We start from the raw sequence: 84,776 nt of genomic DNA, 5'->3' as shown, positions 1-84,776 counted from the left end.
CAGCGAGTAATCGCGCTGTGTCCGTTTCACACCTTGTCCCATCGGGCTCTCCATTTATTAGGGGGAAAGGTGTAAACCATATTCAGGACGGGACAAAACAGACAAAAAAGCCCGGGACGAACCCAGGCTTTTTATTGTCTGCCGAACCGGCTTATTTGCCGATGCAGAATGTAAATAATCTATTATCTTCAATATGTTAGTGGCTTTTCGGGGGCCGCTTGGGGTAAAAGTAACTAAAACAGCATATTGAGAGGCCGCTCACGGGTTTCTGCTATCGTGCAGCGTTCCCACATAGTCCATTCTCGATCGTGCAGCCTTCCCATATGAATCAACGCGATGCTACTACACGCATTCAAAACCGCTTTTTAGGTGAGTTTTGAACATATTTTAAACCGACCATAGCACCGTCCGGTGCCTGGAAAGCCGCTTTTACTCTTCGAACCGTGCAAACTTCCCATAGGTGGTTTGGCTAACCGTGCAATCATCCCACATACCGTCAATTTAATCCCAGCCCTTTATCAGCCTAGCTGAGCGGGCTTTTAGGCCCTCTAGAATGGTGCTGCTGATGGCATCGGGGAAGCCCGCTGGCAATTGCTGGGTAACACGCTCAATAACATCATCAACGGAGTTGGCCAGTTCTGTCAGGATCTCTTCCATAGCAGAACGCTCAAATCCCACAGCTTTTGCCGTTTGGAAGAAATGACGCGGGAATATCTGCTCAATGGCGTATTTCTTTCCCTTGCTGCTTGCTAGGCCCATAGCGAGCTTGGCGTCCCTTCGGTTGAGGCCTCGGCCGCCAAACACTGGATAGACAGATAGGATGTCGTAAAAAGGGGTCAGGCGAAAACGCCCTTCCGGTTCAATAAAGACCGAGAAGTTCTTTGCATGGCCATCGGTGGCTGCCAGCAGCCAGAACAGGACCTGAGATTTCATGAACAGGTAGCGATCCTGTTCTGGTGTCGCAGAGCCCAGCAAGGTTTTCATGATGTCAGTGATCCCTGGTCCTCCATGGCTCTCGTATTTCCGTGCTGACGGAACATTCAATACCTGACAGAAATCTTCTTGGGGAAGGCGCATGATCCAACTGCGATCGGCAGCGTAACGTCTGTCGAAGCGTTCCACAGCCAGTGCTTTGACCTGGCCAACCTGCATCATGAAGCAGTGAGGTACGGGTAGACCAAACTCCTTGGCAATCAGAGTGCAGAGATATTCGTTTTCTACGCTCTGGGAGAGGTCTATCGAGTAGGAGTGGCTTTCAATCTTGCCGATAGGGAGTTTGATTATGTGGGTTGTCGGCGTTGCATTGAGTGGCAAGTACCAACGGCCATCGAGATAGAGCAGTGCAGTCTTTTCTTGCGCCCCGGCGATAGAGATCCGGAACTCCTCTTGCTCCCTGACCATCCCCAAAGGGATTCCTGATTTGTAGCTGGTCAGGATCTGCTCGAGCTCGTCATCGGAAAGTGCCTTGTAGTCGATTCGCCTGACATCTGGAACATCGTGCCCTTCGGTAACCAGCTGTAATGCCCCTACGCTATCCTGGCCAATGCAACTGAGCAGATCGAAGGGCTGGGTTGATGCCGCTTGATAGCGTGCTACAACCCTGTTCCTCACCTCCATATTATCTGGCAGCAGGTTATCGAAGAAGTTATAGGCTTCATCGCCCCGGTAGGGCTGATGGCGCAATGGTATGGAGAGTGAGATCGGACGGCTGCCCGGTTGTGCTAGCCATGACTCATGGTACTGAAATTGATGGGCGCCGCTGGTAGCTTTGGTGAATGTGCCTACCCGATAGCCGTTCATGTAGACAGCCAGATTGGCCATTACCACTCCTCCTTCCAGCCCGATGCCGGACTATCGGATGACTCATTGCGGGGTTTGATGTCCAGTGACAATTCGAGTGCCGCGAGGATCTTGAACAGGGTCTCCAGCTTGGTGGATTCAGGATTGAGCTCGAAGCTGGAGACTGTGTCTTGCCTAATCCCCACTTTCTCGGCCACTTTGCCTTGAGAGAGCTTTTGAGAAAGCCTGGCATCCTTGATACAGGCGCTCAGCTGCTTGGCGCTGGTTACTTTCATGATTCGACAACCTGGTAGCGTGCCTTCTTCCAATTTACACGCTATGGCAGGTATATCAATATTTACCTGCTATAGAGGGTAAGTATCATTTACACGCCATAGGAGGTATTTAACATTTATCCCCTATAGCGGGTAAGAGAACCGCAGACGGGGAGATTACCAAGCCATGGGGTAAAGAACTGCCGCGCTGCGCTTGGCTGCTGGCTTGTTCGGTGAGTCGAAAAGATGACTCACCTCAAAGCCCAGCTTCTGTAGATTTCCTCCTTTGGCATCCCATTCAGCAGATCAGGAATAGTGAGCAACGTCGCTTAAATACTCAAATACAACTCAAAAGCGACTTTGTGATGACGAATCACACTTAAAGTTTGTGCTGTCAGATCAAAAGGCTATCGAAAGGTTGTGTTTCGATCGTCATGTGGTGGTTCTAAAAAGGTATACCCCATTAAAACCACTTAATACCCTCTCGAAAATCATATTAAAACCACTTATATTGAACCAATAATTGGGAACCAGTTTAAACAGACCGATGGGGGTTTCAATGTTCATACGGGCGTATTTACGTGCATCGACAGTGGAACAGGATGCTGAGCGGGCACGAGAGCTGCTGATTGGTTTTGCTGCTGAGCATGGCCATCAGATTGCCAGTTTCTATGTGGAGAATGAGTCTGGAGCGACGCTGGACAGGCCTGAGCTTATGAGGCTGATCCGCGACGCTGCAGATCGTGACATTGTGCTGGTAGAGCAGATTGATCGTCTGGCCCGTCTCAATCAGACGGATTGGCAAACACTGAAGCAGCTTTTGGCACAGAAACAGCTCTCCATCGTTTCTCCTGAGCTTCCGACTTCCTGGGTGGCATTACAGGGGGGCAGCCGCTCCGAGTTCACCAGCGCCATCTTGCAGGCTGTAAATGGCATGCTGTTGGATATGCTCGCAGCCGTTGCTCGTAAAGACTATGAAGATCGCCGTCGCAGGCAGCAGCAGGGTATTGCCAAGGCCAGGGATGAAGGGAAATACCGTGGTAGGCAGAAGGATGAGAAGAAGCGTCAGCACATCGCCAGACTGTTGGTGACAGGCCACAGTTATTCCGCGATTCAGGAGATGCTTGGTTGCTCAAGGTACCTTATCGCCAGTGTGGCCAAGGAGACACGCAGTTAACTCCAGAAGTAGTAATTTTTGATGACCGGCCCACCCTTGCGCTTTGGGCGTGGGGTTGTCTTGAGGTTTTTCGCTGTCCAGATGAGTGCGATGCTCAGCGCAGTGAACAGCCCGGCGGGCCAGTGCCAGCAGGTGAGTGCGGCAAGAGCCATTAACTGCAACCTGGCCGTGATGGGGCGCCTGGTGGCCCAGGCCAGTATTGGCCAGCACCAGTAAACCGGTGGCAGGCAGATCAGCAGCCATGCAAACACCGTATCGCCAAGTGCCATCAAGCCCAGCGCAACCACCGCCATGAGGGCGATATCAGCGATCGGTTTCATGGTGTCTATCTTTTGCATGCGCCTTGTAGCTATACAGACTCCACACGAAGACAAGCGTGAAGAAGGCCAGCAAGCCTACCATTCCCCAACTGAACGCATCCATCGTGTTACTCCACCAATGAACATGATTTCAGCATGGCACCGAAGGCCTTGGTATTCAATCAACGTATTGAAAATGTTGACTTTGTTCGTTAGTGACAAAGTTGGAGTACTGGAATCCAGTGGCTTATTGACCAGTGGAATCAGCGCCCTTATCCCCGGCCAATCTCTGTCCAATTCCTTTCCACATAACTATCTATCTGGAATCTTGGTGCGGATATTCCAGATAGTGGAATGTCGCTTCAGAACGAGCACCTGGAATATTGATAGGAGCCTTCCCATCTATCTGGAATGTTCGTGCTGTTTTTTGCTCTGGAATGTTGGTCTTCTTATTTGAAGGGATGATGGACCTTGGTGTGCTGGAATTGATGGGGGCGGATTCCTATCTATTTGGAATTTTGCTCCCCATGTTTAGTGCTGCTATCTCAGAGGCCTTCTACATCCATGCCATGTTCTGCTAGCCATAGCTTGCGTTCTTCGTAATCAGGCATGGCTCGCTCCAGCCGTCGCCAGAACTCTGCGGAATGGTTTGGCTCATGGAGATGAACCAGTTCATGCACTACCACATACTCTGCAATTCGAGCTGGCAGCAATATGGTTTTCCAATGGAAATAGAGCTGATCGCCTTTGCCGCAGGAGCCCCAACGAAAGCCCAGATCTTGAACTTTTATCCCCTGTGGCATGACATCGATACGTTTGGCAAATTCTTGAGCTCTAAGCCACAGCCAATTTTTCCCACGTTCGCTGTACCAGTGAATAAACAGCTTACGTGCCTCGTGAAGAGCATCTTGGCGCAGATGGAATCGGCCATTAATCCACCGCAGTGGAGTCTCCTGTGCTTCGACCAGATTGAGCCTATAGTGACGGCCAAGATAGAGGAACCCCTCACCTTGCACAAAGCGCTTATGTTGAATGGCTTTTGTCATCAAAGCTTTTTCGGCAAGCTTCTTATAGATCCACGGTAGCTTGTTGCGAGCAAAATGCTCCATCACGTCAAGCATTACTCCTCTCGGAACCGTCATTAACAAAGAGCCATCACGCTCGACGGTGAGTTCAAGTGTTTTACGTCGTGCGCTATGACGTACAGGTATCTCTAGGTCTTCAATGCGCAGCATCATGTTTGTTCCAGCTTGTAACTGTTGGCTTTGGCCAGTTCCCGCAATTTGTCGACCAAGGGTTCAATATGAGAGAACTCAAGCAGTTCACTATCATAAATTCGCTCGAAGAGTTCCTGCTCCAAAGCTTCTTGCATGGGGCGACGATGCTTTTCCCAAAAGCTCTGGGTTTTCACTTCACGGCTGATGTGTTCAACAAGTTGCTCGGTTAGGATTATCAGGTCTGCTTCTGTGGCTAAGTCTGGTTTGTCATCACCACACTTGGCTGCGCGTAACATGCGGTAGAAGGGCAGGTAGTGCTCAGGCACATCAGGTAGTCCCTCCTCATGATTGGTGCTTCCACTATTAACTTCGTCAATGATTGACTGAAGCGCTGCGATCAAGGCCTCCCATTGTCCGACCAACCCATCGAGAATTGCTTTAAGGCGTTCGCTGAGTTTGCTGTAGTAAATCGGATCCTCATCAAGCTTCTGGTTTACATGACTGCGAATGGCATGTTCCATCTCAGAGGCCACAGCCTTCTTGGCTCTTTCCGGATCAACATGGTAACTGGCTGCTTGCTCTTTGATTTGGCTGAGTTGAGCGCTGAATGCTGCGTCTGTCAGGTTTATTGGCGCAATCTTCGGATCTATCCCGAGCGAGATCACATGGTCATCGATCAGTTTTCGAACCTTAGCGCCGATATCTTTGCCCAGAATAGTACCGTCACGATAGCGCCTGCGGGCAGCGGCATATATGAGTGCCAACTGTTTGGCATCTTGGGTAAATGGAAGGGCCTCAGGGCGAGGTAGCACCAGATCCAGGCTTTGCATGAATGCTTTTAGCTTGACGCCGAACTCTTGGCGAAGGCGCTCGCTATCCAGTGCTTGCACGCAAGCTTCCACATCTGCAAGGTTTTCGATGCCCTGCATACGCAGTACATCAATGGCACGAAGATGGCGGTCTCTCAGGGCTGGGATCTCATCTTTCAGACTGCGCAGTGCACCGTCTACATCCTCTTCGCTATAGGCTGCCAAGGCGGCTTTGAGGTGGTTAGCCACCCCGAAATAGTCAACAACAATACCAGCCTGCTTGCCAAATCCGGTGCGATTAACGCGAGCGATGGTCTGCAGCAACTCGGCTTCGCGAATGGATCTGTCGAGGTACATGACCCCTTCGATGGGAGCATCAAAGCCAGTCAGAAGCATGGATTTGACGATCAGGAAGGCGAGTGGATCATTACGGTGAATATCATTGAGCAGGGGTTTCTTGAAGCGTTCTATAGCCAGGTTCTGTCTCGCCCGGTCAGTATGTTCTAACCACTCTGCGCCATCGTTGTTATTACCAGATATGACAGTGGCAAACTCCATCCTTGCCAGCAGATCTTTAAAACGCCAAGCTTGAACCAATGCTTGTACTTTGGGCGACCGTCGGCACAGTTGCTCGTTATCCAAAGCCTTTAATTCAGGGCTTAGTTGATTTGCTTCCTCCAGCAGGATGTCGCGAGCTTGCTCGAAAGCACTCTTGTAGCGCACGGCCGCCAAGCGGCTATAGGCTACAACTTGAGCTTTGAAACCATTCGGCAGAATGTATGTGACGTAGTGACGCAACATATCTCGCGCTTTCTCTTCGATGAGGCGCGGGGCTTCGAGAACATTTCCTTTGGTTGCGTACTTCTGTTTGATGGCCTCAAGCTCCTCTTCGCTCTTATCAGCAAAGAAGTCTTCAAATAGATCATCAAGGCTACTACCATCTTTTACTGCCCCTTTGGCTGTTCGCCCCTCGTAGAGTACCGGGACTGTTGCACCATCCTGCTCTGCCTCAAGGATGGTGTACTTGTCGATAAACTCACCGAAGATTTCATGAGTACGCTTTTTTTCCCCCATGATGATAGGGGTTCCAGTAAAACCAATGCGGGCACAGTTAGGCAGTCCAGCGAGGAGATTAGCATGCAGGTCACCAGCCTGTGTGCGATGAGCCTCATCCACCATGACCAGAATATCTTCGCTGGTGTTGAGTAATTCATACGCAGCCTTGTTGGCAGCTGGGTCAGTGTGATCCCGATACTTCTGGATCATGGCAAATAACAGGCCCGGCCCATCCTGCTTCAGCATTGTTTTCAGCGCTGCGCTGTTGGTTGCCACCTGAACCATCTCGCCGGATAGGGTTGCTGTACCCGAGAGTTGGTTTTGCAAGTCTGTTCTATCGGTAACGACCACCACCTTGAAGCGGCGGAGCTTGGGATCTGAGCGGAGGCAGCGCACCATGAACACCATGGTCAGGGATTTTCCTGAGCCTTGGGTATGCCAGATTATTCCCCCTCTGCGATCGTATTCACCATCGACGCGGCGCGTTTTACCATTGCGCAATCGGCTTAGTGCTTTGACCACCCCTCGGTATTGTTGATAGCGGCAGACCAGCTTGATGGTCTGTCCCCCCAATGTCATAAAAAGCGTGAAGTGGCGCACTATATCGAGCAAGTTTGCCTTATCTAGTATGCCAGCCACAGTTCGCTGCTGAGGTGACAGAGTGCTTACACCTAATTCACGAGCAACGTCCTGTTCGCTGCGTGCTGGAGTCTTGCTCCCCGCAACTGTCTTCCATGGCTGATAGTGGCTCGAGCCTGCTCCTAGGGTTCCAACCAGACATTCAGCAAAGCTGGTTGCAACCATCAACTGGTTGGTATGAAAGAGCTGGGGCGCACCTTCATGCTCGGCGACTTCGCCGGTAGTAAATCGTTGGTTTGAATAGCGACGTAACTGATCGATGGCATCCGACATGGGGGTGGCCGCATCCGGGCTCTTGCATTCGATCACCACCAATGGAATGCCATTTACCAGCAGAACAAGGTCAGGAATGATGTGTTTTTTGGCACTGTCATGGCCTGGTGGGCATTGCACCTTGAACTGGTTAATAACGGTAAAAGTATTGTTGTCCGGTTGATCCCAGTCGATATAGCGGATCATACGAGAGCGGCCAGCATCCCAATCGGGCAACCCATTGACGATCACCCCTTCTGTCAAAAGGGCTGTTGCTGTCTGGTTCGCCTCCATTGGGCGGGAAGATCCCAGCCTTGTGAGTGCCAGTATGGCGCTGTCGAGCCGACCGTCATCTAGCCACTCTTCACTGCCACCATCAGCCAGGGGACGCTGGTTGATGCGCCTTAATTGATGCCGTAATACCTCGGTCTGTATGACTTCGGCAAAACTGTTGCGACCAGTTGCGGTCGGATTATCCAGATGACCGGGAATAAACTGCCAGCCCATGGCGATCAGCTGGTCGATGAGTGGTTTTTCACTGAAGGCGTATTCTGGGCCCATTAGCACACCTCTTCTGTTGCGCTTGTAGCCAGGTTGCTCTGGCGATGGAGGGCATCAATCTGTTTTCTGAGCAGACCGGAGGGGGAGCCTGGAGCTGTCGCTCCAAACACATGTGGGTGGCCAAAGACGATGAAACTGTCTTTGGCGCGAGAGACGGCAACGTTCAGCATGTTGTGGTTCATGTCGTAGAACTTGCCGGCACTGATGTCATTTTCCCCATAGACGCTGGAGAACAGGACCAGGGTACGTTCATCCCCCTGCAAGCTATGTACTGTACCGACAGTGAGGCCGTATATCCCCACTTCTCCCAGTGCTTGCCGGATCAAACGAGCTTGTTTGCTAAAGGGAGTGATGATGCCAACAGCCAGTTTCAGCACCTCATCATCGTCCTTATCGGACCACTTGGGGTTTTGTTGGCGTGCATAGTCGAGGATGTTGCTTCGTTCCGCATTGAGCCACTCGGCGATATGGTCAGCTTCTCCCGGATTACCACGACTACCGCCATAAGAGCGTGATGAAGAGGCCGTTGCTACCATGGCAAAGGTACCCCATGGCACCGGTTGTTTGGGAGAGCCGCGCAGTGGTTCGAGAACGCCTTCATAGACCATGGTATTGCAGTAGCCGACAATCGGGTCGTAGCAACGTCTGTGTTCGGTGAGATATAGACCGCGCTGCAGGGAGGAAAATTGGTGATAGAGACACTGCCGTTGCGCCAACCCCATGACCGAGCCGCTGCTGGCCAACAAACCGCTTTGCTGCCAGAAGTCATCGTAGTCGTACTGCTCGTTAAGTAGCCCGTATAACTCTAAATTGGCGCGATCAACATAGGCGGGAATGCTCCAGACTGGCTCGATTTGATCCGTGTCTCCCACAATCAGTGCTCGTTTAGCCAGTGCAAAGCTGGCTGCAGCAACATCAGGGACGGCTTGACCCGCTTCATCGACAATCAACAGATCGATCTCATCGAACAGCGGGATATCTCGCCAACAGTTATCGCGCATCTCATAGGCCATAAAGGTCGAGGGGATCATGTAGAAGGTCGAGACAAAACATGGGGTTAGCTTTGCCAACCGGCGCAATTTTCGTCTTAGCTTCCAGGGGGATTTTTTATCTTTGTCACCTCTGCTGAGGAAACCTTCAAACTCCGTTAGCCAGCGAGCTTCCCAGTAGTGAGTCGCCAGTTTGAAGAGCGTGAAGCGAAGCGAGCGATCGTTCACTTCATGAACCAGCTCTTCCAATGAACGCGAGAATAGTTGGGCTGGTCGGTTTGTCTCAATCCAGTTGGTTAGGTCCTGAGTTGCTTCCTGGTAAACGGCTACTACCTGCTGTAGCTGGTTGAGCTGTCCTTCAGACTGCTGCCGTTCCCGGTGTGCCTGCTGAATTCGCTGATTGAGCAATATCTCGACTGCGTAGTCAGAATGATCGCTCTGAAATAGTTCCCAGCTATTGAGCAAACGAGCGCTCTTGCGCTGCTCATGCCGCTTGAACGGAGGTAGCCACATCAATAAACGGGACCAAACTGAGCGCCGTTCCCACAAGCTATACATCTCGTCGAGTTGCGACTTGGTTCGGTTGTAGTGTGCCTTGGCGTAGTCATGTCTTTGCATGGCTTCTGTTATTTGCTCATGCAGGGAGTCCAGGCCTCCATGGCGGAGGTCGATCTCACGAGCGTTATTCTGCACCTGTTCCAGCAGGGTAATCCCGGTCTCAATTGTCTGCTTGGTCTGCAACAGTGCTTGATGCAACTGCTCTTGCACCTGGCTGATTACGACAGCCTGGCCATTGAGCCACTGGTTGGCACAGGTCAAAAAGTACTCTTTGGCTCTATCCAGATACTCCCGCGTATGCCAACTCTCCATGCAACCCTCGCCCTTTGGCCCCAGGTACATGTAGGGATTGTGAACATTTACTTTGCTGCTGGAGCAGCAGTAGAGGCCATAGCTGTCGATTTCGGGGAGCCAACGCCCTTTTAGGCTCTCTGTCAAACCCTCTTCATCGACCTTGGCAAAGCTCTCCAGAATATTGGTGACCGCCTGGTTATTGTTCGAGGCCGCAACAATCAGTGGCGGCTCTCCCTGAGCTAGCGCCGCCTCACTCCATAGATTGGCTACCACTGAGCGGAGCAGGGTTGTCTTACCGGTGCCGGGAGGGCCATTAACGGCCAAGATCTCACCGTGTTGCTGCGCAAGGAAGTGATGTAGAGCATTGCGTTGTTTGGGTGACAGAGGGAATTCCCCGGTCATCTGGCCAAGATGTCCCTTGGCCACCGCGGTCTGATACTGCAGATCTTGATGGGGTATTAGCGTGGGTGATTGTTCGGCACAAAACCGTTGGTAGAGCGGTGGATACTCGGTGCTATCGCGCAGGTTGTTGAGTACCTTCAAAATGTTGGCTTTTGCCCCCACCACGTTGGGTTCGAGTTGCAGCAGGCTTTGCCCGCTCATCTCGAAGTCTGGGTGAATGGGCATAGCATGCAGTGGAAGTGCGGCTTGCATGCTGTTCTCGGCATGTGATGAGAATGGATAGCCCACCACTGCTGCCAACATATGGCAGCAGTAAGCCACGAGTTGCTGCCACTCCAGGATCCCCTCATAGGGGTTGCGGGTCAGGAAGGCGTCAAGACCGACATAATCGCCAATGGGGTCCGTTGCACTCTGGTTAGGCGCTAGCCACTCCCGCGGGATCCAGGGGCGCTTGTTGGAAGGGGTTAGTGTTCCGTTAGACGCCACCCTTACAAACACACCAACCGGTAGCAGCACTCGCCGCTTCAGGTTGTTGGTCTCTCCAAACTGGGAGGTTTGGAGATCGACGCGAGGGAATAATACCAGCTCGGTTATCTCCTGCGGAGGTTGGCCGATAGGCTGTTTGGCATCGAGGATCTGTTTCGCTAATCCGGGGGAAATTCGTCCGCTTAGCCAGACTTGGGAATCGATTGCCAGGTAGTCGGAGGAGGGATCTTCGACCTTCTCGAGGCCCAGCGCAGGCAACAGATTGCGATCATCCGGGCTGAGCCGCTCGGCATCGATCAATGACTGGCGAAAATAGCCAGTAAGATTGTGCAGAAAGGACATAAGATCCCACCTTCCTTGTTATTGTGGTGCTGGGCGGCTGTGGTGCTGGAATGGCGCACCCTTTGGCACGCCATTCGCTCTCCCGTTATTGCACCGGTGGTTGATGATTAAGCAGTTCGGTTACCCGTACCCGTCCAGTGAGGAGATCATTCATTAGGCCCGCTTTTTGCTGCTCCATTTTTTTCAATAAAGCATTCTCATCAGAAATTCTTTTTCCTGCATCGAGAATCCTTTCCGCAATCAAAACTTGTTCCGCATGGGGGGGAAACTTCATATTCAAACGCTTCAATGAACTCTGGCTGATATTTTTCATACTCATGCTTGTACCTGTCGCCGCAATTTGTATTTGTGATCGGACATAAGGTTGAGTCAATGAGATAAAAATGAAGGCCTTCTCATAACCCTCTTTAACATGAAGCCGAAGAGTCTTGTCAGAAAGCATCAACCTTTCTCTATCTGTATGAACAAGGCATGGCAATCCGACCAATTCAGGAGTATTTGCTCTTGTGATGAGCAAATCCCCACTTTTAACCTCATAGCGCTGATCTTGCAGTTCTGTTTGCTCAACAATCTTATTTTCATGCGCTCTGAATCCATCTGGGTGTACTGCGCTAACTTTTAGCACTCCCCACTCACCAGTATGTGCAGGAATATCGGGACAGCTTGGACTCTTTCCTGCCTCAATAGTATTCAAAGCATTGTCCAATTCACCAATACTCCACTCTTTTGGGATCCATCCCTGTGGGGATTTTTTATATAGATGTGGCGCTTGTTGAAATATTGGACGTAGTCGACCATTAGCTCCGATACCACGCGTAAGAAGATCATGTAATAATCCAGCTTTAATTTCCTGGAGCTTTGAAATAGTCTGCTTTGTTGTATCCACTTTGGACTCTAAAGAGTCTAAAATGTTGGAGATAAATTGTTGCTCGTGAATATTGTCAGGAACATTCACGTGGAATTCGTTTAGCTCACCTCTTTTGATATGCTTCATGGTGCTACCATGTGCACGCTTATCCATCTCATCTATACAAAATTTGAGTAAGTGGTAAAGAAATCTTTTACTGACTCCCGGTTTCGGTATAACTTTAAAAAGATGTTGGTTGAGCCAAGCATCCCCCCCTTTCCACTCGACAACAGTTAGTGTACCACTCCAAGAAAATATTAGATCTCCATGACTAATTTTATAAGTTTCTCCAAGGTTTTGGTCATAGTAATCAAAGTTTTTTGATGATCCTGTGATTTGAGCTATACGAATTATAGGTAGGCCTTGGGTATTCCAATCCTCAGGCTTAAATGCGAACCCATTTATATACACGGCTAGTTCAGATAATGTTTTTCTTTTCCAGCCAATAATGTTTTTTTCAAACATACCCAAGCCCCTTCAGATAATAACTCAGATCTTGAGAAGCTTTATTTCTTGCCTGTTCTATTGTGTTCAAAGTTACTTGATATTTATCCCACCAGCTTTCTACAGCGGTGATCAGTTGCTGGCGTTGGGTTATAATATAACGTTCAACAATTGTGGCCATCTCGTGGTGCAAAATGGTGAGCAGCAGATCGGCTGCTTGGTTATTATTGAGCGCATCGACACAGCCATTCAGTTCATCAGGGAGAAGAGATAACCGACCTTTGAGCTGTTTGGTGATGCTGGTGCGCTTGGCCTTGAGGCCCTTGAGTTGCTTGTTAAGCTGGGTCAGTTCGGCTTCACTGAGCGGCTCATTTTCGCTCTCTTCTTCGTCATCACCCTCTTTGGGTAACTGTTCTTCAATTCCCTTGATTTGGCTATCCAGCTCGATTTTGCTGCGTTCAAGTTGCTTCACTTCATGTAGAAAATCACCGAGCAGGAATTTCACCAGCTTGTGGGCCAGCGGGTCATCCTTGCTGTTGCTGTCTTCCAGCGCGGTGATGATCCCGGTACGCCAGGCATCGACGACACCGTGGGCATCGCGTGCCATCAGAGTCAGAAAGTCGTATTTTTGCTGGAACCAGAAGCCTGCAATCATGCCGCTAATCTGGAATTCGCTCAGCATGCCGACAGGCTGCAGGCTTTCGCTAAAGCTGTTGAGCAGCTCCTTGCGCAGGGCTGCGTATTCCCGGTGTTTGGCCAGTGCGATAATGCTTTGACCATGAGCTTGCCACCACTGGCTGAAAGCATCACGCAAAGCCTCTTCCTTCGCCTGCACCGCTGCATTGTTTTCAATAGCGGGTTTGATTGAGGCCTTGCTGGTGATGGTGTCGTTGAACAACAGGTAGTGCGGATCATCTGGTTTGGTGACAAACAGATCCGCTGGATTGAGCCCTTGGGCTTTGAATAGGGCCGCTTTGTCCTCGATCTCTGACTGCGGTATTCCGCCAAGCAGATGGGCACGTACATCGTGGGGTTCTGGCTCGGGGGCATTATCGGCATAGCGGCGAATATTGAGGTTATAACCGCTCTCGCGCAGCGTTTCGATACTGACGATGGAGGCAAACTTGGGAATATCCTGCCCCTTGCCCTGAGCAAAGGCCTCGTAGGTGGCAGCTATCCGTTCGATATGTTCCGGCATCAGGTAGTTTTGTGCCCGGCCTTCGAAATACTCGCGGTCGGCGTTGATAAACAGCACCTTGCCGCGGTTTTGCGGTAGCTTGCTGCTGACCTGGTGTGCACCTTCTGCTACCAGCTGACGCAGGATAAGAATGCAGGCAGGAATACCGGTGCCATAGAAGAGGTTTTGCGGCAAGCCGATCACCGCTTCCAGCAGGTCGTCTTCGATAATACCTGCGCGAATCCTTTGTTCGTCACCGCCGCGAAATAGCACACCATGGGGGAGCACGGTTGCGATCATGCCACCCGGGGCACAAACGGCGATCATGTGCTGCAGGAACATCAGGTCGGCTTTTTTCGATCCGAGCGGAACCTGACCGTAACGGAAGCGTTCCGGAAACAGGGGGTGGTAGACGGGTTCACCAGCTTCATCTTTATCTTTGGTACCAAAGTTGATGGAGAAGGGCGGATTGGTGAGGATGCGGTCGAAGCTGATTAGCTTGCCATCTTTTACATGGCGCGGTTTTTCTAGGGTGTCATCGTTCTGCAAATCGGCAGTAGTGATACCGTGCAGCAGCATGTTCATTTTGGCAATGGACCAGACAGTGCCCGCCGCTTCCTGGCCATAACAGTCGAGCCTGAACCCTTCACCTCCGTGTTCGTCGATCCACTCTTTGGCAGCGATTAGCATACCGCCAGAACCGCAGCAGGGGTCGTAGACTTTGTGGTTCTCTTCCGGTTTGAGCAGGCGCACCATCATCCGTACCACGGAGCGCGGGGTGTAGAACTCACCACCCTTTTTGCCCGCTGAGTCGGCAAATTCACCGATCAGGAATTCATAGGCAGCCCCCAGCAGATCCGGGAATTCGAAATCGGTATCGCGCAGCCGGTATTTGCTGAAATGGGTGATGAGGGCTCGCAGCTTGATGTCTGGCAGTGCGCTTTGGCCCACTTTACGATTGAAGTCGATATGCTCCAGCACGTCCTGCAGTGTGGAGTTGCCTTGCTCCAAGCCACCCAATGCTTCGTTCAGGCTGTTGCCGACATTCTTGTGGGCATTTTTGACCAAATGGTCCCAGCGGGAGAATTTTGGAACATAGAAGCTGGTTTTGTACCAAAGGCGGGTTTCTGCGATCTCTTCAGCTTCTGCGGCAGTTTTCCCTTTCGCTTTCTGTTCGGCAATCACTTGCTCACGGCGTTCTTCAAAAACGTCCGAGCAGCGCTTGAGGAACAACATTCCGAAGATGTATTCCTTGAATTCTGATGCATCCATCTTGCCGCGCAGAATATCTGCTGCATTGAACAGATGGCGTTCAAGTTGTGAAAGGGTCAGTGGCATGGAATTTCCTGCTCAATGTTGTCTTGGCATGAGGCCTTGCTGATGAGGGCCCCAAGCTTGGGAATATAGATTGATGTTCCAGCTTGTTTGGTTCATCTCGGGCGCTCACTATACCCCCGGATCTACAAAGCGCAACGCATGGAGGCTTTGCAAGATGCCGCTTCCATCTGTGTCAGCTTACTCTTCTGCGAAATAGTCTGAATCCAGCGTTCTTATGGTAAGGGTCTGGCGGGTTGTGACACCGACGCCATACTCGATCATCAAAGTTGCGAGGCGCTGCCCGTCGATAAGTACGATGCGCTTTTCGATCAATCCGACATACTCCATAGCTTCCCGGCTGAAGCTGGAAGTTGTGATAAAAACCCCTTTGCGAGCACGATGTAGATCGAGCGCACCAGCGAAGGCTTGAATCTCGGGGCGGCCCACAGTTTTTTCGGTATAGCGTTTGGCCTGGAGATAGATGGAATCGAGGCCCAGCCGATCCTCCTTGATGATGCCGTCGATTCCGCCATCACTCTGGTAGCGGGTAGTTTGAGCTGCATCCTGCTGGCTGCCGCCATAACCCATGGCGACCATCAAATCGACGACCAGCTGTTCAAAGAAGCGTGGTGACATAGCTAGTATCTCGACCAGTAAGTCATCAGCCAGAGACTGGTTCAGGGTGGCCATGGCCTGTTCTATCTGTTCTTGCGGGGTATGAACCTGAATCAGCGTGCCTTTTTGTTGTTCTAATCCAATCTGGGGGGGCGTTGAGTATTGGTGATCGGTGCTTTCACTGGATGCCAGGGTGAAAGCCACAAACTCCCCAAACTGTGCCAGATATCGGTTATCAATAGTTTGTCCTGATGTGAGAGCTTCCAGACCTCGCTGGGTGATCACACACAAACCTCTTTTGGGCTGAGTAATTAACCCTGCTTTGACCAGATAAGTTTTTGCCCAACCAACTCGACTACGAATAGTTGTTTGACGGCCGCTAGGCAGGGTCTCGGCAAGCTGCTCAGCGCTAAAGGCGTAGTGTTGACTCACCAGCTCGAATACCTCGCGTAGAGGGCGAGTTTTGCCATCTGCTAGGCTCGCAAGTACGGCTGGCATCATGGCTTCGTAACTTGGCAGGTTCATTGATGCTTGGCTTGAGTTTGTATCGATGGAACATCTTGCCACATAGGTTCTGTTGGAACCATTAATGTCATTTCTGTATGTGCGCGAGCTGACATATTTTTTGCTACACACTAGCCAAAATTTCACATGTGAAATGTTTCTCAGAAAACGCTGTAAGTGCCCAAAATGGGCACTTACAGCGGTCTGGATTTCGTTAGGTCCCCGATACGCTCTTGCATGCTGATGTTTGTAACTAGGAGACAATCTGCATGCGCGAACAAAATTCGTCAGTTTTCAGTGATCCGAATGGGGCAATCCTGAAAGAGCTTTATGAGCTTAAGCAGTTGGTAATCCAGCAAGGACAGGCGCAAAAAGAGGTGCTTTCTGCCGAGGAGTGCGCTGAGTTGCTGGGGGTTTCTGTCTGCTATGTGTACCGGCTGACCAGCGAAAAGCGTCTGCCGCATTACAAGCCACAAGGCAAAAAGATCTACTTCAAGCGCGTTGAGCTGCTGGACTGGTTGCTCTCCCACCGCATTTCACCAGACGCCGAACTCACTGAGCATGTAACCAAGCGTGTGCGGCAAGCTAGCCATGGGCGGTTGTGAGGTGGGTATGACACAGGATCTGATTACATCTCTCTGCCCCCAGGATCTCCGGTCGGCTTTTGTTGAGCCTCCAAAACCCCTCGATTTTGTCCTCCCGGGGCTGCCTGTTGGCTGCGTTGGTGCTTTGGTGTCACCGGGAGGGGTGGGCAAATCGATGTTGGCATTACAACTGGCAATGCAGATATCCGGTGGGCCGGATTGGATTGGGCTTGGCAATCTGGGCAGGGGAGCTGTGCTCTACCTGCCTGCCGAGGACCCTTGGCCTGTACTGCACCAGCGCTTGTTTGCCTTGGGCAGAGGTCTTGATGCTGAACTTCGTGCCAACGTTGAACGATACCTTCGTTTGATATCGCTTCAGGGTGCCAGCCCGAATGTGCTGGATAGCCATTGGTGGGAAGCGATTGCCATTTGGGCTGAGGGGGTCAGGTTGGTGGTTATCGATACACTGAGACGCTTTCACGATGCTGATGAGAATGCAGCCTGTGCTATGACACTGGTGCTGGGTCAGCTGGAACGGCTGGCCATGCTGAAGGGATGCGCTGTGTTGTTTGTACACCACACCAGTAAATCTGCGGTATTCCAAGAAGCTGGCGATCTGCAGCAGGCAAGCCGTGGTTCGTCGGTACTGGTGGACAACGTTCGCTGGCAGGCCTATCTCGCCACTATGACCAAGAAAGAGGCGCAGAAGCTGGGCGTATCGGCAGAGAAGAGCCAGCTTTACGTGCGGTTTGGGGTAAGCAAAAGCAATTATGGGCCGCCACTACCGGAGCGCTGGCTGGAGCGGAAGGAAGGTGGCGTGCTGTACCCCGCTGGTTTTGACGAAATACACTGGGCTGGGGGCAAACGTGCCTTGCTTTGAATTGACTCATGCCCGGCACGACCATATGCACTGCCTTGCTCCCGGGTTGTTTAGGGCGATCTCGAATGGCCAACGCCGCCGTGACAAGCTGGAGGTGATTTACCGTTTGGATAACGGTAATCAGATTGAGTTTTCTGGGCCAGAACCCTTGGGGGCTGACGATTTGCGCGTACTTCAAGGGTTGGTTGCCCTAGCTGGGTTTGAATCAGAAAGTGGCAAGATTGGGACTATTGCGAGTGGTGAAACCGGAGAGATATTACGAGACCTACTTCAGCTGCGTGGGATTGCCAACCAGCAGGATGTCTTGGTAGTCAAAAGCAGCTTGCGCAAACTGGCCAAGGAGATTGGTTACGCAAACCCTCGTGACACCAATACGGTGCGTCGCACTGTCGAGCGGTTGTGGAAGGTGTCGGTAATAGCACAGGTAGCAGGCTTGCGTAGTGGTTTTCGTCTGCTGGCGAACTATGCCAGCGATCCCCTGACCGATAGGCTCTTTGTGGCGCTTAATCCATTGCTGACCAATGCCATATTGGGTAATGGCCGATATACCTATATCGATCTGGCTGAGGTACGGCAACTGCGTAGTAGCACTGCCCGGATATTGCATCAGCGGCTTTGTGCCTGGATTGATTGTGGCCGCAGCAAGCCAGTAGGTTTAGATAAACTGGTCTCTTACGCTTTTCCTGATAAGTCCAGCGCGGCCACCAACCGAAAGCGGCAATCGCGAGTTCGCAAGGCACTGTATGAACTGGCTGAACTGGGTTGGTCAATCAGTGAACATGCCAAGGGGCGGTTTACCATCGGCCGGCCTGCACTATCACGATAACGGTCACAAACTATCACGAAAGTGGTCACAAAGTTCACGATAACGGTCACAAGCCAATTCAGTGAAACCCAGTTACCGCTTGGGCTGCAGGGCGATCCTGAAATCCGATCTATATTATCTAAGATAATCTAGGCCAGCGCATGGTTGCGCTGGCCTATTTGTTGGCTCTTCCTGGCCATGATCTTGTCGAGGGTGCTTCTATCACCCCAAGACATTGGGGAAATCGAGCATGGCATCTCGGCGCCGCGATTCAAGAATGTCGGCGTAGATCTCGGTGGTTCTCAGCTCACTGTGCCCCAGCAAGCGGGAAAGGGCATAGATATCGACGCCGCGGTTAAGCTGGATGACGGCGAAGGTATGACGCGCGCTGTGGAAGGTTACCTTCTTGGTTATACCCGCCTGCAACGCCCACCGGGTGAGCTCCATGTTGTGCCAAGCCGAGTACTTGAGGCCCTTGAAGATCCGCTCTGTTGCCTTGCCTGGGCGCCCCATCAGCTGCATCGCCATGTCATTCAAATCCAGGTATTGCAGGCCGCTGGTCTTTTTCTGGGTGAATACGATACGGTAATGGCCATAGAAGGGCTCCAGCTCTGCCCAGGTCAGCTTGTGAATGTCGGACCAGCGCAAGCCAGTGCAACAAGAGAACAGAAAGGCGCGCTTAAGAACGTCGTACCGGCACTCGGCCTGGGCCAGGGCTCGTACCTCGTCTTCGGTCAGGTAAACCCGTTTGTTCTTCTCCCCCTGGATAGCTTTGACACGTCGTACCGGATTATCCGGTAGCAGCCGTTCCTGCTCAGCTTGGTTCAGGGCCGCCCTTAACTTGTTGAAATAGGCACTTTGGGTGTTGCGGCTCAGTGGTGTGCCGCTTTTGGTGCGGGCCTTGTGCATCAGGTAATGCCGAAACCCCTCCAGGAACAGCTGATCTACTTCCTCGAAAGTCAGCTCCGGCAGCTTATGGTACTGGCGTAAATGCTTGAGGGCTGATATCCAGATGGAGTGGTTGCTCTTGCTACCTGCCGCTTTTTGGTCTGTAACCTCTTGGAAGTACTCGAAGAAGCTGGCCTTGTAGGCGTTCGAGAAATCCAGATGGTGTTTACCAGTCTCGTACTCGAAGAGTCGCTTGGCGCGGATGGCTTCGGCTGCTCGCTGGGTTTCTTTGTTGTGGAGCCGCTGTGCTGGGGTACGCGGCTTGTCGTACAGGAAGAGATCCAGGGTCTCTCTGCTGCGTTTGTGCTTGCGGATGCCCGTGGTTTGGTCAAGGTAGGAGCCGGCGTAGTAGGTTAAGCGCAGAGCGCGCTTGCCTTCGGCGTCCGGTGCGCGGTATTCGATGCTGATCTTCATAAGTGTCCCCCAAAAGTACCCCAAGAGGTTACTTTGGGGTACTCTCGGGGTAAATTCTCACGAAACAAGATCAGGCAAGAATAGCCAGTAAAAAACAAAGTCCAATATTTACAATGCCTTATGTTCTCACTGGCTGCTTTTTATTGCTGATTTTTCACCACATTACTTGCCGATGCAGAAGCTGGAGAAGATACGGCCCAGCAGATCGTCGGAGCTGAATTCACCGGTGATCTCGGAGAGGGACTCCTGTGCGAGGCGCAACTCTTCGGCCACCAGCTCGCCAGCCACGAACACTTCCAGTTGCTCTTTGGCCACCAGCAGGCGCTCGGCGGCGCGCTCCAGCGCATCCAGATGGCGGCGGCGGGCCATAAAGCCTCCTTCGGTGTTGCCCTGGAAGCCCATGCAGGCTTTCAGGTGCTCGCGCAGGGCGGGCAGCCCCAGCTCGGTTTTGGCGGAGATGCGGTAGACGGCGTGGCCCTGCTCCTGGCTCGGTGCCAGATCCTCGCCGGTCAGGTCTGCCTTGTTGCGAATGACGGTGAGGCCGATGTTTTTTGGCAACCGATCAACAAATTCCGGCCAGATCTCCCGCGGGTCAACCGCGTCTGTGGTGGTGCCATCCACCATAAACAGCACCCGGTCGGCCTGTTCGATCTCGGCCCAGGCGCGCTCGATACCGATCTGCTCCACCTTGTCCTGAGTGTCGCGCAGACCGGCTGTATCGATGATGTGCAGAGGCATGCCATCGAGATGGATATGCTCGCGCAGCACGTCGCGGGTGGTACCGGCAATCTCGGTGACGATTGCTGACTCGCGCCCAGCCAGGGCATTTAGCAGGCTCGATTTGCCGGCGTTAGGACGACCGGCGATCACCACCTTCATCCCTTCCCGCAGCAGGGCGCCCTGTTTGGCTTCCCCACGCACGTCGTCCAGCTCGGACATGATGGCGTAGAGGTCGCCCGCCACCTTGCCGTCGGAGAGGAAGTCGATCTCCTCGTCCGGGAAGTCGATGGCCGCTTCCACGTAGATGCGCAGCCGGATCAGGCTCTCCACCAGTTGCTGGATTTTGCTGGAGAACTGCCCCTGCAGGGAGTGCATGGCGCTGCGGGCGGCCTGTTCGCTGGAGGCTTCAATAAGGTCAGCGATAGCTTCGGCCTGGGCCAGATCCAGCTTGTCGTTGATGAAGGCGCGCTCGCTGAACTCGCCGGGGCGGGCAGGGCGGATGCCGTCGATTTTCAGAATGCGGCGGATCAGCATGTCCATGATGACGGGGCCGCCGTGGCCCTGCAGCTCCAGCACATCCTCGCCGGTAAAGCTGTTGGGTGCTTTGAACAGCAGGGCGATGCCCTGATCCAGTACCTGGCCTTGCTCATCCTTGAACGGCAGATATTCGGCGTAGCGTACCCGCGGGCACTTGCCGAGCACTATCTCGGCGACCTGTTCGGCGGCGGGGCCGGAGACCCGGACTATGCCGACGCCACCACGGCCTGGCGCGGTGGCCTGGGCCACGATCGTATCTGTTGTCATCTTGCTTGGCTCGTTTGTTCGCTGATAGGAAAACGTAGTGGGGACATTGTAATAAAAAAGGCGGCCCGAAGGCCGCCTCTTTTGTCATCACGGGAAGATTAGCTGCGTGAATGCAGTCCTTTCTTCTCCAGCTGACGATAGATGATGGTCTGCTGGATGATGGAGATGACGTTGCTCACCAGCCAGTAGAGAGTCAGGCCAGCCGGGAACCAGAGGAACATGAAAGTGAAGATGATCGGCATGAACTGCATCACTTTTTGCTGCATCGGGTCGGTTACGGTGGTCGGGCTCATCTTCTGCAGATACCACATGGAGGCACCCATGAGGATTGGCAGCACGAAGAAGGGGTCCTTCACTGACAGGTCGGTGATCCACAGGGCAAACGGCGCGTGACGCAGTTCGACGGACTCCATCAGTGCCCAGTAAAGGGCGATGAAGATCGGCATCTGAACCAGGATCGGCAGGCAGCCACCCAGCGGGTTGACCTTCTCCTTCTTGTACAGCTCCATCATGCCCTGAGACATCTTCTGGCGGTCATCGCCGAAGCGCTCGCGCAGGGCCGCAATCTTGGGTTGCAGCATGCGCATCTTGGCCATGGAGGTGTACTGGGCCTTGGTCAGCGGGAACATGATGCCGCGCACCAGCAGGGTCAGCATGATGATGGCCACACCCCAGTTCTGGACGAAACCGTGGAACACGGTCAGCAACCAGTGCAGCGGTTGGGCGATGAACCACAGCCAGCCGTAATCGACGGTCAGGTCGAGGTGGTTTGCCACCTTGGCCATCTGGTCTTGCAGCTTGGGACCAACCCACAGTTTGCTGGTCACTTCGGCCTGTTGACCGGCTGCCACGTCAACCATCGGCGCCTTGTAACCGATGATGGCCTGGCCTTTGCCCGGGATCACACGGCTGTAGAAGCTGTTGGTATCGTTTGCGTTCGGAGCCCAAGCAGAGACGAAGTAGTGTTGCAGCATGGCGACCCAACCACCCTTGGTGGTCTTGCTCAGGTCGGCATCCTTCATCTCGTCGAAGGTGTACTTTTTGTAGCGGGTATCTTCAGTGGAGAAGGCACCGCCGCGGTAAGCACTGGCTACCATGGCATGGCCTTGCTGGTCTTTCGGAGTCGCCACGGTCTGCTTCAGCTGACCGTAGAACTGCACCTGTACCGGCTCGGCGGATTTGTTGTCGATCTTGTAGTCGACGCCAACGGCATAGTCACCACGCTTGAGGATGAACTCCTTGGTGAAGACAACGCCTTTGCTGTCGGTCCAGGTCATCGGAACGACGACTTGATCCTGACCATCGGCCAGTTGGTAGCTGGTCTGGGCGGCTTCATAGGTGGGACGACCCTGGGCCTGGCTGTCAGGACCATCGCGACCAACCAGACCGCTCTGGGCAACATAAAGATGCTCAGGCTGGCTGGTCAGCAGTACGAACGGTTGATCCTTGCCTTCTTCCAGCTTGTGGGCCAGCAGTTCAGCAGAGACGATGTCGCCACCCTGGGTATCCAGAGTCAGCTTGAGCACGTCGGAGGAGACGGTGATCAGCTTGCGTGCGGCAGTCGCATTGGCTTGCTCGGAAACCTGAGGAATATCACCGGATTGACCGGCTTCAGGTACGAAATGTTCGGTTTGGGCCACGGTAGTCGGGGCCGGCTTGGGAGCCTTGTCGGACTCCCACTGTTGCCAGAGCAAAAAGCTCACGAACAGCAAACCGATCAGGAGTAGATTGCGTTGTGATTCCATAGTCTTCAGTTTCTTCGCTTTGGTTGCGGAACCGGGTCATAACCACCCTCGGATAAGGGATGGCATTTTAATAGACGTTTGCTGGCTAACCAAACGCCTTTTATGAAACCGTGAAGTCGGATTGCTTCTATCGCAAATTGGGAACAAGTCGGGGTAAAACGGCAGCGCGGCCCCAGCAGGGGACTAATGATTAGCTGATACAGACGTATCAGTTTGATAGCTACCCATTGCAACGGCGTGACAGAGTGCGCCATAGCTTTTCCAGTAACTTGAACAGTTCCTCGTTATCCATCTCTTTCACACCGGCCTTGGCGATCACCACGATGTCGATAGCGGGCAGCTGATGTTGTTTGAGGCGGAAACTTTCCCGAACCACCCGTTTGACACGGTTACGCCAGACGGCACGCTTGAGTGCTTTTTTGGGCACAGCGAGACCAAGACGAGGGTGTTCGAGCGAATTGGGAGAGGCGAGAAGAGTAATCTGCGGAGAGGCTGCCCGGACAGGCTCGGCGAAAACGCGTTTGAAGTGTTCGGGAGTTAACAGACGTAACTCCCGAGAGAAGGTGTGCTGGGTAGGCATTAGACTACCAGGCGGGCACGACCCTTGGCACGACGAGCGGCCAGAACTTTACGACCGTTGGCAGTTGCCATGCGGGCGCGGAAACCGTGAGAGCGCTTGCGCTTCAGGTTGGACGGTTGAAAAGTACGTTTCATGATTCGATTCCGTATTACTGTACAGTTTTGATTGTCACACTTAGCCGACGCGCCAGCTATAGCGTGTGACGACTAGCAAAAGAGGCCGAATTCTAAACAGAGTTCGGCTTTTAGTCAATCCGCCGTTCCCTCTCATCCAACGGTGGTCTTGAAAAGGCCACTGCCGAGCGTGAGGATCCAGAGGATCGAGGGCTCCGGATTATACTGGCAACCCGGTGTTAAACAAGGGATCCCTCAATAAAAAAGGCGGCCAGGCCGCCAAAGAGAGAGCTATTTAAGGACTTTCCGCAAGAACTCCCGGGTACGGGGATCCTTGGGATCGACCAATATCTGATCCGGCGGGCCCTGCTCCACGATCCGGCCACCTTCCATGAAGATCACCCGATCGGCCACATCCCTTGCGAATTCAATCTCATGGGTCACCACCACCATGGTCTGGTGCTGGCTAGCCAGCTTTTTCATCAGCCCGAGCACTTCATCGACCCACTCCGGATCGAGCGCCGAGGTGGGTTCGTCAAACAGGATCACCTTGGAGTGGGCCGCCATGGCCCGGCCGATGCCGACCCGCTGCTGCTGGCCGCCGGAGAGGGAGGCCGGATAGGCGTCCTTCTTGTCGGCAAGACCTATATCCTCAAGGATGTCGAGGGCAGTAGCACGGGCTTCCGCCTTTGGCTGTTTCCAGACGGTGATCAGCCCTTCGGCGATGTTGTCTTGTGCCGTCTTGTTGGCAAACAGGGCGTAGTTCTGGAACACGAAGGAGGCGCGCTTGCGCAGCTCGATGGCCTGCTGCTCGCTGGCATTTGCCAGATTGAGCTGCAGATCGTCGATGGCAAGCGAACCCGCATCCGGGGTCTCCAGCAGGTTCAGGCAGCGCAGCAGAGTCGACTTGCCGGTGCCGGAGGGGCCGATAATGACCACTATCTCCCCCTTCTTTACCTCCAGATCGATGCCGTTGAGCACCTGATTGCCGTGATATGCCTTGGAGAGGCCGGTTAGCTTGATCATGAGAGCCCTCCTTTAATAGGCACGGTTGAGGTGTACTTCCAGCAGATGCTGCAAGCGGGTGAAGAAGATGACCACTACCCAGTAGATGAGTGCTACCGCCATAAAGCTCTCGAAGAACTTGAAGGAGGAGGAGGCTTCCATCTGCGCCTTGCCCATGATCTCGGCCACACCGAGGGTAAAGGCCAGCGAGGTGCTCTTGATCATGTCGATGAAGTAGTTCATCAGCGACGGAGTGGCGATGCGTGCCGCCTGCGGCAGAATGATCCGCTGCATCGCCTGCAGCCGGCTCATGCCGATGCTGAGCGCCGCCTCCATCTGGCTTTTGTGGATACCCAGGATCGACGCTCTGATCGACTCGGCCATGTAGGCGGCAAAGTGGAGGGTCAGACCTATGATGGCGGCGGTAAAGGCATCCATCCCGGAAAATACGTGGAACAGTTGTGGCAGCCCGTAATAGAGCAGAAACAGCTGGACGAGCAGCGGTGTACCCCGAAAGAACGAGATATAGAGCATCGCCAGCCAGTGGATCACGGGGATGCGAAAGACCCGAACTATCGCCAGTGCCAGCGACAGTACGAGTGCCAACGCGAATCCCCACAGGGCCATCTCCATCGTGGTGCCCAGATATTTGAGCAGGATGGGAAACAGCCCCAGGGTGTACTCGATATCGAAGTGCATCATTTATTTGTCGGTGATGTCGGACGCGAACCATTTCTCGGAGATTTGACGCAGGGAGCCATCCTTGCGCATGGCGGTCAGAGCCTCATCGACCTTCTTCAGCAGCGCCTGCTTCTCCGGAGTCTTCAGGAAGGGCAGGGCGTTCTCGATGGTTTCGAACGGCGCGCCTGCCTGTTGCAGCGGCAGCTTGGACTCCTTGATCAGCTGGGCGGTGGAGACGCGGTCCATCACGAAGGCGTCAATGCGGCCCAGCGCGACATCCTGTTCGAAGGCGGAGTCATAGGTGCGGATATCGATCTTGTGGTTCGGATCGTTCTTGCGCAGCAGCTCTTCAAAGTTGGAGCCCAGGTTGACCGCGACCTTCTTGCCTTCCAGATCCTTGATGCCGTGGATGGTGTTGTTGCCCTGACGGACCACGATCTGGGCGCCGTCATAGACGTAAGGCTGGGAGAAGTCGTACTTCGCCTTGCGCTCGTCAGTGATGGTGATCTGGTTGGAGATGGTATCGACACGGCCGGTTTCCAGCATGCCGAACAGGCCGGAGAAGCTGGCGGTCACGAACTCGACCTTGTAGCCGGTGCGCTCGCCGATCTGGTTCCACATATCCACTTCAAAGCCCTGCAGCTTGTCCTGCTTGACGAAAGTGAACGGGAAGTACTTGCCGGACATGCCGACCTTGATGGTCTCCTGGGCGATGGCCTGACCAGACAGGGTAGCTAACAGGATGGCTGCGCCGGAAATAAGCTTGATGGAAGTTTTCATGGGGTTTCTCTCTCTAAATGTCTTGTATTTGTAGTTGTAATAACTGCTTTGGCGCTGATGTTATTGGAATAAAATTTAAAAAATAAATGACATTTGGTTATATGAAATAACAGGAGTGCAGCACGAAATCCGCCAGTTGCAGCAGTGGATCAAGCTGTGGGTAACTTTGGGGATGAAAGATGATCCGGAGGCGCTGGATCCTTGAAAGTCAAGGATCTTATTTGCTGGATCCGCGGGGTCACGGCTGGAGATCCGGCGGCTAAAAACGTAGAATAGCCGGTCTTTAGTTAATCAATCGACAGGAGTTTAGAGTGACTGCTTCGCTATGGCAGCAGTGCCTTAACCGGCTGCAAGATGAGTTGCCCTCGGCAGAATTCAGCATGTGGATCCGGCCGCTTCAAGCGGAGTTGAGTGACAATACTCTGACCCTGTATGCACCGAATCGCTTCGTTCTGGACTGGGTGCGAGACAAGTACCTCATCCGGGTGAACGGCATCATTAACGAACTTTGCGGGGTCGATGGCCCCGCCCTGCGTTTTGATATCGGCAATCGTCCCCACCCCGTCACCGTCGCTGCAAGCAGAGCGCCGGCGCAGGGTGCTGCGCCTGTGAATAACTTGCAGAAGAGCTGGGAAAGCAAGCCCGAAACCAAGCCCGAGCCGAACCACAAGAGCAACACCAACGTGAACTATACCTTCGAGAATTTCGTCGAGGGTAAGTCCAACCAGTTGGCTCGTGCGGCGGCCCGTCAGGTGGCGGACAATCCGGGTGGCGCTTACAACCCGCTGTTCCTCTATGGCGGTACCGGTTTGGGTAAAACCCACCTGCTGCACGCCGTTGGCAATGCCATCAAGGAGAGCAAAAAAGATGCGAAAGTCATCTATATGCACTCCGAGCGGTTCGTGCAGGACATGGTGAAAGCGCTGCAAAACAACGCCATTGAAGAGTTCAAGCGTTACTACCGCAGCGTCGATGCCCTGCTCATCGATGACATCCAGTTCTTCGCCAACAAGGAGCGCTCCCAAGAGGAGTTCTTCCATACCTTCAACGCTTTGCTCGAAGGCAACCAGCAGATCATCCTCACCTCGGATCGCTATCCGAAAGAGATCAACGGTGTCGAGGATCGCCTCAAGTCCCGCTTCGGCTGGGGACTGACCGTGGCGATCGAGCCGCCTGAGCTGGAGACCCGCGTTGCCATCCTGATGCGCAAGGCGGACGAGAACCAGATCCACCTGCCGGACGAAGTGGCCTTCTTCATTGCCAAACGGCTGCGTTCCAACGTCCGTGAACTGGAAGGGGCCCTCAACCGGGTGATCGCCAACGCCAACTTTACCGGTCGCGCCATCAACATCGACTTCGTACGCGAAGCGCTGCGCGATCTGCTGGCGTTGCAGGAGAAGCTGGTCACCATCGACAATATCCAGAAGACGGTGGCGGAGTACTACAAGATCAAGCTTGCGGATCTGCTCTCCAAGCGCCGTTCCCGCTCCGTGGCCCGCCCGCGCCAGCTGGCGATGGCACTGGCCAAGGAGCTGACCAATCACAGTTTGCCGGAGATAGGTGATGCCTTTGGTGGCCGTGACCATACCACCGTTCTTCATGCCTGCCGCAAGATCGAGCAGCTGAAGGAGGAGAGTCACGACATCAAGGAGGACTACTCCAACCTGATCCGTACCCTTTCTTCCTGATAACGGAGAGCACAGATGCAGCTCGAAATTAGCCGTGAGGCCCTGTTACGTCCTCTGCAACTGGTGTCCGGCGCCCTGGGTGGCCGGCCGACCCTGCCGATCCTCGGCAACGTGCTGCTTGATGTCAGCAACGGTCTGCTGTCGCTGACCGGCACCGATCTCGAAGTAGAGATGATCGGTCAGGTCTATCTGAATGATGCCAGTGAAGATGGCCGCACCACTGTGCCGGCGCGCAAGCTGCTGGACATCTGCCGTGGTCTGCCGGAAGGCGCCGAGATCCGCCTCAATACCGAAGGCGATCGCCTGATCATCCGTTCCGGCCGTTCCCGTTTCAATCTGTCGACCCTGCCGGCGACCGAGTATCCGAACATCGAGGATTGGGAGTCCGTGCTCGAGTTCGATATCAGCCAGCTGGAGCTGAAAAAGCTGATCGACGCTACCCAGTTCTCCATGGCCAGCCAGGATGTGCGTTACTACCTGAACGGCATGCTGTTCGAGAGTGAAGGTCACGGTCTGCGTACCGTGGCGACCGACGGTCACCGTCTGGCCACCTGCCGCCGCGAGGTTGTGGGGGAATCGCTGCCCGATCATCAGGTTATCCTGCCACGCAAAGGGGTGCTGGAGTTGGTGCGTCTGCTGGAAGCGGAAGACAAGCCGGTGCGACTGCAGATCGGTCGCAGCAACCTGCGCGCCGCCCTCGACGGCTTCATCTTCACCTCCAAGCTGGTGGATGGCCGTTTCCCGGACTGGCGCCGGGTCATTCCGCGCAACAGCGACAAGGCCCTGATCGCCGGCCGTGAGGATCTGCGTCAGGCGTTTGCCCGCGCTGCGATCCTCTCCAACGAAAAATTCCGTGGGGTGCGTCTCAATCTGCAGGAAAACCTGCTGCGCATCACCGCCAACAACCCGGAACAGGAAGAAGCGGAAGAGCTGCTTGACGTACAATACGCTGCTGGCGAGATGGAGATCGGATTCAACGTCTCTTATGTGCTGGACGTGCTGAATACGTTAAAATGTGAGCAAATCCGGGTTAGCCTGAGCGATTCCGTCAGCAGCGCCATTATTGAGGATTTTGAAAATCAGGATGCTCAGTATGTGGTAATGCCGATGCGGATCTAGTCGTGTCTCTGGTCAAACTCCAGCTCAGCGACTTTCGCAATATCCAGCAAGCCAGTCTCGCGTTGTCACCCGGCCTCAATATTCTGGTCGGGTGCAATGGCAGCGGCAAGACCAGCGTGCTGGAAGCCATTCACTACCTTGGTCTGGGGCGCTCCTTTCGCACTCATTTGACCGGGCGGGTCATCCGCCAGGGGGAGCGGGCCTTTACCCTGTTTGCCCAGTGTGAACTGGAGGGGCGTCAGGTACCGATCGGTCTTGCCAAAGACAAGAGTGGCGAGACCCAGCTCAAGATTGCCGGGGCACAGGCCCAGCGGCTTGCCGATTTGGCGGAGCTGTTGCCGGTGCAGTTGATCCATCCCGATGGTTTCAACCTGCTGACGGGCGGGCCTCAGGCTCGCCGCGCCTGGCTCGATTGGGGTGTCTTCCATCAGGAGCCGACCTTCTTTGCCCTGTGGGGGCGAGTGCGGCGGCTGCTGAAACAGCGCAATGCGCTGCTGCGCCAGAGCACCCAGTACCGCCAGCTGGCGTTCTGGGATCAGGAGTTGGTGCGGCTGGGTGGTGAGCTGGCCGAGTTTCGCGCCAGTTATTGTCAGGCCATTACGCCCCTGATCAAGGAGATGACGGCGGATTTCCTACCGGAATTTGATATCAGTCTTGGTTTTTACCGGGGCTGGGAGAAAGATACCTCCCTCAACGAACTGCTGGAGGCGGGGTTTGAGCGGGATCGGGCGCTGGGCTATACCGGTGTCGGTCCACAGAAAGCCGATGTGCGCCTCAAGGCGAACGGGGTGCCCGCTCAGGATATTTTGTCCCGGGGTCAGCTGAAGTTGCTGGTCTGCGCCATGCGACTGGCCCAAGGGCTCTATTTGAATCAACATAGCAGCCGTGGCTGTATTTTTTTAATTGACGATTTTGCCTCTGAACTGGATGTCGACAAGCGCCGCTTGCTGGCCGCAAGGCTGAAGCAGTGTGCGTCCCAGGTGTTTATCACCGCCATCGACACCGGTCAGCTCGCAGACATGATGGATGCGAATGACTGTAAGTTGTTCCACGTGGAACAGGGTAAAATCTCCGAAACGTTAGAGAAGGCAGAGAGTAAGCTATGAGTGAAAATACTTACGACTCCTCGAATATCAAGGTGCTGAAGGGCCTGGATGCGGTCCGCAAGCGCCCGGGGATGTATATCGGCGATACGGATGATGGCTCGGGTCTGCACCACATGGTGTTCGAGGTCGTCGATAACTCCATTGACGAGGCGCTCGCTGGCTACTGCTCCGATATTCTGGTCAAGATCCATTCCGACGGTTCTGTCTCTGTGCGTGACAATGGCCGGGGTATCCCGGTAGACATGCACGAGGAGGAGGGCCGTTCCGCCGCAGAGGTCATCATGACCGTGCTGCACGCTGGCGGTAAGTTTGATGACAACTCCTACAAGGTATCCGGCGGCCTGCACGGCGTGGGTGTCTCGGTAGTTAACGCCCTCTCTGACAAGCTGTTGCTGACAATTCGTCGTAACGGCCACGTCTACGAGCAGACCTATCATCTGGGTGAGCCGCAAGCGCCGCTCAAGCAGATTGGCGACAGCACCGGCACCGGTACCGAAGTTCGCTTCTGGCCGAGTCCTGCCATTTTCAGCGATACCCTGTTCCACTACGAGATCCTGGCCAAGCGCCTGCGCGAGCTCTCCTTCCTCAACTCCGGTGTCTCCATCCGTCTGCAAGACGAGCGTGATGGCCGCGAGGCGCATTTCTGCTACGAGGGTGGCATCAAGGCGTTCGTTGAATACCTGAACCAGAACAAGACCCCGATCCACCCGAAGGTGTTCCATTTCACCACCGAGCAGGATGGTATCGGCGTTGAAGTGGCGATGCAGTGGAACGATGCCTATCAGGAAGGGGTCTACTGCTTCACCAACAACATCCCGCAGCGGGATGGTGGTACTCACCTCGTTGGTTTCCGTACCGCGCTGACCCGTACTCTGAACTCCTATATGGACAAAGAGGACTACAGCAAGAAGGCCAAGTCTGCCGCCAGTGGCGACGACGTGCGTGAAGGTCTGATTGCCGTTATCTCCGTCAAGGTGCCGGATCCCAAGTTCTCCTCCCAGACCAAGGACAAGCTGGTCTCTTCCGAAGTGAAGACCGCCGTTGAACAGGCGATGGGTGAGAAGCTGGCGGACTTCCTGCTGGAAAACCCGGGCGATGCCAAGATCGTGGTCAACAAGATCATCGATGCGGCCCGTGCCCGTGAAGCGGCCCGCAAAGCCCGCGAACTGACCCGCCGTAAAGGCGCGCTGGATATCGCCGGTCTGCCCGGCAAGCTGGCTGACTGTCAGGAAAAAGACCCGGCTCTCTCCGAACTCTACATAGTGGAAGGGGACTCTGCTGGCGGTTCCGCCAAGCAGGGTCGCAACCGTAAGAACCAGGCCATCCTGCCGCTCAAGGGCAAAATCCTGAACGTAGAGAAGGCCCGTTTCGACAAGATGATCTCCTCGCAAGAGGTGGGCACCCTGATCACCGCACTGGGCTGCGGTATCGGTCGCGATGAGTACAACCCGGACAAGCTGCGTTATCACAACATCATCATCATGACCGATGCGGACGTTGATGGTGCGCACATCCGAACCCTGCTGCTGACCTTCTTCTATCGTCAGATGCCGGAAATCATCGAACGTGGCTACGTCTACATCGCCCAGCCGCCGCTCTACAAGGTGAAGAAGGGCAAGCAGGAGCAGTACCTGAAAGACGAAGACGCGCTGCTGCAGTACCAGACCGCCATGGCGCTGGATGGTGCTACCCTGCACGTTAACGAGTCTGCCCCGGCCATCGGTGGCGAGGCACTGGAGCGTCTGGTCAACCAGCACCGCTCGGTGACTCACCTGATCACCCGTATGTCTCGTCGTGCGCCGGAAGCCGTGCTGACCCAGCTGATCTATCAGCCGGAGTTGAACGAAGCGCTGCTGAACAGCGAGAGCGATCTGCTGGCCTGGTGTCAGGGTATGGAAGCCGTGCTCAACGAGAGCAACCACGGTATCCAGTACCAGATCCAGGTTCGTCGTGACGAAGAGCGCAGCCTGTACGTGCCGCACGCCGTGGTACGTCAGCACGGTGTCGATCGCGAATATCCGCTCAGCTACGACTTCCTGCAATCCTCCGAGTACCGTCAGCTGGTCTCGCTGGGTAAGGAGATCGCCAACCTGATCGAGGAAGGCGGTTACATCAAGCGTGGCGAGAAGGTCAAGCCGGTCTCCAGCTTCGTCGAAGCGGTTGAGTGGCTGATGGGCGAAGGCAAGCGCGGCATCTACATCCAGCGCTATAAAGGGCTGGGTGAGATGAACCCGGACCAGCTGTGGGAAACCACCATGGATCCGGAAGCCCGCCGCATGCTGCGCGTCACCATCGACGACGCCGTCGGCGCTGACCAGCTCTTCTCCACCCTGATGGGTGATGCCGTTGAGCCCCGTCGTGACTTTATCGAGACCAACGCCCTGCGCGTGGCCAACCTCGACGTCTAATCGACGCAGTCAGACAGCAAAAAGCCGCTCCTTGTGAGCGGCTTTTTGCTTTTCTGGTGGAGGACGTTGCTCGTTCCACGTGGAACATTGAACCCGATTAACCAAGCTCAGGTGCCGGGCAGTAGAGGCGCAGACGATGGCCATCCGGATCGAGGGCCATGCAGGTGTAGCCAAACTCCATCTTGGTCGGCGCCTGGATCAGGGTGAGCCCGCGCGCCAGCCACTCGGCAGACAGGCGATCGACGGTATCATCATCGGGGAGGGCGAAGGCCAGCTCCATCGCTCCGGCCGTTTGGGTCACGGCAGGTTCAACAGTGGCGCTGGACCAGAGTGCCAGTCTGGCGCCCGATTCGAACACGAACATGGCAAAGGTAGGTGACTCCTCCACCGGTTCACGCCCGAACAGCTGGCAGTAGAAGAGCGCACTGCGGGCCGGGTTGGTAACGTAGAGGATGGTGAACTGGGGGACTAACATGGTGATGCTCCTTGCTGATGAGATGGCGCATTGGCGCCGACCCCGTCAGCATGGTGCTACCTGCTGTCAGTTTCTGTCAGCAATGAATCTGGGTTGCGGGATCTGCTGGGTGGGGCGCCACTCCTTCAGCAGGCTCTCTCTGCTTTTGGGATAGCGGCAATCTTGCGGCTGCATCCGTGTGATGCGATCGACCCGAAAGTGGCGAAAGCCCTGACGCAGTTCGCACCAGGCTACCAGTACCCGCACCTGTTCGAAGTAGCCGAGGGCAAAGGGCCAGACGGTACGCTCAGAGGCCTCATCTTTGAGGTCACGATAACTCAGGGTCACCTTGCGTTGCTGGCGGATGGCGCAGCGCAGCGGGGCTTCATCGGTGAGGCGGTCGCTGCGGGAGGTGCCGATCAGCAGGGCATTGCTCTGGAGCTGCTGGCGATAGTCGGCTGGCAGTACGGCTTCTATCTTGGCCAGCGCACTGCTGGCCGATGCTCTCAAGGCTCCGTCACCGTGGGCGACGACCCAACGTGACCCCAGCACTAGCGCATCCAGCTCCTCTTCACTGAACATCAATGGCGGCAGCATGAAGCCGGGACGCAGCACATAGCCGATCCCCGGTTCACCCTCGATATGGGCACCTTGCGCCTGCAGGGTGGCGATATCCCGATAGAGGGTGCGCAGGCTGATGCCAAGCTGGTTGGCCAGCTCCGCGCCAGTTATGGCGTAACGGTGGCCGCGCAGCAGCTGGAGCAGGGCCAGCAGGCGTTCGGAACGGGACATGGGATTACTCCTCGGGATTTCTGGTTAGCCTGCCATAGCGGAGTGAGCGGGTAAGAGGATGTCATCAGACATTGTTTCCGCGAAAAGATCGTCGCCACTCGCTGGGGGAGATGGCAAAGCGGGCGCGGAAGTGATTGCGCAGGGAGGTGGCACTCTTGAAGCCGACCAGCTCGGCGATGCGGTCGATGGAATGGCCGCTTACCTCCAGCAGCTCCTGACTGCGCCTGAGCCGCTCCGCCAGCAGCCATTCACCCACCGAGAGGCCAGTTGCCTGATGAAAACGGCGGGTAAAAGTGCGCCGACTCATCAGGGTATGGGCCGCCAGAGAGTCCAGGGTGTGAGGCTCGGCCAGATGGGCACGCAGGTGATCGAGCAACTGGTTCATCCGGACATCGCGGGTGGAGGCGGGCACCGGCTGCTCGATAAACTGGGCCTGACCCCCTTCCCGGTGGGGCGGGATCACCAGCCGCCGCGCCACCTTGTTGGCGATGGCCGAGCCGTGGTACTGGCGTACCAGATAGAGGCAGCAGTCCAGCCCGGCGGCAGTGCCTGCCGAGGTGACCAGCCCTTCGTCATCCACATAGAGGGCGTTGGTATCGAGCTGCACGCAGGGAAAGCGGTGGCAGAAATCCTGCTCGTACTCCCAGTGGGTCGATGCTTTGCGACCATTAAGTAGTCCGGCGTAGGCGAGCACATAGGTGCCAAGACAGAGCCCGACCAGCCGGGCACCTCTGGCTCTGGCGGCAATCAGGGCATCGAGCAGCGCTGCGGGTGGCTGTGCTGCCGGGTCGTGCCAGAAGGGGATGACGATGATCTCAGCCTCGGCCAGCACCTCCAGCCCATGGGGAGCCTGAATGGTGAAGCCTTGCGCCGAGTGTGCATGATGGTTGCCATCACCGCAGCAGATCTTGAGCTCGAACAGCGGCTGGCCCGGCAGGATGTCGCCGAAGATGAGACAGGGGACGGCGCAGTGAAAAGGGCTGAAGTGATCGAAGGTCACCACGGCAACGATCGGGGTGGGCATTATGTTGGCTCCTCTCTGTGCGCAGACCACTCATCATAAGCGTCTGGCAGTGAAAGCCGAAGGGCCATGTCTGGCATGGCCCTCCTGCGGGTCACAGTGATATCGCCTCTCCATCTTCTGGCACCCGTACCCGATCCATCATGCCCCGTTCCGCCAGATAGTCGTGCAGCTCCTGGCGTGACAGCACGGCGTGGTTGACCGCCTCCATATGGCTGGCGATCAGCGTGGCTTGCGGTGCGGCCTGATAAACGGCGGCGACATCCTCCTTGCCCATGATGATGGAACCGAGTCCGGGCACCTGTGCATCGCCGCAGTTGAGGATGATGACCTCGGGTTGATGCTGTTGCAGGGCTTGCTCGACCGAGGGATGCCAGATGGTATCACCTACCAGATAGAGGCTCTGTTCATCGGGATGGGAGAAGATCACGCCGCACACTTCTCCCATGCGCTCGCCCAGTACCGCCATCAACTGGTCGCTGCCGTGCTGGCCACCGGTCTGTTGCAGGCGAATGCCGGCAAACTCGGGCTGGTCGCTCAGCAGCCGCACATCCTCAAAGCCACTGGCACGAATGGCATCGGCATCTTTCTGATGTTGCACCAAGAGCGGCAGATGCTTGGGGATCAGGGCTCTGGCGGCGTCATCCCAGTGGTCGGGGTGGTCGTGAGTGACGATCACGGCGTCCACATTGACCAGCTCATCGAGCGGTAGCGGCAGCTCGACCAGCGGATTGCGCAGCTGGCTGTTGGCGGTGCCCTCAAAGCCGGGGAAAGCCCCTTTAGCCGAGAGCATGGGGTCGATCAGAAAGCGGGTGCCGGCATAGTCGAGCAGCAAGGTGGCGTTGCGAACCTGGGTAATCTTCATGGGATGGCTCCATGTTGGCTGGTGGATATGCAACCAATTATGGGGTGCGGAGCGCATTGCCATCAGTGGCCCACGGGTCGATTATCATCACTATCGGGCCAACTGGTTGATGTTCCAAAGGTCGGCGAGGCCATTTAAAAAATTTGAAAAAATCCCCTTGAAAGGAAAAAGTGAGCCCCTATATAGGTAACAAGGCCGGAACGCTCGACAGAGGTTTCGACCAGGTGCCCGTCCATAAGGAGGGCAAACAATCCGTTATCGCTCACAAGAGGGTAATACTATGCGTTCTATCGACTTTTCTCCGCTCTATCGTTCTGCCATCGGTTTCGATCGTCTGGCCAATCTCATCGAATCTGCGGCCAGCAATGGCAATGCCGGTTATCCCCCCTACAACATCGAGCAGCTGGGTGACAACGACTACCGCATCAGCATGGCGGTGGCGGGCTTTACTCAGGAAGAGCTGGAACTGAGCTTCCAGGAAAATCTGCTGACGGTGAAGGGCAACAAGCAGGCCGACACCGGGCGCAACTATCTCTATCAGGGGATCGCCGAGCGTGGTTTCGAGCGCCGCTTCCAGCTGGCCGACTATGTGAGGGTGAAAGGGGCCGACCTGAAAAACGGCTTGCTGCACATCGAGCTGGTGCGTGAAGTGCCCGAGGCGATGAAGCCACGCAAGATTGAGATTAACGGCTGATAGCCTGAATTCACTGAAATTTTAAAATTTCCCGGGTGCCGATAACGGGCCTGTGGAGAGTTGAACCTGTTGCTTATTAGAAGGATAGGATTATGCGTAACCTCGATTTTTCTCATCTCTATTCCAACGCCGTCGGCTTCGAGCGGATGGCCCGTGAGCTGGAAGGTCTGTTCGAGCAGAAGACCGCCGCTTACCCCCCGTACAACATTGAAAAGCGCGATCAGGATGGCTATCGCATCACGGTCGCCGTAGCTGGCTTCGAGCGCGAAGAGCTGGAGCTGGAGACCGAAAACGGCACCCTCAAGGTGAAGGGGCGCAAAGGGGCTGCGGCCGGTGAGCGTCAGTTCCTCCATCAGGGAATTGCCGAGCGTGACTTCGAGCTCGCCTTCAAGCTGAGCCAGCACGTGGAAGTGCAGGGCGCCAAGCTGGAGCATGGTCTGTTGACCATCGATCTGGCTCGCGAGCTGCCGGAGGCGCTCAAGCCCAGAGCCATCCCCATCGGCAAACCCGAGCAGCTGGCGCTGCCCGGCTAAGCAAACCGGATCGCGATAAACAATAAAGGCCTGCATCTGCAGGCCTTTCTGTTTTTGTATCGCTGGATTGGATTAGCCGGCGTAGAGGGCGTTGATTTCAGAGGCCAGAATGGTGATGCCACGGCGCACCAGCTCCTCGCTCTGGGAGTAGTTGAGGCGAATGCACTCCTGGCTGTGACGCCACTCGGGGTCATCGATGCCGGGGAAGAAGTAGTGACCCGGCACGATCAGCAGGTTCTTCGCCTTCAGTCGCTCGTACAGCTCCTGACAGTGGATCGGCAAGCCTTCAAACCAGAGCCAGAGGAAGAGGGCCCCTTCCGGCTTGTGAATGTGGAAGCGCGGGTCGGGGATCGCTTCGCGCAGCAGCTGCACCGCCAGCTCCGCCTTCTGCTGATAGAAGGGTTTCACCACCTGTTCGCTGAGAGTGATTATGTCGCCGCTCTCGATCATCGGGATGGTGATGGCGGGGCCCAGACTGCCCGGCGCCAGATTGATGATGCCGCTCAGGTTGGTGATGGCCTGAATGATCTTCTCGTCAGCGATGACGATGCCGCAACGGGTGCCCGGCAGGCCCAGCTTGGAGAGGCTCATGCAGAGGATGGTATTGGTGTTCCAGAACGGCTTGGCTTCGCTGAAGATGATGCCCGGGAAGGGGACGCCGTAGGCGTTGTCGATCAGCAGCGGGATTCCCTTGTCGCGGGCGATCTGATCGAGATGTTCGATCTCTTCGTCGGTCAGCACGTTGCCGGTCGGGTTGGTCGGGCGGGAGACGCAGATCACCCCGATATCGTCACCTACCTGCAGACTCTCGAAATCCACGTGGTATTTGAACTGGCCATCGGGCAGCTTCTCGATGGTGGGTTTGTAGGCCACGAAGTAGTCGTCGGCCAGCGCCGAGTCGGCATAGCCGATGTATTCGGGGGCGAGCGGGAACAGCACCTTCTTCTTGCGGCCATCGGCAAATTCGCCGGCCAGCAGGTTGAACAAGTAGAAGAAGGCATTCTGGCTGCCGTTGGTCAGGGCGATATTACGGGCCGAGATATCCCATCCCAGCTCCTTGTTGAGCAGGGCTGCCAGCGCTTTAGTGAACCTGTCTTTGCCCTGTGGGCCGTCGTAGTTGGCCATCGCTTTGACCAGCTCGCCGTTGTCGAGCAGGCTCTTGGCCTCGGCCTGAAAGCGTTCCAGCATGGCGGGGATGGGGGCCGGATTGCCGCCACCCAACATGATGGCGTCCGGATTGGTCAGCCCCTGATTGAGGTCATCCATGAGTTGGGTAATGCCGGCGTGGCGAGTGAACTTCTCGCCGAACAAGGAAAATTCCATTCAGTGACAGATCCAGATTTGAGTTACGGGGATGTAGCACCATAGCTCAGTTTAAAAGCGGGTGTCGATCAAAAAGATGGGACGTTCCACGTGGAACATAGTGTAAAAATCAAGCGTGGTTAAAATCACCAACTGTTGGTTTAAAAATGACTGGGCGGGATGCATTTTGCGACTCAATTTGGTATCGCAAGATAGTTAATTTGAACAAAATCATCATGTTATGAATTGTATGAGGATTGGCACAACTATTGGAATAGCTATCTGGTCATCTCAACCATACCGGAGCAAACCAGATGAAAAGCCTGATCGCTACCCTGATTGTGAGTGCCCTGAGCCTGAACGTGATGGCCAACGAAAACCCGCGGCCCGAGCTGGATAGTGCCCAGCTGGAGCAGGATGTGCAGAGCGAGTTGCAACAGGCATCCCATGCCGTGGTGCAGGATGCGCTGCACAACCTCAAACCGCTGGCGCTGGATACCCTGGTGGTGGAGGCGAGCCAGGCTGTGGCGACTCACCCCGAGAGTTGAGGTAGCGCAGGGGGGTCTGTCCCGTATGTTGTTTGAAGAAGCTGATAAAGGCGCTGTCGCTGGAGAACTCCAGCGCAGCGGTAATCCGGCTGATGGACTCGCTTTCTGCCAGCAGCTCCATGGCGCGCAACAGTCGCCACTGCTGGCGCCACGCCTGATAGCTCATGCCGGTCTCCCGCATAAAGATGCGGCCAATGGTCTTGTCGCTGGCGCCTATCTGTCTGGCTAACTGATTGAGCCGCTCCGGCAGGGCATCCCCCCGCTTCAACTGCTGTAGCCAGCCGCCCAGTCTGGGATCGGTTGGCAGCGGCAACTGCCACGACTCCCGCGGCGCCTGCCCCAACTCCTCCATGAACAGTGCCACCGTCCGTTGTTGCTGCTCTTGCGGTTTGTCCCACGGCCAGAGTGCCATCCGTTCGATCAGTTCGTGCAGCAGCGGATTGACCGCCAACACCTCCACCGTACCGGGCAACTCGGGGTGCGGTTGGAAGTAGAGGGAGCGGTAGGCCACCACACCGCGCATCAAGATCCGGTGTGCGGTGCCTGCAGGCAGCCAGGCGGCGCGGGTGGGCGGCAGCAGGCAGACCCGACCTTCCAGCTCCATGGTCATGCAGCCGGATTGGGCGAACAGCAGCTGATGGCGTTGATGTTGATGCAGGCCCGAGTCGTGCCAGCCGAGGGCGGAGGCAATGCCGATCACGCTGCCCGTCAGCTGGTCGGGGTCAAAAGGGTGATCGGGAAGAATAAAGGCCATATGTCCGATTTTTGATGTTTATAGTCCTGCTTATTGTAATCGGACAATCGGCATCTCTCTAGAATGGCGACCTCTTGTGAAGGAGGTTTGTCATGAACAACAAGTTGCCACCGCTCTGGCTGGTGGTGGGATTGATGATGTTTCCCCAAATTGTGGAGACCATCTACAGCCCGGTCCTGACCCACATCGCTACTCAGTTTCAGGTGAGCGAAGGGCAGGCATCCCAGACCCTGTCGGTCTATTTTCTGGCGTTTGCGGTGGGCGTGGTCTGCTGGGGACGGCTCTGCGATCTGATCGGGCGCCGTCCCGCCATGCTGGCGGGTCTGCTCACCTATGGCGTCGGCACCTTGCTGGCGCTGCTGGCCAACCAGTTTGAAACCCTGCTGCTGGCCCGGGTTATCTCGGCTTTTGGCGCCGCGGTGGGATCTGTGGTGACCCAGACCATGCTGCGCGATAGCTATCAGGGCAACGATCTGGCGCGGGTCTTCTCGGTGATGGGCATTGCGCTCTCACTCAGTCCGGTGCTGGGGCTGCTCAGTGGTGGTCAGCTGGCGAGCTGGTTCGGCTATCTCGGGGTGTTCAGCGGCCTGCTGGTACTGGCGGTAGGTTTGCTGCTGGTGACCTGCTGGCAGTTACCGGAAACCCGTCCGGCCACCAGCCAGCAAGTCGCACTCTGGCCGTTGGCGTGCCGGATGATGAAGGATGGCGGGCTCTGGCGCAGTGCCATGTTGGTCGCCCTGTTCAACACCATGCTGTTTGGCTACTACAGTCTGGCCCCCTTCCTGTTTGCCGGATTGGGATTGAGCACCGGCGAGTTTGGCTACTCGGGGATCTTGCTGGCACTGGCGACCCTGCTCGGTAGCCTGCTCAACAAGCATCTGCTGGGGAGAGGGTGGCTGCCGTCCTCTCTGGTCAGACTGGCTTGCGCTCTGGCGCTGGTCGCCGGGCTGCTGGTCTGCGCGACTCAGGCCAGCCTCTGGTTCCTGTTGCCCATGATGGGTGTAGTCATCGCTTTTGGGCTGGCGATTCCCAATGTGCTGAGTCAGGCGCTGCTGGCCTATCGCGAAGTTGCAGGCAGTGCTGGCGCCCTGTTCGGGCTTGGCTACTACCTGCTGCTTAGTCTGGGGTTGGCGGTAGCGGCCGGATTGCAGGATCTCGGCCTGTTGCTCAGTGGCTGCGGTCTGCTGGCGCTGCTTTGCTACGGGCGTCGTTCCACGTGAAACGTCAGTTGCCGATAAAACGGTAGCCGATACCGGATTCGGTCTCGATAAGCGTCGGTTGCTGGGGGTTATCCCCCAGCTTTTTGCGCAGGCTGGCGATGACGATGCGCAGGTAGTGGGTGTCCTCCTTGTGGCTCGGCCCCCAGATGTCATTGAGCAGCTGGGTCTGCATCACCAGCTTGCCGGGGTGGCACACCAGCGCCTGCAACAGGGCGAACTCCTTGCGGGAGAGGGGGATCTCTTCGTCTTTCATGGTCACCTTGTGGCTGCTGACATCAAGTGTCAGGCCGCATTGGGGGAAGTGGCGCCGTTCGCCACTGCTGACACCAGCCCGCTGGCGCAAGAGCACGCGAATGCGGGCCATCATCTCGCCGATGCCAAACGGCTTGCTCATGTAGTCGTTGGCACCGGCATCCAGCAGCCGCACCTTCTCCTGCTCCGAATCGCGGGCCGACAACACCAGTACCGGGTTGGGGTGGTGTTCGCGAATGGCCTGCAGTACCTGAATACCATCGCCGTCCGGCAGACCGAGATCGAGAATCACCAGATCGGGGTTGAGGTGGCGATACTGCTCCAGCCCTTCATTGACCCCCACCGCCTCACTCACCTGATGCCCCTCGGCAATCAGGCTGATCCGCAGAAAGCGACGGATCGCCGCTTCATCATCTATGACCAGAATGTGCGCCATCGAACCTCCAGAGGCGAATGGTGGGAGGGGCTGAGTGACCCGAGCTGGCGGTCAGCCATCAGACCTCCGGTGAATTGAGGGCTAGCGGCAGAGAGATGCGCATGCAGGTGCCGTTGCCATTGGGGCCGGAGAAGGCCCAAATCTTGCCGCCGTGGGCCTCTATCATAGCGCGGGAAATGGCGAGGCCAAGCCCGGTGCCACGGCTGCCGCAATCGCCCACCGGCTGGGTGTAGAAGAGATTGAAGATCTTCTCCCGATCCGACTCGGCGATACCGACCCCGATATCGATGATGTCAATGATGAGGTCGGGTTCGGCCACCATCACCTTGAACTCGATGGGGGTGCCAGCCGGCGAGTAGCGGGAGGCGTTGTCGAGAATGTTGACCAGCACCTGCTCGATCAGGGCGCCATGGACATAGAGCTGGGGCACATGCTGATCGAAATGGACCAGCAGCTTGTGCTGGCGCCAGGAGGAGTCGAGCCGCTTGCGGGCGCTCTCCACCAGATCCGCCAGATCGACCCAGTCCCGTTTCAGCTGGAAGTCGGGGGAGCCGATGCGGGTCATATCCAGCAGATTCTGCACATAGCTGTGCAGGCGGCGCGCCTCCTCCTGCACCGAGTGGAGCAGTTCGTCGCGGTCTTCGGCGGGGATCCGGTCACCATATTCCAGCAGGGTGCTGCCAGCCCCCATGATGGTGGCCAGCGGCGTCTTCAAATCGTGGGAGACCGAGGAGAGCAGAGCGGCACGCATCCGGTCGGTTTCCGCTTGCAACTGGCTGTCGGCCAGCCGCTCGTTGAGGTCGATCCGCGCCAGTGCGGCGCGAATATCGGTGAGCAGCGCCTGCAGCTGGTGCTCGGCAGAGGAGGAGAGCGGATTGGCCAGCGTTATGCCGATCACCAGATCGTCGCTGAGATGGTGATACTGGGCCTCGGCAGCATTGAGGGTGGCGGTGTGGGCTCCGGCGCTCTGCTTCTGGGCCAGACACCAGTCGATGGCCGCCTTGTCGGTCTGGCCTGGCCTGTGCTTCTCGTTGCCGAGCCTGTCGTTGAACTCCTTGTCGATCACCACGGTCGGCTGGCCGAGCGCCAGTGAAATGGCCTGGGCACCTTGTCTCAAAACCTCCTCCGGGCTGCTGGCAGTGGCCAGCCCCTGACTGAGGGAGAGCAGGGCATTGCCCAGCTGCTGGGTCTCTCGTAGACCGATCAACTGCTGGCGCTGACGGGAGGCGAGCCGTCCCGCCGTCATGCCGACGATAAGCAGCACAAACAGGGTGAGCAGATCGCTGTGGTTGGCGACGCTCAGGGAGAAGTAGGGGGCGGTGAAGAGCAGATTGTGGGCGATAAAGCCCAGCACAGCCGCCAGCGTGGCGGGTACCAGACTGGTGGTGAGGGCAGTCGCCAGAACCCCCAGTACAAAGATGAGTGGCAACGCTGCGGGCGGCAGCCAGTAGGAGAGCCCCCAGGCGGCGGCCGAGGTGATCCCCATGATGGTCACCGCCAGCAGGCTGTGGTGAATATCCTTCGGGGTCGGGACGCGCATCCCTACTTCGGGCTTCTGCTTCTCGGTATCGACCAGCGTGATTTCGAGCCCTTGCGCCTGCTTGAGCAGGTGCTGCACCAGCGAGCGGCGCCACGGCGCCTTGTGAGGTTTGCCGAGCAGCAGCTGGGAGACCTGCTGCTGTTCGGCGGTCTCCAGCAGGGTGTTGGCGACCGCCGGACTGGAGAGGGTCAGCACCTTGGCACCGAGGTGGGAGGCGAGCGCCAGCGCCTGCTCCACATCGGCAGAACGGCGGCCATTGCTGTCGACATGCACCACCAGCCACGGAAGCTGACGGCGCTGGGCAAAGCGGTGGCCGTAGCGCACCAGCGCCGAGCCGTGCAGGTCACCGAGGCAAACCATCAGCTTGCCCCGCAGCGGCAAGGTGCTCTTGCCTGCTGCCTGCCACTGCAGTTGCAGATCGCCCTCCACATGGCTGGCGGCGGTCTGCATCGCCAGCTCCCGCAATGCGGTGAGGTTGTTGAGGGAGAAGAAGGATTGCAGCGCCGCCTTGGCCTGATGGGGCACATAGACCTTGCCCTCCTTGAGGCGGCCGAGCAGCTCCTTGGGGGGCAGGTCGATCAGCACCAGACTGTCGGCTTCCAGCAGCACCTGATCGGGCAGGGTCTCTTTCACCCTGACCCCGGTCAGCTGCCACACCAGATCGTTGAGGCTCTCCAGATGCTGCACGTTGAGGGTGGTGTAGACGTCGATCCCGGCGTTGAGCAGCTCCTCCACATCCTGCCAGCGCTTCTCGTGGCGGCTGCCGGGGGCGTTGCTGTGGGCCAGCTCGTCCACCACGGCGATGGCCGGTTTGCGGGCGAGCAGGCCGTCGAGATCCATCTCCTCCAGTCGCTGCTGGCGGTGCATGTGGATCTTGCGCGGCATGATGGCGAGCTTGTCGAGCAGAGCCAGGGTCTCCTGACGGCCGTGGGTTTCCACCACGCCGATCAGGATGTCGACCCCCTCTTTGGCCTGTTCCCGCACCGCCTGCAGCATGGCGTAGGTCTTGCCGACGCCGGGAGCGGCGCCGAGAAACACCTTCAGCTTGCCCTTGTGCTCCTGTTCCAGGCTCGCCAGCAGGGCGTCGGCCCTTACCTCATCACGCATCCCCATGCTCCTGCATCAGACTCGTCAGCAGGGCGTCAGCGCTTGCTACATCAGCCATTGTTATCCCTATCGAGCCAACCGCCCGTTGCGAAAATCGAGGTCATCACCAAACCGGAATGGGCGCCATCAGGCGCCCTTTTTATGATCCAGTTGCAGATTCAGCTGGAGAATGTTGACCACCTGCGGGCCAAGGATACCAGCTTGTGTGGCCGACTTGACCTGCTCCGTCAGTTGGGCGGGATCCAGTCCACGTTCTTTGGCGACGCGGTCGACCTGAGCCAGCACCGCATCCAGTGGCAGGTGGGGATCGAGGCCGGAGGCGGAGCGGGTCAGCATGGCGGGGGAGCTGGTTCCCGGCTGAGCTTTGGCGGCCTGTTCGGCAAACTCTGCCCGCAGCGGCGAGCTCATCCCCAGATTGCTGGCGCTGCCGCCTATGGTGTTGAAATCGCTGGCGGAGGGACGGGGATGGAAGTAGTCAGCCCGCTCGAATTTCTGCCCCAGCAGGGCGCTACCGATCAGTTGCTGCTTGCTGTCGGTCAGCTGGCTGCCGTTGGCCTGCCAGGGGAACAGCAGTTGGGCCAGCCCGGTGACCGCCAGCGGATAACCCACTCCCAGCAGCAGGGTCAGGGTCAACAGGGTTCTGATTGCTATCATGATTCTCTTGCTCCAAAAGGATGGCTGGGGATGCGGGTCTGACCCGCATCCCGGTTATGTTGTTACACCAGACCCAGGCCGGTGATGACCAAATCGATCAGCTTGATGCCGATAAACGGCACCAGCAGGCCGCCGACACCGTAGATCAGCAGGTTGCGGCGCAGCAGGCTGGTGGCCGAGCCTTTCAGGTCGACACCACGCAGCGCCAGCGGCACCAGCGCCACAATGATCAGGGCGTTGAAGATGATGGCCGACAGGATGGCGCTCTGCGGGCTGCCCAGCTGCATCAGGTTCAGTGCCCCCAGTTGCGGGTAGGCGGCGATGAACAGGGCTGGCAGGATGGCGAAGTACTTGGCCACGTCGTTGGCGATGGAGAAGGTGGTCAGGGCGCCACGGGTCACCAGCAGCTGTTTGCCGACCAGCACCACATCCAGCAGCTTGGTGGGGTTGGAGTCGAGATCCACCAGATTGCCCGCCTCCTTGGCGGCCTGGGTACCCTCGTTCATGGCCAGCCCCACGTCAGCTTGCGCCAGCGCGGGCGCATCGTTGGCGCCGTCACCGCACATGGCGACCAGACGACCATCGGCCTGCTCCTGCCGGATATAGGCGAGCTTCTTCTCCGGCGTTGCTTCGGCGATGAAGTCATCCACCCCGGCTTCGGCGGCGATGGCGGCGGCGGTTTTCGGGTTGTCACCGGTGATCATCACGGTACGGATCCCCATGTGGCGCAGGATCTGGAAGCGAGCCTTGATACCGGGCTTGATGATGTCCTTGAGGTAGACCACCCCCAGTAGTTTCTCCTGAGTGCAGACCAGCAGCGGAGTGCCACCCTGACGGGCGATGCTGTCGACTGACTTGAGCACCAGCTCAGGTACCGCCTTGCGGTCGAGGCTCAGGTAGTTCAACACGGCATCCACCGCACCCTTGCGATATTGATGACCGTTGCGATCCAGCCCGCTCAGCCGGGTCTCGGCGCTGAAGGGGATCACCTTGTCGCTCTCCAGCTGGCTCGGCTTGGCCATGCTCTTGCTGGCCAGAGTCAGGATGGATTTGCCCTCGGGAGTGTTGTCACCCAGCGAGGCCAGCATGGCTGCTTGTGCCAGCAGGGCGGGGTCGACGCCGGGTGCCGGGATCAACTCGTCGGCCATCCGGTTGCCGAAGGTGATGGTGCCGGTCTTGTCCAAGAGCAGGGTGCGCACGTCACCAGCCGCTTCGACGGCACGGCCAGACTTGGCGATGACGTTCAGCTTCACCAGTCGATCCATACCGGCAATGCCGATGGCGGAGAGCAGGCCGCCGATGGTGGTCGGGATCAGGGTGATAAAGAGAGCGATCAGGTAGAGACGCGGGACCTGGGTGCCGTTGTAGTCGAGGAACCAGGGCAGGGTGGCGACCACCAGCAGGAAGATCAGGGTCAGACCCACCAACAGGGCATCCAGCGCCATCTCGTTGGGGGTCTTCTGGCGCTTGGCCCCTTCCACCAGTGCGATCATCCGATCCAGCGTGCTCTCGCCCGGATTGTTGCTGACGCGCACCCAGATCTCGTCGGAGACGACCGTCGTGTTGCCGGTCACGCCGCTGCGGTCGGTACCCGACTCGCGGATGACGGGGGCGGATTCGCCGGTGATGGCGGCCTCGTTGACCGAGGCGATACCGGCGATCACTTCGCCGTCGGCCGGGATCATCTCGCCGCTGCGTACCAGCACCAGGTCCCCCTTCATCAGGCTGGTGGCGGGTACCCACTCGCCCTGACCATCTTTGGCATTCGCCACCCGACGGGCCTTGAGCTGGCTCATGCCCGCTTTCAGGCTATCGGCACGGGCCTTGCCGCGTCCCTCGGCCAGAGTTTCTGCGAAGTTGGCAAACCAGAGGGTCAGCCAGAGCCAGGCGGTCAACTGCCAGGCCAGCGAGGGGGCGACGCCGGAGAGAGGCTGCCCCAGCAGGGACTCCACGGTCGCCATGACTGCGGCCAGCCAGAGGGTGAACAGGATGGGGCTGCCAAACAGCGCCTTGGGATTGAAGCGATAGAGGGCCTCAACCATTGCCTGGATGATCTGTGATTTCTGTTTTTTGCCCTTCACCAACATGGTGTCGGTGCTCATTGCAGTGGACTTGCTCATTGGAAAGCTCCCAGCATCAGATAGTTGGCCATTGGCATCCGGATGGTGATCGACAGGGTCAGGTTCATCAGAATGCCCCTCCGATCAGGCTCAGGTGTTCGGCCACCGGGCCCAGTGCCAGCACCGGCAGGAAGGAGAGGCCACCTATCAGCAGGACGGTGATGATCAGCAGGGTAACGAACAGCGGGCCGCTGATGGGGAAGTCTCCTTCGCTCGTCTCCTGACGGGGCGCACGGGCCAGCTGACCGGCGATGGCCAGTACCGGAATGATGTAGCCGAAGCGACCGAGCAGCATGGCCAGACCAATGGCGATGCACTGCCAGTTGTCACCGGCGGCAAAACCGGCGAAGGCGGAGCCGTTGTTGCCGGCAGCCGAGGCGTAGGCGTAGATGAGGCGTGACAGACCGTGCGGGCCATCATGGCCGATGATGGTGCTGGCATCCGGCATCAGCAGGGTGACACCACCGATCACCAAAACCCCCACCGGCATGACCAGCATGCTGGCGACGACCCACTTCATCTCGGTGATGCCGAGCCGTTTGCCCAGATAAGTCGGGGTACGTCCCACCATCAGGCCGCACAGGAACACGGTCAGCAACACGAACAGCATCATGCCGTAGATACCGGAGCCGACCCCGCCGAAGATGATCTCACCCAGCAGCATGTTGATCATGCCAACCATGCCGCCGAGCGGAGTAAAGCTGTCGTGCATGGCGTTGACGGCACCGTTGGAGGCGGCAGTAGTCGCCACTTCCCAGATGCTGGAGAGCACAGGGCCGAAGCGGCTCTCCTTGCCTTCCCAGTTGCCAGCCATGTTGCTGGCGTCAGTGGTGAGCTGGGCGAGGGCGGGATCCGGTTTCAGCTCCTGGGAGAGGGAGACGAAGAGCCCCAGCACCAGCATGAGGGTCATGGCGCCGAGAATGGCGCGGCTGTGGGCCATGTCTTTAACATAGCGGCCCAGAGTAAAGACCATGGCGGCGGCGATGGTGAGCAGGGCGACCATCTCCAGCCAGTTGGAGAGGGCTGTCGGGTTCTCGAACGGATGTGCCGAGTTGATGCCGAAGAAGCCGCCGCCGTTGGAGCCAAGCTGCTTGATGGCGATCTGCGAGGCCGCCGGGCCGAGGGGCAGCAGCTGCTCCTGACCTTCCACACCGTGGAACGGCAGATAGGCGGAGAGGCTTTGCGGCACCCCTTGCCATACCAGCACCAGCGCCATGATCAGCGCGATGGGCAGCAGCACATAGAGGCAGAAACGCACCAGATCCTGCCAGAAGTTGCCAAGGTTGATGGTCTGCTGACGAGCGATACCGCGGAACAGGGCAATGGCGACGGCGGCGCCCGTCCCTGCGGAGACGAAGTTCTGGGTGGTCAGCCCAACCATCTGGCTGAAGTAGGAGAGGCTGGCCTCACCGGAATAGGCTTGCCAGTTGGTGTTGGTCATAAAGCTGACCGCGGTGTTGAATGCCAGTTGCCAGCTCAGACCCGGCAGTTGTTGCGGGTTGAGGGGCAGCAACCCCTGCGCCATCAGGATCAGGAACAGCAGACCGAAACCGGCGCCGTTGAAGGCCAGCAGGCTGAGGGCGTAGGACTTCCAGTCCTGCTCCCGCCCATCGGTGCCACAGCAAGCCAGCGTGGCGCGCTCGACCGGTGCCAACCAGCGAATTTTTCCTTCAAATACCCGGTAGATGTAGTTGCCCAGCAGCGGTGCCGGCAGCAGAACCAGCAGCACGAAGGCCACCGGATAGATTATTTCTTGCCACATGTTCTAGTTCCTCACTCGTGGTCACGGTGCGTCAGGGCACGCATTGGATTGCTCACGAGGCTCGGCAGTTTGCTGGCCACCGGGTAGATAATTTCTTGCTGCATATAGGTAGTCCCTCACTCGTGACTGCGCGTGAGTGCGCGCATCAGATAGGCCATCAAGGCGAGGACGAGCAGCAGATATAGCCAATTCATATCGACTCCATTGAGATAATTAGCTGCGAGAGCCGATGTAAGACCATATCGACTCTGTTGGTGTCATTGACGCTGCAAAGGGTATGTAAAACAGGCGTAAAGACGCCATAAAGCGCCATGTGGCAGGCGTAAAATCGGCGTAAAGAACGACGGATTTGCGAGAGAAATAGCGAGGAGTGATCAAAAAACCCGGCCTGAGCCGGGTTTGAACGCTGGTGGATGAAGATGACCTGATAGTGGCAGGTCAGCCTGCAACGTGCTTATCGCATTGTCACAAACTCTTCCGCACTGGTGGGGTGGATTGCGACACAGTTGTCGAAGTCCGCCTTGGTGGCCCCCATCTTCATGGCGACGCCGAAGCCTTGCAGGATCTCGTCCATGGCAAAGCCGATACCGTGCAGACCGACCACCTTCTCTTCCGGGCCGACACAGACCAGCTTCATGCGAGTGGGTTGGCGATGCTGGGTCAGTGCCGAGTACATGGCGGTGAACTGGCTGCGGTAGACCTTCACCTGGTCCTCGCCGTATTCGGCGATGGCTTCCGGTTCGGTCATGCCGATGGTGCCGATGGGCGGGTGGCTGAACACCACGGTCGGCACCAGATCGTAGTTGAGGTGCTCGTTCGGCTTGTTGTTGAACAGCCGCTCGGAGAGGCGGCGGCCCGCCGCGACGGCTACCGGCGTGAGCTGGATGCGACCCGTATTGTCACCCACCGCATAGATGTTGGCGACGGAAGTGTTCTGGAACTTGTCGGTCGGGATAAAGCCCTTCTCGTCCAGCGTGATGCCAGCGGCAGCCAGATTGAGGTTGTCGGTAGCCGGTACCCGGCCGATGGCCCAGATCAGGCAGTCGACGGTGAGATGGCGGCCATCTTCCAGTTGCAGGGTCAGGCTGTTGTCAGCGTTCTTGAGCACGGCTTTGGGAATTGCGTGGGTGTGCAGCTTGGGCCCTTCCTGCGCCATGATTTCGACCAGTGTCTCGTGGATCATGGGGTCGAAGTTGCGCAGCGGTGCGTGCTTGCGCACCACCAGATGGGTCTCTGAGCCGAGTGCCTGCATCACCCCGGCGATCTCGACTGCGATGTAGCCAGCTCCAACCACGGCAACCCGCTTGGGTTGGCTTTGCAGATCGAAGAAACCGTCGGAGTCGATACCCAGCTCGGCACCCGGGATCGCCGGAATTTCCGGGCGGCCACCGGTAGCGATCAGGATATGATCGGCCGTGTAGTGCTCGCCATTAACCTCGATGGTGTTGCTGCTGACGAAGCGGGCGAAGCCCTTGATGACGGTGATCTGGTTCTTGCCCAGCACGTTCTGATAGGACTGGTGAATGCGGCCGATGTAGGCCTGGCGGGACTCGACCAGCTTGGCCCAGTTGAAGTGGTTGAGGGTGGTGTCAAAGCCGTAGTCGGCGCCATATTTCAGGGCATCGGCGATCTGGCCTGCATACCACATGGCCTTCTTCGGTACGCAGCCTACGTTGACGCAGGTTCCACCCAACTCTTTGGCTTCAATCAGGGCAACTTTCTTACCGTACATGGCAGCCCGGTTGGCAGAAGCAATACCGCCGCTGCCGCCGCCGATGGCGATATAGTCAAAATGCTGTGCCATTGCGAGGTTCTCCGCTCATTAAGAATGCAATCACAGCATGATGGGGATAAAGCGGCTGGCTCACAAGAGCCAGCGCTCAGTTATGTTGGATCGGCAGGCGAATATGGAACTGGGCGCCCTGGCCCGGTTCGCTGGCACAGCTGATACGGCCTTTCAGCAGTTGCACCACCAGGTTGTAGATGATGTGGGTGCCCAGACCGCTGCCACCCTGACCCCGCTTGGAGGTGACGAAGGGATCGAAGATGCGCGGCAAGATTTCGGGCGGGATGCCGCGGCCGTTGTCCGAATAGTCGATAAACAGCTCTTCTCCCTGCTGTTCCACCTTGATGGTGATCTTCTTCGGTTTGTCCCAGCTGTCGAACCCGTGGTTGATGGAGTTGAGGATCAGGTTCGAGTAGATCTGGGTAAAGCTGCCCGGGAAGGAGAAGATTGACAGCTTGGGATCGCACTGGATATCCACTTCGCACTGGCTCTTCTTCAGTTTGTGGCCAAGCGAGACCACCACCTGATGGAGGTTGTCGGCGAGGCTGAAGTTGTAGCGTGCTTCCGATGACTGGTCGACAGCTACCTGCTTGAAGCTGGCAATCAGCTCAGAGGCGCGGCGCAGGTTGCTCTGCAGCAGCTGCATCGACTCGTCGAGGTTGACGGTGAACTCGTTGAGATAGGAACGCGACAGCTGTTTTGACTCTATATGAGATTTGAAATCGGCAACCCGTTCCTGCAGGTAGGAGGAGGCGGTCACACTGATGCCGATTGGGGTATTGATCTCATGTGCCACCCCGGCCACCAGCGAGCCGAGGGAGGCCATCTTCTCCGACTCCACCAGGGTTTGCTGGGCCTGTTTCAGGTCGTCGTACGCCTTGCCCAGCTGGTTGTTGGCTTCACTCAGGCTGCGGGTACGTTCCACCACTTTTCCTTCCAGCTGCTCATTGAGCTGGATAATCTCCCGCTCGACCTTTTTCAGTTGGGTGATGTCGTAGCCGAACCCGATCTGGTACTTGAGGTTCGGCCCTTCATAGAAGGGTACGAAGGTCCACTGCAGCACCAGCTCGTGGGCCTGCTGGTCATGCATGATGACCTCTTTGTCTGCCAGTGACCCCTCTTCGTTCAGGATATTGTTCAGCTCTTCCCGCTGGGTCGGGCTGACGAAGAGATCCAGCCAGTTGTGCTGGAGCAGCTCCTGTTGGTGATAACCGGTCAGCAGTATGGCTGCTGGATTGATGCTGGCGATGGTGAGATCCGGCTCCATACAGCAGATGACCATGTTGGCCGAGTTGATCAGGGTGGCGGAGAAATCCCGCTCCTGTTGCAGTTGTTCCACCGCCTGATGACGAGCGACCAGCTCGTCACGTAGCCGGGTGCGCATCTGGTTGAGGGTGGAGACCAGGGTATCCAGTTCGTCGGGTTTCTTGCGTGGTTGCGGACGCCCCTCCAGCACCAGCTCCATGTCGAGCCGATCGAGGTTGAACTTCTGGGCGTAGTTGGCGATGCGGTTGATGTGTCTGACCACCAGATAGTAAATGATGATCAGGATACAAAATGAGACCACCAGGGTCTTGATGGTCTGGCTGACCATGATCAGCACTGACTTCTCAATCAGACGCTGGTAAATCTGCTCCAGCGACGCGGCGACAAACAGCTTGCCGACAATTTCCCCCTGATAGGTGAGATTGAACTCCTGGGAGATGTCATAGCTTTCCCGTTCCACTCCCTGGGTCAACAGTGGCACTTCGGAGTTGCCGAGCATCTCCTTGACCATCACAAACTGCATGTTGGGCAGGTTCATGATCCCTTCGATCTGCACCTTGACCTGCTCCTCATCGAGGTTCCACAAGCTGGCGGCAATAGGTTGCAAAAAGGAGGCTTCGATCTGGCCGATGCTGTCTTCGATGACGGCGACATCCTTGCGGTAATCCCAGGCGAGTTGCAGCACCGTAATGATCATCGCCAATACGGTACTGCAGACCAGAATGTAGGAGAGCAGGCGATATGAGAGTCCGTTGCGGCCTACGGCCCTGGCGGTCTTGGAGAAGAGTCCTGACATGGCGTCCTTGCGGTCTGGATGTGGTGTTTTTTAGTTTAACTGCTTCATGCACTTATGTCGTCTTTCCTGCGAAGCATAAAAAAGGCCCCGTATCGGGGCCTTTGCATGTGATTGATGATTAATGTCCGCCGTTTGCTTTGGGCGGAATGGTTTCATCGAATACCGGCAAGGGTTTGTGCTCGGAAGCCAGATAGGTGTAGATCACAGGCAGCACGAACAGGGTAAACAGGGTGCCGATGGCAAGACCTGCCACGATGACGATACCGATACTGAAACGCTGTGCCGCACCGGCGCCAGCGGCGTAGAGCAGCGGGATCAGGCCGGCAATCATGGCGGCCGTGGTCATCAGGATCGGGCGCAGACGAACCTTGGCGGCTTGCATCACGGCTTCCATCCGGTTCATGCCGCGCAGCAGCTGCTCTTCCTTAGCTACTTCACAGATCAGGATACCGTGCTTGGTAATCAGACCCACCAGGGTGATGAGGCCCACCTGGGAGTAGATGTTCATGGTCGCCATACCCCATGCCAGGGCAATCAAGGCCCCGCTGATGGCGAGCGGTACAGAGACCATGATGACCAGCGGGTCACGCACCGACTCGAACTGGATTGCCAGCACCAGGAAGATGATGGCCAGTGCCAGTGCGAAGGTGGCATAGAGCGCATTGCCTTCGGTGACGAACTGACGGGCTTCACCCATGAAGTCGTAACGATAGCCTTGCGGCAGCTTCTCGTCGGCGGTGGTCTGGAACCAGTTGATCGCATCACCCATGGCCACGCCCGGAGCCGGAACGGCGCCTATGGTGGCGGAGTTCAGTTGGTTGAAGTGGGGCAGGGCGCGGGGCTCACCGACCACTTCAATGCTGATCAGGCTGCCGAGCGGGATCGACTTGCCGTCTGCAGCCCGCACGTAATAGCCCTTGATTGATTCCGGATTGAGACGGTATTTGCGCTCGACCTGCGGGATCACCTCGTAGGAGCGGCCATCCAGGTCGATACGGTTGACGTAACCGTCCGCCATCATGGTGCCCATGGTGATACCGATATCCTGCATGGTGATGCCATAGGCACCCGCCTTGTCCTTGTCGATGCGGATCTTCATGGTGGCGGAGTCGTAGTTCAGATCGAGATCCGAATAGACGAACTGACCGTTACTCTGCGCCGCTGCCAGAATTTCACCGGCCACCAGGAACAGGCTTTCGAAGCTGTTCGGGGTGGTGATGACGAACTGGATCGGCAGACCACTCGATGCACCCGGCAGTTCCGGGAACTGGAAGGTGGTGATGGCCATACCCGGGATGTCTTTCACCAGATTGGCGACCCGGTCCAGCACCTCTTTCTGACTCGCTTCACGCTGGCTCCAGGGCACCATGGAGGCGATACCGAACGCCTGGTTGGCATTGAACACCCCGGAGAAGACCTGGGAGAAGGCGATCTCGGGCTGGTCGTCTAGGATCTTGTTCACATCTGCCATGGTGTTTTCGATGTAGTCCAGGTTGGCGTTGGACGGTGCGGTACCCAGCACGGCCATGACCCCCTTGTCCTCTGATGGTGCCAGTTCGCTCGGGATGAACTTGAACAGCAGCGGCAGGCTGGCGAAGACGATGACGGCGAACACCACGATGACGGGGCGCTTTTTCATCACAGCGTGCAGCATGCTGTCGTAGCGATCGGTCATCCGCTCCAGCAGGTGGTGGACTGTGCTCTCGAACTTGCCCGGCTGCTCGTTGGCCTTGAGCATCTTGGAACACATCATCGGTGACAGAGTCAGGGCGATGATGCCCGAGACGAACACGGCGCCAGCCAGGGTCAGGGCAAACTCCTTGAACAGGGAGCCTGTGATACCACCCATCAGGGCGATAGGGGCGTATACCGCCGCCAGAGTAACCGTCATGGCGATAACCGGCACCGCAATTTCACGGGTACCGATAATGGCTGCCCGGAACGGTTCTTCCCCCTCCTTGATATGACGGTCGACGTTCTCCAGCACCACGATGGCGTCATCCACCACCAGACCGATCGCCAGCACCATCGCCAGCAGGGTCATCAGGTTTATCGAGAAGCCGAACATATCCATCATCATCACTACGCCGATAAGACTGAGCGGAATGGTGATGATCGGGATGATGACCGCGCGGAACGAACCGAGGAACAGGGTGATGACCACCAGAACGATGGCGGCTGCCTCCAGGATGGTCTTGATAACCTCGTGGATGGACTCGTTGATCGCCACGGTGGAGTCATACATCACGTTGAGACGCATGGTGCTCGGCATATTGCGCTCAAGGCTCGGCAGCAACGCCAGCACATCGTGTGCGATGTTGATGGGGTTGGCTGTCGGCGCGGCGTTGACCGCCATGACCACAGCTTCGCGGCCGTTGGCGCTGGCGCGATAGATGTCGTGGCTCTTCTCGAGGGTCACCTTGGCAATGTCGGAAAGGCGGATCACCTTGCCGTCACGGGTAGCAACGACCAGACGCTTCAGCTCGTCGACATCCTTGACCTGGGTCTCGGCGTTGCCGTTGAACAGGGTGAAGTAACCGGTCGCCTGACCTGTCGCGGACTGATAGTTGTTGCTGTTGAGCACCGTCATCACGTCACTGGCGGTCAGGTTGAAGGCCGCCATCTTGGCCGGATCCAGCCATACCCGCAGGGCAAACTCGACACCGCCGTAGAGATCAACCTTGGAGACCCCACCGACAGTAAAGAGCTGCGGCTTGATAACCCGCTCCAGATAGTCGGTGATCTGGCTGGAATTGAGCTCCGGGCTGGTAAAGCCGAGGTAGAGCACCGCCGTGGTTGAACCGGTGGAGGAGGTGACCGACGGGTCTTCCGCCTCTTTCGGTAACTGGGAGCGCACCGAGTTCACCTTCGCCAGTATGTCGGACAGCGCGGCGTTGGGGTCGGTGTTGAGCTTCATGTACGCAGTGATGGTGGAGCTGCCCAGCTGGCTGGAGGAGGTCATGAAGTCGATGTTGTCGGCTTGCGCGACCGCCTGTTCCAGCGGCTGGGTGATGAACCCCTGGATCAGATCAGAACTGGCGCCATAGTAGCCAGTGCTGACGGTGATCACCGTGTTGGTCACCTCTGGGTATTCTCGTACCTGCATCTTGAAGATGGCCTGAAAACCCAGCAAGGCGATCAGGAAGCTGAGCGAGATCGCCAGCACAGGCCGTTTTATAAATATGTCAGTAAATCGCATCGCAGATCTCCGCGCTTACAGCATCGGGGTTTGTGCCGGAACGGCCAGGGCATCGTTCTCGACCACATGCACCTTGGTGTCGTTGCTCAGGCGAACCTGACCCGACAGTACGATCTGGTCACCGGCCTGGATGCCGGAGAGCACATGCACATCGTTGCCACGGCGCTCACCGGCCTTGACCACAACCTGCTTGGCTCGCAGCACTTTCACCTTGTTACCCTCTTTGTCGGTCTCTTCGCCCTCTTTGAGCACGTAGACGTTCTGACCGTAAAGGGTGAAGGAGATAGCGGTTTGCGGGATCACAATCTGATCTTTCACCGTCGGCAGAATGATGCTGGCGCGGGCGAACATACCGGAACGCAGCTGACCGTCGTTGTTCGGAATGTCTGCCTGTACCTGGATCAGGCCGCTCTGGAAGTTGACCGCAGGCTCGATGGCGGTGATATGGCCGTCAAACTGGGTTTGCGGATAAGCATCCACATTGATCTTGATGGTCTGGCCCAGCTTGATTTTGGAGATATCGGTCTGGGGCACGGTGAAGCGCAGGCGCATCACGCTGGTATCCTCCAGGCGCACGATATCTGTGCCCGGCTGCAGATACTGACCGAGGAACACATTGCGCAGGCCGACCACGCCGCTAAAGGGCGCACGCACTTCACGGCGGGCAATGGTCGCCTTCAGACTCTCGATATCTGCTTCCAGTGAGCGATAGGCCGCTTCCGCCTCATCCAGCTGCTCTTTGGAGATGGAGCTGGTCTTGTAGAGGTTCTGGAAACGATCGAACTTGGCTTTTGCCGCCGGCAGCTTGGCCTGAGAGGCGCGCAGATTGGCCCGCTCCACGGTGGAGTCCAGGCTCAGCAGCAGCTGGTCAGCCTTGACCGGTTTGCCTGATTCGAAGGTGATGGCGTCAATGGTACCTGCCAGTTCGGTGGAGAGGGTCACCCCCTGATTCGGCTCGATGAAGCCGATCGCTTCGATGGTCGGTACCCAATCCTGCGCCTTGGTCACCATGGCGGTGACGGGGAACTCGGGCTCCGGCCGGTTGGCCATATATTGGGCAATCATCTTCTGTTTGAACAAATTGAAGCCGATGACGCTGCCAAACAAGGCGATCGCTATCAGCAACATAATGGCCATCCACTTTTTCATGAACAGGCTCCTGAGGTGGAAAGATTGGGGGATAAAATGGCATTCCAGCTGGCCCGGATCGCGGTTTCCAACTGCGATTCGGTCAGCGTGATGTTGTGCACCCTGCACTGCAGGGCCAGATGCATGACACTGTCCAGACTCAACACCTGGAGTGCCCGTATCGGTAAATCAATAAACAATCCTTGTTCAACGCCCTGTTCAAAAAATCGGTCCAGAGGCTCCCAGGCGGCCAGAATGACAGGATTGGTCTCCAATTCTGCCCCTAGCGGAGAGCTCTCGTACTGCAATTTGCACCGGATAGCGTTGGGTTCGTTAACAAAAATGGCATGAATATTGAGCCATAATTGGCGAAATTGTTGAAATGAAACTTTATCGATTGCTACATCGGCCATGACCATGGGCACACACTGCAAGATAGTGTGCTGGTGCAGTTGCCGGATCAGATCATCCTTGTCGCCGAAGTAGCGATAGATGGTGCCGGTGGCAACATTGGCCTTCTTGGCGACTTCCGCAATCGACAGACCATGAAAACCCCGTTCACCCAGCACCTCATGGGCCGCGTTGAAGATGCTCTCTTTTTTATCCAGAATCATCAGTGTGACTTTCGATTGAATGAACGTTCATTCATTCTAGATGGGCATCAAATCAAGTCAAGGCAGCAAGGCGATTTGCGACTGCGATCTGCCCCTTTTCGGCTGTCAGCAAGGGAATAGTGGAAGAAAAGTGCGCAATGTGCTTGAAAAAACAACGAACAGTGTTTCGGTGACAGAAAAGTGTAGACAAACCAGCAACCATCATTAATAATGCGCCCCGTTCGACAGCGTAGCGCCCGTAGCTCAGCTGGATAGAGCGCTGCCCTCCGGAGGCAGAGGTCACAGGTTCGAATCCTGTCGGGCGCACCATCAAAAGTGCGTCGGTTAAACGGGCGTTGTTGTGGAACGAAAACAGCTGTGGTGGCTGTAGCTCAGTTGGTAGAGTCCCGGATTGTGATTCCGGTTGTCGTGGGTTCGAGCCCCATCAGCCACCCCATTTTACAGCTTGTCAGGTACGCGAAGGTGGCGGAATTGGTAGACGCGCTAGCTTCAGGTGTTAGTGCCCCCCGGGTGTGAGGGTTCGAGTCCCTCTCTTCGCACCATACTTGCTGTATGACGAGGATGACCATAAGGTCGTCTTTGTTTTTTTGAAGTAAACTATTTTGAAAGAAATAGCCTCGGTGATTAGCGCAGTCCGGTAGCGCATCTGGTTTGGGACCAGAGGGTCAAAGGTTCGAATCCTTTATCACCGACCACATTTAGAAAAACCTCGCTTCGGCGGGGTTTTTTGCTTTCTGGCCTCCGCTGGGCCAGTACTCTCTCCCTGTTACGTCTGTTTACACTCTATTTGGGCTGCGCGCCCCGCCTTTCGGTTATGCTTCAGCCTCGAGTCACTGACAACCGGATGTCATCGGCCCATTTCAGGCATTTTTCCATGAATAACAAAATTTCCTTTGCTTGCTCCCCCGCCATGCTGGCGGCCTTGCTGCTGGGTGGCTGTACCATCAAGCCGCCATCCACCGATGTGATGATGGGCTCCATAGCTTCACAACCGCAGGAGGAGCATGCGCGCTCCCCCTTGCTGACCAGCGGTGATTTTTGCGTTGCGGTGTCCCATCAGAAGGTGTTGGCACAACCTTGCAGCGGAAAAGACGATCAACTGTTCGAGTGGGATCTGGGTGAGTTGCGCCTGCAGGATCTCTGTTTGCAAGCCAAAAACGACAGCGAAGTGATGCTGGCACCCTGTGACGGTCAGGCGCAGTGGGAGTGGCAGAAAGACAAGCTGTTCAACAGCAAGGTTTCCCGCTGCCTCGATGTGGCCGGGCGACGCCATACCCCCGGCACGCCGCTGCGGCTGGCTGAATGCTACGGCGGAGCGAACCAGAGCTTCAGCTGGCAGCGGCCCAATCCCTGGCTGGAAACCCTGAAAAAACAAAGCCTCACATGGTGAGGCTTTGCTGACTCGAATGTCGGGATGAAGAGGATCAGGCGGCGCTGACGCTCTCCAGCTCGAACAGCTTCTCCAGATAGACGGCGACGCCATCTTCATCGGAGGTGAGGGTCTGCTCATACTCCGGCAGCGCCATTTTCAGGCGGTCATGGGCGTTGCCCATCACGATGCCGCGTCCCACCATGGTCAGCATCTCGAAGTCGTTCATGCCATCGCCGAAGGCGATCGCCTCCGACATATCGAACCCGTTCTGCTCCAGCACGGCACGCACAGCATTGCCCTTGTGCACCCCGGCGTGCATCACTTCGAGACAGTCCGGCAGGGAGAAGGTGACGTTGAGTTGATCGCCGTAGCGCTGGTTGAGGTGCGCCTCGATCTTCAGCAGTTTCTCGTGGTCGCCGATGTAGAACACCTTGTTGATCTGCTCTTTCGCTTCCTGTTTCAGGTCATCGACCAGACGGTAGGTGAACCCTGACTCATCGTGGAACTGCAGCAGCCAGGGCAGCTCCTCTTCCACCACCCAGTCATCACCCTGATAGACATTGAGGTGGATAGAGGGGTCGCGCTCCAGCGCAATCAGTTCGGCGGCGATCTCGGTCGGCAGCGGCTGGTTGAAAATCAGCTGATCCTGTTTGTCATGGACCACGGCGCCATTGGAAGTAATGAGGTAGATGTCCATCCCCAGCGCATCGCGGAAGCTGCGTACGTCAACGTGATGACGGCCGGTGGCGACCACGAATTTCACACCTTGTTCTACCAGGCGGTGCAGGGTATCCCGGGTACGGGGAGAGATCTGGTGCTGCTTGTTGAGCAGAGTGCCATCGAGATCGGATACAACTACCTTGAACATCATTACCTCGGCATCGATTGAAAACAGGGGCAGTTTACCTTAGCCCGCACTGTCACCCCATTTATTTAGGGTTACAAAAAATAGCCAGCTCAGAAGCGGGCGAAAAAGTCGACCATCGCGGTCAGGGCGGGCTGGCGCTTGTCATCGGATTCGATAAACAGCTCGTGCCAGGCCCCCTCGATCCGCAGCGGTTTGCCCCCTTCGCACTTGGCAATGGTGCAGAAGCGATCCTGCGCGGCATTGTCCACCACGCTGTCGTTGCCAGCCTGCAGCACCAGCAGCGGGGTTTTGATGGCGCCCGCATCGGCAATGGCGGCATCGGCACCGGTGATCCCCTGATAAATCCAGTGCGCGGTCGCGCCACCCAGCTTGATCTGCGGGTGCTGCTCGTAGATTTGGCGGAAGGCTTGATAGCGGGGCTGGCTGTGAGTCAGTTCGTTATCGGCAAAGCCGTGATCTTGATATGCGCCCTGGCCGGGGCCGTAGGGAGGCTCACCAATCCAACCGCCGACCGTGCCTATGGTGCTAGCCAATCCCTTGGCCAGCCACTTGGGCAGACCGCCGAGATTGATGCCCAGCATGGGGGAGGAGAGCACGGCCGCCTTGATATCATCGGGCCAGCGTTCCAGATAGCGGGCCGAGATGGCGCCGCCCATGGAATGGGCCAGCAGGAACAGCTTGGCAGGCTGGTCCGCCATGATGATCTGGTCGTGAAAATGCTTGAGATCGACCACATAATCGTCGAACTGGTCGACATATCCCTTCTGCGGGTCATTCAGCATCCGGTCGGACATCCCCTGACCGCGATGGTCGATAAGGTAGAGGCTGTAGCCCTGACGCCAGAGATCCCACGCCAGCTCCTGATACTTGAGGTAGCTCTCGACCCGGCCATTGACGATCAGGATGGCGCGATCAACCTTGGCTTGCCGCAGCGCAGCATAGCGGATGGTCACCCCATCCTTGCCCTTGAACTCTCCTTCCACCGCATGCTGGCGCCAGAAGTCGGGCAGGGTTTGCTGGTAGAGGCTGGGTACATCGGCTTCGCTGGTGAGCTGATAGGTATTGGTCACGGCAAGGGCTCCGGCAGAAAACAGGGTCAGGGCCAACAGGGAAAGAGAGAGGGGTTTCATCAGGCACACTCCTGTTGCCAATGGTGATAAAGGGCGGCGATATACCCCGAGCAGAGCAGCGCCATGCTGGCTTGCAAGCGGGGCAGGGGCCAGTCCCACCACTGCATCTCTTGCAGCATGAGGATCTGCTCATCACTGAAGCGACGGCGGATCGGTTGGGCCGGGTTACCGCCGACTATGGTGTAAGGGGCCACATCTTTGGTCACCACGGCGCGGGTGGCGATGACGGCGCCATCACCTATGGTGATGCCGGGCATGATCATCGCTTCCGAGCCGATCCAGACATCGTTGCCAATCCGGGTGTCCCCCTTGCGCAGAAAGCCGCTGCGGGCCCCTTCGCCAAAGGTGTCGGGATTGAACGGGAAGGTGGAAACCCAATCCAGCCGGTGTCCCTGATTGCCCGCCAGCATGAAGGTGGCGCCCGAGCCGATGGAGCAGAACTTGCCGATGATCAGCCGATCCACCTCGCCCCAGAGGCCGCTCTCCCAGGTGTCGCGGGTCGAGCCATCGCCGAGCAGGTAGCGGACGCAGTGATCCTCGAACGGCTTGCCGTGGTAGTAGCCGGAGTAGTAGCTGTAGTCGCCGGCCTCTATGTTCGGGTTGGTCAGGTGATCCCGGATGATTTGCGATTCCAGCCAGCTGCCAAAAGGGTTATCCATCACTCCTCCTGCGGATCGTCCTGCTCGCTCTGCTGCGCCCACCCTTTGCGGGTCAGCTGCATCCGTTGCCACCACTCTTCGTCCGCCAGAATTTCACCGGCCGGGCCGAGCTGGGGGTAGGGCATCTCTTTCTCTTTGCAGAGCTGGGCATAGATAGGATAACCCCCCTCGAACAGGATGCTGTTCTGCTCCTCCAGCGTGAGCGGGCAGCCGCGTTGATAGCAACCGGCCAGCTCGCGCTGGCGCTGCGCCTCGTAGAGGATGGCGGCTGCGGCGACCGAGACGTTGAGGGACTGCACCATGCCCACCATGGGAATGACGATATGGTGATCGGCCAGTGCCAGCGCCTCTTCACCGATGCCGTGCTTCTCTTGACCCACCAGAATGGCGGTCGGTTTGGTGTAGTCGATAGCGCGAAAATCGACCGAGCTGTCTGAGAGGTGAGTCGCCAGGATCTGCATGCCTGAAGCTTTCAGCTCGGCAACGGCGCTGCCGATGTCCGGGTGCAGTTTTACATCCACCCAGTTCTGGCTGCCGCGGGCGGTGCCCTTGCGCTTGTGGATCCAGGTTTTGGGCCAGACGGCGTGTACCCGGTGGATGCCGATGGCATCGGCGGTACGCACGATGGCGGCCAGATTGTGAGGTTTGTGGACCTCTTCCATGCAGACGGTCAAATCGAGCTGACGCTGGGCCAGCATGTCGGTGATGCGCTTGAAGCGTTCGGGGGTCATGGCTTGTCTCTATAAAAGCAGCAGGCGGCTTGCGCCGCCTGTGTTCAGTTCTTCTGTCGGCTCACCTTGAGCACGTTGGGCATCACGCGGATCTTGCGCATGATGTTGGCCAGGTGGATGCGGCTCTTGGTGGTGATGAGCAGGCTGACCTGATAGACCCGGCCATCCTTCTCTTCGGTGCTGATGGCGTGAATATTGGCGCCGGTGGCGGCAATCACGTTGGCCAGTTCGGCCAGCGCACCCTGATGGTTGACGATCTCGATGCTGATGCCGGTGCGGAACTCCTGTTCCTGCTCCTTGTCCACTTCCCACTGCACCGGCAGGTACTTGTCCGGCTCCTTGCTGTAGCCCTTGATGTTGCGGCAGGCTTCCTGGTGGATCACCAGACCCTTGCCCGGGCTGATGTGGGCGATGATGGCATCCCCCGGGATCGGACGGCAGCAGTTGGCGAAGGTGACCAGCATGCCGTCGGCACCCTTGATCGGCATCTTCTTGCTGCTGGTTTTGGGCTGCTCTTCCGGCGGTAGTTCATCCCCCAGCATGCGGCGCGCCACCATGACACTCATGGCGTTGCCGAGGCCCACATCGGCCAGCAGCCCCTGCAGGTTCTCATGCTTGGTATCGGCCAGCACCTGCTTGATGCGCGGCTCGGGGATGTCTTCGATATTCTTGGCGCCCAGCGCATGGTTGAGCAGGCGGCGACCCAGCACCACCGACTCTTCGGTGCGCAGGTTCTTGAGGAACTGGCGGATCTTGGAGCGCGCCTTGGTGGTCACCACGAAGTTGAGCCAGGCCGCGTTGGGGCGAGCCCCCGGTGCCGTGATGATCTCCACCGTCTGACCCGAGTGCAGCGGGCTGCTGAGCGGGTAGGGGTGGCGGTCGACCCGTGAACCAACGCAGGCGTGGCCGATGTCGGTGTGCACCGTGTAGGCGAAGTCCACCGGCGTGGCGCCAGCGGGCAGCTCCATGATGCGTCCTTCCGGCGTGAACACGTAGATCTCGTCGGGGAAGAGGTCGGTTTTGACCCCTTCGATGAATTCAAACGAGCTGCCGGCGCTCTGCTGCAATTCCAGCAGGCTCTGCATCCAGCGCTGGGCGCGGATCTGGGCAGTGGTGCCCGAGCTGTCGCCATCCTGCTTGTAGGCCCAGTGGGCGGCAACCCCTTTGTCGGCCATCTGGTCCATAAACTCGGTGCGAATTTGCACCTCCACCGGCACCCCGTGCGGCCCCACCAGAGAGGTGTGCAGCGACTGGTAGCCGTTGGTCTTGGGGATGGCGATGTAATCCTTGAAGCGGCCGGGGCGCGGCTTGTAGAGGCTATGCATCTGCCCCAGCACCCGGTAACAGGTATCTATGTCCTTCACCTTGACACGAAAGGCGTAGATATCCATTACCTCATGAAATTGCAGCTCTTTTTTCTCCATCTTGTTGTAGATGGAGAAGAGATTCTTCTCGCGGCCACTGACCTGATGCTCGATCCCCGCCTCTTTCAGGCGACCGCTGATTTCGCTCTGGATGGAGTCGATGATCTCGCGGCGATTGCCACGGGCGCGGCGCACCGATTCGCGCAGCACGCGGGATCGCATCGGATAGAGCGCCTCGAAGCCCAGCTCTTCCAGCTCGTTCTTCATGGTGTGAATACCGAGGCGGTTGGCGATGGGGGCGAAGATTTCGAGGGTTTCCCGGGCGATGCGGCGGCGTTTGTCAGGGCGCAGGGAGCCCAGGGTGCGCATGTTGTGGGTGCGGTCGGCCAGCTTGATCAGAATGACCCGGATATCTTGGGTCATTGCCATCACCATCTTGCGGAAGTTCTCGGCCTGCGCCTCTTTGCGATCGCGAAATTTCAGCTTGTCGAGCTTGGAGACCCCGGCCACCAGTTCTGCAACCGCATTGCCGAATTGTTCGGCCAGATCGGCCTTGGTGACAGAGGTGTCTTCGATGACGTCGTGCAGCACGGCGGCCATCAGGGTTTCATGATCGAGGCGCATGTCACCCAGGATTCGGGCAACGGCAACAGGGTGGGTGATGTAGGGTTCGCCACTGGAACGCATCTGGCCCTGGTGGGCATCACGGGCCACCACATAGGCTTGCTTGAGCTTCTCAACCTGCTCTGGTGGCAGGTAGGAACTGGCTATTTCTTTAAGGTTTTCAAATAAATACAAGACAGTCCCCGCAGCGGTGAAACGGCAATTCGTGGAATTGAGGGTATAGCCCTGAGTTTGCGAGGTTTTCGAGCGGTTGTAAATGGGGATGAACAGTCGGCACCCGGGCGGGTGCCAACCGGAGGAATAACTTAACCGCGGCCTTCGGCGATGGCAGCAACGGCAGCCAGCTCGGCGGCTTCCTGCTCTTGCTGTTCGTAGCGGTCCTGGGTGTCCATCACTTGATTGTTCACCAGACCCAGCTCGATCTCACGCAGGGCGATCACAGTCGGCTTGTCGTTCTCTTCGTCGACCAGGGGATCTTTGCCTTGTACCGCGATTTGACGAGCGCGGCGCGCGGCGACCAGCACCAGGTCAAAACGGTTACCTACCTGTTTTACAGCATCTTCTACAGTAACGCGTGCCATGCAGGACTCCAGTGTTTGGGCTTTCTGTATTTAGAAAAGCAGTGTTTAAAAATGACGCAAAAGTTTACTTGTTTTTGGCTTACTCTGCCAGTAGCTGTTGCAGCAAGTTTTTTTGAGCCTGTTGCTGGTGACGCATCTCCAGCCGTTGGCACTCAATAATGGACCTGAGCTGGAACAGCGCCTGCTCGAAGTCTTCATTGATAATGACATAGTCATACTCGTCGTAGTGCACCATTTCGGCAATGGCTTTCGCCATCCGGCCAGCAATCACTTCGGCGCTGTCCTGACCGCGCCCAATCAGGCGGCGTTCCAGCTCTTCCCGGCTGGGGGGCAGGATGAAAATGGATTTGGTCGGCATCTGCTCGCGGATCTGGCGGGCACCTTGCCAGTCGATGTCGAGGAATACGTCGATCCCCTTCGCCAGACAGGCTTCGATGGCGGCGCGGGAGGTGCCGTAGTAGTTGCCGAACACTTCGGCCCACTCCAGAAAATCACCGCGTTCGATCAGTGCCTTGAACTCTTCCACCTGAACGAAGTGGTAGTGTACGCCGTGCTCTTCGCCAGGACGGGTGGCGCGAGTGGTGTGGGAAACCGACAGCTGCATCTTGCCAGCTTGATTGTGGTTGGTCAGCAAGGCATTGAGCAGGCTGGATTTACCCGCGCCGCTCGGAGAAGAGATGATATAGAGAGTGCCTTGTTGCGCCATATTATTACCTTTAATCGAAACCGCTGTTTTGGTTGTAGCAGAGACCGCCGTCTTGTGCCCGAAAGGGAGACAGCCAAACGCAAAACGCGGAAAATTCTTGAGTCAGGAGGATGTAAAGGCGGCGAATTTTACCAGAATGCGGCGAATAAAAAAACGGCCGGAATCATATTCCAGCCGATCAAAGTATTCGTAGCTTGCTGCGGGAGCGTAACCCACATCAGCCTGCATTGTGCCTTTGGCTGAGGGCAGAGGCTATCAGGTTATCCCTGCCTGATGGCTCGGAATTCCCGAGGTGCCCTGTCACTACGGCAGCTGACGATCGGCACAGAGCCGATCGAAGGCGGCGATCACCTGCTCGCTGGTGATTTTTCGCATGGCCTCCGGATCCTTGAGGCGGGTGCGCCAGCTCAATTCGGCCAGCGGCTTGCCGGTCTCCTGCTCGACCAGCTCCTGATAGACGCTGACCACGTAGTCGCGGCACAGATATGGGCCGGTGCGGGCCGGATTGTGGTGGGCATAGAGACCGATCACTGGCGTGCCCACTATGGTGGCCATATGGGTGGGGCCGGTATCGGGGGCCAGTACCAGACTCGCCTCGCCAATCAGCGCCAGCAGCTGCTTGAGGTTGGTCTGCCCCACCAGATCGACCGGCTTGCTCTGGCTTAAGCGCTGGATGTCGGCAGCCAGATCCCGCTCCAGTTTGGCCGGCCCGCCACAGAGATAGACCTGAAAGCCCTTGCTGGCGGCGTGATCCGCCAGCGCGGCATAGCCTGCGGCCGTCCAGTTCTTGAAGGCCTTGCTGGCGGCGGCGCAGATCAGCAGGGTCGGTTTGCCGCCAATCTTCTCCCTTGCCCACGCCTGATGTTCGGCGCTGATGGGCAGCTGCCAATCCGGGGTCAGATCCTGGATGCCGAGCTCTTTGGCGAAAGCGAGGAAACCGTCCAGCACATGGGGGGAGGCAGGCGAAGGCACCTTGTGGTTGGTGAACAGCCACTGGCCGTCGTTGGCCCGTTCCCGATCAAACCCTAGTTTGACCTTGGCGCTGATGCCGAGGGTGGCGATGCTGGCTCGCATCGCTGCCTGCAGGTGGAGCAGGGCATCGAATTTGCGCCCCTTGAGGGTCTGCCAGAGATCGCGATAGCCGCGCCATCCCTTGCTCTTGTCGAAGGGGATCACCTCGACGCCGGGCAGATCGGCAAACAGGGTTGCTTCGATTTTACCGGTGATCCAGGTGATGCGGGTCTGTGGCCACTCCCGCTGGATGACGCGCACCAGCGCCAGTGCGTGGCAGCAATCCCCGATGGCGGAGAGCCGCAGGATGCAGATGGAGGAGGGGGGCGTTTGAAATAGCGGCATGTTGTGGCGCACGGCTGGCAAAAAGGGTGGATGGCATTATGCAAACTCCCCTCTGGATTGTAAAATTGCGCACAATCGTCAGCCGGGATAGGCCGGGCCCAGCGCCATGACCTGTCTCTGCACGTCGTTGATTAAAGGCCACTATTGCGGGCATGCCAGAGCGGCAGCCTCATCGCCAATTGAAAAATTGCGATCCATGACCCACCGAGCGGGATCTCCACGATGCGAGTACAGACCGAACACAACCAGATCTGCTGGTATGCCGAAGGGGCCTTTCGCGACCCCTCTCCCCAGTTATTCGATCCTGCCTGGTGGCAGAACAACCGTCAGGTGGTGGGAACCTCCATCGGGCGGGGAGTGACCTGGTTCGTCAAGGATGAGTCCCGCCATCTGGTACTGCGCCACTACTATCGCGGCGGCATGGTGGGCAAGGTGGTGCGGGATCGCTTCTGGTTCGAAGGGGTCGAGTCGAGCCGTGCCATGGCCGAATACACCCTGCTGGCCAAGCTGTGCGAGCTGGGGCTGCCGGTGCCGCGTCCGTTTGGTGCCCGCATGGTCAAACAGGGCCCCTTCTATCGCGCCGATATCCTGATTGAGCGAATTCGCGGTGCCAAGGATATGGTGGCGCTGCTCAAGCAGGGGCCGGTGGCGACCGAGGTGTGGCACAAGATAGGCCAGACGGTGCGCCAGCTGCACGATGCCGGGGTCTATCACGCCGATCTCAACAGCCACAACCTGCTGCTCGATAAAGAGGGCAAGGTGTGGGTGATCGATTTTGACAAGGGTGCGATCCGCTCCCCCGGCGAATGGCAGAAGGCCAATCTGGAACGCTTGCTCCGTTCATTCAATAAAGAGTCTCAACTGCATACCAGTTTCCACTTCGTACCGGAGAACTGGCAGACCTTGATGAACGGGTATCAGGGAAAAGCGCTCTGACCCTGTTGCTCGGCGTGAACGCCAATGTTACTTATTGAGCAGGTATTCAGATCCTGTTTCGAGGCGCCCCATGGAAATGCTCAAGACACCTTTGGTCGATGTGACTGCCCGGCTTGATCCGGGTCTGCTGTCTGATGCCATGGCGCTGCTGGAGGCGGGGATCTGGAGCTGGTCAGCCCAACACGGACTGCAGCGTGATCCCTCCTGCCTGCGCCTGTTGGGATTGGGAGAGTGCTGGCCGGATGATCTTGGCTGGCTGGATCGGGTGCATCCCGACGATGTTGCCCGGCTGGAAGATGCCCTGCTCGCCTGCCAGAGCGGCCGCAGCAGCGGTCTGCGCCTCGAATACCGCATTCTGCATCATCACGGTCACTACATCCGGCTGGAAGAGCGGATGCGTCGCGATGAGCGGGGCTATCTGCTGGGGGTTGTCCGTCACCTCGATCCCGCTGCCGTGCTGGTGGAGGAGCGACATGGCACCGATCCGCTGACCGGTCTGGAGAGCCGTGGCCGTTTCGAGCAACTGCTTGAAGAGCGGCTGGCGACCGAGAGCGGCACTTTCAGTCTGCTGCAGTTTTCGGTCGATCACATGGCTAAAATCCAGCAACTGTTTGGCGAAGCGGCTTGCGACGCCATGCTGGCCAAGCTGGCGCGTATCGTACGCCACGAACTGCGGCGGGAAGATCCCTTTGCCCGCTGGGATGAGGACGGTTTTATCCTGATGCTCTCCCAGACCGAGCGGATGAGTGCGCTGGAGATCGCCGAGCGGCTGCGCCTCGAGATTGCCGATGCCAGCCTGTTGTCACAGCGGCCGGTCACCGTCAGCATCGGGCTGGTGCAGAGTCAGGCTGGCGAGCAGCTCGATCATCTGCTGGCCCGGCTGGCCAGCTGTCACAGTCAGGCCAGACGGGAGCACAACACCGTCGTCGGCTGAGTGCGGTCAGGGTAGGCCGCGCTTGTCACGCTGGCAGACCCAGAGCGAGGCCAGCATCAGCAGGCCGCCGATGGTCAGTCGGGTCAGATCGGTATCCTTGCCCCAGAGCAGCAGATTGACCAGCAAGCCGGCCGGAATGAGCGCATTGTTCATGATGGCCAGCACCCCGCTGGTGACCAGCGTCGCCCCCTTGTTCCAGAGGAAGTAGCCGAGGCCGGAGGCTCCCACCCCCAGCCAGAGCAGAATGCCCCACTGCAACCCTGACGTTGGGTATTGCGGCTTGCCCAGCAGCCACCAGGTGGGCAATGCGATCACCAGCGCTCCCAGATAGAAGCAGCCGAACACCGCCAGTTGCGGCGGTTGCTCCGCCTCCCTTGCCAGCAGTACCTTGTAGCCCACTTGACCCAGGGCGAAACAGAGGTTGGCCCCCTGCACCACCAGAAATCCCAGCACATAACTCTCGGTCAGGCCGTCGAAGCGGATGACGGCAGCCCCGAGCACCGCCAGCAGGGCACCCCACAGATAAACAGGCTTGAAGCGGCGCTCCAGCAGATCGTGGAGCAGGGTGACGTAGATGGGGGTGAAGATGGTAAAGACCAGCACTTCCGGCACTGTCAGCAGCAGGAAGGAGTGGTAGTAGAAGAGATACATGATGCCGAGCTGGATGGCGCCCAGCGCCATCAGCTTGGCCGCCAGATCGGGGCGCAGCCAGCGGCGGCGCAGGAAGGGCAGAAACACCAGACTGGCGAGGGCGATGCGGGTCAGCACCGAGAAGTAGGCATCCACCTGGCCAGCGAGGTAGACCCCGATCAGGCTGAAGGAGAATGACCAGAGCAGGGTGACCCCTATCAAGTAGTTCATGTGTTTGATTTATCGTCAGTTGTCAATTTTAAGGAGGCTATGATGGCCGAGATGGAAGCGGCAATCCAGCGGTTATGGGCGCGATTGCCACAGGTCGGAGCATTTTCCTTTACCGCCAGCAATGGCGAGGGGTCGGCGACCGACTGGAATGGTCGGGGCGAGGGGCGTGTGCAGGTGACCGATCATCAGGGGGGCTGGCTGTTTAACGAGCAGGGTCGCTACACCACGCCCCATGGCAGGGAACTCGCCATGCACAACCGCTTCTGGTGGCAGCGTAGCGAACGGGGGATCCGTCTCTCCCATCTGCGTTATGAGGCGCCGGTCGAGCTGTTCGAGCTGCTGCCGCAGGGGGATGGCCGCTGGCTGACCGCCGAACCCCATCTGTGCGGGGCGGATCACTACAGCGCCGAGTTGACCGAGATAGACGGCGGTTTCTTGCTGAGCTGGCAGATCACCGGGCCGCGCAAGAACGAGCGACTCAGCTATCGCTATCTGATCTGACGCCGGCTGGCAGGCATAAAAAAACCGGCGCAGAGCGCCGGTAGCGGGGGACAAATCGGAGGTTTTTTTAAAACAGTCCCAAAAACAGGAGAGATGAACTCTCTTCACACACTCAGAAAAGTGATTCAGGCACTCAGGGCATAGCTCAGCATGGCTTGCAGCTTGCTATCGAAGAACCAGGGCAGCAGTACCATCAGCAGGCCCAGGATCCCGGCCAGTCGCTGGCGATACTGCCAGCCGGCAATCAGTACCAGACCACCGCACAGTGTGGTCAGGATGCCTGACATAGGGAGACCTCGCGCTGCATGCGACGCTGTTGCGCCCACTGGTTCATGGCGACCGAGCCGAGGATCAGTGCCAGAGCAACACCTGTGGTGGGGTGGATCTGCTCGCCGAGGAACAGGGCACCCAGCATCACGCCGAACAGCGGCACCAGATAGTTGCTGAAGGAGGCGAACGTCGGGCCGGCCTTCTGGATCAGCGCCATGTAGAGGAAGTAGACCAGACCGGTACAGAGAGTACCCAGCACGGTGATCGCGCTCAGGGCCTGGGTGCTCGGCAGGGTCAGGCTGCTGAGATCAACCATGAAGGGGGCGACAAGCAGCAACTGGATTGCCGAGGAGATCAGGATATTGCGGGCGACCACGACCGGATGGTCCTTGGCGAAGCGCTTGATCATCAGCAGACCGATGGCGAAGCAGCTGGCTCCCAGCAGGATGGCCATGGCACCGAGCAGACCGGCGTTCATGCCCTGGGAGAGTTTCGGCCAGAACAGGGTGAGCACACCGGCAAAGCCGATGATCACGGAAAGCAGACCGGTTTTGGTTATTCTTTCACCAGAAATAAACAGCGGTGCAGCCAGAATAGTCACAAACGGGATACAACCCATGACCACGGCGGCGATGGCGCTATCCACGTACTGTTGGCCCCAGGCGACCATGATGAAGGGGATGGTGGCATCCAGCAGGGCGATCAGCATATAGGTGCGCCACGGGGTGTGCTCACTCTTGAGCCGCATGAACAGGCAGAGCAGACCCAGGGTCAGGCTGCCGCACAGGGCACGACCGGCAGCCACCAGAATGGGGGGCAACTCGGCAACGGCCTGGTGCATGAAAATGAATTGGGAACCCCACAGCAGGCCAATGGCCAGCAATAACAGATAGCTACGCATTTGAATCTCCGATGTATTAAGCCAGCGCATTCTAGGCAATCTGTTACTATGGTAAAAATGAATTGTTGGCATTTAACTATGGCTAATATCGATGGATAGCTCGCTCGCCCGTCTTGACCTCAACCTGCTCGCCGTATTCGACATGCTGATGCAGGAGCGCAACGTCACCCGTGCCGCCGAACGGCTGCATCTCTCCCAATCCACCGTCAGTCACGCCTTGGGGCGGCTGCGGGGGGCGCTGGATGATCCGCTGTTCGTGATGAGTCGGCGCGAGATGATGCCGACCGAGCGGGCCAAGGCACTGGCAGGGCCGGTGCGCCAAGCGCTGGCGATGCTGGAACAGGGATTGCGGCAGGCCAAAGGGTTTGATCCCGCGACCGCACGGCGGATTTTCCGCATCGCCACCCCGGGTTCAGTAGAGCACGGGCTGGTGCCGGTGCTGGTGGAGAGGCTCCATCGACAGGCCCCTCACTGTCGGCTGGAGGTGTGCGAGCTGGCCGACAGCAACTACGAGCGGGAGTTGGAAAAGGGGGAGCTGGATCTGGTGATCGGTTTCGCCGGGGCGAATCACCTCTCACCGCGCTTGTGGCGGGAGGAGTGGTTCAACAACCCGCTGGTCTGCCTGTCGCCACTCGGTAGCGAGTTGCCCGATGTGCTGACTCCGGTCGAGCTGGTGAGCCGTCCCCACATACATACCTCCAGCTGGGGTCACAGTCAGGCGATGGTGGAGCTCTGGCTGGCCCGCTTCGGGGTGGAGCGGGAGCTGGGCGTGCGGTTGCCAAGCTTTATGGCGGTGCCGCCACTGATGGCGACCGGCCGCTATCTGGTGGTGGTGCCCGAGATGATCGGGCGCCACTTCTGCCGCTACTACCCGCTGCGGATGCACCAGCTAGACCCCGCCATCCCCATCGTCTACCTGATGGCGGGGCACCCGCTCACCGCCCATGACGAGGCGATCGGCTGGTTCAAGAGCCTGCTGCACCAGCTGGTGTTCGACCTCTACGGCGACGATGCACTCGGGACTCCCGCTCAGCGGATGCTGGCGAAGTAATCCAGCCCCATGGCGCCTTTCACCTCCGCCAATACCTCATCGGTGATGATGCGAGCCTGCTCGGTGCCCTGATAGAGCAGCTCCAGCAGCATCTTCTTGTCGGCGATGGCCGCGGCCCGGCGCTCCCGCATCGGGGCGAGCAGGGTTTGCAGGCAGTCATTGAGCACCTGTTTGCAGCGCATGTCCCCCAGCCCGCCGCGCCGGTAGTGGGCCTTCATCTCGGCGACCAGCGCCTTGTCGGGGTGGAAAGCATCGAGATAGGCGAACACCGTATTTCCCTCCACCTGACCCGGATCGCTCACCTTGAGGTGGTTGGGGTCGGTATACATGGCGACCACCGCCTGTTTGACCTCTTCCGCCGACATGCCGAGCTCTATGGTGTTGCCGAGGGATTTGGACATCTTGGCCTTGCCGTCGATGCCGGGCAGGCGGCCGGTGTCGCTCAGGATCGGCTGGCACTCGGTCAGCACCTCTTTGCCTACCAGAGAGTTGAAGCGGCGGACGATCTCGTTGGTCTGCTCCAGCATCGGCAGCTGATCCTCCCCGACCGGCACATGGCTGGCGCGAAAGGCGGTGATGTCGGCGGCCTGACTCACCGGATAGACCAGAAAACCGGCTGGCAGCGTGCGTTCGAACCCTTTCTGCTGGATCTCCGCCTTGACGGTGGGATTGCGCTCCAGCCGGGCGACGCTGACCAGATTGAGGTAGTAGCAGGTGAGCTCGGCGAGGGCGGGCAGGGCGCTTTGCAGACAGAAGGTGGTCTTGGCTGGGTCGAGGCCGACCGCCAGATAGTCGGCCATTACCTCCAGTACGTTGTCGGTCACCTTGGCCGGGTTGTGGCCGTTGTCGGTCAACGCCTGCAAGTCGGCGATCATCACGAATTGACGGTAGTGGTGCTGGGCTTCGACGCGCTGGCGCAGGGAGCCGACATAGTGGCCGATGTGCAGTTTGCCGGTGGGACGATCGCCAGTCAGGATTACAGGGTTGTGCATGTCACTCTCTCCAGTTGTGTGAGCCGGGAGGCGACAAAGGGATAAAAACAGTTGACCGCCTCTCGGCGGTCACGGTGTTTTCTTTGGGAAATTTACAATAGAAACGCGGTGCCGCCTGTTTAGGAGCAGCACCACCAGTAGTTGTGATTGAATGCGGTCATGTTCATAGCAAATCAAACTACGCCGGTTTCATCACTTCTGCAAGGGGACGACCAGCAGATCGCAGGGTACCGTATTCATCAACTGACGGGCGCTCGAGGTGAGCAGACTCCAGAAGCTCTGGCGATGGCCGCACACCAGCAGATCGATCTGGTACTCCTTGACCGCCTGATTGACTCGCTCGCTCAGATCGCCGCAGATCACCAGCTTCTTCTCGATGGGATAGTCCACCGAGGCGAGGAAGGCCTCCAGCTTCTCTTTCGCTTCGGCGATCACCTGATCCTGCACGTTGTCGATGTCGATATCGATCATCTCGGTGTAGAGATCCTTGAGGTCCACATCGACATGGATAACCGACAGCTTGGCGCCGTTGGAGCGGGCTCTGTCCACCGCCTTGTCGATTACCTTGCGGTTATCTTCAGAGAGGTCGATCGCAGCCAGAATATGCTTGTAATAGGTTGTTCCACTCATGGGGGTTCTCCTTACCGATCCTTCAGTCCACTATACCAATCTCTGCTGAAACTAAAATGGTGCCTCAGGCACAGTTTTGGGATTTAAATGAGTTTAATCACGTGTGACACAGGGTCAGCCACTCAGTTATTAACCACTATTTGCCTATAAATTAAACAAGAGTTTGACGCCGGTCACACCCCCCGGCTTGCCGATCAGGGGGGAGAGGCATAGGATGGGCCCGTGCTTCGCAATGAACACAAAACAACAAAAAGCATCTGAATACCGCTTTGGGGAGCCACGTGCTCCCTTTTGTTTTTCTGCCTCATTTCCTGCTGCTTTTCTGACTGATAGCGATCCGGCATCAAGTTAATCTCCTTCGATTTGGTTATGCTGTAGCCAGTTTCTTTGGAGGCCTTCCCATGATCATTCATCCCCAGATTCAAGGTTGTGTTGCCCGCAACTGTCACCCCATCGGCTGTCGCGCCGCCGTGCAGCAGCAGATCGAACGTATCAAGGCCGCTGGCCCGTTCAACGGCCCCAAGCGGGTGCTGGTGCTGGGGGCCTCCTCCGGGTTCGGGCTGGCGTCGCGCATTGCGCTCGCCTTTGGTGCCGGTGCCGACACCATTGGCATCTCGTTCGAGCGGGGCCCCTCCGACAAGGGGCTGGGCAGTGCCGGTTGGTACAACAACATCTGGTTTCGCAAGGAGGCAGAGCAGGAGGGACGTATCGCCATCAACCTGATTGGCGATGCCTTCTCCGATGGCATGCGCCAGCAGGCCATCGACACCATCCGCCAGCAGCTGGGGCAGGTGGATCTGGTGATCTATTCGCTCGCGAGTGGCATCCGAGTGCTGCCCGACGGTACGCAAGTGCGCTCTGTGCTCAAGACCACCGGCCAGCCATTTAGCGGTTGGGGGCTGGATCTGGAGCGCGATACGCTGGTGCAGCAGTCGCTTGCGCCTGCCACGCCGGAGGAGATCCGCGACACCGTCACCGTGATGGGGGGTGAGGATTGGCAGCTCTGGATGCAGGCGTTGCAGCAGGCCGATTGTCTCGCCCCCGGCGCGCAAACCGTGGCCTACTCCTATATCGGCCCCGAATCCACCTATCCCCTCTATCGGGATGGCACCATCGGTTATGCTAAGGAGCATCTGCACGCCACCGCCGAGACCATCAACCTGCAGCTGGCCGAGATTGGCGGTCACGCCTGGGTGTCGGTCTGCAAGGCGCTGGTGACCAAGGCGAGCGCCTATATTCCTGTGTTGCCGGTTTATCTCGGCTTGCTGATGGGGGTGATGAAGGAGCGCGGCGTCCATGAGGGCTGCATCGAGCAGATGCAGCGACTGTTTGCCGCCAAGATGTATGGGGCCAATGGGGTGGTGGCCGATGGCAACCGGCTGATCCGGATGGATGACTACGAGCTCGACCCGGCCATTCAGGCCGCCGTTTCGGCGCTCTGGCCCAAGGTGACGCCGGAGAATTTCCATGCGCTGGGGGACTTTGCCGGGCTGCGGCAGGATTTCATGCAGCTCAACGGCTTCGAGCTGCCGGGCGTCGATTATGCTGCGCCGGTGGATGTCGCCTCCCTTGGCGAGCTGACCCCCTGAGCTGAAAGAAACGGGATCTCCCTCTCGTTGGCGGGTTGATTCGCGGCGGGAGTGTGGCGACAATCGATACCAAATCACTGAGGAGAAACAAGATGCTGGCCCAAGCCATGATCGAGAAGTTGAACGAGCAGATTAACCTGGAGTTCTACTCCTCCAATCTCTATCTGCAGATGAGCGCCTGGTGCGAAGACAAGGGCTTTGAAGGGGCGGCGACCTTCCTGCGCCAACACGCGGTCGAGGAGCGCCAGCACATGGAGCGTCTGTTCACCTATGTGAGCGAGACAGGCGCCATGCCCAAGCTGGGTGCCATCGATGCCCCTCCCCACGAGTTCAAGTCGCTGGGCGATGTGTTCCGTACCACTCTGGAGCACGAGTATCACATCACCAAGTGCATCAATGGTCTGGCCCACGTAGCCTTCACTACCCAGGACTACTCCACCTTCAATTTCCTGCAGTGGTATGTGGCCGAGCAGCATGAAGAAGAGAAGCTGTTCAAGAGCATCGTCGACCGTCTGGGTCTGGTGGGTGAAGATGGCAAAGGCCTCTACTTCATCGACAAGGAGCTGGCCGAACTGGCCAAGGGCGCCCCTGCCAGCATCATGGATAGCAACGCCTGATAGTCGTGGACACTTAGTGTTCAGCCAGTACAATAACGGCCCTTTTAAGGGCCGTTGTTTATTCTGGTGTGCAGCCACTATGGCTGTGTTCCGCCAGAGGCAATCTCGGTTCTGGCCAGGTGCCGTTTCTATTTTGATAAGTGAGTGATGATGAAGCAGGTCGATGTGGTGGTGATCGGGGCCGGTGCGGCCGGATTGATGTGTGCAGCGCAGGCGGGCTACCGTGGCCGCTCCGTGCTGGTGCTCGACAACGCCAAGAAGCCGGGCCGCAAGATCCTCATCAGTGGCGGTGGCCGTTGCAACTTCACCAACCACCAGGCGGGCGCTCACGCCTACCTGTCGGAGAATCCCCACTTCAGCAAGTCGGCGCTGGCTCGCTACACCCAGCAGGACTTTATCGATCTGGTGGATCGCCACGGGGTCAACTATCACGAGCGCACTTTGGGGCAGCTGTTCTGCCTCGAGAGTGCCAAGGATATCGTCGATGTGCTGCTCACAGAGTGCGACTGGGCCGGGGTGACCCTGCAGTTCCAGACCGAGATCCTCACCGTCAGCAAGCAGGACGAGGGCTTCGTGCTGACCACCAGCAAGGGTGAGATCGGCTGTCACTCGCTGGTGGTGGCGACCGGCGGTCTCTCCATGCCCAAGCTGGGCGCGACCCCGTATGGCTTCAAGCTGGCGGAGCAGTTCGGCCTCAAGGTGCTGCCGACCCGCGCTGGGTTGGTGCCCTTTACCCTCCATCAGGCGGAGAAAGAGGCGTTTGCCGATCTGGCGGGCATCAGCCTGCCGGTGGCGGTGACCGCCGAGGATGGCACCCGCTTCAAGGAGGCGATGCTGTTCACCCATCGCGGCCTCTCTGGCCCCGTCATCCTGCAGATCTCCTCCTACTGGCATGCGGGTGAGAAGATCCACATCAACCTGCTGCCGGAGCTGGATATTCCGGCCGCCCTGCGTGAGTGGGCGCAGGCACACCCGGCGCAGGAGCTGAAAACCGTGCTGGGGCGCGAGCTGCCCAAGCGTTTCGTCGACAAGCTGGTGGAGCTGGGCCAGCTGGTCAGCAAGCCGATGCGCCAGTACAACGAGCGGGAACTTGAGGCGATCGCCAACCTGCTGGGTGACTGGCAGATCCTGCCCAACGGCACCGAGGGGTATCGCACCGCCGAAGTGACTTTGGGCGGCGTCGATACCAACGAGCTCTCCTCCAAGACCATGGAAGCGCGCAAGGTGCCGGGTCTCTACTTCATCGGTGAAGTGGTGGACGTGACCGGCTGGCTCGGTGGCTACAACTTCCAGTGGGCCTGGTCCTCCGGCTGGGTGGCTGGCCAATATTGTTGATGTCGCTGGGGCTGGTTTATCCGGCCCCGGTTTTTGGTGATGGTTGCGGATTGAACGAGTGACAAGAGGGGGTCTGGATGCTTGAAAATCAGATGATGCTGCTAGCGGTGTTCGAACGGGCGGCGCTGATGCTGATGACCCTCTTCTTTCTGACTCGCACCCGGCCGTTCCAGCGGCTATTCCAGAAGCGGGATCACACCCCGGCGGAGCTGGTGCTGGTGGCCTCCATCTTCGGCCTGTTTGCGGTGTTCAGTACCTACACCGGCATTCCGGTAGAGGGGGCGCTGATCAACGTGCGGATCATTGCCATCATCTCCGGCGGCATCCTGTTCGGCCCCTGGGTCGGCATACCGGCCGGGGTCATCTCCGGCCTGCACCGCTATCTCATCGATATGGATGGCCACACCTCCATCCCTTGCCTTATCGCCAGTATTATCGCCGGTCTGCTCGCTACTTGGCTGCACCTACGCTGCCGCAAGTCGCGGCTCTGGCTCTACGGCATTCTGGCGGGGATGCTCTGCGAAGGGCTCACCATGCTGCTCATCTGGCTGCTGACCGAGCCCCACGAAGTCGGTGTGGAGATCGTCAACCACATCGCCTATCCGATGATCGCCGGGGCGCTCTGCATCGGCCTTATTATCAAGCTGGTGCAGGATCTGGATGACGAGAAGGAGCTGATTGCCGCCAAGCAGGCCAAGCTGGCGCTCGATATCGCCAACAAGACGCTGCCTTTCTTCCAGAACATCGATCGCCACTCCCTCAGTCAGGTGTGCGATGTGATCCGGCGCGATATCAGCGCCGATGCGGTGGCCATTACCGATACCCATGATGTGCTGGCCTATGTCGGGGTGGGCAAGGACTATTACGAGCTGGATGAGCACCACGCCATCAGCGGCATGACCCAGCAGGCGGTGCTGCTCGACCAGATCATCATCAACAACGATCTGCGCCAGTATCACCTCTCCGATTTCCACTCGGTCATCATTATTCCGCTGCGGGAGAACGGCTCGGTGAGCGGCACCCTCAAGATTTACTACCGCCGTACCCACAGCATCACCAGTTCGCTGCGGGAGATGGCGGTGGGCCTCTCCCAGCTCATCTCCACCCAGATGGAGGTGTCGCGCATCGAGCAGCTCAAGGAGATGACTCGCAAGGCGGAGTTCACCGCCCTGCAGAGCAAGATCAACCCGCACTTCCTGTTCAATGCCCTCAACGCCATCTCGTCGCTGATCCGCATCCGGCCCCAGCAGGCGCGCCAGCTGATCGCCAATCTGGCGGACTACCTGCGCTACAACCTCAACAAGGGGGATGAACTCATTGACATTCAGGAGGAGCTGCAGCAGGTGCGCGACTACGTGGCCATCGAGCAGGCCCGCTTCGGCGACAAGCTGGAGGTGGTGTTCGAGGTGGACGATGTGCACATTCAGGTGCCGAGCCTGCTGTTGCAGCCGCTGGTGGAAAACGCCATCCTGCACGGCATCCAGCCCCGCAGCGCGCCGGGTCGGGTCACCATCGAGGTGAAGCAGCTGGCGGGCGGCATCCGGGTATCGGTACGAGACACAGGTTACGGCATCAGTCAGGCGGTGATCGACGGGGTGGCCGCCGGTCGGGTGGAGAGCCGCAGCATCGGCCTGATGAACGTGCATCAGCGGGTCAAGCTGCTCTATGGCGATGGCCTGCACCTCAAGCGGCTGGAGCCGGGTACCGAGGTGAGTTTCTATCTGCCGGATCAGGAGTCGATGCCATGTTGAGTGCCATCATGGTTGAGGATAAGTGTGTGCCGCGAGAGGTGTTGTCATGCTGAAAGCGATCATAGTAGAAGACGAGTATCTGGCTCGCGAGGAGTTGATCTATCTGGTGAATCAGCACAGCCAGATCGAGATAGTGGCGAGCTTCGAGGATGGGCTGGAGGCGTTCAAATACCTGCAGGATCACGAGGTGGATGTGGTGTTTCTGGATATCCAGATCCCCTCCATCGATGGCCTGCTGCTGGCCAAGAACCTGCACAAGTCGAGCCATCCGCCCCACATTGTCTTCGTCACCGCCTACAAGGAGTTTGCGGTGGAGGCGTTCGAGCTGGAGGCGTTCGACTACATCCTCAAGCCCTACAACGAGCCGCGCATCATCAATCTGCTGCAAAAGCTCGAGCATGCGGGCAAGTCGCAGCCAGCCACCACTGGGGAGGCGAGCGGCGAGGGGAGCAGCCCCCACAATCGCACCGTCAATCTGGTGAAGGGGGAGCGCATCATCGTCACCCCCTGCGAGCAGATCTACTACGCGGAAGCCGACGAGAAGCTTACCTATGTCTACACCCGTGATGACCGCTACGTGATGACCATGACCATCAGCGAGTTTGTCAGCCGGTTGCCTGCCGAGGGGTTCTTCCGTTGCCACCGCTCCTACTGCGTCAACATCAACAAAATCCGCGAAATAGTCCCCTGGTTCAACAGCACCTATCTCATCCGGCTCCATGATCTGCCGTTCGAAGTGCCGGTCAGTCGCAGCAATATCAAGGCGTTCCGTCAGCTGATGCGGCTCTGATTGTCATTCATTCCCGCCGATCTGCATTTCATGCCTTAATCGATCGGCGCGAGCTGCGTCTTGCCTATAGTGGCCTCAATTTCCTTAAGGCCATCGACCGAGACGCATCATGACCAAAGAGATGAATCGCACCCGGTACCTGACACTGATCGGTACCATCATCACCCAGTTTGCACTGGGTTCTGTCTATACCTGGAGCCTGTTCAACGCCCAGCTCTCCGACAAGCTGGACGAGCCGGTGAGTCAGGTCGCTTTCGCCTTCGGCCTGCTCAGCCTCTCGCTGGCGGTCGCCTCCTCCATGGCGGGCAAGCTGCAGGAGCGGTTCGGGGTGCGCAACGTGACCCTCGGTGCTGGTGTGCTGCTCGGCATCGGCTTCTTCCTCACCGCCCATGCCAGCAATCTGGCGATGCTCTACCTCTGTGCGGGCATTCTGGTCGGTTTTGCCGACGGTACCGGCTACCTGATGACCCTCTCCAACTGCGTGAAGTGGTTCCCGGAGCGCAAGGGGCTCATCTCCGCCTGCTCCATCGGTGCCTATGGCCTCGGCAGTCTCGGTTTCAAATACATCAACCTGCTGCTGCTCTCCAGCTCCGGCCTTGAGACCACCTTCCAGCTGTGGGGGCTGATCGCCATGTCCATGGTGCTGGTGGGCGGCATGCTGATGAAGGATGCGCCCAAGCAGGCCGCTTCCGTGCAGCAGAGCGAGAGCCGTGACTTCACTCTGGCTGAGGCGATGCGCAAGCCGCAGTACTGGATGCTGGCGCTGATGTTCCTCACCGCCTGCATGAGTGGCCTCTATGTCATCGGCGTGGCCAAGGATATCGGCGAGAAGATGGTGGGTCTGCCTGCTGTAGTCGCCGCCAATGCCGTCGCCATCATCGCCATGGCCAACCTGGGTGGCCGTCTGGTGCTGGGTATCCTCTCCGACAAGATGTCCCGCATCCGGGTCATCACCATTGCCCAGCTGATTACCCTGGCGGGCATGGCGCTGCTGCTGTTCGTGCCGCTCAATGCCAACCTGTTCTTTGTGGCGGTCGCCTGTGTGGCGTTCAGCTTCGGTGGCACCATCACCGTCTACCCCTCGCTGGTGAGCGACTTCTTCGGTCTCAACAACCTGACCAAGAACTACGGCGTCATCTATCTGGGCTTTGGTCTGGGCAGCATCATCGGCTCCATCGTGGCCTCCCTGTTTGGCGGCTTTATGGCGACCTTCCACCTGATCCTGGTATTGCTGGTGGTGGCGCTGGTGCTCTCCCTCACCATTCGTCTGCCGGCACCGGTAGCGGTGGAGCGGGCCTGATAAGCCTCCTTGCCATAGCAAGCAAAAACAGAGACCCGGGCATGCCCGGGTCTTTGCATTTCCGATGCTCGATCAGCGTGGCGCTAGCCCCAGCAGCTGGCGGGCCTGACGGCAGCGCTCCTCCACCGTTGGCCACTCGTCACCGGTTACCGTGATATGGCCCATCTTGCGGCCGGGGCGGGGTTCGCCCTTGCCGTAGAGGTGCAGATGCAGGCCGGGCAACGCCAGCAGGGCGGCCCAGTCGGGCGTGCCGTTTTGCCAGAGATCCCCCAGCAGGTTGATTAACAGGGCGGGGCGCACGGCGATCTGCTCCGGCAGCGGCATATCGCACAGGGCCCGCACCTGCAACTCGAACTGGCTGCATGCGGCGTTGTCGAGGCTGGGGTGACCCGAGTTGTGGGGGCGGGGCGCCAGCTCGTTGACCAGCAATCGACCTTCCACCAGAAAGAACTCCACCGTCAGCACCCCGACGTAATCGAGGGCTGCGATCAGCCGCTCGGCGATCCCTTTGGCTTCGCTCTCCAGCACCGGCACATTGGCCGGGGAGCGAGTCTGATCGAGGATGCCGCCGCTGTGCCAGTTTTGCACCAGCGGCAGGGCGCTGATGGCGCCACTCGGGCTGCGGGCCAGGGTCAGGGCAAACTCCCCCTCCAGCGCCAGCCGTTGTTCCAGCACGCAGGGCACGCCACTAGCTGCCAGCGCCGTCGTCAGCTCATCCAGGTCGCTCACCTGCCACTGCCCCTTGCCGTCGTACCCTTCGCGGGCCGTTTTGAGAATGGCAGGCAAGAGTTCGCTGGTCTGTGCGGGGATGGGCTCTTCCGGCACTAGCGCCAGATAGGGGGCGACCGGGATGTCAGCTCCGCGCAGAAAGGCTTTCTCCTCGCGGCGATCCTGACAGATGCGCACCGCGCTGGCGGCCGGGCGCACCGGCTTTTGTTTTTCGAGCAGGGCGAGGGTGGTGGCAGGCACGTTCTCGAACTCGCAGCTGATGGCCTCGCAGTAGCTGGCCAGTTCGTGCAGGGCTGCGGTGTCGTCATAGGGGGTGACAATATGGTGATCGGCTGCGGCCCCGGCGATGCTGGCCGGGTCGGGATCCAGTACCACCACCTTATAGCCGAGGCGGTGGGCGGCCATCACAAAGTAGCGGCCAAGCTGGCCGCCCCCCAGCATGCCGAGGGTGGCGGGAGGCAGGATCATGTCGGCTCCTCCAGTTGCAGTGCCAGCACCCGATCTCGCTCGTGGGTGCGGAAGTCGTCGAGCTGTTGCCGGTAGCGGGGGGCGTCGCCGTCTTGTGCAACGGAGAGCAGAGAGACGGCAAACAGGGCGGCGTTGGCAGCCCCCGCCTCGCCGATGGCGAAGGTGGCGACTGGCACCCCTTTGGGCATCTGCACGATGGAGAGTAGCGAGTCCATTCCCTTGAGATGGCGTGATGGGATAGGCACCCCCAGCACCGGAAGAGTGGTCTTGGCGGCGACCATGCCCGGCAGGTGAGCGGCGCCACCGGCTCCGGCGATGATGGCACGCAGGCCGCGCTCGCGGGCAGTGGCGGCATACTCGAACAGCAGATCCGGGGTGCGATGGGCCGAGACCACCTGTGCCTCGTAGGGTACGCCGTGCTCCTTGAGGATGCGGGCGGCGGCCTGCAGCACGGGCCAGTCGGAGTCGGAGCCCATTACCAGGCCGATCAGCGGAGGGGTGTTCATGTGTATTGGTTCCTTGCTGTTAAACGTTTGCTTTTGGTAAGCAAAAAGAGCCGGCAAGCCGGCTCAGAATTTCTCGGGTCGCACGATTTCTACCGGTTGCAGAAAGGCGATCATGGCGTAATCGGGGTAGTAACGACTCTGCAGGTGGGCCAGCAGCCGCTCCGCCTGCTCCCGGCTGCAGATGGCCTCCAGCCGGATGTTGCCGCTCTCGCTCCAGCTGGCGTTGCGCTCGCCATGATCCCCCCTGCCGCGGGCATCTGTGATGGTGTAGCCGCGCAGCCCCTCGCGGGTGAGAGTGCGCAGCAGGGTAGGCTCCAGATTTGCCTCCGTGATGACGGTGAGCAGGGTGCGGGTCTCGGTCTGCATGTGGCTACTCCGTGAAGTGGCGGGCCCAGCTGTGGTAGAGCGGGATCCCCAGCATGATGTTGAACGGGAAGGTGACCCCCAGCACGGCGCTGAGAGACAGCCCCGGGTTGGCCTGAGGCACTGCGATGCGCATGGTGGCCGGCACGGCAATATAGGAGGCGCTTGCCGCCAGGGTGGCGAGCAGGGTCAGGCCGCCGAGGGAGAGCCCCATCAGCTGGCCAGCAGCCAATCCCAGCCCCGCCGAGGCGAGTGGCATCAACAGGGCGAAGCCGAGCAGGAACAGGCCATGGCGGCGCAGATCCTGACACTGGCGGGCGACGATGAGGCCCATCTCCAGCAGGAACAGTGCCAGCGCCCCCTTGAACAGGTCGACAAACAGCGGTTTGAGCGGGGCAATCCCGTCCGGACCAGCCAGATAGCCGATGGCCATGCCGCCCAGCAGCAGGGTGACCCCTTTGCCGAGGAAGGTCTCGTGGGCCAGCATGCGCCATTGAGTCTGGCGACTGACCCCGCGAGCCAGCACTATGCCCACCAGAATGGCCGGGATCTCCATTACAGCCAAGAAGATGGAGAGCTGGGATTCAAAGCTGATGCCCCGCTCGGTGAGCCAGTTCACCCCGACCGCAAAGGTGGCGACGCTGACCGAGCCATAGTGGGCGGCGGTGGCGGCGGCATCCACCCGGTTCATCTTGAGGCGCAGCACGGCAAAGCCGAGCAGGGTCTGCACCACGCCGAGCAGGATCACCAGCGCAAGTTGCGGCAGCAGGGGTTGCAGGGATTGTTGGGCTAGACCGACGCCGCCCTTGAGGCCGATGGCCAGTAGCAGAAAGAGAGAGAGGGTGTCGTAGAGGGCGGGAGGCAGCTTGAGCTCGGATCGCACCAGACCGGCCAGCAGACCAAACAGAAAGAAGAGTACAACAATGTCCAGCATGATGGTTCGCAGGGCAGTTCAGATAATGGTTGCATGCTAGAGCCCGCAATGTTTCGATAAAATCAGATTCTCGCTGATGGTTGTTCGGTAAAAACTGATAGGGAACGGCATGCTCAACTACAAACAGCTCTACTACTTCTGGCATGTGGCACGCAGCGGCAGCGTGACGCAGGCCGCCGAACAGCTGCATCTCACGCCGCAGACCATCAGCGGTCAGGTTGCAGAGCTGGAGCAGTCCCTCGGGGTGGCGCTGTTCAACCGGGTGGGGCGGCGTCTGGTGCTGACCACCGCCGGGCGGCAGGCGCAGGAGCAGGCGGGGGCGATTTTCTCGCTCGGCGCCGAGCTGGAGCACACCCTGCGCCACGCCAGTCAAGAGTTGACAATGCAGGTGGGGATCGCCGATTCGGTACCCCGTACTCTGGCGTTCGAGCTGCTGGCCCCCGCCATGGCGCTGGCAACGCCGCTGCGGCTGGTGTGTCACGAGGAGCGGGCCGAGCAGCTGTTCAGTGAACTGGCCCGCCACAAGCTGGATATGGTGCTGATCGATCGCCCGCTCCCTCCCGACAGCGGCGTGCGTGGCTATAACCACGAGCTGGGGCGCAGCC

General features: G+C 58.0%; 75 protein-coding genes and 4 tRNA genes. 28 read left to right on the top strand and 51 right to left on the bottom strand.

What is annotated here, in order from left to right; translation table 11 throughout:
- Window positions 1-501: 501 nt before the first annotated feature.
- Both AB5Y92_RS10165 and AB5Y92_RS10160 read right to left on the bottom strand, forming a co-directional pair.
- Window positions 502-1,821, bottom strand: coding sequence for a type II toxin-antitoxin system HipA family toxin (locus AB5Y92_RS10165; RefSeq protein ID WP_368226702.1), 1,320 nt, complete (start codon window positions 1,819-1,821; stop codon window positions 502-504).
- Window positions 1,821-2,075 carry a helix-turn-helix domain-containing protein gene (locus tag AB5Y92_RS10160; protein ID WP_042047685.1) on the bottom strand — a complete coding sequence of 85 codons (255 nt, stop codon included), beginning with the start codon at window positions 2,073-2,075 and terminating at the stop codon, window positions 1,821-1,823. Before AB5Y92_RS10160 ends, AB5Y92_RS10165 begins: the two co-directional genes overlap by 1 nt.
- A 538-nt stretch (window positions 2,076-2,613) precedes the next feature.
- On the opposite strand from AB5Y92_RS10160, the gene AB5Y92_RS10155 reads away from it, so the two are divergent.
- Window positions 2,614-3,231, top strand: coding sequence for a recombinase family protein (locus AB5Y92_RS10155; RefSeq protein WP_058059818.1), 618 nt, complete (start codon window positions 2,614-2,616; stop codon window positions 3,229-3,231).
- On the opposite strand, the gene AB5Y92_RS10150 is transcribed toward AB5Y92_RS10155, so the two are convergent.
- From AB5Y92_RS10150 to AB5Y92_RS10120, 7 genes are all read right to left on the bottom strand, one after another.
- Window positions 3,228-3,569 carry a hypothetical protein gene (locus tag AB5Y92_RS10150; RefSeq protein ID WP_368226700.1) on the bottom strand — a complete coding sequence of 114 codons (342 nt, stop codon included), beginning with the start codon at window positions 3,567-3,569 and terminating at the stop codon, window positions 3,228-3,230. The genes AB5Y92_RS10155 and AB5Y92_RS10150 overlap by 4 nt on opposite strands.
- Window positions 3,570-4,075: 506 nt before the next feature.
- Window positions 4,076-4,768 carry a M48 family metallopeptidase gene (locus tag AB5Y92_RS10145; RefSeq protein WP_368226698.1) on the bottom strand — a complete coding sequence of 231 codons (693 nt, stop codon included), beginning with the start codon at window positions 4,766-4,768 and terminating at the stop codon, window positions 4,076-4,078.
- Window positions 4,765-8,064 carry a type I restriction endonuclease subunit R gene (locus tag AB5Y92_RS10140; protein WP_139741986.1) on the bottom strand — a complete coding sequence of 1,100 codons (3,300 nt, stop codon included), beginning with the start codon at window positions 8,062-8,064 and terminating at the stop codon, window positions 4,765-4,767. The genes AB5Y92_RS10145 and AB5Y92_RS10140 overlap by 4 nt, the downstream gene beginning before the upstream one ends.
- Window positions 8,064-11,135 carry an AAA domain-containing protein gene (locus AB5Y92_RS10135; RefSeq protein WP_368226697.1) on the bottom strand — a complete coding sequence of 1,024 codons (3,072 nt, stop codon included), beginning with the start codon at window positions 11,133-11,135 and terminating at the stop codon, window positions 8,064-8,066. Before AB5Y92_RS10135 ends, AB5Y92_RS10140 begins: the two co-directional genes overlap by 1 nt.
- Window positions 11,136-11,220: 85 nt before the next feature.
- Window positions 11,221-12,507: a restriction endonuclease subunit S gene (locus AB5Y92_RS10130; RefSeq protein ID WP_368226696.1), complete on the bottom strand. Its 1,287-nt coding sequence runs from the start codon at window positions 12,505-12,507 to the stop codon at window positions 11,221-11,223.
- Window positions 12,500-15,001, bottom strand: coding sequence for an N-6 DNA methylase (locus AB5Y92_RS10125; protein WP_368226694.1), 2,502 nt, complete (start codon window positions 14,999-15,001; stop codon window positions 12,500-12,502). The genes AB5Y92_RS10130 and AB5Y92_RS10125 overlap by 8 nt, the downstream gene beginning before the upstream one ends.
- A gap of 177 nt (window positions 15,002-15,178) precedes the next feature.
- Window positions 15,179-16,120, bottom strand: a complete 942-nt coding sequence (locus AB5Y92_RS10120) for a restriction endonuclease (protein WP_058059800.1) — start codon at window positions 16,118-16,120, stop codon at window positions 15,179-15,181.
- A gap of 248 nt (window positions 16,121-16,368) precedes the next feature.
- On the opposite strand from AB5Y92_RS10120, the gene AB5Y92_RS10115 reads away from it, so the two are divergent.
- From AB5Y92_RS10115 to repC, 3 genes are read left to right on the top strand one after another with little or no spacing between them, the layout of a single operon-like run.
- Complete coding sequence (locus tag AB5Y92_RS10115) at window positions 16,369-16,704, top strand: helix-turn-helix domain-containing protein (RefSeq protein ID WP_015848536.1); 336 nt, start codon at window positions 16,369-16,371, stop codon at window positions 16,702-16,704.
- A 7-nt stretch (window positions 16,705-16,711) separates the two neighbouring features.
- Window positions 16,712-17,563: a helicase RepA family protein gene (locus AB5Y92_RS10110; protein ID WP_081043454.1), complete on the top strand. Its 852-nt coding sequence runs from the start codon at window positions 16,712-16,714 to the stop codon at window positions 17,561-17,563.
- A 25-nt stretch (window positions 17,564-17,588) separates the two neighbouring features.
- The gene (gene repC, locus AB5Y92_RS10105) at window positions 17,589-18,389 is read left to right on the top strand and encodes a replication protein C, IncQ-type (protein ID WP_368226692.1); all 801 of its coding nucleotides are present in this window, start codon (window positions 17,589-17,591) and stop codon (window positions 18,387-18,389) included.
- Between the two features lie 201 nt (window positions 18,390-18,590).
- On the opposite strand, the gene AB5Y92_RS10100 is transcribed toward repC, so the two are convergent.
- The 9 genes from AB5Y92_RS10100 to AB5Y92_RS10060 form a co-directional block, all read right to left on the bottom strand.
- Window positions 18,591-19,730: a site-specific integrase gene (locus AB5Y92_RS10100; RefSeq protein ID WP_042865407.1), complete on the bottom strand. Its 1,140-nt coding sequence runs from the start codon at window positions 19,728-19,730 to the stop codon at window positions 18,591-18,593.
- Window positions 19,731-19,892: 162 nt separating this feature from the next.
- Window positions 19,893-21,254 carry a tRNA uridine-5-carboxymethylaminomethyl(34) synthesis GTPase MnmE gene (mnmE, locus tag AB5Y92_RS10095; RefSeq protein ID WP_201987643.1) on the bottom strand — a complete coding sequence of 454 codons (1,362 nt, stop codon included), beginning with the start codon at window positions 21,252-21,254 and terminating at the stop codon, window positions 19,893-19,895.
- A gap of 98 nt (window positions 21,255-21,352) precedes the next feature.
- Entirely contained in the window at window positions 21,353-22,999 is a 1,647-nt protein-coding gene (gene yidC, locus AB5Y92_RS10090; RefSeq protein ID WP_209297121.1) for a membrane protein insertase YidC, read from the bottom strand.
- 5 nt (window positions 23,000-23,004) lie between these two features.
- Window positions 23,005-23,253 carry a membrane protein insertion efficiency factor YidD gene (yidD, locus tag AB5Y92_RS10085; protein ID WP_010672280.1) on the bottom strand — a complete coding sequence of 83 codons (249 nt, stop codon included), beginning with the start codon at window positions 23,251-23,253 and terminating at the stop codon, window positions 23,005-23,007.
- Entirely contained in the window at window positions 23,220-23,579 is a 360-nt protein-coding gene (gene rnpA / locus AB5Y92_RS10080) for a ribonuclease P protein component (RefSeq protein ID WP_005342318.1), read from the bottom strand. The genes yidD and rnpA overlap by 34 nt, the downstream gene beginning before the upstream one ends.
- Window positions 23,579-23,713 carry a 50S ribosomal protein L34 gene (gene rpmH, locus AB5Y92_RS10075; protein ID WP_005307156.1) on the bottom strand — a complete coding sequence of 45 codons (135 nt, stop codon included), beginning with the start codon at window positions 23,711-23,713 and terminating at the stop codon, window positions 23,579-23,581. Before rpmH ends, rnpA begins: the two co-directional genes overlap by 1 nt.
- Window positions 23,714-23,983: 270 nt before the next feature.
- Window positions 23,984-24,718 carry an amino acid ABC transporter ATP-binding protein gene (locus tag AB5Y92_RS10070; RefSeq protein ID WP_368226690.1) on the bottom strand — a complete coding sequence of 245 codons (735 nt, stop codon included), beginning with the start codon at window positions 24,716-24,718 and terminating at the stop codon, window positions 23,984-23,986.
- A gap of 12 nt (window positions 24,719-24,730) precedes the next feature.
- Window positions 24,731-25,399 (bottom strand): amino acid ABC transporter permease, encoded by a 669-nt coding sequence (locus AB5Y92_RS10065; protein WP_124242552.1) that lies wholly within the window; start codon window positions 25,397-25,399, stop codon window positions 24,731-24,733.
- Complete coding sequence (locus tag AB5Y92_RS10060) at window positions 25,400-26,158, bottom strand: amino acid ABC transporter substrate-binding protein (RefSeq protein ID WP_033115252.1); 759 nt, start codon at window positions 26,156-26,158, stop codon at window positions 25,400-25,402.
- 311 nt (window positions 26,159-26,469) lie between these two features.
- Between AB5Y92_RS10060 and dnaA the strand changes: the two genes are divergently transcribed.
- Genes dnaA through gyrB form a run of 4 tightly spaced genes read left to right on the top strand, consistent with a single transcriptional unit; the run spans window position 26,470 to window position 32,479 of the window.
- Window positions 26,470-27,846 carry a chromosomal replication initiator protein DnaA gene (gene dnaA, locus AB5Y92_RS10055; RefSeq protein WP_033115253.1) on the top strand — a complete coding sequence of 459 codons (1,377 nt, stop codon included), beginning with the start codon at window positions 26,470-26,472 and terminating at the stop codon, window positions 27,844-27,846.
- A gap of 15 nt (window positions 27,847-27,861) precedes the next feature.
- Window positions 27,862-28,965: a DNA polymerase III subunit beta gene (gene dnaN / locus AB5Y92_RS10050; protein ID WP_320656737.1), complete on the top strand. Its 1,104-nt coding sequence runs from the start codon at window positions 27,862-27,864 to the stop codon at window positions 28,963-28,965.
- Window positions 28,966-28,967: 2 nt separating this feature from the next.
- A complete protein-coding gene (recF, locus tag AB5Y92_RS10045) occupies window positions 28,968-30,071 on the top strand; it encodes a DNA replication/repair protein RecF (RefSeq protein WP_368226687.1) in 1,104 nt (367 codons plus the stop codon).
- Entirely contained in the window at window positions 30,068-32,479 is a 2,412-nt protein-coding gene (gyrB, locus tag AB5Y92_RS10040; protein ID WP_069529351.1) for a DNA topoisomerase (ATP-hydrolyzing) subunit B, read from the top strand. The genes recF and gyrB overlap by 4 nt, the downstream gene beginning before the upstream one ends.
- Before the next feature lie 97 nt (window positions 32,480-32,576).
- On the opposite strand, the gene AB5Y92_RS10035 is transcribed toward gyrB, so the two are convergent.
- The 4 genes from AB5Y92_RS10035 to AB5Y92_RS10020 form a co-directional block, all read right to left on the bottom strand.
- Entirely contained in the window at window positions 32,577-32,954 is a 378-nt protein-coding gene (locus tag AB5Y92_RS10035; RefSeq protein ID WP_158111057.1) for a VOC family protein, read from the bottom strand.
- A gap of 66 nt (window positions 32,955-33,020) precedes the next feature.
- Window positions 33,021-33,725, bottom strand: coding sequence for a YafY family protein (locus AB5Y92_RS10030; RefSeq protein WP_064339082.1), 705 nt, complete (start codon window positions 33,723-33,725; stop codon window positions 33,021-33,023).
- 64 nt (window positions 33,726-33,789) lie between these two features.
- Window positions 33,790-34,749, bottom strand: a complete 960-nt coding sequence (locus tag AB5Y92_RS10025; RefSeq protein WP_368226685.1) for a helix-turn-helix domain-containing protein — start codon at window positions 34,747-34,749, stop codon at window positions 33,790-33,792.
- A 91-nt stretch (window positions 34,750-34,840) separates the two neighbouring features.
- Window positions 34,841-35,611 (bottom strand): MBL fold metallo-hydrolase, encoded by a 771-nt coding sequence (locus tag AB5Y92_RS10020; RefSeq protein ID WP_368226683.1) that lies wholly within the window; start codon window positions 35,609-35,611, stop codon window positions 34,841-34,843.
- Between the two features lie 280 nt (window positions 35,612-35,891).
- Here AB5Y92_RS10020 and AB5Y92_RS10015 point away from each other — a divergent pair, with 280 nt between their 5' ends.
- Together AB5Y92_RS10015 and AB5Y92_RS10010 are read left to right on the top strand one after the other, a co-directional pair.
- On the top strand, window positions 35,892-36,305 hold the full coding sequence (locus AB5Y92_RS10015; protein WP_005339298.1) for an Hsp20 family protein: 414 nt from the start codon (window positions 35,892-35,894) through the stop codon (window positions 36,303-36,305).
- Between the two features lie 92 nt (window positions 36,306-36,397).
- Window positions 36,398-36,838 (top strand): Hsp20 family protein, encoded by a 441-nt coding sequence (locus AB5Y92_RS10010; protein WP_005339297.1) that lies wholly within the window; start codon window positions 36,398-36,400, stop codon window positions 36,836-36,838.
- Window positions 36,839-36,910: 72 nt separating this feature from the next.
- Here the strand turns inward: AB5Y92_RS10010 and AB5Y92_RS10005 are convergent, their stop codons facing one another.
- The gene (locus AB5Y92_RS10005; protein WP_368226681.1) at window positions 36,911-38,161 is read right to left on the bottom strand and encodes a valine--pyruvate transaminase; all 1,251 of its coding nucleotides are present in this window, start codon (window positions 38,159-38,161) and stop codon (window positions 36,911-36,913) included.
- Window positions 38,162-38,454: 293 nt separating this feature from the next.
- Here AB5Y92_RS10005 and AB5Y92_RS10000 point away from each other — a divergent pair, with 293 nt between their 5' ends.
- Window positions 38,455-38,688 (top strand): hypothetical protein, encoded by a 234-nt coding sequence (locus AB5Y92_RS10000; RefSeq protein WP_224969196.1) that lies wholly within the window; start codon window positions 38,455-38,457, stop codon window positions 38,686-38,688.
- On the opposite strand, the gene AB5Y92_RS09995 is transcribed toward AB5Y92_RS10000, so the two are convergent.
- Window positions 38,618-39,442, bottom strand: coding sequence for a helix-turn-helix transcriptional regulator (locus AB5Y92_RS09995; protein WP_368226679.1), 825 nt, complete (start codon window positions 39,440-39,442; stop codon window positions 38,618-38,620). The genes AB5Y92_RS10000 and AB5Y92_RS09995 overlap by 71 nt on opposite strands.
- A 92-nt stretch (window positions 39,443-39,534) precedes the next feature.
- Here AB5Y92_RS09995 and AB5Y92_RS09990 point away from each other — a divergent pair, with 92 nt between their 5' ends.
- Window positions 39,535-40,662, top strand: a complete 1,128-nt coding sequence (locus tag AB5Y92_RS09990) for a multidrug effflux MFS transporter (protein ID WP_368226677.1) — start codon at window positions 39,535-39,537, stop codon at window positions 40,660-40,662.
- A gap of 4 nt (window positions 40,663-40,666) precedes the next feature.
- On the opposite strand, the gene AB5Y92_RS09985 is transcribed toward AB5Y92_RS09990, so the two are convergent.
- From AB5Y92_RS09985 to AB5Y92_RS09940, 10 genes are all read right to left on the bottom strand, one after another.
- Complete coding sequence (locus tag AB5Y92_RS09985; RefSeq protein ID WP_005357169.1) at window positions 40,667-41,350, bottom strand: response regulator; 684 nt, start codon at window positions 41,348-41,350, stop codon at window positions 40,667-40,669.
- 58 nt (window positions 41,351-41,408) lie between these two features.
- Complete coding sequence (locus AB5Y92_RS09980; protein ID WP_005355773.1) at window positions 41,409-43,997, bottom strand: sensor histidine kinase KdpD; 2,589 nt, start codon at window positions 43,995-43,997, stop codon at window positions 41,409-41,411.
- A 126-nt stretch (window positions 43,998-44,123) separates the two neighbouring features.
- Window positions 44,124-44,651, bottom strand: a complete 528-nt coding sequence (locus AB5Y92_RS09975; RefSeq protein WP_005355772.1) for a potassium-transporting ATPase subunit C — start codon at window positions 44,649-44,651, stop codon at window positions 44,124-44,126.
- Between the two features lie 62 nt (window positions 44,652-44,713).
- Window positions 44,714-46,771, bottom strand: coding sequence for a potassium-transporting ATPase subunit KdpB (kdpB, locus tag AB5Y92_RS09970; RefSeq protein WP_368226675.1), 2,058 nt, complete (start codon window positions 46,769-46,771; stop codon window positions 44,714-44,716).
- Between the two features lie 67 nt (window positions 46,772-46,838).
- The gene (gene kdpA, locus AB5Y92_RS09965; RefSeq protein ID WP_368226673.1) at window positions 46,839-48,533 is read right to left on the bottom strand and encodes a potassium-transporting ATPase subunit KdpA; all 1,695 of its coding nucleotides are present in this window, start codon (window positions 48,531-48,533) and stop codon (window positions 46,839-46,841) included.
- Window positions 48,534-48,987: 454 nt separating this feature from the next.
- On the bottom strand, window positions 48,988-50,337 hold the full coding sequence (gene gorA, locus AB5Y92_RS09960; protein ID WP_042054367.1) for a glutathione-disulfide reductase: 1,350 nt from the start codon (window positions 50,335-50,337) through the stop codon (window positions 48,988-48,990).
- 76 nt (window positions 50,338-50,413) lie between these two features.
- Window positions 50,414-52,381 (bottom strand): ATP-binding protein, encoded by a 1,968-nt coding sequence (locus tag AB5Y92_RS09955; protein ID WP_201987629.1) that lies wholly within the window; start codon window positions 52,379-52,381, stop codon window positions 50,414-50,416.
- 118 nt (window positions 52,382-52,499) lie between these two features.
- Entirely contained in the window at window positions 52,500-55,580 is a 3,081-nt protein-coding gene (locus tag AB5Y92_RS09950) for a multidrug efflux RND transporter permease subunit (RefSeq protein ID WP_005355755.1), read from the bottom strand.
- A 15-nt stretch (window positions 55,581-55,595) separates the two neighbouring features.
- Complete coding sequence (locus tag AB5Y92_RS09945) at window positions 55,596-56,729, bottom strand: efflux RND transporter periplasmic adaptor subunit (RefSeq protein ID WP_005355753.1); 1,134 nt, start codon at window positions 56,727-56,729, stop codon at window positions 55,596-55,598.
- Window positions 56,726-57,322 (bottom strand): TetR/AcrR family transcriptional regulator, encoded by a 597-nt coding sequence (locus tag AB5Y92_RS09940; RefSeq protein WP_005339267.1) that lies wholly within the window; start codon window positions 57,320-57,322, stop codon window positions 56,726-56,728. The genes AB5Y92_RS09945 and AB5Y92_RS09940 overlap by 4 nt, the downstream gene beginning before the upstream one ends.
- 232 nt (window positions 57,323-57,554) lie before the next feature.
- On the opposite strand from AB5Y92_RS09940, the gene AB5Y92_RS09935 reads away from it, so the two are divergent.
- The 5 genes from AB5Y92_RS09935 to AB5Y92_RS09915 all read left to right on the top strand — a co-directional run bounded on the left by AB5Y92_RS09935 (window position 57,555) and on the right by AB5Y92_RS09915 (window position 58,712).
- Window positions 57,555-57,631 (top strand) — tRNA-Arg (locus tag AB5Y92_RS09935).
- A gap of 51 nt (window positions 57,632-57,682) precedes the next feature.
- Window positions 57,683-57,758, top strand: a tRNA-His gene (locus AB5Y92_RS09930).
- Between the two features lie 20 nt (window positions 57,759-57,778).
- Window positions 57,779-57,864: transfer RNA gene (locus AB5Y92_RS09925), tRNA-Leu, on the top strand.
- A gap of 76 nt (window positions 57,865-57,940) precedes the next feature.
- Window positions 57,941-58,017: transfer RNA gene (locus tag AB5Y92_RS09920), tRNA-Pro, on the top strand.
- A gap of 179 nt (window positions 58,018-58,196) precedes the next feature.
- Entirely contained in the window at window positions 58,197-58,712 is a 516-nt protein-coding gene (locus AB5Y92_RS09915) for a ricin-type beta-trefoil lectin domain protein (protein WP_368226671.1), read from the top strand.
- A 34-nt stretch (window positions 58,713-58,746) separates the two neighbouring features.
- Here AB5Y92_RS09915 and AB5Y92_RS09910 read toward each other — a convergent pair whose 3' ends face one another.
- From AB5Y92_RS09910 to AB5Y92_RS09875, 8 genes are all read right to left on the bottom strand, one after another.
- Window positions 58,747-59,562, bottom strand: a complete 816-nt coding sequence (locus tag AB5Y92_RS09910) for a Cof-type HAD-IIB family hydrolase (protein WP_368226704.1) — start codon at window positions 59,560-59,562, stop codon at window positions 58,747-58,749.
- 89 nt (window positions 59,563-59,651) lie between these two features.
- Entirely contained in the window at window positions 59,652-60,692 is a 1,041-nt protein-coding gene (locus AB5Y92_RS09905; protein ID WP_368226669.1) for an alpha/beta fold hydrolase, read from the bottom strand.
- Complete coding sequence (locus AB5Y92_RS09900) at window positions 60,692-61,351, bottom strand: CatB-related O-acetyltransferase (RefSeq protein WP_368226667.1); 660 nt, start codon at window positions 61,349-61,351, stop codon at window positions 60,692-60,694. The genes AB5Y92_RS09905 and AB5Y92_RS09900 overlap by 1 nt, the downstream gene beginning before the upstream one ends.
- Entirely contained in the window at window positions 61,351-62,082 is a 732-nt protein-coding gene (gene trmH, locus AB5Y92_RS09895; protein WP_042063570.1) for a tRNA (guanosine(18)-2'-O)-methyltransferase TrmH, read from the bottom strand. Before trmH ends, AB5Y92_RS09900 begins: the two co-directional genes overlap by 1 nt.
- Before the next feature lie 44 nt (window positions 62,083-62,126).
- Window positions 62,127-64,244 (bottom strand): bifunctional GTP diphosphokinase/guanosine-3',5'-bis pyrophosphate 3'-pyrophosphohydrolase, encoded by a 2,118-nt coding sequence (spoT, locus tag AB5Y92_RS09890; protein WP_005339255.1) that lies wholly within the window; start codon window positions 64,242-64,244, stop codon window positions 62,127-62,129.
- Between the two features lie 131 nt (window positions 64,245-64,375).
- A complete protein-coding gene (rpoZ, locus tag AB5Y92_RS09885; RefSeq protein WP_005307060.1) occupies window positions 64,376-64,651 on the bottom strand; it encodes a DNA-directed RNA polymerase subunit omega in 276 nt (91 codons plus the stop codon).
- 79 nt (window positions 64,652-64,730) lie between these two features.
- Window positions 64,731-65,357, bottom strand: a complete 627-nt coding sequence (gmk, locus tag AB5Y92_RS09880) for a guanylate kinase (protein WP_005339253.1) — start codon at window positions 65,355-65,357, stop codon at window positions 64,731-64,733.
- 303 nt (window positions 65,358-65,660) lie between these two features.
- The gene (locus tag AB5Y92_RS09875; protein ID WP_164535760.1) at window positions 65,661-66,713 is read right to left on the bottom strand and encodes a glycosyltransferase family 9 protein; all 1,053 of its coding nucleotides are present in this window, start codon (window positions 66,711-66,713) and stop codon (window positions 65,661-65,663) included.
- A gap of 222 nt (window positions 66,714-66,935) precedes the next feature.
- Here AB5Y92_RS09875 and AB5Y92_RS09870 point away from each other — a divergent pair, with 222 nt between their 5' ends.
- On the top strand, window positions 66,936-67,649 hold the full coding sequence (locus AB5Y92_RS09870) for a 3-deoxy-D-manno-octulosonic acid kinase (RefSeq protein WP_005339249.1): 714 nt from the start codon (window positions 66,936-66,938) through the stop codon (window positions 67,647-67,649).
- A gap of 70 nt (window positions 67,650-67,719) precedes the next feature.
- The gene (locus tag AB5Y92_RS09865) at window positions 67,720-68,583 is read left to right on the top strand and encodes a sensor domain-containing diguanylate cyclase (RefSeq protein ID WP_040069586.1); all 864 of its coding nucleotides are present in this window, start codon (window positions 67,720-67,722) and stop codon (window positions 68,581-68,583) included.
- Between the two features lie 6 nt (window positions 68,584-68,589).
- On the opposite strand, the gene AB5Y92_RS09860 is transcribed toward AB5Y92_RS09865, so the two are convergent.
- Entirely contained in the window at window positions 68,590-69,444 is an 855-nt protein-coding gene (locus AB5Y92_RS09860) for a carboxylate/amino acid/amine transporter (protein WP_368226665.1), read from the bottom strand.
- 39 nt (window positions 69,445-69,483) lie between these two features.
- Between AB5Y92_RS09860 and AB5Y92_RS09855 the strand changes: the two genes are divergently transcribed.
- A complete protein-coding gene (locus tag AB5Y92_RS09855) occupies window positions 69,484-69,945 on the top strand; it encodes a DUF6314 family protein (protein ID WP_123174058.1) in 462 nt (153 codons plus the stop codon).
- 125 nt (window positions 69,946-70,070) lie between these two features.
- Here AB5Y92_RS09855 and AB5Y92_RS09850 read toward each other — a convergent pair whose 3' ends face one another.
- The gene (locus AB5Y92_RS09850; RefSeq protein WP_139394794.1) at window positions 70,071-70,232 is read right to left on the bottom strand and encodes a hypothetical protein; all 162 of its coding nucleotides are present in this window, start codon (window positions 70,230-70,232) and stop codon (window positions 70,071-70,073) included.
- A complete protein-coding gene (locus AB5Y92_RS09845; protein WP_005355734.1) occupies window positions 70,217-71,116 on the bottom strand; it encodes a DMT family transporter in 900 nt (299 codons plus the stop codon). Before AB5Y92_RS09845 ends, AB5Y92_RS09850 begins: the two co-directional genes overlap by 16 nt.
- Window positions 71,117-71,207: 91 nt before the next feature.
- Here AB5Y92_RS09845 and AB5Y92_RS09840 point away from each other — a divergent pair, with 91 nt between their 5' ends.
- Entirely contained in the window at window positions 71,208-72,167 is a 960-nt protein-coding gene (locus AB5Y92_RS09840; RefSeq protein WP_139735942.1) for a LysR family transcriptional regulator, read from the top strand.
- On the opposite strand, the gene trpS is transcribed toward AB5Y92_RS09840, so the two are convergent.
- Together trpS and AB5Y92_RS09830 are read right to left on the bottom strand one after the other, a co-directional pair.
- Window positions 72,146-73,159, bottom strand: a complete 1,014-nt coding sequence (gene trpS, locus AB5Y92_RS09835) for a tryptophan--tRNA ligase (protein ID WP_201987625.1) — start codon at window positions 73,157-73,159, stop codon at window positions 72,146-72,148. The genes AB5Y92_RS09840 and trpS overlap by 22 nt on opposite strands.
- A 192-nt stretch (window positions 73,160-73,351) precedes the next feature.
- Window positions 73,352-73,789 carry a universal stress protein gene (locus AB5Y92_RS09830; RefSeq protein WP_040098275.1) on the bottom strand — a complete coding sequence of 146 codons (438 nt, stop codon included), beginning with the start codon at window positions 73,787-73,789 and terminating at the stop codon, window positions 73,352-73,354.
- A gap of 401 nt (window positions 73,790-74,190) precedes the next feature.
- Between AB5Y92_RS09830 and fabV the strand changes: the two genes are divergently transcribed.
- The 6 genes from fabV to AB5Y92_RS09800 all read left to right on the top strand — a co-directional run bounded on the left by fabV (window position 74,191) and on the right by AB5Y92_RS09800 (window position 81,171).
- Window positions 74,191-75,378, top strand: coding sequence for an enoyl-ACP reductase FabV (gene fabV / locus AB5Y92_RS09825; RefSeq protein ID WP_201987623.1), 1,188 nt, complete (start codon window positions 74,191-74,193; stop codon window positions 75,376-75,378).
- 92 nt (window positions 75,379-75,470) lie between these two features.
- Window positions 75,471-75,995: a non-heme ferritin gene (gene ftnA / locus AB5Y92_RS09820; RefSeq protein ID WP_005339225.1), complete on the top strand. Its 525-nt coding sequence runs from the start codon at window positions 75,471-75,473 to the stop codon at window positions 75,993-75,995.
- A 150-nt stretch (window positions 75,996-76,145) separates the two neighbouring features.
- Window positions 76,146-77,330, top strand: coding sequence for an NAD(P)/FAD-dependent oxidoreductase (locus AB5Y92_RS09815; protein WP_080764968.1), 1,185 nt, complete (start codon window positions 76,146-76,148; stop codon window positions 77,328-77,330).
- A 77-nt stretch (window positions 77,331-77,407) separates the two neighbouring features.
- Window positions 77,408-79,081 (top strand): sensor histidine kinase, encoded by a 1,674-nt coding sequence (locus AB5Y92_RS09810; RefSeq protein ID WP_005339222.1) that lies wholly within the window; start codon window positions 77,408-77,410, stop codon window positions 79,079-79,081.
- A 46-nt stretch (window positions 79,082-79,127) separates the two neighbouring features.
- Entirely contained in the window at window positions 79,128-79,871 is a 744-nt protein-coding gene (locus tag AB5Y92_RS09805) for a LytTR family DNA-binding domain-containing protein (protein WP_058052680.1), read from the top strand.
- A gap of 109 nt (window positions 79,872-79,980) precedes the next feature.
- On the top strand, window positions 79,981-81,171 hold the full coding sequence (locus AB5Y92_RS09800) for an MFS transporter (protein ID WP_040069602.1): 1,191 nt from the start codon (window positions 79,981-79,983) through the stop codon (window positions 81,169-81,171).
- Window positions 81,172-81,243: 72 nt separating this feature from the next.
- Here AB5Y92_RS09800 and AB5Y92_RS09795 read toward each other — a convergent pair whose 3' ends face one another.
- The 4 genes from AB5Y92_RS09795 to AB5Y92_RS09780 all read right to left on the bottom strand — a co-directional run bounded on the left by AB5Y92_RS09795 (window position 81,244) and on the right by AB5Y92_RS09780 (window position 84,171).
- The gene (locus AB5Y92_RS09795; protein ID WP_164535764.1) at window positions 81,244-82,368 is read right to left on the bottom strand and encodes a 5-(carboxyamino)imidazole ribonucleotide synthase; all 1,125 of its coding nucleotides are present in this window, start codon (window positions 82,366-82,368) and stop codon (window positions 81,244-81,246) included.
- Window positions 82,365-82,874 (bottom strand): 5-(carboxyamino)imidazole ribonucleotide mutase, encoded by a 510-nt coding sequence (gene purE, locus AB5Y92_RS09790; protein WP_139394789.1) that lies wholly within the window; start codon window positions 82,872-82,874, stop codon window positions 82,365-82,367. The genes AB5Y92_RS09795 and purE overlap by 4 nt, the downstream gene beginning before the upstream one ends.
- 63 nt (window positions 82,875-82,937) lie before the next feature.
- The gene (locus AB5Y92_RS09785; RefSeq protein ID WP_005321666.1) at window positions 82,938-83,240 is read right to left on the bottom strand and encodes a hypothetical protein; all 303 of its coding nucleotides are present in this window, start codon (window positions 83,238-83,240) and stop codon (window positions 82,938-82,940) included.
- A gap of 4 nt (window positions 83,241-83,244) precedes the next feature.
- The gene (locus tag AB5Y92_RS09780; protein WP_164535765.1) at window positions 83,245-84,171 is read right to left on the bottom strand and encodes a sodium-dependent bicarbonate transport family permease; all 927 of its coding nucleotides are present in this window, start codon (window positions 84,169-84,171) and stop codon (window positions 83,245-83,247) included.
- Window positions 84,172-84,280: 109 nt separating this feature from the next.
- On the opposite strand from AB5Y92_RS09780, the gene AB5Y92_RS09775 reads away from it, so the two are divergent.
- Window positions 84,281-84,776: LysR family transcriptional regulator (locus tag AB5Y92_RS09775; RefSeq protein WP_368226661.1), on the top strand; the 496-nt coding region annotated here is incomplete at its 3' end.

It is taken from the genome of Aeromonas sp. R1-1 (assembly GCF_040908495.1).
Classification (GTDB): Bacteria; Pseudomonadota; Gammaproteobacteria; order Enterobacterales; family Aeromonadaceae; genus Aeromonas; species Aeromonas veronii.
This window is presented reverse-complemented; position numbering and strand designations above follow the sequence as displayed.

Excerpts from the sequence above, each read along its gene's own strand:
- AB5Y92_RS10165 (WP_368226702.1), bottom strand. The coding sequence starts at position 1,821 with ATGGCCAATCTGGCTGTCTACATGAACGGCTATCGGGTAGGCACATTC.
- AB5Y92_RS10160 (WP_042047685.1), bottom strand. The coding sequence starts at position 2,075 with ATGAAAGTAACCAGCGCCAAGCAGCTGAGCGCCTGTATCAAGGATGCC.
- AB5Y92_RS10155 (WP_058059818.1), top strand. The coding sequence starts at position 2,614 with ATGTTCATACGGGCGTATTTACGTGCATCGACAGTGGAACAGGATGCT.
- AB5Y92_RS10150 (WP_368226700.1), bottom strand. The coding sequence starts at position 3,569 with ATGCAAAAGATAGACACCATGAAACCGATCGCTGATATCGCCCTCATG.
- AB5Y92_RS10145 (WP_368226698.1), bottom strand. The coding sequence starts at position 4,768 with ATGATGCTGCGCATTGAAGACCTAGAGATACCTGTACGTCATAGCGCA.
- AB5Y92_RS10140 (WP_139741986.1), bottom strand. The coding sequence starts at position 8,064 with ATGGGCCCAGAATACGCCTTCAGTGAAAAACCACTCATCGACCAGCTG.
- AB5Y92_RS10135 (WP_368226697.1), bottom strand. The coding sequence starts at position 11,135 with ATGTCCTTTCTGCACAATCTTACTGGCTATTTTCGCCAGTCATTGATC.
- AB5Y92_RS10130 (WP_368226696.1), bottom strand. The coding sequence starts at position 12,507 with ATGTTTGAAAAAAACATTATTGGCTGGAAAAGAAAAACATTATCTGAA.
- AB5Y92_RS10125 (WP_368226694.1), bottom strand. The coding sequence starts at position 15,001 with ATGCCACTGACCCTTTCACAACTTGAACGCCATCTGTTCAATGCAGCA.
- AB5Y92_RS10120 (WP_058059800.1), bottom strand. The coding sequence starts at position 16,120 with ATGAACCTGCCAAGTTACGAAGCCATGATGCCAGCCGTACTTGCGAGC.
- AB5Y92_RS10115 (WP_015848536.1), top strand. The coding sequence starts at position 16,369 with ATGCGCGAACAAAATTCGTCAGTTTTCAGTGATCCGAATGGGGCAATC.
- AB5Y92_RS10110 (WP_081043454.1), top strand. The coding sequence starts at position 16,712 with ATGACACAGGATCTGATTACATCTCTCTGCCCCCAGGATCTCCGGTCG.
- repC (WP_368226692.1), top strand. The coding sequence starts at position 17,589 with ATGCACTGCCTTGCTCCCGGGTTGTTTAGGGCGATCTCGAATGGCCAA.
- AB5Y92_RS10100 (WP_042865407.1), bottom strand. The coding sequence starts at position 19,730 with ATGAAGATCAGCATCGAATACCGCGCACCGGACGCCGAAGGCAAGCGC.
- mnmE (WP_201987643.1), bottom strand. The coding sequence starts at position 21,254 with ATGACAACAGATACGATCGTGGCCCAGGCCACCGCGCCAGGCCGTGGT.
- yidC (WP_209297121.1), bottom strand. The coding sequence starts at position 22,999 with ATGGAATCACAACGCAATCTACTCCTGATCGGTTTGCTGTTCGTGAGC.
- yidD (WP_010672280.1), bottom strand. The coding sequence starts at position 23,253 with ATGGCGCACTCTGTCACGCCGTTGCAATGGGTAGCTATCAAACTGATA.
- rnpA (WP_005342318.1), bottom strand. The coding sequence starts at position 23,579 with ATGCCTACCCAGCACACCTTCTCTCGGGAGTTACGTCTGTTAACTCCC.
- rpmH (WP_005307156.1), bottom strand. The coding sequence starts at position 23,713 with ATGAAACGTACTTTTCAACCGTCCAACCTGAAGCGCAAGCGCTCTCAC.
- AB5Y92_RS10070 (WP_368226690.1), bottom strand. The coding sequence starts at position 24,718 with ATGATCAAGCTAACCGGCCTCTCCAAGGCATATCACGGCAATCAGGTG.
- AB5Y92_RS10065 (WP_124242552.1), bottom strand. The coding sequence starts at position 25,399 with ATGATGCACTTCGATATCGAGTACACCCTGGGGCTGTTTCCCATCCTG.
- AB5Y92_RS10060 (WP_033115252.1), bottom strand. The coding sequence starts at position 26,158 with ATGAAAACTTCCATCAAGCTTATTTCCGGCGCAGCCATCCTGTTAGCT.
- dnaN (WP_320656737.1), top strand. The coding sequence starts at position 27,862 with ATGCAGCTCGAAATTAGCCGTGAGGCCCTGTTACGTCCTCTGCAACTG.
- gyrB (WP_069529351.1), top strand. The coding sequence starts at position 30,068 with ATGAGTGAAAATACTTACGACTCCTCGAATATCAAGGTGCTGAAGGGC.
- AB5Y92_RS10035 (WP_158111057.1), bottom strand. The coding sequence starts at position 32,954 with ATGTTAGTCCCCCAGTTCACCATCCTCTACGTTACCAACCCGGCCCGC.
- AB5Y92_RS10030 (WP_064339082.1), bottom strand. The coding sequence starts at position 33,725 with ATGTCCCGTTCCGAACGCCTGCTGGCCCTGCTCCAGCTGCTGCGCGGC.
- AB5Y92_RS10025 (WP_368226685.1), bottom strand. The coding sequence starts at position 34,749 with ATGCCCACCCCGATCGTTGCCGTGGTGACCTTCGATCACTTCAGCCCT.
- AB5Y92_RS10020 (WP_368226683.1), bottom strand. The coding sequence starts at position 35,611 with ATGAAGATTACCCAGGTTCGCAACGCCACCTTGCTGCTCGACTATGCC.
- AB5Y92_RS10015 (WP_005339298.1), top strand. The coding sequence starts at position 35,892 with ATGCGTTCTATCGACTTTTCTCCGCTCTATCGTTCTGCCATCGGTTTC.
- AB5Y92_RS10010 (WP_005339297.1), top strand. The coding sequence starts at position 36,398 with ATGCGTAACCTCGATTTTTCTCATCTCTATTCCAACGCCGTCGGCTTC.
- AB5Y92_RS10005 (WP_368226681.1), bottom strand. The coding sequence starts at position 38,161 with ATGGAATTTTCCTTGTTCGGCGAGAAGTTCACTCGCCACGCCGGCATT.
- AB5Y92_RS10000 (WP_224969196.1), top strand. The coding sequence starts at position 38,455 with ATGAAAAGCCTGATCGCTACCCTGATTGTGAGTGCCCTGAGCCTGAAC.
- AB5Y92_RS09995 (WP_368226679.1), bottom strand. The coding sequence starts at position 39,442 with ATGGCCTTTATTCTTCCCGATCACCCTTTTGACCCCGACCAGCTGACG.
- AB5Y92_RS09990 (WP_368226677.1), top strand. The coding sequence starts at position 39,535 with ATGAACAACAAGTTGCCACCGCTCTGGCTGGTGGTGGGATTGATGATG.
- AB5Y92_RS09985 (WP_005357169.1), bottom strand. The coding sequence starts at position 41,350 with ATGGCGCACATTCTGGTCATAGATGATGAAGCGGCGATCCGTCGCTTT.
- AB5Y92_RS09980 (WP_005355773.1), bottom strand. The coding sequence starts at position 43,997 with ATGCGTGATGAGGTAAGGGCCGACGCCCTGCTGGCGAGCCTGGAACAG.
- AB5Y92_RS09975 (WP_005355772.1), bottom strand. The coding sequence starts at position 44,651 with ATGATAGCAATCAGAACCCTGTTGACCCTGACCCTGCTGCTGGGAGTG.
- kdpB (WP_368226675.1), bottom strand. The coding sequence starts at position 46,771 with ATGAGCAAGTCCACTGCAATGAGCACCGACACCATGTTGGTGAAGGGC.
- kdpA (WP_368226673.1), bottom strand. The coding sequence starts at position 48,533 with ATGTGGCAAGAAATAATCTATCCGGTGGCCTTCGTGCTGCTGGTTCTG.
- gorA (WP_042054367.1), bottom strand. The coding sequence starts at position 50,337 with ATGGCACAGCATTTTGACTATATCGCCATCGGCGGCGGCAGCGGCGGT.
- AB5Y92_RS09955 (WP_201987629.1), bottom strand. The coding sequence starts at position 52,381 with ATGTCAGGACTCTTCTCCAAGACCGCCAGGGCCGTAGGCCGCAACGGA.
- AB5Y92_RS09950 (WP_005355755.1), bottom strand. The coding sequence starts at position 55,580 with ATGCGATTTACTGACATATTTATAAAACGGCCTGTGCTGGCGATCTCG.
- AB5Y92_RS09945 (WP_005355753.1), bottom strand. The coding sequence starts at position 56,729 with ATGAAAAAGTGGATGGCCATTATGTTGCTGATAGCGATCGCCTTGTTT.
- AB5Y92_RS09940 (WP_005339267.1), bottom strand. The coding sequence starts at position 57,322 with ATGATTCTGGATAAAAAAGAGAGCATCTTCAACGCGGCCCATGAGGTG.
- AB5Y92_RS09915 (WP_368226671.1), top strand. The coding sequence starts at position 58,197 with ATGAATAACAAAATTTCCTTTGCTTGCTCCCCCGCCATGCTGGCGGCC.
- AB5Y92_RS09910 (WP_368226704.1), bottom strand. The coding sequence starts at position 59,562 with ATGTTCAAGGTAGTTGTATCCGATCTCGATGGCACTCTGCTCAACAAG.
- AB5Y92_RS09905 (WP_368226669.1), bottom strand. The coding sequence starts at position 60,692 with ATGAAACCCCTCTCTCTTTCCCTGTTGGCCCTGACCCTGTTTTCTGCC.
- AB5Y92_RS09900 (WP_368226667.1), bottom strand. The coding sequence starts at position 61,351 with ATGGATAACCCTTTTGGCAGCTGGCTGGAATCGCAAATCATCCGGGAT.
- trmH (WP_042063570.1), bottom strand. The coding sequence starts at position 62,082 with ATGACCCCCGAACGCTTCAAGCGCATCACCGACATGCTGGCCCAGCGT.
- rpoZ (WP_005307060.1), bottom strand. The coding sequence starts at position 64,651 with ATGGCACGCGTTACTGTAGAAGATGCTGTAAAACAGGTAGGTAACCGT.
- gmk (WP_005339253.1), bottom strand. The coding sequence starts at position 65,357 with ATGGCGCAACAAGGCACTCTCTATATCATCTCTTCTCCGAGCGGCGCG.
- AB5Y92_RS09875 (WP_164535760.1), bottom strand. The coding sequence starts at position 66,713 with ATGCCGCTATTTCAAACGCCCCCCTCCTCCATCTGCATCCTGCGGCTC.
- AB5Y92_RS09870 (WP_005339249.1), top strand. The coding sequence starts at position 66,936 with ATGCGAGTACAGACCGAACACAACCAGATCTGCTGGTATGCCGAAGGG.
- AB5Y92_RS09865 (WP_040069586.1), top strand. The coding sequence starts at position 67,720 with ATGGAAATGCTCAAGACACCTTTGGTCGATGTGACTGCCCGGCTTGAT.
- AB5Y92_RS09860 (WP_368226665.1), bottom strand. The coding sequence starts at position 69,444 with ATGAACTACTTGATAGGGGTCACCCTGCTCTGGTCATTCTCCTTCAGC.
- AB5Y92_RS09855 (WP_123174058.1), top strand. The coding sequence starts at position 69,484 with ATGATGGCCGAGATGGAAGCGGCAATCCAGCGGTTATGGGCGCGATTG.
- AB5Y92_RS09850 (WP_139394794.1), bottom strand. The coding sequence starts at position 70,232 with ATGTCAGGCATCCTGACCACACTGTGCGGTGGTCTGGTACTGATTGCC.
- AB5Y92_RS09845 (WP_005355734.1), bottom strand. The coding sequence starts at position 71,116 with ATGCGTAGCTATCTGTTATTGCTGGCCATTGGCCTGCTGTGGGGTTCC.
- AB5Y92_RS09840 (WP_139735942.1), top strand. The coding sequence starts at position 71,208 with ATGGATAGCTCGCTCGCCCGTCTTGACCTCAACCTGCTCGCCGTATTC.
- trpS (WP_201987625.1), bottom strand. The coding sequence starts at position 73,159 with ATGCACAACCCTGTAATCCTGACTGGCGATCGTCCCACCGGCAAACTG.
- AB5Y92_RS09830 (WP_040098275.1), bottom strand. The coding sequence starts at position 73,789 with ATGAGTGGAACAACCTATTACAAGCATATTCTGGCTGCGATCGACCTC.
- fabV (WP_201987623.1), top strand. The coding sequence starts at position 74,191 with ATGATCATTCATCCCCAGATTCAAGGTTGTGTTGCCCGCAACTGTCAC.
- ftnA (WP_005339225.1), top strand. The coding sequence starts at position 75,471 with ATGCTGGCCCAAGCCATGATCGAGAAGTTGAACGAGCAGATTAACCTG.
- AB5Y92_RS09815 (WP_080764968.1), top strand. The coding sequence starts at position 76,146 with ATGAAGCAGGTCGATGTGGTGGTGATCGGGGCCGGTGCGGCCGGATTG.
- AB5Y92_RS09810 (WP_005339222.1), top strand. The coding sequence starts at position 77,408 with ATGCTTGAAAATCAGATGATGCTGCTAGCGGTGTTCGAACGGGCGGCG.
- AB5Y92_RS09805 (WP_058052680.1), top strand. The coding sequence starts at position 79,128 with ATGCTGAAAGCGATCATAGTAGAAGACGAGTATCTGGCTCGCGAGGAG.
- AB5Y92_RS09800 (WP_040069602.1), top strand. The coding sequence starts at position 79,981 with ATGACCAAAGAGATGAATCGCACCCGGTACCTGACACTGATCGGTACC.
- AB5Y92_RS09795 (WP_164535764.1), bottom strand. The coding sequence starts at position 82,368 with ATGATCCTGCCTCCCGCCACCCTCGGCATGCTGGGGGGCGGCCAGCTT.
- purE (WP_139394789.1), bottom strand. The coding sequence starts at position 82,874 with ATGAACACCCCTCCGCTGATCGGCCTGGTAATGGGCTCCGACTCCGAC.
- AB5Y92_RS09785 (WP_005321666.1), bottom strand. The coding sequence starts at position 83,240 with ATGCAGACCGAGACCCGCACCCTGCTCACCGTCATCACGGAGGCAAAT.
- AB5Y92_RS09780 (WP_164535765.1), bottom strand. The coding sequence starts at position 84,171 with ATGCTGGACATTGTTGTACTCTTCTTTCTGTTTGGTCTGCTGGCCGGT.